This is a genomic window from Brachybacterium sacelli, assembly GCF_017876545.1.
GTDB classification, from domain to species: domain Bacteria; phylum Actinomycetota; class Actinomycetes; order Actinomycetales; family Dermabacteraceae; genus Brachybacterium; species Brachybacterium sacelli.
Genome location: NZ_JAGIOD010000002.1, coordinates 1,248,601 through 1,360,696 on the forward strand (window position 1 = coordinate 1,248,601; position 112,096 = coordinate 1,360,696).

Here is a 112,096-nt window from a genome sequence, read left to right on the forward strand (position 1 = left end):
GGTGTTCGGATCGCCCTGCCCGTCGATCATCAGGAAGTGCCTCGCGGGGACGTCGAGAGCCCGGAACCGGCCGCGTCGGGCGCGGTAGCTGTCGAGCTCCTTCTTCACGTCGTACTTCGCCGGACCGCTCATCCGCGTCCCTCCGTCTCGATCCTGATCAGCGCCTCGTCCATATGGTGCAGCACCCGAAGCGTCGCGGCGAGCTCCTGCGCGGTCAGGTTCCCACCGACGCTCCCCAGCAGCGCCTGCTCACGATCGGTGACCGCGGTGATGGCCTCGTGTCCCGGCGGTGTGATGCGCACCAGGTGGGAGCGGCGATGGGAGGGGTTGTCCACGAGTTCGACCAGTCCGGCGCGCCGCGCCTCGTGGACCATGCGCTGGACGAACTGGCGGCTGAGGTCCTGGGACCGGGCGAGCTGAGGGACGGTGCGCTCGCCGTCACGACGCAGCTGGTCCAGCACGTTGCGGACCCCGACGGACAGCCCGCTGACGGCCTCGTCCTGCTCGACGATCCGGGAGACCCGACGGTAGACGGGGCCGAGCGCGACGTAGACCTCGGCGAGGCGAGCAGCGAGCGCGTCGGGAGGGAGGGGAGAGCTCATCGGCCCATTGTGACACCTCGGTTGTCAAGCGCGCGAAACTATGACACCTTGGTTGTCATGAAGCATACGATGGAACTGCCCGACCAGCACATCGCCTATCTCGACGTCGGACCGGAGGGTCCGCAGGGCCCGCCCCTGCTGCTGCTCCATGGCGGCGCCGTGGACACCCGCATGTGGCATCCCCAGCTGACCGCCTTCCCGGGCCTCCGCGTGCTCGCCCCCGACGCCCGCGGACACGGGGACTCCTCGGATGCGGAGGGCCCGTACCGCCTCGTCGACGACGTCGTCGCGCTGCTGGACGCCCTGGACATCGAGCGGGTCGTGGCCGTCGGTGTCTCGATGGGCGGGGGCACCGCCTGCGACCTCGCCCTCGAGCATCCTTCGCGGGTCGCTGGGATCGTGGTCAGCGGCACCGGCACCAGCGAGCCCGTGTTCGAGGACCCCTGGGCGCTGCAGGCCTTCGCCGAGTGGGAGGCCGCGGAGCAGGGGGCGGACCTGCAGGAATGGATCGACGTGCTCCAGCGCTTCACCGCCGGTCCGTTCCGCTCCCTCGACGAGGTCGATCCGCCGCTGCGCGAGCTCGTCGACACCATGGCCCGGGCCACGGTCGCCAACCACCTGCGCACCGATGCGGCGGGCATCCCCCTCCCGCCGCCACCCCCGACCCCGGTGACGCAGACCTGGCAGCGGCTCGAGGAGATCGAGGTCCCCGTGCTCGCCCTGTGCGGAGCCCTCGACGGGGACGACCATCGCCGCAACGGTCGCCGTCTGGCCGACTCCGTCCCCGACGGCCGGTACGCCGAGGTCCCCGGCGCCGCGCACTACCCCAACCTCGAGAATCCCGAGGTCTTCGACCGGGAGGTGCGCGAGCTGCTCAGGCGCTCCGCTCGCGCGTCGGCGTGAGCCGCTGGGTGGAGTCGGGCCGACTGAGCGTCAACAGGGCCCGCTGCACCCGCGGAAGCTCCTCGAGCATGTCCTCGACGTGCTGCATCCGGTGCCTCACCCGGGATTCCGCGTCGTCGCCGGTCACGTCCACCGAGGCGACGACGAAGAGGCGCCCCGCCCCGACCCATTCAGCTCGTCCCGGGTGTCGGGGGCGGCTCCTTCACCGGTGAGGAAGGCCGTGTTGCGGGTGATCAGGATGATCGCCACGACGCCGAGCAGGAGGCCCACCAGGATCGAGCCGATCGCGTCCCAGACGGGCGGCCCGTGAGCTGGTGCAGCCCCATTCCTCCGGCGGCGAGCACCAGACCGATCAGGGCGCAGGCGTCCTCCGCGAACACGGCGCGCAGCATCGGATCGGACGTGGCACCGACGAAGCGCAGCGGGCTCACCCGTCGGCTGCGGGCGCCGCTGCGCGCCTGCCGGAGCGCCTGCAGGAACGAGATGCCCTCGAGGACGAAGGCGACGCCGAGCACGAGGTAGGCCCACCCGTAGTCGACGTCGCCGGTCAGGGGCGCGCCGGGAGCGACGCTCGCCGATCAGCAGGGCCACCGCCGATTTCGCGAGGGCGACGAGGAGGCCGCTGCCCGAGGAGCGCCTGTGGGACCGGCTGGATCAGCGAACGGGATAGATGCTGACGTCCTGCTCCTCGAGGAGGAAGCGGACGGTGTCGCCGGGCCGGAGGCTGCGACCCGCCATCTGCTGCGGCGTGAGGTCCGCGGCGAGCGCACCGGCCCTGGCCCGGACCATGTCGCCGAAGGGCTCGAGACCGGTCAGGGTACGGGACAGCACGGTGGACCCCGGCGACCGGGGCTCGGCGCCGTCGACCAGCCGGACCTGCGAGGGGCGCACCGTGGCGCGCACCGTCGTGCCGGCGATCAGGGGGCGCACCGGCCGTCCCGACAGGGAGCCGGCAGCCGCATCCTCACCGAGTCCCATCGCGCGGCCGTCCCAGACCCCGGTCAGCAGATTCATCCCGGCCAGGCGTGCAGTGAAAGCCGCCTGAGGGCGCGCGAGCACTTCCCGCGCCGGGCCCTGCTCGACGATCCGACCGGCCTCGACCACGGCGACCCGATCGGCGAGCGTGACCGCGTCGAGCACGTCGTGGCTGACCACGATCGCGGACCGTGCGGCGAGGACACGGCGCAGCAGCTCCCGCAGGGCGGGGGCGACGTCCACGTCCAGCGCCGCCATCGGCTCGTCGAGCAGCAGCAGGCGGGGCTCCGCCGCCAGCGCGCGGGCGACAGCGATCCGCTGCGCCTGCCCGCCCGAGAGCTGGGCGGGCCGGCGTGCGGCGAGCTCCGGCAGGCCGATCACCTCCAGCCAGCGATCGGCTTCCTCTCGGGCCCGCCGTCGCGGCATCCCGTGGGCCCGCAGCCCGAACATGATGTTGCCCCGTGCGCTCAGATGCGGGAAGAGCACCGGATCCTGGCTCAGCGTGGTGACCGCCCGGGCGTTCGGCGGCACCCGGGTGCCCGGTCCCGTCAGCACGCGGCCATCGAGGACGATCCGACCGGCGGCAGGGTGCAGGGTCCCGGCGATCAGCGAGAGGATCGTCGATTTCCCGGCGCCGTTGGGGCCGACGAGGGCGAGGGTCTCGCCGGCGGCGACCTCGAGCTCGACGTCGAGTCCGCGTGCGGGGACCGTGGCGCGCAGGGTGAGGCTCATAGGGTCGCCCGCCGGCGTGTGACGGCGATGATCAGCACCGCCACGATCATGAGCAGGAAGGAGAGGGCGACCGCGGACTGCGGATCGCTCTCGCGCTGGAGGTAGATCTCCAGCGGCAGGGTGCGGGTGGTGCCCTGGAGGCTGCCGGCGAAGGTGATGGTCGCCCCGAACTCGCCGAGCGCGCGGGCGAAGGACAGCACGGTGCCCGAGGCGAGGGCAGGGAGCACGAGCGGCAGCGTCACCCGCACCAGCACCCGGGAAGGGCGCGCGCCGAGCGAGGAGGCGGCCACCTCGTAGTGGGTGCCCGCAGTGCGCAGCGCCCCCTCGAGGCTGATCACCAGAAAGGGGAGTGCCACGAAGGTCTGCGCGAGCACCACCGCCGTGGTGGAGAAGGCGATCTGCACCCCGAGCACCTCGAGCTGCCGGCCGATCAGTCCCTGCCGCCCGAAGGTGTACAGCAGGGCGATGCCTCCGACCACGGGCGGCAGCACCAGCGGCACCAGCATCAGCGACCGCAGGAGGGCGAGACCCGGGAAGCGCGCACGGGCCAACAGCAGCGACATCGGCACGCCGAGCAGCACGCAGCAGGCTGCGCTGAGAGCGGAGGTCTTCAGGCTCAGCCACAGGGCGGCGAGGGAGGAGTCGCTCGTGATCAGCGCCCAGAAATCCGTCCATTCGACGCGCGCCGCCATCGCCACCAGCGGCAGCAGGACGAACAGCCCGCCCAGCAGGGCGGGGACCAGGACCCAGCGGGGAATGCCCCTCACGGCCCGGCGAACCCGTGCTCGGCCAGGATCTGCCGGCCGCGCTCGCCCGTGACGAGGTCGACGAACTGGGCAGATCTCGAAGCGTGCGCCGTGCCGTCCACCGTGGTGATCGGATACGTGTTCACCGCGTCGTCCGATTCCGGGAAGGCGATCCCCTCGACCTCGTCGCCGGCCTTCTGCACGTCGGTGACGTAGACCAGGCCGGCGTCGGCCTGGCCGCTGGTGACCTTGCTCAGGACGTCGGTGACCGACTGTTCCTCGCTGACGGGGGCGAACGTGAGGCCTGCGGACCTCTCGACGGTCTCCGTGGCCGCGCCGCACGGCACCTCGGGGGCGCAGACGACGAGGTCGAGGTCGTCCTCGGTGAGCGAGGCGAGGTCGCTGACCCCGGCGGGATTCCCCGGCGGCACGGCGATCATCAGCGTGTTGGTCGCGAAGTCCACGGGTTCGGCGCCCTGCAGCTCCGCGTCGACCAGCTTGTCCATGTTCGCGGTGTCCGCCGAGGCGAAGACGTCGGCCGGGGCGCCCTGCTGGATCTGCCCGACCAGGGTGGAGGAACCGGCGAAGTTGAACTGGACGTCGACCCCCTCGTGGGAGGCCTCGAACTGCTCGCCGAGCTCCTCGAAGGGTTCCTGCAGTGAGGCGGCCGCGAACACGAGGAGGGTCTCGGAGTCCGCCGGAGGCCCGGAGCAGCCCGCGGCGCCGAGCAGGGCGAAAGCGGCGAGGCCCGCGGCGAGCCGGTCCCTCATGAGCCCGTCCTGTCCGTCTCGATGACCACCTGGGTCGCCTTGACGAAGGCGCTGGCGACGGTGCCCGGTTCGAGGCCGAGCTCCCGGGCCGCCTCGCTGCTCATCAGGGAGACCACGCGGAAGGGTCCGCACTGGAGCTCGACCTGCGCCATGACCGTGTCCGTCACGACCTCGGTCACGAGGCCGACGAAGCGGTTGCGGGCCGAGGTCCGCGAGGTGCTCGCCGATTCCGGGGTGACCGCGAGCTCGCGCGCCATCCGCGCGACCTCCACCCCTTCCAGCACGGTGCGTCCGGCCGCGTCGGCCGTCGCCTCGAGCGTCCCCTTCTCGATCCAACGGCGCACGGTGTCATCACTGACTCCGAGGAAGGTCGCCGCATCCCGAACCCGTATCTGCGTCATGAAAACCACTATAGAGGCGCAGATGCGGGGCAAGCGGCGAGTCAGGCCACCAGCAGCACTCCCAGGAGCGCGAGGGCGGCCACCAGGAGAGTGGACGCGGTGGCGAGGGCGAAGGGCCGAGCCCCGACCCGCAGCAGCGCACGGAGCCTCACCCCGGTCCCGAGGGCGAACATGGCTGCCCCGAGGAGGGTCGTCTGCAGCACCGCACCGGCGTCCACCACGAGGTCCGGCAGCGGCAGGAACGAGCGCATCAGCACCATCGCGAGGAACCCGAGGACGAACAACGGCACGAGCGGCGGACGCGCCCCCTCCGCGCCCCCGCGGCGGCGCTCGCGGGTGCTGAGCACCGCCATCACGGGGGCGAGCATGAGGATCCGGGCGAGCTTGACGACGACCGCGACGGCGAGCGCCCCGCCGCCGAGCACACCGCCGGCGGCGACCACCTGCGCGATCTCGTGGATCGAGCCGCCCGCCCAGAGTCCGGCGGTGCCCGGGGCCAGGCCCAGCAGGGCCGAGGCCGCGGGGAGCAGAGCGATCATCGCCGTTCCGCACAGCACGACGAGGGCCACCGCCGTGACGGTGTCCTCCTCGTGCTCGTCCTCCGGGTCCGTGACCCCGGCGGCGGCGGCCACCGCGGCGGCGCCGCAGATCGAGAAGCCGCAGGCGATGAGAAGACTGAGCCGCGGCGCAACCCCCAGCAGGCGGCCCAGGGCGACGGTGCCGAGGATGCCGCCGGCGACGATCGCCGCCACGACCAGGAGCATCGGGACGCCGAGCGCGAGGATGTCGCCGAGGACGAGCTGCAGGCCCAGCAGCACGATGCCCGCTCGCAGCAGCTTCTTCGCCGAGAAGACCTTTCCGGCGGTGACGGACGACGGAAGCTGCACGGTGTTGGCGACGACGATCCCGGCCACGATCGCGAGGATCAGCGCGCTGACGCCGGGGAGGAAGGGGGCGACCAGCTGCGCCGCGACGGCGACGGCGAGGCACAGCAGCAGTCCGGGCGCGAGGGTGCGACGGGCCGGGGGAGCGGCGGTGGTGAGGGTCTGGGCCATGTGATGCACCGTGTCACCGAGGCATCCGGACCGGTAGACGGCACTTGTCGATCAGGACATATCATTCGGATATGACTGACCAGCTCCCGAACCTGCAGGCTCTCGCCCTTTTCGTCGCCGTGGTCGACGAGGGCGGGCTCGGCGCCGGGGCGCGCCGCCTGGGCATGTACCAGCCGAACGCGAGTCGCATGGTCGCCCAGCTCGAGGCCCAGGCGGGGAAGCCGCTGCTGGACCGCAGCCCACGGGGTGCCCGCCCCACATCGGCGGGACTGCTCTACGCCGCCCACGCCCGCGAGCTGCTCGAGGCCGCGGAGGGATTCACGGGCTGGCTGAGGCACAGCCGCGACGACGACACGCTCGAGCTGCATGTCGGGGCGAGCATGACGATCGCCGAGCACCTCATGCCGGCGTGGCTCACCGAGCTGCGCCGCACCAGCCCGCGGGTGAGGGTGGATCTGCGGGTGCTGAACTCCACGCAGGTCCTCGAGGAGATCCGCAGCGGGCAGCTGCAGCTCGGCTTCATCGAGACCCCGCACGTGCCGCGCTGGGTGCACGCGTACGATCTGCGCGAGGACGAGCTCGTGGTGGTGGTCGCCCCGCATCATCCCTGGGCGCTCCGCCAGGAGCCGGTCGGGCTCGAGGAGCTGGCCGCGACGCCGCTGGTGGTGCGCGAGGGTGGCTCGGGGACGCGGGACGCCTTCGAGGAGCTGGCCCCGTCGGCCACCTCGACCCCACCTGTGCAGGAGCTGAGCAGCAACGCGGCGGTGCGGGTCGCGGTCGCCTCCGGCGCCGGTCCCGCCGTGCTGAGCATGCTGGCGGTCCGGTCCCTCCTGGAGACCGGGCAGCTGCATCGGGTGCCCCTGGCCGGCGCGACCCTGCGCCGTCCGCTCACGGCGGTGTGGAAGGGCCCGCGTCGGCTCTCCGGGCCGGCTGCGGATCTCGTCGCCGTGGCGACAGCGCCCATGCGGCCAACCCTGTGAGAGCCCCGAGGAGGATGCCCGTGACCAGGCTCGAGACCACGGCGAAGGAGCGGATGATCACCGCCTGCACGGCAGGGGCGAGGTCAGCGACGTTCCCGCCGAGCTGCGGCGGTGATCCGGCGAAGGAGAGATTCCACAGCAGCTGATGGGTCACGGCGAGCAGGACCCCGTGGACCGCCCCGACCGCCAGGAGGGTCAGGAAGGGGCGTGGCGGACGGCACCAGAGCACGATGCCGATCCAGGCCAGCAGCGGGACGACGACGAAGGCGGCGTTGACCCCGGTGCCCTCGTGGAGGAGGTCGAGGTCGTGGAGGACCACGCGGGGCACGCCCAGCAGGGCGAGTCCGATGAGGCCGAGGACGGGCAGAGGCTTCTGGGTCATGATCTCGACACTATGGAGCGACCGGAGGGGCTCGCATCGGCCCGCTGTCGCGAAGCAGGTACGTTCAGAGGCGACATCGAGAACCGGGAGCCGACGACATGCCTGTCCTGACCAATACCTCCGATCAGCCCGAGGAACCGCGCCGCGGCGCCGTCTGGTCGATCGCTGAGTCGGATCGGGAACTCGACTCGAATCTGATCCGCCTTCCTGCGCAGGGCATCATCGAGCCCCATGTCGGCGCCGAGGTGGACACCTTGATCCATGTGGTCCGCGGAGGCGGGACGCTGGTGACCGTGGACTGCGAGGAACCTCTTCGGCCGGGGGACGTCGCCCTTCTGCCCCGTCGCACCACGCGCGGCTTCCGGGCGGGGGAGCAGGGGCTGGAGTACCTCACCGTGCACCGGCGCCGCCAGTCGCTGAGGATCCAGGGCGCGAGCTGACCCGTCAGAAGGGCGGCGGATCGTCCGGCGTCGGCGGAACTTCCTGCGTATCAGTGGGAGGTTCCTCGGGTGGTGGGAGCGGCCGGCGGGCGTTCTTCCGGCGCTCGTGGAGTTCCCAGATGCGCTCGAGCTGGCGCACCGCGATGCGGGTGGCGACATCGACGTCGTCGGTGGTGATCACCTGGTCGTGGGAGCCGATGCTCCACCGGGTGCGGCCCGGTCCGGAGCCGTTTCTCACCAGGCGGGCGGGGTCGAGCAGCCCCAGGGTCTTCTCGAGGTGGTGCTGCCAGCACAGCAGGTGCAGGTTCTCGATCTCCGTGAGGCCGCCGCGGGTGGGATCGGCGTGGTCGTACTCCTCGATGTGGTCGCCCTCCGAGGCCCAGGAGGTGGAACGCGTGCAGCCGGGGACGGCGCAGGTGGAGTTGCGCAGCCGCAGGTGCTCGAGCATCGCCTTGTCCGGATGGTACTTCTCGGCCGGGCAGGGCAGGAAGGCTCCGGTGCCGGGATCCGTGAGAACGCGGTACCAGGTGGTCGCCGCCCCGGCCAGGGAGCGCGCCATCCGCGGCGGGATGGGCGTGCTGCCCTCGACCATGCCGGGCGCGTCCGAGGCGCCGAGCAGGGTCAGGGCGGGCACCGTCAGGTTGAGGCGGAACCGCTCGACGGGAACCTGCACGCCGTCGGTGTCGAAGGAGGAATCGAACTGCAGGGCGTAGCGCAGGCGGTCGAGCGGGACGGGCCGTCCGGTGCGGCTGACGGTCTCTTCGAGGTCGAACGGGATCTCGGTGCCCTCGCGCAGTGCCTTGCGCTGCGCGGCCTGGACTGCATGGGCGGACTCGTCGAGCCGCTTCCAGAAGGCCAGGATCTCCGGGATCGGTCCGCGGAACGTGATCGTCCCGATCCCCTCGGCCGTATCGGGGGCGAGCTCGACCGTCCGCACGGGCTCGGCGGGCTCCTGCTCCGCTTCCTTCTCCCGGAGCGCCCTGAGCTGGACGAGAGCGTTGAGCAGGCTGACGAAGCGTTCGGCGGTGATATCGGTGGACCACGCCGCGATCGCGAGGTCGATCTGTCGCCGGGAGTCGTCACTCAGCTTCTGCGCCGCGCGCAGCATCCGCGTGAACCACCAGGAGGGGAAGTGGCCGGACTCCAGAAGCCCGAGAGTGCGGGGGAACTGGTCGACGGCCTGGTGCGCGCTGCGCAGCTCCCAGGCGGCGACGCCGTCGGTGACGCGTAGGGCGAGAGCCGCCCGGCGGGTGTCGAGATCGTCCTCGTCGGCCGGCTCCTCGCCGTCGGCCTCGCAGTCGTGGAGCGCTGCCACAGCGCGGTACCGCGAGGCCAGGGCGCGGGCGCTGTCCTTCTCCGCATCCCATACGAGCTGTGCGGCCGCGCTGAGTCGGGGATCCTCGCTGCTCTCACCACGATCGGGGAGGCCCTCGCGGGTCAAGGGCGTGCGGGCGGTGACCTGCCGCAGGCGCCGGGGGAGCGAGGCGAGGAACGCGAGATCCGAGGGGTCGAAGTCCTCCTGCGGGTCATCACCCTCCGACGCCGTGCCGCATGCGATCGCGCTCATGCCTCTCACCCCCTCATGATCCCGAGCGCCGCGCGCCCCCGTATGTGTGTTCGATATGCGTCGATCCTACACGGAGGAAACCCAAGACGGGAGAGATGTGCAAAACTCGGAGCAAGTTCCCCGACGGTATCCACACAATGTGGAAAGATGACGTGTGGTGAGGAATGGTGAATGCTTCCTCCGCAGGGGTGTGCTGTCCACACATTGCGAGGCCGGCATTGACATCGCGGGCGAGTGCGAGTGCGTGGGAAGCCGATGTCCGCTCTGGATGCACGTCTGGCGCTCCGCTGATGTGCAATTCTCGAATGTCAGTGGCGCGTGATGCCATGGATTCGCGGCAGCGTGCGACGAAAGGCGTGAAGAATCCTCAGGCCCCGTGTCAGCGGTTGTCGACCCCGCGTCCGGAACCGCCGGCCGCCCCCACCCGCCTCGCCGCGCCACGACCCTGCTCCTCCTGCCCCGGCGCCGCCCAGGGGGCAGACTGGCCCCATGGCAGAACCCACCGATCCCCGCGTCGCCGTCTACCTCGACTTCGACAACATCGTCATGTCCTGGTACGACCGGGTCCACGGACGCAACGCCTACAGCCGTGACCGCCAGAAGATCGCCGAGGACCCGGCCGGCCCCGAGGTCGCCGAGCGCCTCGCCGCCGCAACCGTCGACGTCGGTGCGATCATCGACTACGCCGCCTCCTTCGGATCCCTCATGCTCACCCGCGCGTACGCAGACTGGTCCGCCTCCGTCAACGCCGAGTACCGTTCCCAGCTGGTCGCCCGCGCCGTCGACCTGGTGCAGCTCTTCCCGGCCGCCGCCTACGCGAAGAACGGGGCGGACATCCGCCTCGCCGTCGACACCGTCGAGGACATGTTCCGCATCCCCGATCTCACCCACGTGGTGATCGTCGCCGGAGACTCCGACTACGTGCCCCTCGCCCAGCGCTGCCGGCGTCTGGGCCGGTACGTGATCGGCATGGGCGTGGCAGGGTCGACCGCGAGATCCCTGGCCGCGGCCTGCGACGAGTTCGAGTCCTACGACAACCTTCCCGGCATCGAGCGTCCCGCGCCGCCCGCCGCGACCCGCACCCGGCGAGGCCGGGGTGCCGGGTCGCGCTCGACCGGCGGTGAGCCGTCGCCCGGGGGCGGCGCCGCCGACGCGGACGTCGCCGGGACCGAGGGGGCAGGGGAGGCAGGGGAGGCGGAGGAGGCGACCTACGAGGTGACCGAGGACCCGGGGGAGGCGGCCACTCGACTGCTTCAGCGCGCCCTGCAGCTCGGCGGGCGCGGAGACAGCGAATGGCTGCACAGCTCCGCCGTGAAGTCCCACATGCGCCGCATGGACCCCTCCTTCAGCGAGAAGGCCCTGGGCTATCGCACCTTCTCCGAGTTCCTCAAGGCCCACTCCGACATCGCGGAGCTGGAGGAATCGGGTCACGACCGGCTGGTGCGGCCGACGGACTGACCCACCGCCCAGTCCTGAGACGTCAGGTCACAGGAAGGTCACGGCGGCTCCGTGGCCTCGGGGATCCCGGGCGCCCACTCTAGGTTGGCGTCGCTCCCGCAGCCGGATCGCGGGGCCGGCCGGATCCCCAAGACCCCAGGAGTGCCCATGTCCTACGTCAAGCCCGCGGACCTTGTCGGGCGGATGATCGACGCCGGCTCCAGCAAGCTCGGCCTGTCCACCCGGGACACGGTGCTCCGCGCCGCGATGGGCGGGGCCCTGCTCACCCTCGGGGCGGCCTTCGCGATCACCGTCACCGTCCAGACCGGCGAGGCGCTCCTGGGCGCCGTGCTCTTCCCGATCGGCTTCATCCTGCTGTACCTGCTCGGCTACGACCTGCTCACCGGCGTGTTCACCCTGGCGCCGCTGGCGCTGATCGCCCGTCGGCCGGGCGCGAGCGTGCGAGGCATCCTGCGGCTGTGGGCGCTGGTGTTCCTCGGGAACCTGCTCGGGGCGGTCACCGTCGCCGTGGTGATGGCGATCTGCTTCACCTACGGCTTCAGCACCGAGCCCGGCGCCGTCGGGCTCTCCCTCCGCGAGATCGGGCACGGCCGCACCGTCGGCTACGCCGAGCACGGCGCCGGCGGGATGCTCACCCTGTTCCTGCGCGCCGTGCTGTGCAACGTCATGGTGTCCACCGGGGTCATCGCCGCGATGATGTCCGACAACCTGCTCAGCAAGGCCGTCGCCATGTGGATGCCGGTGACGCTCTTCTTCTACATGGGTTTCGAGCACTCCGTGGTGAACATGTTCCTGTTCCCCGCCGGCCTGCTGCTCGGCGCGGACTTCACGCTGACGGACTACCTGCTGTGGAACGAGATCCCGACCGTGCTCGGCAATCTCGTCGGCGGGATCGTGTTCGTCGGGCTCGCCCTGTACGTCACCCATCACCGACCGTCCGTGCCGCCGGAGCCCGTGACCACGGCCGAGCCGCTGGTGGCAGTGCGATGAGCGCCCGACGGATCGTCGTGGCCGGCGCCGGGATGGTCGCCCACCGCTTCGCCGAGAGTCTGCTGGCCCGTGCCGGGAGCGACCTCCATCTGACCGTGCTGGGGGAGGAGGGCCGCCACCCCTACGACCGTGTCGGGCTCAGCCGCTACTTCGACGGCGGCGACCCCGAGGCGATGACCCTGAAGCGCAGCGTCCTCGAGGACCCGCGGGTGCACTTCGCACCGGCCGACGCAGTGGCCGGCATCGACCGGGCCGGGCAGCAGGTCCACACCCGCAGCGGCGCACGGATCGACTACGACCACCTGGTGCTCGCGACCGGCTCCTCCGCGACCCGCCCACCGCTCGACGGCGCGGACCTCCCCGGGGCCTTCGTCTATCGCACCCTCGAGGACGTCCGACGGCTGCGGGACCAGATCGAGCGCGCCCCGGACGGCAGACCGCCGCGGGCGTACGTCATCGGCGGCGGGCTGCTCGGGCTCGAGGCGGCGGGTGCCCTGCAGAAGCTCGGAGCGGAGGCCACCGTCGCCCAGTCGGGGGACCGCCTCATGTCCGCCCAGCTCGACCTGCCCGCCGGCCAGGCCCTGCGCCGCCTCATCGAGCAGCGTGACCTCGCGGTCCGCACCGGAACCCACACCGCCCGCCTCACCGCCGGGGAAGACGGATCGGTCGCCGGCATCGAGTTCGCCGACGGCACCGCCGAGCCCGCCGACCTGGTCGTCTTCACCATCGGCGTGCGGCCCCGCGACGAGCTCGCCCGCGCCGCCGACCTGCCCTGCGCCGCGCGGGGCGGGGTCGAGATCGACGCGAGCTGCCGCACCGCCGACCCGGCGATCAGCGCCATCGGCGAGGTCGCGAGCTTCGCGGGGCGCTGCGTGGGGCTGGTCGCCCCCGGGTACGCCATGGCCGAGGTCGTCGCGGACGGGCTGCTGGAGGGCGAGGCGACCTTCTCCGGCTACGACCTCTCCACCCAGCTCAAGCTCTCCGGGGTGGAGGTGGCCAGCTTCGGCGACGCCTTCGCCACCACCGAGGGTGCCCTCGACGTCGTCTACGCCGATCCGGTCGCCGGTGTGCACAAGAAGCTCGTCCTCTCCGACGACGCCGGCACCCTGCTGGGCGGCATGCTCGTGGGCGACACCTCCGCCTACGGGTCACTGCGCCCGCTGATCGGGCGCTCCCTCGGGACGGATCCGGCCGCCTACCTGCTGCCCGAGGGCGGCATCGCCGCGTCGGGCGGGGAGCTGCCCGACGAGGCGATCGTCTGCTCCTGTGCGGGCGTGAGCGCCGGACGCATCCGGCAAGCCGTTCACGAGGACGGCTGCGAGGACGCCGCCGGGGTCACCGCCTGCACCCGGGCCGGCGCCACCTGCGGCTCCTGCGTCGGGACGTTGGCGAGGACGGTCGACGCGGAGCTCGTGGGGATGGGTCGCGCGGTCTCCACCGGACTGTGCGAGCACTTCGACCTCTCGCGCCGTCAGCTCTACGACGCGGTGCTGGTCTCGGAGCTGACCACTTTCAGCGCGATCATCGAGCGCTTCGGCAGCGGGCGCGGCTGCAACACCTGCAAGCCCGTGCTCGCCAGCATCCTGGCCACCCTCGCCCCCGCCCACGTGCTGGACGGGGAGAACGCGACGCTGCAGGACACCAACGACCACGTCATGGCGAACATGCAGAAGGACGGCACCTACTCGGTCGTCCCGCGCATGCCCGGCGGCGAGGTCACCCCCGAGGGGCTCATCGTGGTCGGGGAGATCGCCCGCGACTTCGCCCTGTACACGAAGCTCACCGGCGGCCAGCGGATCGACCTCTTCGGAGCCCGGCTCGAGGAGCTGCCGATGATCTGGCAGCGTCTGGTGGACGCGGGCTTCGAGTCGGGACAGGCCTACGGCAAGTCGCTGCGCACCGTGAAGTCCTGCGTGGGGAAGGCCTGGTGCCGTTACGGAGTGCTCGACTCGACGGCGATGGCCGTCCGGCTCGAGCTGCGCTACCGAGGGCTGCGCGCCCCGCACAAGCTGAAGCTCGGGGTCTCCGGCTGCGCCCGCGAATGCGCGGAGGCCCGCAGCAAGGACGCGGGCATCATCGCGACCGCCCAGGGCTGGAACCTGTACGTCGGCGGCAATGGCGGGGCCACCCCGCGCCATGCGCAGCTCTTCGCCGAAGGGCTCGACGACGAGGCGCTGGTGCGCACCATCGACCGCTTCTTCCTCTACTACATCCGCACCGCCGACGTTCTCCAGCGCACCGCGCCCTGGCTGGCCGCCCTCGACGGTGGCATCGACGGGCTGCGCGAGGTGGTGCTCGAGGACTCCCTGGGGCTGTGCGCCGACCTCGATGCCGCCATGGAACGGCACGTGGCCGGCTACGAGGACGAGTGGGCGGCGACCCTCGCCGACCCTGAGAAGCTGCGGCGGTTCCACTCCTTCGTCAACGCTCCCGCCACCGGCGACCCCTCGCTCGCCTACACCCTCGAGCGCGGCCAGCCCCGGCCGGCGAGCAGCGAGGAACGACGCTCGGGGAAGGTCCTGATCGCAGGCACCAGACTGGAGGTACGACGTTGACCACGCAGATGCAGACCCTCCACCCCTCGATCAGCTCCCGTCTCGGCTGGCAGAGGGTGTGTGCGCTGAAGAGCCTCGAGGTCGAGCGGGGGCGGGCGGCCCTCGTGGGCAGCGCGCAGATCGCACTGTTCCTGCTGGCCGACGGCACCATCCGCGCGACCTGCAACCGGGATCCCTACTGCGACGCCTATGTGCTCTCCCGCGGCATCGTCGGCAGTCGCGGGGACGTTCCGACCCTGTCCTCGCCGATGCACAAGCAGGTCTTCGACCTCCGCACCGGCACCTGCCTCGACACGCGGGGGAAGGAGCCCGCCCGGCTGCGCACCTGGCAGGCCCGCGCGGTCGACGGTCAGGTGCAACTGCTGTGGGGGAGCGCCTCGTGAGCACGCCGCGGCCGGGCCCCGTCGCGCTCGTCGGCGGCGGCCCCGGCCCGCTGGACCTGCTCACGGTGCGCGCCGAGAGACTGCTGCGCGAGGCCGACGTGGTCGTCGCCGACCGCCTCGGCCCCGGCCCCGAGGCGCTCGCCGAGCTCTGCTGGTGCGCCGACGTGATCGACGTGGGCAAGCAGCCCGGCCATCATCCGGTCCCGCAGGAGCAGATCACCGCACTGCTGCTCGACCACGCCCTCGCCGGGCGGCGCGTGGTGCGACTCAAGGGCGGGGACCCGGTCGTGTTCGGCCGCGGCGGCGAGGAGTACGCGGCCTGCCTCGCCGCCGGGATCCCGGTCGAGATCGTCCCCGGAGTGACCAGCGCCGTCGCCGTCCCGCAGGCCGCGGGCATCCCGCTGACCCATCGCGGCACGGCGGCCTCGGTGCACGTGGTGCACGGGCAGGGCGCACCGACGGCGGCCACCCTCGCCGCGCTCGACGACGACACCACGACCACCGTGGTGCTGATGGGGGTCGGCGGACTGTCGCGTCTGGTGGCCGCGGCGCTGGCCCACGGCGTCCCGCCGTCCCGCCCGACGGCGATCATCGAGAACGGGCACAGCGACCGGCAGCGCACGACGCGATCCACCCTCGGGCAGGTGGTCGAGGTCGCCCGCACGGTGGGCGTCCGCAGCCCCGCCGTCATCGTCCTCGGGGAGGTCGCCCGCCACGGGCTGCTACTGTCCGCTCCGATGCGGGAGGATGTGCTCCCATGAGCACCACGTCGCGTCTGTCCGACGCCCTCCTCGGCCGCACCATCGTGATCACCGTCGAGCGCCGGGCCGACGAGCTCGCGGCGGCCCTCGAGCGCCACGGCGCCGTGGTCCGGCGGGCGCCTGCGCTGGCCACCGAATCGAACCCGGACGATGCCGAGTTGCTCGCACGGACCCGGGACCTCATCGCCCGCCCGCCCCAGGACCTCGTCGTGCTCACCGGCATCGGGCTGCGCGGCTGGCTGGAGGCGGCCGACGCGGCCGGGCTGAGGGCAGAGCTGCACGCTGCGCTGGCCGGCGCCCGGATCGTGGCCCGCGGCGCGAAGGCGCAGGGGGCCGTCCAGGGCGCGGGACTGGAGACCGCCTGGGTGGCGCCCTCGGAGACCTCGGCCGAGGTGGGGGAGCATCTGGTGGCTCGGGGCGTCGGTGGGAGGCGCATCGCCGTCCAGCATCACGGCACCGGGGCCGACGGGCTCGACGAGAGCCTGGGCGAGGGCGGGGCGGACGTGGTGAGCCTGACGGTGTACCGCTCGGGACCGACCCGCGAACCCGAGGCGCTCCGACGCTCGGTGCAGCACGCCGCCGCGGGCCCCCTCGACGCGGTGGTGTTCACCTCCGCCCCGGCGGCGGCCGCCTGGCTCGAGGACGCGGTCACGGCAGGGTGCCTCGAGGGCCTCCGGGAGCGGGCCTCGGCGGGGGAGCTGGTGCTGGCCTGCGTCGGCCCCGTCACGGCGCGGCCGCTCACGGACCGGGGGATGCCCGTGCTGCTCGCCGCGCGTGGCCGCACGGGTGCGCTCGTGCGCGCCGTCGTGGAGCATTTCGAGGAGGCCGGATGACCGCTCTGATCGCCTGCTCACACGGGACGCGCTCCCGCGCCGGACGCGCCACGATCAACGCCCTGCTCGAGGCCGTGGCCGTCGAGCTGCCCGAGGTGCGGATCGAGCCGGCCTTCGTGGACGTCGAGCTCCCCGCCGTCGGCGACGTCGTCGCCCGCCTCGCGGCGGACGGCCCGGCCGTGGTGGTGCCGCTGCTGCTGTCGACGGGCCACCACACCAGGGTCGACATCGCCGGTGCCGTGGACCCGTACCCCCACGTCATCGCGGCCGCCCCGATGGGACCGCACCGACTGCTCGCCGAGGCACTGGTCCGGCGCCTGGCGGAGCTGCCCGGCGGCGATCCCGGACGCCGTGCGGGCGATCACGTGGTGCTCGCGGCCGCCGGATCCTCGGATCCGCCGGCCGCGGCCGCCGCGGAGCGGATGTGCGAGCTCCTGCAGGAGGAGCTGCCCGTCCCGGTCACGACAGGGTTCGGCGCGGGCCGTGGGCCCACCCTGCGCGAGGCGGTCGCCGCGGCGCGCGCCGCCGGAGCGCGCCGGGTGATCGCGGCGAGCCACCTGCTGGCCCCCGGGCACTTCGCCGGCCTCGTGGCGCGCTCCGGCGCCGACCTGTGGACCGCGCCGCTGGGCACCGATCCCGCGGTGGTCGCGCTGGTCGCACAGCGATTCCAGGAGGCCGCGGACGTCACCGTGTGACAGCGGGCACCGTCCCGAGGGATACTCGAGGCCCCGACGAAGGAGACGCTGTCATGAACATGCTCCTGTGGATCCTCGCCTTCGTGCTCGCCGCGGTGTTCGTCGGCTCGGGCACCGCGAAGCTGCTGACCGCGCGGGACCAGCAGATCGAGCGCACCCCGTACGTGGAGGACTTCCCGCACAGCGTGATACTGGGGATCGGGGTGCTCGAGATCCTGGGTGCCCTCGGGCTGATCCTGCCCGCCGTCACCGGCGTGGGCCCGATCCTGGTGGCGCTGGCGGCCGCCGGGCTCGCGATCACCATGGTCTTCGCGGCGGTCGTGCACATCCGCCGCGGCGACGGGCTCGCCGCGGCACTGCCCTCGATCGTGCTCGCGATCCTCTCGGTCTTCGTCGCGTGGTCGAGGTTCGGGCCGTACCCTCTCTGAGCCGGCTCTCCTCAGCGACCGAACAGGTCCCCGAGACCGAGGCCGGAGACCTGGTCCCCGGCGTCGGAGATGCTGCCGCCGATGTCGTCGGTGAAGCCCTCGAAGCCCTCGGTGAAGCCACCGAGATCGGCCTCCATGCCGGCGGTGAGGGAGTCGACGTCGATGCCCGCGCCGACCGCGTCCTGCAGCAGGGAGCTGCCGATCCCGGTGGCGACGGCTCCGCCGGCCACCACTCCGAGCAGTCCGCCGGCCGCACCGGCCGCACCGGCCGCGAGCGTGCCGGCACCGGTGGATGAGGATCCGGAGCGTCCCAGCAACCGGGTGAGGCGACGCGGGTCCAGCGCGCCGAGTCGGGTGGCGGAGCGGGCGAGGTCCTGCGGAGCGTCGGTGCGCGGCCGCTCGGACTCGGGCAGCTCCGAGCGCATCGACGCGGTGAGCTGGGTGCGCTGCTGAGGGGTCAGGCGCTCGAAGGCCTCACGGTGGACGCGCTCGAGCTGATCCGGTTCCGCGGTGCGCACCAGGTAGTCGTAACGGGCGATCGCGCGGCGGTCCTCCTCGGGGACGGGCCCCGAGGCGGTCGCGGGGCGGCGCCCCGGCGCAGGGCGGCGGTCGCCCTCCCCGGTGATCGCGTCGGCGGCGCCGCGGACCATCGAGCGCCAGTCCGAGCCCGAGCCCGAGCGGGCATCCGAGCCCGTCGGGCGGGACGTCGTCCTCGAATCGAGGGCCTTGCGTGCCATGCCGGCCAAGCGGTCGAACGTGCTCACGTCGGTCCTTCCGGTCGTCGTCGCGCCCGGGGGAGCCGGGCACGGGCCTCGAGCGTCCCGGACGAACCTCCACGTGGGCCGGGAGCGCGGTGACAGGATTCCGGGCACGGTGCGAGGATCACTCCATGGCACCCACCGATGTGATCTCCTGGCTCCTGGACACCGACCCCGCCCTGCGCTGGCAGGTCGAGCGAGACCTGCTCGACGCCCCGTCCGAGCAGTGGGAGGCCACTCGCGCCCGGATCCCGTACGAGGGATTCGGCGCCGCCCTGCTGGAGCGCCAGGACGCGGACGGGCAATGGGCCGGCGGAGCGTTCTTCCCGAAGGGCTTCCTGCAGGATCCGGACAACGCGGAGCTGCCTGGCCAGCCATGGACCGCGACCACCTGGACCCTCACCACCTTGCGCGACTGGGGAATGGATCCCGCACCCCTCATCGAGCGCGACACCGCCGCGCTGCTCGCGAAGAACTCGCACTGGGAGTACGACGAGACCCTCCCGTACTGGGGAGGTGAGGTCGACTGCTGCATCAATGCGATGACGCTCGCCAACGGCCTCTGGCTCGGGGCCGAGGTCGAGGCGCTGGCGACCTGGTTCGTCGAGCACCGGATGGACGACGGCGGCTGGAACTGCGAGTGGACCAGCGGCTCGGTACGCTCCAGCGTCCACTCCACGCTCAACGCGCTGGTCGCCCTGGCGATCCATGAGCGGGCCACCGGCGGCACCGAGGCCACCCGGGCGGCCCGCGCCGGCGGGGAGGAGTACCTGCTCGAGCGGCGTCTCACGCGGCGCCTGAGCACCGGGGAGCTGCTCGGGCCCTGGGTCGACCATTTCCTGTATCCGCCGCGCCACATCTACTCCGCCCTGCGGGCGCTGGATCACTTCCGCCTCACGGATCGACGGGATGCGCGGATGGAGGAGGCGGTGGAGATGGTGCGCGAGGCCCAGCAGGCCGACGGCACCTGGCTGCAGCAGAAGGTGCTGCCCGGGCAGGTGTGGTTCGAGATCGATGTCCCGCTGGGCGAACCCTCGCCCTGGCTCACCCTGCAGGCGCTGCGGGTGCTGCGGTGGTGGAACGAGGGCGTCCCCGGGTGAGCGCCCTGCCCACTGCAGCCATGAAAGGGTGTAGCAGCTGATACAGCGTATGAACGCTGTCAGGTGCGCGCGAGGGTCACCCCATCGCGCGTCGTGGTGCGGATCCGGTACAGACTCGTGGTCGCGACGATGTAGAGCGTGCGCCCGTCGTCCCCGCCGAAGCACAGGTTCGCGGTCTTCTCCGGCACCGGGAGATCCAGCAGCCGCTCTCCGGTGGGTGCGAAGACCTGCACCCCGGACAGGCTCGAGCTCCAGATCCTGCCCTCGACGTCCACCCTGATCCCGTCGGGCAGGCCGGGGGAGACCTCGGTCAGCGTGCGGCCGTTCTTCGCGTGCCGCCCCTCGACGAGGTCATACACGTGGATCGCGTGCCCATGGGGGCGCTCGGGGAACGGATCGGATTCGTCGGCCGGGGTGAGCGAGGAGTCCGCGACGTACAGCAGGCTCTCGTCGGGGGAGAAGGCCAGCCCGTTGGGGGCCTCCACGTCGATCACCACGGGGCGGAGGGTGCCCTCCGCCTCGTCGTAGCGGAACACGTAGCGGTCGCCGTACTCCTCCTCGCCGGGATGGCCTTCGACGGGGCGCTTGATGCCGTAGGCGGGGTCGGTGAACCAGATCGCGCCGTCGGAGGCGACGACCACGTCGTTCGGGGAGTTCAGGCGGTGCGGGCCGTAGCGGTCCACGAGCGTCGTGGGTGCGGGTGCCTCCCCGGGGCCGACGGCGCGGTCGCGCTGGACCGCGCGGCGGCCGTGGGAGCACTCCACGACGTGGCCGGCGAGATCCAGGGTGCGGCCGTTGGTGTGCTCGGCGGCGTCGCTGAACACAGTCAGCTCCCCGGTCTCCTCGGAGTACTCCAGGATCCGGTTCGTGTGGATGTCGCTGAAGCGCACCGCGCGCCGTCCGGGGATCCAGACCGGGCCCTCGGCCCAGGTGGCGCCGGTGGCGACCTTCTCGAGCGAGGCCCCGCCGGTGAGCAGGTGGTGGCGGTCATCGGGCATGTTTCTCTCCTGGTGGCGGGTCGACGGCGACGGTCGGTCCGATGCTCCCTCGGCTCCGGCGGCGGGCGTAAGGTCGCCCGGGAGCGCCGACGGAGCGTCGCGCCATCGATCCTCGGGAGGGTACATGTCGGATGTGCTGGTCGTCCTCGGAATCGGCGGAATGGGGGAGGCGATCGCCCGTCGGCTCGGCGCCGGGAGAACCGTAGTGCTCGCCGATCTCGACGCCGCCTCCCTCGACCGGGTCGCGACGGCGCTGCGCGGGGACGGATTCGCCGTCCACGCCGAACAGGTGGACGTCTCCTCGCGGGAGTCCGTGCGCTCTCTCGCGCGGGCCTCGGTCGAGATCGGACCCGTCAAGCAGGTCGTCCACACCGCCGGGCTCTCCCCGGTGCAGGCCTCGGCGGAGGCCGTGATCGCCGTGGATCTGGTCGGCGTCGCGCTGGTCCTCGAGGAGTTCGCCGACGTCGTCGCCCCGGGAGGCGCCGGCGTGGTGATCGCGAGCATGGCCGGCACCCAGGCGGGTGACTCACTTCCCGCCGACCTCCAGAGCGCCCTCGCCACCACACCGACCGATGACCTCGCGGCGCTCCCGGTGATCGCCGCGCTCGAGGACGCCGGCGCCGCCTATGCGCTCGCCAAGCGCGCCAATCAGCTGCGCGTCCAGGCCGCGAGCATCACGTGGGGCGGGCGCGGCGCCCGGATCAATTCCCTCAGCCCTGGCGTGGTCTCCACGCCGATGGGGCTCTCCGAGCTGGCAGGCGCCAGCGGTGCGTCGATGCGGGCAGCCGTCGAGGCCTCCGGCACCGGGCGGCTCGGCACCGCGGAGGACATCGCGGCCGCCGCCGCCTTCCTGCTCGGACCGGACGCCTCCTTCATCACCGGCACCGACCTACTCGTGGACGGGGGCGTGATCGCGGCGGTCCGTTCGGGCGTGGCCACCCTGGGCGGCTGAGCGGAGCGCTCCCGGATAACGTTTCCGTCACAGGTGGGCGTTGCCCCTCCAGGGATTCGGGTCTCGCCGACGTCACTGCTACGTTTCAGGGCACGCACCGGTGCGTCACGTCACAAGCTGCCGCCGGTGGTTCACAGAGCCGTGATCCCGCGGACCGCTTCATCCTGGAGGAACCCATGTTCGATGCCGCTTTCACTCCGAGGCGACGGGCAGTGCTGCTGTCCATGGCCGGGGTCCCAGTCCTGCTCTCCGCGTGCGCGAAGACCGCGGACGACGGCGGCGGCAGCGGTGGCGGCGGCAGTGAGGGCGCCCTCACCGTCGGCACCACCGACAAGGTCACCGCGCTGGACCCCGCGGCCGCCTACGACAACGGCTCCTCGACGGTGTGGACCCAGGTCTACGGGTACCTCATGGGCACCAGCATCGGTTCGGAGGACGGCAAGCCCGAGCCGGACCTCGCCGCCTCCGCGGAGTTCACCAGCCCCAACGTCTACACCGTGACGCTGCAGGAGGGCCTGACCTTCGCCAACGGCAACGAGCTGACCAGTGAAGACGTCAAGCACACCTTCGACCGTCAGCTCAAGATCGCCGACGCCAACGGGCCCTCGAGCCTGCTGGGCAATCTCGAGAAGGTCGAAGCCGTCGACGAACTGACCGTGGACTTCCACCTCACCGAGCCCGACGACCAGACCTTCCCCTACGTGCTGTGCAGCCCGGCCGGACCCATCGTCGACGCCGACGTGTTCCCCGGCGACGCGGTCCTGGCCGACAACGAGATCGTCGACGGCGGCGCCTTCTGCGGTCCGTACCAGATCACCAGCTGGAAGATCAATGATCTGGTCTCCTACCAGGCGTTCGAGGGTTACAAGGGGATCTTCGGCACCCCGGCCACCGAGAAGGTGTCGATGTCGTACTACGCCGACCAGAACAACATGAAGCTGGACATCCAGGAGGGCAACATCGACTGCGTGTGGCGCTCGCTGTCCGCCACCGACATCGAGGACCTCCATGGCGACGACGCCGTCACCGTCCATGAGGGCCCCGGCGGCGAGATCCGCTACATCGTGTTCAACATCGCGACCATGCCCTACGGCACCAAGACCGAGAACGCCGATCCGGCCAAGTCCCAGGCCGTGCGCCAGGCGGCCGCCGATCTGCTGGACCGCGAAGCGATCTCGAAGTCCGTCTACAAGGGCACCTACACGCCGCTGTACTCGTACATCCCCGAGGGGCTGCCGGGCTCCGGCACCCAGTTCAAGGACATGTACGGCGACGGCAACGGCGGGCCCGACGCGGCCCGCGCGAAGAAGCGCCTCGAGGACGCGGGCGTCGAGATCCCGGTGCAGCTCAGCCTGCAGTACAACCCCGACCACTACGGGAACTCCTCGGGTGACGAGTACGCGGCGGTGAAGTCGCAGCTGGAGGCCGACGAGCTGTTCGTGGTGGACCTGAAGTCCACCGAATGGGTGCAGTACTCCAAGGACCGCACCTCCGACGTCTACCCCGCCTACCAGCTGGGATGGTTCCCGGACTACTCGGACGCCGACAACTACCTCTCCCCGTTCTTCGTCACGGACAACTTCCTGGTCAACCATTACTCCAATGACGAGGTGAACGAGCTGATCGCCCAGCAGCGCGGCACCGAGGACGAGGCCGAGCGGGAAGCACTGTTCGTCGAGATCCAGGACATCGTGGCCGAGGAGATCTCGACCCTGCCGCTGCTGCAGGGGTCGCAGATCGCCGTCTCCACGGCCGAGGTGCAGGGCGTCACCCTCGACTCGTCCTTCAAGTTCCGCCTCGCCCCGCTCAGCAAGTGACCGCCGAGCTCGACACATCGGTCGAGCCCGCCCCCGGGGCGGCGCGCAAGCGCGCGCGCTCCTCGGGAGGTCTCGGCCGCTACATCCTGGTGCGGTTCCTGCTCATCATCCCGACCGTGTTCATCCTGATGACGGTCGTGTTCTTCCTGATGAGGATCACAGGCGACCCGATCACGGCGGCGCTGGGCGGTCGTCTGACGCCCGAACAGCTCGCGCAGCGCCGTGCCGAAGCCGGTTACGACCGCCCTCTGATCGTGCAGTACTTCGACTACCTTGCGGGCGTGCTCCGCGGGGACTTCGGGACCTCCTACACCGATGGCACCCCGGTCTCCGAGATCCTCACCACCTACGGTGGGGCGACCTTCGAGCTGGTGGCCTACGCCGTGGTGGTCGCGGTGGTGGCCGGCGTGCCGCTGGGCATGATCGCGGCCCGCACGCGCGACCGCTGGCCGGACGCGGTGCTGCGGATCGTGGCGATCCTCGGCTACGCGACCCCGGTGTTCTTCGTGGGCCTGCTGCTGAAGATCGTCTTCTCGGTGGGCCTGGGCTGGCTCCCGGTGGCCGGGCGGATCTCCACCCGCGGCGAGCTGACCATGAGCAACATCCTCAATCCCACCCCGTTCTACCTGTTGGACGCGCTGCGGCTGGGGAACCTGGATCTGCTGGTGGACGTCGCCGAGCACGCGCTGCTCCCAGCGATCGCGCTCGGAGTGCTCACCGGAGGGATCTTCCTGCGCCTGGTGCGCACCAACATGATCGGCACCCTGGAGATGCAGTACATCGGCTCGGCGCGCTCCCGCGGCGTGGCCGAGAGACGACTGACCACCCGTCACGCCCTGCGCCCGGCCCTGATCCCGATCGTCACGGTGATGGGCATGCAGATCGCGATGATGCTCGGCGGCGCGGTGCTCACCGAGACCACCTTCGAGTGGAACGGACTGGGCTACATGCTCGCCGAGTACATGAAGGCCCGTGACTACGTGGCCGTGCAGGGCATCGTCATGATGCTCGCGGTCATCGTGGCGCTCTCGAACTTCGTGGTCGACGTCGTCGCCGCCCTCATCGACCCCCGAGTGAGGTACTGACATGACGCTCTCGAACCCTGTCCCCCCGGGCGAGGGCGGCGCCGAGGCCGAGCTCGCCGCGGAGTCCTCGCGCGTGGCCGCGCGTGCCCGCTCGTCCTGGTTCCTGCGCCTGCCGGTGATCTCCCACCTGCGCGGCAGCGTCGGGCTGCAGCGCGGCATGCTGATCACCGGTCTGGTGCTGGTCCTCGGCCTGCTGCTGACGGCCCTGTTCGCCCCGCTGGTGGCGCCCTACGGGTTCGCGCAGACCTCGGCCAACGGCGTGCGCTTCGGCGGCCAGCAGCCCCCGTCGGCCGAACACCTGCTGGGCACCACCGTGACCGGTTTCGACGTGCTCTCCCGGGTGATCTGGGGGACGCGCACGGCCGTGGCCGTCATGGCCTGCGCGGTCGTGGCCTCCCTGTTCCTCGGCTCGGCCGTGGGCCTGCTGTCGGGATACGTGGGCGGCTGGCTGGATCGCGTGCTGGTGATGCTGGCCGACGCGATCTACGCCTTCCCCTCGTTGCTGCTGGCCATCGTCATGTCGATCGTGATCTCCGGCGGGCAGTCCAACGCCTGGGGCGGCATCCTCGCCGCGGCGATCTCGATCACCGTCGTGTTCGTCCCGCAGTACTTCCGGGTGATCCGCGCCGAGGTCGTGCAGCTGAAGGCCGAGCCTTTCGTCGAAGCCGCGAAGGTGGTCGGCACCGGGCATCGGCGCATCATGGGCACGCACCTGCTGCGCAACGCCACCCGCACCCTGCCGCTGATCTTCACGCTGAACTCCTCCGAGGCGATCCTCACCCTCGCCGCGCTCGGCTTCCTCGGCTTCGGCATCGAGCCGACCAGCGCCGCCGAGTGGGGGTACGACCTCAACCGCGCCATGGCCGACGCGACCAGCGGGATCTGGTGGACGGGTCTGTTCCCGGGCCTTGCGATCGTGGCCGCCGTGCTCGGTGTGACCCTGGTGGGCGAGTCCATCAACGACCTCAACGACCCGCGACTGCGCACGCGCAAGAAGCGCTCGCGCGCCCGACGGAAGGTGGCGGCATGATCGACACGCAGAGCACGCCGCGGCTCGCGATCGAGAGCCTCGACGTCCATTTCGCGACCGACGGCGGGGACGTCCACGCGGTCGACGGGGTGGACCTCGAGGTCGCCCCCGGGGAGATCCTCGCCGTCGTCGGGGAGTCCGGGTCCGGCAAGTCCGTCACCGCCCGCTCGATCCTGGGGCTGCTGCCGGAGACCGCCGAGGCCTCCGGGGCCGTGCTGGTCTCCGGCACCGACGTGGTCGGCCTGTCCGGGGCGCGACTGCGCGCCCTGCGCGGCGAGGACGTCTCGATGATCTTCCAGGAGCCCTCGAGCGCCATGAACCCGGTCTTCCCGATCTGGTGGCAGATCGGGGAGGGACTGCGGGCCCACTCCCCGAAACTGTCCCGCAAGGAGATCCGCGCCAAGGCCGTCGAGTCGCTCGAGGCCGTCGGCATCCCCGATCCCGCCGAGCGCATCGACCGCTACCCCCACGAGTTCTCCGGCGGGCAGAAGCAGCGCATCATGATCGCCATGGCGCTGGCGCTGGGGGCGGAGCTGATCGTCGCCGACGAACCGACCACCGCGCTGGACGTCACCGTGCAGGCCGAGATCCTCGACCTGCTGCGGGACGTGCGGGACCGCTTCGGCACCTCGATCATCGTGATCACCCACAACATGGGGGTGGTCGCAGACCTCGCGGACTCCGTGGCCGTGATGTACCGCGGGAAGGTGATCGAGCGGGCCGGTGCCACGGAGCTGTTCGCCGATCCCCGCGAGGAGTACACGAAGAAACTGCTGGCCGCGGTGCCGCACCTGGGCCGCAACTCCGCCTGGACCGCGCTCAGCTCCGAGCAGCAGCAGGAGATCGAGGACGCCGAACCGGTCGTCCTCGCGAAGGACCTCGTCATCGAGTACCCGGGACGGCTGGGACGGCCGCCGTTCCGCGCCGTCAAGGGCGTGGACTTCACCATCCGCGCCGGCCAGGTGTACGGCCTGGTGGGCGAGTCCGGCTCCGGCAAGACGACCATCGGCCGCGCCATGGCCGGTCTCGAGCGCACCACCGGAGGCAGTCTGCAGGTGCTCGGGCACGAGATGAACGGGATGCGGGAGAAGAGCTTCAAGCCGCTGCGCCGACGGATCGGGTTCGTGTTCCAGGACCCGGCGACCTCCTTCAACCCGCACCTGACGATCGAGCAGTGCATCGCCGAGCCGCTGATCGTGCACGAGCCCCAGCAGGGCGCGGACGAACACGCCGAGCAGGTGCGCTCCCTGCTGGAGGCCGTCGAGCTGCCCCGGAGCTACGCCGGCCGCTACCCGCACGAGCTCTCCGGCGGACAGCGCCAGCGGGTATCCCTGGCGCGGGCGCTGGTGCTGGGCCCGGAGCTGCTGATCGCCGACGAGCCGACCAGCGCACTGGACGTCTCCGTGCAGGCCACCGTGCTCGAACTGTTCCGTGAGCTGCAGAGCCGGCTGGGATTCGCCGCCCTGTTCATCAGCCACGACCTGGCGGTGGTCGACACCCTCGCCCACCGCATCGGCGTACTGTTCCGCGGCGACCTGGTCGAGGACGGCCATGGTCCGGACGTGCTGCAGCGGCCCTCGCACGACTACACCCGCAAGCTCATCGCCTCCCTGCCGGTGCCCGACCCCGTCGAGCAGGCCGAGCGCCGCGAGACCTTCGTGCGGGAGTGGGGCCGGGGCGCGGCGAGCTGAGGCGTCCACCCGTGGGCGGAGACCGGATCGCCCCGTGAGCTGACGCGCGGGGCGCGCCGGCGAGGAAGCCTGGCTGGCATGACGTTCGCACCACCTCGCCCCACCGTCCGCTCCTGGCTCGAGGCGACCACCGGCCGCCTCGAGGCGCTCGACCTGGTCCGTCTGCTCGCCGTGCTCGGCATGATGAGCGCGCACCTGCTCGCCCCGCTCGCGCTGATGCCCGATCCGTCGGGCGTCGAGGGCGCCCTCGCCCGCCTCGCGCACCTGTTGACCGAGGGGCCCTCCTCGACCCTCTTCGCCGTCGTCGGCGGTGGCAGCCTCGTGCTCGCCTCGCGCCGGCGACTGGCCGACGGCGACCGGCGCGGCGCGGTCACCTCCGCCCTGGTGCGCGGCGCCGGCGTCACCGTGCTCGGCCTGCTGCTCGAGCTGACTCCCACCTCGGTGATGGTGGTGCTGGTCCCGTTCGGCCTGTCCATGATGGTCACCGCCCCGCTGCTGCTGGTGCCGAGTCGCATCCTGGTGCCATTGATCGCCGTGCTCACCGCGTTCGGCCACCCCCTCGCACTGGCGGTGCCCGGGCGCGTCGAGTTCGGCACCGTGACGCTGCTGACCTTGGACGACCCGGCCGCAGTGCTGCGGGGGCTGGTGCTGACCGGCCAGTACCCGCTGATCACCTGGATCCCCTACCTGCTCACCGGGGTCGTGCTGCTGCGGGCGGTGCTCCGCGCCCAGGAGCAGGGCGGGATCCGGCGGCTGAGCGTCCTGGCCCTGGTGGGCGGGGTGGTGGCCGCGGTCGGCGCCCACCTCCTCCCGGTGCTCGCCGCAGCGCTCGGGTACGCGACCCCGGGGGCCTGGTACACGGCGGCACCGCATACCGGGACCGTGGGCGACATGCTCGCGACCGGGGGCGTCGCCGTCGCGCTCATCGCGCTGGCGCTGTGCCTGCTGCCGCCGGCGCGCACGCTGAGCGGCAGGATCGCGCGCAGCCTGCGAGCCGCCGGGGCGGCCCCGCTGACGATCTACGTCCTGCATGTCCTGGCCACCAGCGTCGCCCTCCTCCTGGCGGTGCTCACCTCCGGCGGGGAACTCTCCTCGATGCCCTGGTACGTGGGCGGGCTCGGGATTCTCGCCCTTCATGTCGCCGGCGTGCTCGCCCTCGGTGCTGTCCTGGCGGCCCGGGGCTCGCGCGGCCCGTTCGAGGCGCTGCTCGCCCGCGTCATCCGCCGGATCGTCAGGTCCTGAGTTCATGGAGCGTTCACGGGGGAGACCCCGTCCGCTCGCCGTGCGGTGGGGCGGCCGTCCTCCGGAGCAGCTTGCCTGGGTCGGTACATCTGTCCCCCCGCACGAAACGGTGACCCGTGACCTCCTCCTCGTCCCCCGCGTCCTCCTCGTCCCGCTCCGCCCACTCGCGTCGGTCCGTCCTGCGGTATTCCGCCGGGAGCCTCGCCGCTGCGGGCATGATGGGAACCGCGTCGGCGGCCCCCGCTCCGGCGGCGCCGACCGACCGACCCCTGCGACCGGACGAAGGCATCGTGCGCGACGAGCTCTGCTTCCGGGACGACGGCACCTTCACCGTCGTCCAGTTCAACGACACCCAGGACGGCCACCGCACCGACGTGCGCACCACCGCCCTCCAGGAGGCCGTGCTCGAGGAGGTGCGGCCGGATCTGGTGGTCATCAACGGCGATGTGATCGACGGATCGCCGACCACGGCCCAGGAGGCGAAGCAGGCGATCAACAACGTCGTGCGCCCGATGGAGGACCGCGGCATCGCGTGGGCCCTCACCTTCGGCAACCACGACGAGGACTCCTCGGGGACGACCGGCCTGGACGAGGGCGACTACCTGCGCTTCGTCGCGCAGTACCGGCACAACGTGAACACCCCGGGAGCCCATGACGTGACCGGCAGCGGCAACCAGGTGCTGACCGTGCGCTCGGCCGCCTCCCGGGCCGACGCCTTCGCCGTGTGGCTGCTGGACTCCGGCCGCTACGCCCCCGAGGAGATCGCGGGCCAGGACTTCGAGGGCTACCCCGACTGGGACTGGCTGCGACCCGACCAGGTCCAGTGGTACCTCCACGCCTCCCAGCAGCTCGAGAAGAAGAACCGGGCCGTGGTCCCTGGCCTCGTGTTCCAACACATCGCCCTGTGGGAGCACCGCTTCATGTGGTTCGCGAGCGTCGACAGCCGTTCCGAGGCCGACCACGCCCGGGCGCTGACGAAGCACTCGATCGTGGGGGAGCGGAACGAGGACGAGTGCCCCGGCCCCTTCAACTCCGGGATGTTCGCCGCCATGCTGCAGCGTGGCGACGTCAAGGGCTTGTTCGTCGGCCACGACCACATCAACACCTACGTGGGCGACTACTACGGCATCCAGCTGGGCTACGGTCCGGGCACCGGCTTCGGCACCTACGGTCTCGGCGGCGGGGAGGACCACCGTCTGCGCGGTGCCCGCGTGTTCCACCTCGACGAGAGCGTCGAGGGCGTGTACGCGGGCACCGAGCTGCGTTTCGCCGCCGACTACGGGATCGATGGTGCCGCCGGGGTGCAGCCGGGCGCGCCGAGGGACTTCCCCGAGGGGGTGCGCTGAACGGTTCGGGCAGGGGCTGTCGATCCGGGCGGCCCCGTGCGACATGAGGGTGAGGACGACGAGAGGCGCCGTCCCGTCAGGAGGATGATCCAGATGGCTCGCTACCTAGTGTTCCTGTACTACCCCAGCGACCGGTTCGAGACGGACCCCCAGGTGCTCGAGGCCCAGATGGCCGAGCACGACGTCCATGGCCGGGAGCTGACCGAGGAGGGGGTGATGGTCTACGGCAGCCCGCTCGAGGACCACGACGCCTCCACCTCGATCCGTGCCGACAGCCTGGTCGACGGCCCGTTCGTGGAGGTCAACGAGGTGATCGTCGGCTTCTACGTGCTCGAGGTGCCCGATCTCGACGCGGCGATCGCGGTGGCCCGCCGCAACCCGATCATCCATCAGGGCGGCGGCGTCGAGGTGCGCCCGATGGTCGGGGACGACGTCCCCGCCTCCCGCGGCACGCTGTCGGCGTGAGCACGCCGGAGGTCGCCGCGGCCGTCGCCGCCGCGCACCGTGACCACTGGGCCATGGTGCTGGCGGCGACGGCCGCGACCTCGCGCGACCTCGACCTGGCCGAGGACGCGGCCCAGGAGGCCTTCGCCCAGTCGCTGACCGCGTGGGCGGAGACCGGGGTACCCGACAACCCGGGAGGCTGGCTGACCACGACGGCCCGACGGCGGGCGTTGGATGCGATGCGCCGCCGCCGGACCCTCGAGCGCAAGCTGCCGCTGCTGGTGTGGGACGACGACGCGGACGTGGGCGCCCCGGAGGCCGATGAGCGCGTCGCGGACGAGGCAGCGCCCGTGGTGCTCGACGAGCAGCTGCGGCTGATCTTCCTGACCGCCCACCCCGCGCTCGCCCCGACCTCCCGCATCGCCCTCACGCTCCGCCTGGTGGGCGGCCTGTCGACGGTGCAGATCGCCGACGCGTTCCTGGTCCCCGAACCGACGATGGCCGCTCGGCCCACGCGGGCCAAGAAGCGCATCCGCCTCAGCCGCATCCCCTGCCGCGTGCCCGGCGCCGGGGAGCTCGAGGAGCGGCTGGTCGACGTGCTCGACGTGGTCTCGGTGCTGCTGGCCACCCCGAGCGCCGACGTGCTGGAGGCCGCGACGGGGATGCTCGAGGTGCTCGTGCGGATGCTGCCCGTGCGCACCGAGCCGCGCGGCCTGCTCGCCCACGCGCTGCTGCTGCGCGCCCGCGCGGGGACCCGCACCGACGAGCGCGGGCGGCCAGTCGCCCTGGCCGACCAGGACCGTGAGCGCTGGGACCGCGAGCTCGTCGACCGGGCCGACGATCTGGTGACGGGAGCTCTCGCCGACGGCGGCCGCGGCCCCTACCTGATCCAGGGAGCGATCGCCGCCGCCGTCGCGGTGCCCCGGCGCCACGGGGACATCGACTGGGGCGAGGTGGTCGAACTGTATGACCTGCTGCTGGCGCACTGGCCCACCGCGATCGTGCGACTGGGCAGGACGGTCGCCGTGGCGGAGGTCGAGGGGGCGGGCGCCGCGCTGGCCCTGCTCACACCGCTCGCGGACGAGCTCGAGGACCACCGGCCCTTCCACGTGATCCGGGGCGAGCTGCTGACCCGCTGCGGGGAGCATGCGGCGGCCGCGGAGGCGTTCCGCACGGCGCTGGACCGTCGCGGCGACCCGGGGGAGGAGGAGCTGCTGGAGGAGATGCTGCAGCGCGCGACCTGAGCGCTCGAGGTGTCCGTCATGGGGCAGGCTGCCGGGGCCGGGCCTCAGGGCCAGGTCAGCTCTGGCCGGTCAGCACCTCGAGCACGTCCTCGCCGTACTCGGCGAGCTTCTTGGCGCCGACGCCGCTGACGGTGCCGAGCGCCGCGACCGTCTCCGGCTTGGTCTCGACGATCCCGACGAGGGTCGCGTCGGAGAAGACCATGTAGGGGGCGATCTGCTTCTCCTTCGCCACCGAGGTGCGCCACTGGCGCAGCGCCTCGAAGCGCTCGCGCTCGGCGATCTCGAGCCCCTCCGCCGCCCGCGGGGCACCGCCGCCGCGGCCGGAGCGGGAGCGCGAGGGCTTCGTGGGGGAGCGGTCGACGGCGAGCTCGAGGGCGACCTCGCCGCGCAGCACCGGACCGGCCTGGGAGCCGGGCACCAGGACGCCGTAGTCGCCCTCGGGCTCGACGATCCCGCGGGCCACCAGCTGGCGCAGCGCGGAGCGCCACTGCTTCTCCGTGAGCTCCTCGCCGATGCCCCACACCGTGAGCTCCTCGTGGCGGGACTGTCGCGAGCGCTCGTTCTCCCGGCCCAGCAGCACCTCGATGACCTGGCCGGAGCCGAACTTCTGGCCGCGCTCGCGGTCCAGGCGGATCAGCGTCGACAGCAGCTTCTGCGCGGGGACGGTCGCGTCCCAGGTCTGCGGCGGGTTCAGGCAGATGTCGCAGTTCCCGCAGGGACGGGAGTCCTGGCCGAAGTAGCGCAGCAGCTGCACCCGGCGGCAGGAGACCGTCTCGCACAGGGCCAGCATGGCCTCGAGGTGGGAGCGGGCATTGCGCTTGAACTGCTCGTTGCCCTCGCCGGAGTCGATGAACTTGCGCTGGCTGACCACGTCGCCCAGGCCGTAGGCCATCCAGGCGGTCGAGGGCTGGCCGTCGCGGCCGGCGCGCCCGGTCTCCTGGTAGTAGCCCTCGATGGACTTGGGCAGGTCGAGGTGGGCGACGAAGCGGACGTCGGGCTTGTCGATGCCCATGCCGAAGGCGATCGTCGCCACGATGATCAGCCCCTCGGCGCGCAGGAACCGCTCCTGGTGATCCTGGCGCACGCTCGCGTCGAGCCCGGCGTGGTACGGGAGGGCGGCGATGCCGTGGTCCGAGAGCCACTGCGCGGTGGTCTCCACACTCTTGCGCGAGAGGCAGTAGACGATCCCGGACTCGCCCTCGTGCTCGGTCGTGATCAGGCGCAGCAACTGCTCGCGCGGGGAGGCCTTGGGCTCGATCCGGTACTGAATGTTGGGGCGGTCGAAGCTGGCCACGAAGTGCTCGGCGGCATCCATCCGCAGCCGCTCGGTGAGCTCACGGTGGGTGGCCTCGGTGGCGGTGGCGGTCAGGGCGATCCGCGGAACGGTGGGGAAGGCGTCGGCCAGCACCGACAGCCCCAGGTAGTCGGGGCGGAAGTCGTGCCCCCACTGGGAGACGCAGTGTGCCTCGTCGATCGCGACCAGGGAGAGCTCGGCGCGTCCCAGCAGATCCAGGGTGCGGGGCAGGACGAGCCGCTCCGGCGCCATGTACAGCAGGTCCAGCTCACCGGCGAGCAGCTGCTGCTCGACGGCCTGCGCCTCGTGCCGCTCGAGGGTGGAGTTGAGATAGGCGGCGCGGATGCCGACGCCCTCGAGCGCGGCGACCTGGTCGGCCATCAGCGCGATCAGCGGCGAGACGACGATGCCGGTGCCGCTGCGCAGCAGCGCGGGGATCTGGTAGCACAGCGACTTTCCGCCGCCGGTGGGCATGAGCACCACGGCATCGCCGCCGCCGGCGACCTGGTCGATGATCGCGGCCTGTTCCCCGCGGAAGGAGTCGTAGCCGAAGACCGCCGAGAGGACCCTCAGGGCGCGGTCCGTCTGGTCCTCGTCCCCCTCGCGGAGTGCGGAGATCGGGTCGACGGTGCGCGGGGAGTCCATGGGCGCCACTGTATTCGGGTGGGGCGACGGGCGGGGACCGCGAGGGACGAGTGTGGACTCTTGCCGTAGACTGTGGGAGATGAGACCTCTGCGGTACTCCATCAACGTCACCGTCGACGGCTGCTGTGATCACCGGGCGGTTGAGCCCGACGAGCAGATGCACCGCCACCACGCCGAGAACCTCGAGCGCGCCGACGCGCTCCTGTTCGGGCGCATCACGTACCAGATGATGGAGGAGGCCTGGCGGCTCCCGCAGCCGCCGGGAGCGTTCCCGGAGTGGATGGAGCCCTTCGCCCGCACGATCGACGCCGCGAAGAAGTACGTCGTCTCGAGCACGCTGGACCAGGTCGACTGGAACGCGGAGCTCCTTCGCGGGAATCTGGCCACGGCGGTCAGGAAGCTCAAGGACGCCCCCGGCGGGGAGATCTTCGTCGGTGGCGTGACCCTCCCTCATGCGCTGGCGGAGCTGGGTCTGATCGACGAGTACGAGTTCGTGGTCCATCCCCGGATCGCGGGCCACGGGCCCACGTTGTTCGCCGGGCTGGCCGAGGCGGTCGACCTCCGCCTCCTCGAGCGATTCGAGCTGGGAACCGGCGCCGTGGTGCTGAAGTACGCGCCGCGGGGGTGACGCGCGCTGCTGCTCGCCGACGAGCGCGTGCAACCTGGCACAGCAGCCGAGGCGTCCCGGCCGCTCGCGCCTCGGTCGGCTGAGTGATCCATGGCACGAGAGTGCCCTCGCGCCGTGGAGAACTCCCTGGTGAGCGTGCGTCTGGGGTGATGACGATGCACCTGTTCCCGGACAGGTGACTTCGAGTGTCGGCCCCCTTGTTTAGGCTCCCCCCAGATCGACAGGGTGAAACGTCGGCAATGTCGGGAATCACCCAGTGGTCCATTCCCTTTTCGCTGGTCATGCGCTTTCTCGCGCCCGATTCCTCCAGGAGCATCATGTCTTCCACCTTCCCGCCGCCGCCCGGCGGCCACCCCCAGCAGCCCGGCGACGGCCAGATCACACCCGGACAGCACACGCCATACCCTGCCGCGCAGAGCGGCACCCAGTACGGCGGCCAGCGGCTCCAGCAGCCATCGGGCGCGCCACCGAATCAGGGCGAGGGGGCGCCGCAGTCCGGCTTCGGCGCCCCCTCGCCGAACGCTCTCTACGGTGCGCAGTCGCCGTACACCCAGGGCCCGGCCGGCTCGCCGAATCCGGGGCACCGCAGTCAGCAACCGGCACCGCAGATCACCCCTGCGCCTTACGTGAGGATGCCGGGTTCTGCTGCCCCTGCTGCGCCGCAAAAGGACTTCGTCGTGGCGTGGCTGCTCGCGCTCTTCCTCGGCGCGTTCGGTGTGGATCGCTTCTACCGCGGATTCGTGGGGCTCGGCATCCTCAAGCTCATCACCTGCGGCGGGGCAGGGATCTGGGCGCTGGTCGATCTGTTGATCATCGTCTTCACCGGCGGCCGGGACAGCACCGGGCGGCCGCTGGCGAACTACGAGCAGAACAAGAAGCTCTCCTGGATCGTCACCGCGATCGTGGTGGGCATCAGCCTCATTTTCTTCGCCATCAACAGCGCGACGAGCGATGGCACCGACACGACGTCTGCGACCGACGAGACCGTCGCCACCGAGGAGCTCGAGCCTGAGGCTGTCGAGCAGGAGGTCGCCGCCGAGGAGGAGCCGGCTGCGGAGAAGGAGCCTGCTGCCGAGGAGGAGCCGGCTGCGGAGAAGGAGCCTGCTGCCGAGGAGAAGCCTGTTGCCGAGGAGGCTCCAGCTCCCGTCGTCCCGGCGACCCAGCAGGCCATGTCGGACGCGGTCGCCCAGGGAAGGTCAGAAGCGGAGAACGCTGAGACGGATCTGCAACGCGCGAATGTCCTCACGGTACGCAGTGAGAGCATGTGCGAGTCCATTTCCGACGGCGCCGTGGAGGACTGGGTAGGTACGGTCGTGACCGTCGATGCCAACGGTGAAGGCAAGGCCGTCGTCACCCTCTCGATCGAGGAGGACATCGAGATCGGGACCTGGAACAACGCCTTCTCCGACATGTCCGACAACACGCTCATCGAGCAGGGCAGCCCGCTCTACGATTCTGCGCTGGCCCTGGCGCCGGGGGACACCGTGACGTTCTCCGGCACGCTCAAGTCCGGCAACGAGGGCAACGACGAGTGCTACTACGCCTCGAACATGACCGAGGCGATGTCCATCGACTCGCCCGACTACATCATCACCTTCTCCGCCCTCAAGAAGCTCGGGTGAGTTCATCGGTCGGTCGGTGAGGACGGGGCCGCGGCACCAGTCCGCGGCCCCGCCTCCGCATCGCGGCGTCCTTCGCTCTTGCGACAGATCTCGGGGCGGTTCATGTCTCGTCGTTCACGCGGCGAGGTTCGCAACGAGCACCGCGAGCGACAGTGCCAGCATCCCCAGGCAGTTCACCCAGAACGCGGACCCGAAGAACCGGGCGCGCAGGTGCGCCACCACCGCGCAGCCGAAGTAGGCCACGACCCCCACGGTCGCGGCGACGGCGACGCCGGGCAGCCAGATGCCGACGACCAGCCCGACCACCGCGAGCGTCTTGACGACGATCAGCACCCACCACCACTGGCGCGGGAACCCGACGCCGTCCAGGCAGTCGCGGATGAACGCGGGCGGGCGCAGGGACAGCGCAGCGTCGACAGCCAGGGCGAGCGCCAGGAGGGCCAGGGGCCACCACGGGACGGGGTCGAGGATCAGCATGAGGGCCCCGGTGTGTGGAAGAAGGCGGCGAAGGCGGACAGCAGGGACTCGGGGAGCTCGTCCGGCTCGGCGTCCGCGCGTGCCGCCCAGCTGAACAGCACGCCGACATAGGCGAAGTAGATCGACCGGGCGGTGGGCGCGGCCTCGTCGGCCGTGCGGGCCCCGCTGCGCAGGACCACCTGCTCGATCTCGCCGATGAGCTGTCCCGCGAGCTCGGTGAACAGCGTGGAGGAGTGTTGGGCCCGGACCAGGATCGAGGCGTAGGTGCGCGCCAGTTCCGCCCGCCCCGTGAACAGGACGACGAAGGGATCCACCAGGGCGAGGATCTGCTGCGCGGGAGCCGCCGTGGTCCCCCTCGACACGGTGGGGGCGCCAGGGGACCGGCTCTGGTCAGCGGCGATGAGGTCGTCGAACACCCGGACCAGGAGGGTCTCCTTGTCACCGACGGCAATCACCGTCCCGACGCTGACCCCGCTCTCGGCAGCGATGTCGCGAATGGTGGTGGCAGCGAATCCCTGCTCGGTGAAGAGGTGATCCGCCGTGGCGAGGACGCGGGACTGCGTGGCACGACGGAGCTCTTCGCGTCGCATCGGGAGACCTCTCTGACTGAACAGGTTCAGTGAACACGTTCAGCGTAGCAGAGAGTACTCACGCCCTCACGCGTCCTCCGCCCACGCGCCCGAGTCCACGGGCCGGCCGATGAAGAAGGCGGCGACCACGCCCACCAGGGAGAGCACCACCGGCAGCAACAGCGAGTCGGCCATGGCGGAGGCGAAGGGGGCGTAGAGAAATTCGGGAAGCTCCGTGGTCGAGGACCCCTCGCCGCCCGAGGGCATCTCTCCGCCCGACCCGGTGCCGACCGCCTCGGTGATCCGGGCGGCGATGCGGTCGTTCATCAGTGTCGCGATCGCCGCCGAGCCGAGCACGGAGCCGATCTGGCGGGTCTCGTTGTACACCCCGGAGCCGGCTCCGGCGCGCGACGGCGGGAGATTGCGCGTCGCCGTCAGGGACAGCGGCCCCCAGATCAGGGCGTTGCCGAGGCCCACCAGCACGAAGGGCAGCAGGAGCAGCGCGATCGAAGCGCCGGGTGTCATCAGTCGCGAGAGCCAGAAGAGACCGACCGCCAGCGACACGAAGCCGCCGACGGCCATCCAGCGCGGGTTGTATCGGGTCATGTTCTTGCCGACCACCGGCGCCAGCGCGAGGGATACCAGCGCCATCGGCGCCGTCATCAGGGCCGCCTCGGTGGGTGACATGCCCATCACCCGCTGGAAGTACAGCGTGATGGGGAAGGACAGCGTCAGCACCGTCGCACCCATCATCGCGATGGCGATGTTGGCGACCGAGAAGTTGCGGTCGCGGAAGAGCGTGAGGGGTACCAGCGGCTCGCGGCGGTTCAGCGCCTGCCAGAGCACGAAGGCGGCCATCACGAGGACGCCGGCGATGATCAGCCCGGGCACGCTGATCGGCAGGTGCGTGGTCAGCGGGCCGATCTGCAGGGAGTCGGTGATCGTGCCCCAGTCGTAGGTGTTGCCCTCCTGGATCCCGAACACCAGCAGGAACAGTCCGGCCGCGGAGAGCACCACGCCCAGCCAGTCGAAGGAGTGGGCACGGCGGGAGAAGCGGGGCACGTTCCGCCAGGCCAGCAGCAAGCCGATCACACCGACGGGAATGTTCACGAAGAAGATCCATTCCCAGCCGGGGCCGTCCACCAGCAGGCCGCCCGCGAGGGGCCCCACCAGCGTGGCCACCCCGGCGGTCGCACCCCACAGGGCCATGGCCTGGCCACGGTCCTCGGGGGCGAACAGCCGGGTGATCATCGACATCGTCTGCGGCGTCATCATGCCGGCGCCGAGACCCTGGACGACGCGCGCGATGATCAGCATCTCGACGCTGCCGGACAGCCCGCACCACAGGCTCGCCGCGGTGAAGACCGCCAGGCCGCCCATGTACATCGTCTTCATCCCGAGCCGGTCTCCCAGGCGTCCGGTGATCAGCAGCGGCACCGCGTAGGCGAGCAGGTAGGCACTGGTGACCCACAGCAGGGAGGACAGGTCCGTGTCGAGGTCGGCCTGCATGCGCGGGATCGCGACCGTGACGATGGTGGTGTCCACGAGGATCATGAAGAACCCCAGCACGATCGACCACAGCGCGGGCCAGGGACGGTCCAGGCGCGGGTCGCGGGAGGTCCGGGCGGTGTCGGCGGTCTGGTCGGCGGAGGACATGCAGGGCCCTTCGGTGGGGCAGGAGAGCGGTCCGGGCGGAGCGCAGAGAGAAGGTTACGCCTGTCCCGCCGGGCGGCGAGCCTCGACCTCGGTGACGAAGTCACCGACGAGGGAGGCGATCTCCTCGGGATACTCGCCGTTCAGGGCGTGGGACGCCTCGGCGAGCACCTCCACGCGGCCGTCGGACAGGGCGGCCCGGGCGGTCCTGGCCGCCTGTGCGGGATCGTGCATGACCGACTTCCCCGCGATGATCGCGAGGACGGGCACCTCGAGCTCGCCGAGCCGCTGCGGCGAGATCCGCGTGGGCGGCGGAGCGGTCATCCGGTACTGCCCCATGCCGGCCTCGATCATGCGGGCCACCGGCAGATCCTCGACCTCGGCGCCCCCGGAGACGTAGGAGGTGAAGGCGTCGCGCCAGGAACGGGGCAACCACGGCAGCACCGCAGCCGGCGACCGCACGATCGTGCCCCATGGGAGGTCGCCGAAGCTCACCACCGGGTCGAGCACGCTCACGCTCGCCACGTCCTCCCGATGGTGGAGAGCGAGGTTCAGCGCGGTCCAGCCGCCGAGGGAATGGCCGAGGAGGTGCAGGCGCTCCTCGGGCAGGTCCGCGAGCACCTGCGCGAGCCACGACGCCTTGTCGGCATCGTCGGTGATCGGCCGGTCCTGGATGCTGTGACCGGGTTCGCCGAGCAGGTCGAGGGCGTAGACGTCGGCGAGTTCGAGCAGGGAGGGCAGGTTGTCGGCCCACATCGGGGTGCCGGAGGTGGTCCCTGGCAGGAGCAGCAGCGGGGAGCGCGCCGTGCCGCGACCTGCGAACCGGTAGACGCGCACGACGCCGTAGTCGGTGCGCACGTCCAGGGTCGCGGCCGGGCGGGGGAGGTCGGCGAAGGTCGCGTCGTAGGCGGCGAAGTACGCCGCCCGGCCCGCGGTGGAGCGCCAGTGGCCGACGGGGGAGGAGCGGTCGGGGGCCAGGGCGGCACCCAGTGCTGCGGCGCCGAGGAGGCCGGCGGCGACGGTGCGGGTGGACATGGTCAGCGGGCCTCGATCCCGGTGGTGAAGTCGTCGACGAGGGCGGCGATCTCCTCGGGGTACTCTCCGTTGATCGCATGGGAGGCCTCGGCGAAGACCTCCACCCGGCCGTCGGGCAGAGCGGAGCGGGCGGTCCCGGCGGCGTCCTCGGGATCGAGCATCACCGACCTCCCCGCGATGATCGCGAGCACCGGGACCTCGAGCGTCCCGAGCTGCTCGGGCGTGATCCGGGTGGGCTGGGGCTGGGCCATGCGGAAGTTCTGCATGCCCGCCTCGATCATGCGTCCCACCGGGTCGTCCTGCACCGGAGCCCCACCGGCGGTGTAGGAGTTGAAGGAGTCGCGCCATGCCTTCGGCATCCAGTTGAAGGCGGACGGGATCGAGCGGACGACCGTGCCCAGCGGGATGTCGTCGTAGGTCTGGACCGGATCGAGGGTGGTCAGGCTCTCCAGGTGTTCGTCGTGGTGGAGGGCGAGGTTGGTCGCCGTCCAGCCGCCGATGGAAAGGCCGAGCGCGTGGAAGCGCTCCTCCGGCAGACCGTCGAGCGCCTGGTCGAGCCAGGCGGCCTTGTCCGCGTCGTCGGTGATCGGTCGGTCCTGGATGCTGCGTCCGGGCTCGCCGAGCAGATCCATGGCGTAGACGTCACCGACCCTCAGCAGGGAGGGGATGTTGTCCGCCATGACCGGCATCCCGGCGGCGGTGCCGGGCAGCACCAGGAGGGGATGCTCGAGGTCTCCGGAGCCGTCGAAGCGGTACACGCGCACCACGCCGAAGTCGGTGCGCACGTCATGGGTCTCGGCGGGTTCGGGGAGGGCGGCGAAGGCGGTGTCGTAGGCCTCGAGATAGGCGGCGCGCCCCTCGGCGGAGCGCCAGTGCCCCACCGGGGCCGCCGATCCGGAACCGAGGGCGAAGCCCGCCGCCAGGGCGCACGCCAGTCCTCCGGCGAGTAGGAGGCGTCGACGGCGACGTCGTGGCGGGGTCGGGTGCTCGGGCATCTCACGGTCCCTTCTCCGGACGGCTGTACAATAATCGACCATGCGGTAGATTGGCTGTCATGTCAACCAGGAGAGGTCCCGGACGTCCGCCGGGGGCGGCCGCGCCGCGCCGCGAGCAGCTGATCGAGGTCACCATCGAGCTGGTCGGCGACCAGGGGTACGCCGCGGCCACACTGGGCCGGATCGCGGAGGCGGCCGGGCTGAGCAAGGCCAGTGTGCTGCACCACGTCCCCTCGGTCGCGGAACTGCTCGCTGCCGCGTACGAGCAGGTGTTGGCCTCGATGGTCGCCGAGGTGGGCGGCGCCGTCGAGGAGGCCCCCGCGGCGGACCGCCCCGTCGTCTACGTCACCGCGATGATCGGGTACTTCCGCGAGCACCCCCGGCACACCCGCGTCGCCTCCGAGGCGCTCGTCCACCTGAGGCTGCCCGGTGAGTCCCGGGAGCGCTGGGAGCCCCTCGCTCAGCTGCTCGAGCAGGCGCGCACGGCGCGGGGTCTCCCGCCGGCCCGGGAGCTGCGCACCGCGGCCCTGGCCATCGGCGGGGGGATCGATGCGATCGTGCGCGAGCAGCAACTGGACCCGTCGTACGACAGCGCGCGGGCGGCCGAGCTGTTGGCCGGCGTGCTGGAGAACGTGGTGCTCAGCCACTGAGACGTCGAATGCTCAGGAACCGGCGACCGAGAGGCCGAACTGGGCGAGCAGAGCGGAGCCGACATAGGTGCCGAGGAAGACGAACACGGCCGTGATCGCGATCTTCCAGGAGGTCTTGGAGAGATCCACCAGACGATCGGCGACGCTGACCCCGGCGAAGGCGAGGATCGGGGTGGTCAGGGACAGGAAGTCGACGCCCCCGATCGCGTCGACGAACCCGCCCCAGGCCAGGCAACCGGCGAGCGAGACCAAGGAGACCCAGCCCAGCACTGGGAAATCGCGCAGCAGGGGCACCCGGCTGAGCGTCATGAGGTCGCCGACGACGATGCCGAGCAGCGCGAACAGCCACAACGCGACAAGCCCTCCCAGGGTGAGCAGCGTGATCGGGGTCGACCCGGGGTTCACCCACAGCTTCATCTGCTGGGTGAACAGCACCAGGACGAGCGACAGCAGCAGCACGCCCATGAACATCGTGTAGCGGTGGGGAGCGAACAGCTCGCTGGCCGTCGGTACGGACCGCCCACCCGTGACGGAGTTGGCCGGGTGGGCGGTCGTGGCCATCCCGGAGGCGGGAAGTCTGTCCTTGCCGCGCATGAACAGGTTGTAGAGCGCCCGCTGCAGCGGAACGGCGAGGAAGACCATGGTGTACGTGCCGATGAAGCTGGTCAGCAGCTGACTCGCGGCGGCGTAGGAGACGATGGTGTCCTGCAGCTGGGGCACCTGGGCGGCGAGGGTCGAGGAGGATGCCGTCATCATGGAGGCCGAGCCCATGCCCGAGGCGATCGCCAACGCCCGCACGTCCAGGCCTGTGCCCAGCAGGATCGGCGCCACGACGGAGAAGAACAGCGCGCCGAACAGTGTGCCCATGAGATACATCGAGAGCACGCCGCGTCCTGGATCGGAGTTCAGCGTGTACTTCTCGGAGATGTACGCGAGCTCGCCCTCACGGCCCAGGCCGAGCGTCGAGCCGATCGCGTGGCGTCGCAGCCCGAGCATCAGTGCGACCGGCAGTCCGAGCACTACCGTGCCGAGGTTCCCGAGCTCCTGCAGCAGGAACACCCAGCCGATCGACACGATCTCCCCGAGGCGCGGGGCGACGTCCGCACCGTAACGCGCCATCAGCGGCAGCATGATGATGATCAGGAATGCGCCGGAGAACCCGACGTTGCGCGCGGAGTAGACACGGCGCAGGATCCCCTTCCGCCAGGCCGGGATCCCCAGGATCATCGTGAGGAGCACGGCGAACACCAGCGGCAGCACGGTGATGGTCATCGACGAAGTGATCGGCAGGGACCGGATGCCGATGCCCTCGGCGACGACGATCGCGATGACCACGAGGAGCAGCAGCAGGGCCATCTCCAGCGCCGTGCCGCCGCGCCGGGACGGGGCGGACGAGCTCATCGATCCTCCTGGGTCCGGGCCGACGGCATCGGAGCCGGTGCGTCGACCACCTCGACGGGCACGGGGGCGATCTCGGCGAGAGCGGCGACGTAGTCGGAGAACGAGCGGTGCGGCAGGGGGCGGGGCAGGTGGCGGCCCATGGTCAGCAGTGCTCGCTCCAGCAGACGCGGCACGGCGATCAACACGTGCTCGGGGTCGACCATCCGGAAGTCCTTGCCGTGGATGGTGCCGTCGAATCCGCCGTAGGAGAGCTGGACGGTCGGCATCATGAACGACAGGTCGCCCGCATCCCCGGCGGCGGCGATCGCGCCGCGGTCCTCGAGGAGGCGGGTGATGTGCTCATCGTGCGCGAAGGCGTCCCGGAACGCGCCGGACATCGTGCGGTCCTGCACGAACGGCAGATAACCCATCTCGGTGGTGATGTGCGCCGTGCCCCCGAGGGCCGCAGCGCAGCCCTGCGCGGCACGGTCCACGCGCGCCGCGACCTCGCCGAGGTAGTCGACGTCCGTCGAGCGGACGTCGGTGCCGACGACCGCACGGTGGGGCACGACGTTCGTGGTCATCTCGGTCGAGGGGATGACGGGGTTCATGCGGACCAGCACGTCCTCGCGCAGCTGCTGGCGGCCGAGACCCAGCGCGGTGGTGAACAGGGTCGCCATGGCGTAGGCGTTGGTGCCGCTGAAAGGATCCAGGCCCGCGTGGGCGGCGACGCCCTCGAACTCCACCGTCTTGTACAGGAATCCGGCGAGATCGCAGTCGATCTCGATCGTCGGCTCCACCTGCAGGCCGCCGATGGCGTGCAGGCACACGGCGGCGTCGAGATCGTCGAAGACGCCCAGCATCATGGCCTCGGGCTTCCCGCCGAACCAGGTGATGTCCCCGCTCTCTCGCAGTTCGGCTCGGTGGGCCAGATCCACGAACTCTTCGGCGGGGACGAAGACGAAGCTGAGGTCGACGTCCGCCTGCTTCCAGGAGTCTGTGGCCATCAGGTGCGCGAAGACGGCCAAGGCGATCCCGACTTGGGTGTGGTGGCCGCAGGCGTGGACGGCGCCGGTGGCCGGGTCAGCATCCGGGTGCGCCGAGGAGATCACCGCGTCGAGCTCGGCCACGACAGCGATGCGACGACGGGTCGGATCCTCCGGTGCGGCGGAGGGCAGAGAGACCTTCAGACCCGTCGTCGAGAAGTGCTCGATAGCCAACCCTGTGCCGTGCCGCGCCAGGTACTCCTCGACGACGCGCGCGGTGCGTCGCTCACCGTAGCCGAGCTCAGGATTCTCCCAGAGCCCGGAGACGAGGTCATGGACCTCAGGAAAGAGGCTGTCGAAGGTCATGGTCAGGGAGCTCCTGGGTCGAGGTCGGCGCTGCATTCTACGGCGGGGTCGGCCGCAGACCGGGCGACGTCCATATCGACCCGGTGTCAGGAGCGGAGCATCACGCCCTCGCTGATCCGCAGTGCGTTCGCGTAGATCGTCAGCACCGGATTCGCCCCGCCGTTGGTGACGTGGGTCGAGCCGTCGGCGACCACGATGTTCTCGTGGCCCCACAGCCGTCCCTCCGGGGTGACCACGGACGTCGCAGGATCGGTGCCCATCCGGCAGGTTCCCGCCTGGTGCTGGCCGTTGCTGGGCGGGGTGAGGCCCTCGAGCGGCGGCATCGGCCGCACCTCGAGGGCGCCCGCCTCCCGCAGCCATTCGGCGGCGCGGGAGGAGAGGAGGTCACGCCCGCGCAGGTCCTCCGGGTGCAGGCTGCCGCTGAGATGCACGAGGGCACGGCCGAACCGGTCGCGCCTGGTGCGGTCGAGCCGCACGCGGGAGTCCGCGGTGGTGACCTCCTGGACGGGGCCGACGACCGTGCCCAGGCGCAGCATCGCCCGTTCCATCGCGGGGGAGCCGACGGGGGTCTCGGGGTCGACGAGGCCGTTCCGGCGCAGGGCCCGCTGGGTGTCGGCAGGGGTGGGCACGAACTCGTCGGCGAGGATCCCGCCGCCGATGACGCCGTCGTTGCCGTGACGGAGATCCGCGGTGGAGATGTCGGGGCCCGGGCCCCGGAGGTCCACGACCTGTTCGGCGAACAGGGCGCTCGCCCCGCCGTAGGCGTGACCCTGCAGGTGCCGCCCCACCTGGTCGGCGGAGTTGCCGAGGCCGCGGGGGTCGTCGTCGGTGGCGCTGTCCAGCAGCAGCCGGGCGCTCTCGATCGCGCCGGCGGCCAGGACGACGAGTTCGGTGCGTATCCGACGGTGCCAGATCCGTCCGTCGCGCTCGCCGACGAGCTCGACGGCTCGGGCGCGAGCGTCGGGCCCGACCTCGATCCGGGCGGCCTGCGCGCCGGGCAGGAGGGTGGCGTTACCGGTGGCCAGCGCCGCGGGCAGGGTGGTGTTGTGGCTGCCCGCGCGGGCGCCCACGGGGCAGTCGAGACCCACGCACTGTGAGCAGCGCACACAGGCGGGACGCCCGGCCCGCTCGCGGGTGTTGATCAGCAGCGGGACGGGCTGGGTGCCCAGCCCCAGTCGTCCGGCGGCGCCTGCGAGCAGGTCCCCGAGCGGGGAGCGGGACAGCGGACCCAACGGCAGCTCCGCGCTGCGCGACCCCTCCCACGGGTCGGACGACGGGCCGCCGCTGACCCCGAGCAGCTGCTCGATGCGTGTGTAGTAGGGCTCGAGGTCCTCGTAGTCCAGCGGCCAGTCCGCCAGGGAGCTGCCGTCGGGGACGCCGTAGGTGCTGGCCATGGCGAAGTCACGCGGACCGAAGCGCCACGCCTGCGCGCCGTAGACCCGGGTGCCGCCGCCGAGCGTCATCGCGTTGTTCCCCCACAGCGCCTGCCCGGCGACCACGTCCCGCGGGGCGGCGTCGCCGAGGCTCACCTCGCGGGGTTCGGCGTCGGGCCCCGGCCCGGACCAGGGGAACAGCCCCAGGGCAGAGCGCGGCGTGCGCAGATGGTCGGTCAGCAGGCGGTCGCGACTGGGGAGGCTCCCGCGTTCGACGACGAGGATCCTCCGTCCGTCCTCGGCGAGGGTCTGCGCGGCCACGCCGCCGCCGGCGCCGGAGCCGATGACGATCACGTCGTAGTGGTCCGCGAGCTCCTCCGGGGCAGCGAAGGCCGCGCGATCCAGCAGCAGTGGTGCGGTGTCCTCCGACGCCGGCGGGGACCAGGTCCGAACGTGCGGGGTGAGGTCGGGGCCGACGCGGTCGGGAGCGAGGCCCCGCTCGTAGAGGAGGTCGCCGACCACGGCACGCACCGCCTGCTCGGAGGCGGGGTCGCCGGGGACATGATTCGCGACCGTCTCGACCCAGCCGACGGGAGCGGTGACGTCGAGGGCCGCGAGCCGGGAGAGCAGCTCGGTGACGAGCTCCGGCGTGGCGAGGGTGGGATCCAGGGAGCGGGTGACGTGCTCGCGGAGGACGGCCGACGGGCCGGCCCCGGCGTCGTCCCGGGCCGTACCGGGAGCGCCGAGGTGGTCCATGACACCCAGCGTAGCCAGTCGGGTGGGACCGGGAGGCGTCAGTCCGTCGCCTGCTCGAGGTGCCCCCGGGCGGCCTGCTCGAGGTGGGTGAGGTCCGAGGCGATGGTGATGACACGGAAACCCTGCTCGCGGCGACGTCGCGCGGTCGCCCCGTCCGGCGTGTGGATCCCCGGGATCACCCCGGCTCCGTGGGCGGCGGCGAGGACGCGGTCGATGGCGGCATCGAAGACGTCCTTCTGCTCGGGGTCGCCGGGGAAGCGGCCGCCGACGGCGAGCATGAGGTCCGAAGGGCCGACGTACACGCCGTCGATGCCCTCGACCGCGCAGATCTCCTCGACGTTCTCGAGCCCCTCGGGGGTCTCGATCATGACCAGGAGCAGCACGGAGGCGTCGGACTCGGCGGGAATCGGTCCCACCCGGAGGGCGGAGCGCATCGGCCCGTAGGAGCGCTGCCCGGCACCCGGGTAGCGCGCGGCGCGGACCGCGCGCCGCGCGTCGTCGGCCGTGTTCACCAGCGGCACGATCACGCCGCGGGCGCCGGCATCCAGGGCCTGGCCGATGACGGCGGGATCGTTCGCCTCGACGCGCACGATCCCGGCAGGGCCGTGGGCGGCGTCGATCGCCATGAGATTGCGCAGGATGCCGGAGTAGCCGAGCAGCCCGTGCTGGCCGTCGATGGCGACGAAGTCGTACCCGGTCAGGGCGATGCGCTCGGTGGAGAGGGGGCTGTCGAGCACGGACCAGTAGCCGAAGAGGGTACCGCCGTCCGTCGCACGGCGGATGACGTCTGCAGCGGGGTGGTTCATCAGGGTTCTCCTCGGAGGTGGGTGGTCACCGGTTGTAGGCGGGCATCGGACCGGCGAGTTCGGTGCCGATCTCGCCGACGGCGTGGACGACGTCCTCGGGCAGCGGACCCTTGGCCAGGTCCGAGAGGTTCGCCCGGAGGTGTTGGACCTTCGAGCCGCCGAGCAGGACGGACGAGGTGGCCTCCTGGGAGACCAGCCAGCGCAGGGCGAGCTCGGTGAGAGGCATGCCCGCGCCGGCGGCGATCTCCCCGAGGCGCCCGATCGCCTCGAACAGCAGCGGGTTCCAGTATCGGTCGCGGTACATCTCCGCGAGGCGGGAGCTCGAGAATCGGCCGCTGGTGCCGGCGTCCTCGAAGCGATGGAGCCCGGTGAGGAGCCCGCCGCCGAGCGGGTTGTAGACCATGGTGTGCAGGCCGTGGGTGAGGGCGAACTCGCAGATGCCTCGAAGCTCGGCCATGCTCCGTTCCATTCCTGGGCCCGTCTCCCCCTGCCCTGGACGCTCGTCACCGACGACGGCGCTGATGAGCGGCAGGTGAGCCTCTTCCGCCGCAGCGGGGTCGAGGTCCACATGGTGCCCAACAGGTCCTGAGCTGGAGAGCGCAGGCCGGCGCCCCCACGGTGCGAACCGCGGCGCCACGCCTCGTGCACGCCCGTGGTCGGTGCCGCCCACCTTAAGGTGGGCCCTGTCACCGGCACTCCGGGTCCCGTCCCCACGCCACACAGCCGTGCGGTCAGGCCCCGCTTCCCGAGGAGCGATCAGTATGTCCAGCGCGCCCGAATCCACCCGTGCCCGGAAGGAGGGGACGCCGCTTTCACGCGCCATGCGCCCCCTGAACCACGTGGTGGAGCGATTCATCCCCTCCGCGCTGGTGTTCTCGATCGTCCTGACCTTCATCGTGGCGGTCCTCGGCCTCGTCCTCACGGACACAGGCCCAGCCGACCTGGTCGTGCACTGGGGCGACGGGCTCTCCGGCCTGTTGGCGTTCATGACCCAGATGGCCCTGATCCTGCTGCTGGGTCACATGCTGGCGAACACCGGGCCGGTCCGGAAGGCGCTGGCCTACCTCGCCTCGGTACCCAGGACCGAACTGACCGCCTACGTCTTCGTCTTCGTCGTCGCCGCCGTGGCCTCGCTCATCACCTGGGGGCTGGGGCTGGTCGTCGGCGGTCTGCTGGCCCGCGAGGTGGCGTATCAGGGCCGGGGGCGTGGGCTGAGACTGCATTTCCCGATGCTGGTGGCCGCGGGCTTCGGCGGGTTCGTGGTCTGGCACATGGGCTACTCGGCCTCCGGCCCCCTCACCGCCGCCACCGAGGGGTCCTTCCTGATGGACTCCCTGGGTGGGAGCCCGGTGCCGATCAGCGAGACCGTGTTCTCCGCGTGGAACATGATCGCCGCCGGGGTGACCATCGTAGTGGTCGCCCTCGCCCTGTTTCTGGTGGCGCCGCGCCGCGGCGACCAGGTCACAGAGCTGAGCGTCGACGCTCGCGAGGCTGCGGAGGACGGCCAGGAGGAGGTCATCACGCCGGCCGATCACCTGGACGCGAGCAGGTTCGTGACCCTACTGCTGGGGGTGGCGCTGGTGGCCTACCTGGCGCTGCACTTCGCCGGCGGCGGCACCCTGACCCTGGATACGGTGAACTGGTCCTTCCTCGCGCTGATCCTGCTGCTGGTGCGCAATCCCTTCGAGCTGATCCACCTGACCAAGAATGCCGCCGCGAACGTCGGCGAGATCCTGCTCCAATTCCCGCTGTACGCAGGGATCCTCGGCATGATGGTCGGGTCCGGACTGGTCCAGGTCTTCTCCGATGCCTTCGTGTCGATCTCGACCCCGACGACCTTCGGCCTGTTCGCCTTCCTCTCCGCCGGCCTGGTGAACTTCTTCGTCCCCTCCGGCGGCGGCCAGTTCGCGGTGCAGGGGCCGATCATGCTGGGCGCCGGCTCCGAGCTGGGTGTGGACCCGGCGATCACCGTCATGGCCGTCTCCTACGGCGACCAGTGGACGAACATGATCCAGCCGTTCTGGGCGATCCCGCTGCTGGCGATCGCGGGACTGAAGATGCGCGACATCCTCGGCTACACCACGATCGTGCTGATCGCCTCCGGCCTGGTCTTCGCCGGCACGCTGCTGGTCGTCTCACTCTGACTGGCGGGGAGCCGAGCACCCGGTTCCCCACCAGCACCCGTGGATCAGCTGCAGGTGTCGCACACCCCGGTCGCCGGCAGCGCGTAGAAGCACTCGGGACAGATCGTCAGCCGTTCTTCGCCCTTTGCGGGGGCCTTCGCCACGGTCTGGACCGTCGAAAGATCGAATCCCTCGACCTCCAGGTTCGTCCGGTCCGCGGGCGCCAGTCCCTCTCGGAAAGTCACGTACCCCGAGTGGACGTACATCAGCGGGCTCCCGCCCTTGTCCTGCACGGTCAGGCTGCTGTTGGACTGCGTACGGTAGAAGGAGTGCGCCCCGACGCGGTCGAAGTTCTCCTCGAGGATCGTGACGTCGGCGGGGGACCAGTCGGAGTTCCAGGCGAGTGCCTCGTCACGGGTCATCCGGCGACGGGTCGAGGAGAGAGTATTCATCCTCCCAGTAGAGCACGAGTGTCCAGGGGTGGCGACCGGGAGCTTCGCGTGGGTTGACGGATCCAGTGCGCTCGGGAGGGTGCCTGCCCGTCGCTCGTGGATCGCTACACCGCAATTGACAAGCGCCCGATCGGATCGGACGCCGAGGGCGACCAGTGGACGACCATGATCCAGCCGTTCTGGGCGATCCCGCTGCTGGCGATCGCGGGACTGAAGATGCGCGACATCCTCGGCTACACCACGATCGTGCTGATCGCCTCCGGCCTGGTCTTCGCCGGCACGCTGCTGATCGTCTTGTTCTGATCTGGCTGGCCGCGCCATGCAGAAGGTCCGTGAGCAATGCGGGCACAGGGTCGCCAGAGCCGGTGACCGACAAGACATCAAATACTCAGGAAGAGTACTGTACGGGACACCTGGACAGTCGTAGAATTCCTCCTGAGACGTTCCTGGCCGGAGAGCACCGTGTGGCGCCGACCAGAAGCAAGAGCTTCCTGCAGGCTTCACAGTGCAGAGCGACGGCTGATGCCAGAAAGTCTCCTTTCTTTGTAGTCGCCTTCGATGCATCCGCATCGAAGGGTTATTCGTCATGCCTGAATGGAGTCCACCCACCATGAGCACACCTCCTCCCACTCCCGGGACCACCGAAAACCAGAATCTGCCGTCAGCGCCAGGTTACGGCCAGCCCCCGCAGAGCTTTGTTCCTCAGCCCCCGAAGAAGAAGGGCCGTTTCCTGAAGTTCGGTCTCCTCGGATGCGGCGGTCTGATCGTGCTGCTCGTCCTCATCGTGATCGTCGCCGCGATCGCCTCGAGTGGTTCGGGGTCCACCGACTCGGCTCCTGCGCAGGGCGAGGTTTCTGCCCCGGCCAATGAGGCCGGCACCGACGATGAGGTGCCCGCCAAGGATGCTCCAGCTGAGGAACCCGCGGCCGCCGAGGAGAAGCCGGCCGAGGACGACGTCCCGGCCGAGCACACCTCCGCGCTGAACAGCGCCCAGAGCTACTCCGACCTCATGCACATGTCCAAGCAGGGTCTGTTCGACCAGCTCACCTCCGAATACGCGGACCAGTTCTCCGACGAGGCCGCGCAGTACGCCGTCGACCACGTCGAGGCGGACTGGAACCAGAATGCCCTCGAGAGCGCCCGGGTTTACCAGGACACGATGGACATGTCCCCCGACGCGATCCGGGACCAGCTGACCTCCGAGTACGGCGAACAGTTCACCGCGGAGCAGGCCGACTACGCGATCGAGCACCTCGACGACTGAGTTTCCTCAGTCGACCCGGTCGACGTCATGGCGGGGCACCCGCCGTGCGGTGGGTGCCCCGCCGTGCCTCAGCGGGCTCCCAACTGCTCCGACTCCAGGAACTCGGCCATGGCGGCGGAGACCTCGTGGTCCGTCGTCGCGTCGGAGATCAGCGGCGCTCCGTCGCCGTCCTGCGGCCCGTAGTCGCCGAAGCTGGCATGGCTGGCCCCGTCGATCTCGACCATCGTCGCGTCCGCGGGCAGCAGGTCCCGGGACCCGGCGATCTTGTCCGGGGTGGACAGGCCGTCCTCGCTGCCGCTGAGGCTCAGCACCGGCACACCGGAGTCCGCGATGTCTCCCGCGCAGTAGGAGCCCAGCAGCACCAGCGCATCGACCGCGGGCGCGACCTGGCACGCCCGCACCCCGCCGAGGGAGTGCCCGCCCACCATCCAGGTCTCGACCTCCGGTGCCTCCCGGGTGAAGGTGTTCAGCCCGCGCCTGTCGAACAGGGCCAGGTGCAGCCACGGCTTCACGATCACCACCGTCATCCCATGGTCGGTGACCAGGGTCGACAGACGTGCCGCATATGCCTCCGGTGCTACCTTCGCACCGGGGTAGAAGACCAGGCCGGTGGGGGAGGCGTCGCCGTCGGCCGGCTGCAGCACCAGCGTGCTCGAATCCTCCGCGAGAGCGATCCGTGGATCCTGCACGACCTCCTCGAGCGGGCCGGGCTCGGCCTCCATGACACCGATCCGGCTCCAGGCCACGAGAGCGACCACGGCCACCAGGACCAGCACGGCCAGAGCCGCGAGCAGACGGAAGGCCCAGGAGCGCAGTCGCGGCGAAGCGGTCATGGAAGCACGGTAGATGACCGTCGCGGTCCTCCGCGGAGTCGCCCGGCCGCCCCTACCGCACCTGCCGCCGGTACTGACGCGGCGGCATCCCGCAGGCGTCGGTGACGTGCGCGTAGAAGCTGCTCAGCGAGCCGAAGCCGCTGCGCCCGGCGATCTCCGTCGTCGTCAGCGCGGTGGTCATCAGCAGGCGCTGCGCCTCGGCGATCCGGCACATCGTGAGGTACTCGCCGATCGTGGCACCCACGGTCTCTCGGAACACGGTCATGGCGTGCGAGGGCGTCAGATGCGCGGAGTCCGCGATGTCCTGGGTGCTCAGCGGCGAGCGGTACTGCTCGATGACGAACTGGGCCATCGCCATGGTGTGGCGGATGCTCTCCGCCGGCAGATGGCGGGTCCCGTCACCCCGGAACGAGCCGGTGTCGACGTCGACGAACGGTGAGCGGGAAGAACCTTCGGTGAGAGCGGCGAGAAGGGCCCGGCGCACCGTCGCCTGGATCTCCAGCAGCACCACGGCGGCCTGCTCGGCGTCCTCGTACTCCGCCAACCACGCCTGGATCATCGCCTCGATCCGGGCCCGTACCAGCGGGGAGTCCGTGACCAGGGGTTGCGGCCGCAGCAGCGCGCTCAGCTCACCCTCGGGCAGGTTCCAGCCCATCACGGTGCTGACCGGCACGTGCATCCAGCACACGTCACCGGCGCGGGAGTCGACCAGCCCATGGGGCTGCGCCGCCCAGAACAGGGCGATCTCGCCTTCGCGCACCACGAAGGCGCGCCCCGCGAACACGTAGCGGAGCTCACCGCGCAGCACCACGTTGATCTCGAGGTCGTTGTGGCGGTGCATCGACTGCATCTCGGGCGGGTCCCCGCGTCGGCACCACAGGGCCGGCGCCATCGTCTCCACGTCGCTCGGCGGGCGGGGGATCGGAGGCATCGGGTCAGCCTAGATGCGCATCGAAGGATCCTGGAAGAACACCGCAGGATCAGGCGAGACCTCCGCACACCGCCGTCCCTAGCGTGGCTCCATGACCACCACCGCGTTCATCTCCCACCCCAAGATCACGATCATCGGAGCCGGAGGCTTCGTCTTCCCCTTCCGCCTCATCGGTGACATCCTCAGCTTCGCCGACCTGCGGGAGGCGACGTTGTGCCTGATGGACGTGAACCCTGACAAGCTCGGTCCCGTCGCCGACGCCACTCGCGAGCTGGTCGGCCATCACGGCTTCGCCACCACGGTCGAGGAGACCACCGATCGCCGTGCCGCCCTCGACGGCGCGGACATCGTCATCATCACCTTCCAGGTGGGCGGGGTGGAGTCCTATGCGCACGACGTGAAGATCCCCCGCAAGTACGGCATCGACCAGGCCGTCGGCGACACCGTCGGCCCCGGCGGGGTGTTCCGCTTCCTGCGCTCCGTGGCGTCCTACGACGCGATCATCGACGACGCCCTCGAAGTGTGCCCCCAGGCCGCCTTCATCAACTACGCCAACCCCATGGCGATGGCCACCGCCTACCTCAACGCCCGGGGCCTGCACTGCGTGGGCCTGTGCCACAGCGTCCAGGGCACCACCCGCATGCTCGCCCGCAGCCTCGGCGTCCCCTACGACGAGGTGCGCTACCGCTGCGCCGGCATCAACCACCAGGCCTGGGTGCTCGAGTTCTCCCACGGGAGGGAGGACCTCTACCCGCGGTTGCGCGAGGTCATGACCGAGCGGCACCAGCGCGGGCGCGGCGGCTCCGAGCTCGCCGGGGACGACGGCGACCACAGCGAGGCCGCCGAGGAGTTCAACGTCTACGAGGGCGGCAACGAGCAGGTGCGCACCACCCTCATGAACAGCTTCGGCTACTTCGAGACCGAGTCCAGCCACCACGCCTCGGAGTACCTGCCCTACTTCCGCAAGACACCGGAGCTGACCGAGGAGTACATCCCCGAGCGCTGGGACTACTACGAGATCTGCGCCGCGCATGACGACCAGGGCGACATCGACGCCCAGCTCGAGCGTCTCAAGGAGGAGCTCGCCCCGTCGGTCGAGTACGGCGCGACCATCGCGAACTCGATCGTCACCGGCACCCCGAGCGTCGTGCACGGCAACGTGCCCAACGCCGGCTCGCTGATCACGAACCTCCCGGCCGACGCCTGCGTCGAGGTGCCCTGCCTGGTCGACGCCAACGGCGTACAGCCCACCGCGATCGGTGACCTGCCGCTGCAGCTGGCGGCCCTGAACCGCACCAACGTCGGCGTCCAGACGCTCGCGGTGCAGGCCGCGCTGACCGGCAGCCGCGAGAACGTCCATCACGCCGTGGCCCTGGACCCCCTGACCGCGGCTCAGGTGACCCTCGAGGACGCCCGCGCCATGACCGACGAGCTCTTCGCCGCGCACCACGACCTGCTGCCGAAGAAACTGCAGGACTGACCCGCGCACCACCCTCGGCCGCCGTGACTCGAAGGAGAATGACCGCATGAGAAGGCCAACCATCGCCCGGCGCCAGATCCTGGCCGTCGCCGGGATCTCGGCGGTCGGTGCTCTCGCCGCCTGCAACGGCGAGAGCACTGACACCCAGCACCTGCGTCTGTCCTCCTGGAACATCCCTGCTGATCTGGAGTCGTACCAGGAGATCGCCGACGCCTTCGTCGCCGACCACCCCGGTACCTCGGTCTCCGTCGAGGTGACGACGGGGCAGTTCCACCAATGGTTCATCACCCGCCTGGCCGCCGATCTGGCCCCGGACATCATCCGGATCACCCCGCAGCAGATCGGCCGCTACGCCGCCAACGGCAGCCTCATCGACCTCGCCGACGCCGTTCCCCCGGAGTACCGCGAGGACTGGAGCGAACCCTTCTGGGCGATCGGACAGCGCGAGAACGGGCTGTTCGGGATCTTCCAGCACACGGACAACTTCATCACCTTCTACGACAAGCAGGTCATGGAGCAGATCGGCGTCGAGCCGCCGGAGCGGATCGAGGACGCCTGGACCTGGGAGGAGTTCCTCGAGGTCGCCGACGAGGTGAAGAAGGCGACCGGTCACTACGCCTTCTCGTACGGGTGGAGCGGACCCGACACCGCTTACCGCTGGATGCCGATCATCTACCAGAACGGCGGTGCCTTCCTCGGCCAGGACGGGCTGACCCCGTCGATGGACACCGAGGAGGCGATCGGCGCGCTCGAGTTCGGACGGCGCTGGTACGCCGACGGGCTGGTCAGCACCAGCAACATGAGCAAGTTCGGGGGCGGGCACGTGGACTTCGACCTGTTCACCACCGGGCAGGTGGGCATGGCGCTGACCAACCCCGAGGCGATCGCCGCCTTCGACGAGGCCCGACCCGGGGAGTGGGGTGTCGCGCCGATGATCCGCAACAGCGCGGAGGCCTCCGATCTCGGCGGGAACGCCCTCGCGGTCACCAAGTCCTCGAAGCACCGCGAGCTCGCCGCCGAACTCGTCGCCTACCTGACCAGCCGGAAGAACATCCGCTCCTTCTGCCACGACGGCAACTGGATCCCCTCGCGCACCTCGCTGACCGCCGAGGACATCGGGTACGCCGACCACGAGGACGTGATGCAGATGTTCATCGACCAGGGCACCACGATCCCGCTGTCCATGGTCAAGGCGCAGTCCGGCGAGTTCTTCAGCTCCCTGAACGCGATGTTCGCGGACTACCTGGACCTCTGCCTGCTCGGTGAGCTCACCCCGCAGGAGACGTCACAGCAGATGATGGAGGCGATGCTCAGTGTCACGTCCCGTTGAGTCCCTGACCCGCCCCCGCAGCCGCACCGGGCGGCGGCTGACCCCGTACGTGTTCATCGGCCCCGCCGCCCTTTTGTTCCTCACCTTCTCGCTGATCCCGATCGTCATCGCGATCACCTTGAGCTTCCAGGACACCCAGACGCTGGGCGACGGGGACTGGGTGGGTCTTGCGAACTTCGCCGCGCTCGGCTCGGACCGTCTGTTCCGCACCGCCCTGGTCAACACCGTCGTGTTCGCCGTCGGCACGGTGCCCACCTCGATGGCCCTCGGCCTCGCCTTCGCGGTCGCGCTGAACCGACCGTTGCCGGGTCGGGGACTGTTCCGGGCGATGTTCTTCGTGCCGATGGTGGCCGCCGGCGTCGTGGTCGGCGTGGTCATGTCGTGGATCTTCAACACGGACTACGGCGTCGCCAACAACGCGCTGGAGCTGCTGGGCCTGGGGCGTCTGCCCTGGCTGACCTCACCCAGCATGGCGATGCTCACGCTGATCATCGTGGTGGTCTGGACCCGGATCGGGTTCTGCATGGTGATCTACCTCGGCGCCCTGCAGTCCGTGCCCGGCGAGATCATCGAGGCCGCCTCGATCGACGGCGCCGGCCCCTGGGCCCGGTTCCGCCGCATCACCCTGCCGATGCTCGCCCCCACCACGTCGATCCTGCTGATCCTCAACGTCGTGTTCTCCCTGCAGGCCTTCGACATCATCTACGTGCTGACGGGCGGTGGGCCGGGCTTCTCCACCACCGTGCTCATCCAGTACGTGTTCCGATCGGCCTTCCAGGACGCCCAGATGGGGTACGCGGCCGCCCTCGGCCTGGTCCTGGTGGCGATCCTGCTGCTGTTCACGCTGCTGCGGCAACGTGCCACGAAGAGAGCGGAGAGCTACCTATGAGCACAGAGGCCCGCTCCACCCGGAGCATCGCCCGTCCGCCGTCCATCCCGCCCCGGCGCTGGCTGCTGGTCGCGGGGCTCGCCCTGCTGGCGATCCTGATGGTCTTCCCGCTGTACTGGATGGTCGTCTCCGCGCTCACCCCGGGGGGCCAGTCCCAGAGCTCGCAGTTCTACCTCTGGCCCGAAGCGCCGACGCTCGCGAACTTCACCGAGGTGTTCACGAGTCAGCCTGTCGCGCGCTGGATCTGGAACTCCGTGCTGATCTCGGTGGTCACCACGGCGATCTCGGTCGTGGTCTCCCTGGGGGCCGGTTACGCGCTGGCGAAGTTCCGCTTCGCCGGTCGCGGGATGCTGTACGCGGCGTTCATGCTCACGATCATGATCCCGATCCAGGTCACGATCGTGCCGTCGTTCCTGGTGGTCGCCCGGATCGGCCTGGTCGACTCCCCGTGGGCGGTCATCCTGCCCACCGCCTTCGACGTGGTCGGGATCTTCATCGCCCGCCAGTTCATGCTGGGCGTCCCCGACGCGCTGATCGAGGCCGCACGGGTCGACGGTGCCGGGGAGTTCCGCGCGTTCTTCTCGGTGGTCCTGCCCACCTGCGGCCCCCTCGTCGGCGTGCTCGTGATCCTCGCGTTCATGGCGCGCTGGAACGACTTCCTCTGGCCGATGGTCGTGCTGCAGGGCGCGGAGAGCCTGACCGTCCCGGTGGGGCTGTCGACCCTGACCAACAATCCGGCCTTCGCCTCTCCGTGGGGCGCGGTGATGGCGGTGGCGACGGTGACGGTGCTGCCGATTCTCGTCGTGTTCCTGGTGTTCCAGAAGCAGTTCGTCCAGGGGATCTCGAGCACGGGCATCAAGTGAGCCGAGGCGGGGCCGGGCACTCGACCGCCCGAAAATCAGTGGTGTCAGCATGCCGGTCGGGCCAGGATCGACCCCATGAGCTCCGCCCAGGATCCTCCCACCGCCGGCACCGGAGCGGCTCTGACGTTCAACTCGCCGCTCTCGGACGAGCGCGCCGCACGACTGGTCCGCCAGCTCGCCGCCTCCGCCCCGTCGGACATCCTCGACGTCGGGTGCGGCTGGGCGGAGCTGCTCCTCTCACTCCTCGACGCTGTGCCGGATGCCCGGGGGAGGGGACTCGACGTCCACGCCCCTGACATCGACCGGGCCCGGTTCGCCGCCACGCAGCGCGGTCTCGGCGAGCGTGTGCAGCTCGAGACGAAGGAGGCCGGCGGCACGCTCGCCGCGGCGGACGTCGTGGTGAACATCGGGGCGTTCCAGGCGTTCGGTGACATCCCCGTCGCGCTGGCGCGACTGCGGGACCTGGTCCGCCCCGGGGGCAGGCTGCTGTTCGGCTGCGAGTACTGGGAGCACGTTCCCACCGAGGCGGAGCTCGCCGCGCTGTGGGAGGGCACGAGCATCGAAGACTGCTTGCTCCTGCCCGACCTGGTGGACGCCGCGATCGCTGCAGGGTTCCGACCACTGGGCACCGAGACGGTGACCCGCCAGGAGTGGGAAGCCTACGAATCGGGGCACATGGCGCCGCTGGAGGAATGGCTGGCCGCCCACCGGATCCATCCCCGGGCGGACGAGGTCCGCGCCCAGCTCGACCAGCAGCGCACCATCTGGCTCCGCGGCCACCGCGACCTCCTGGGATTCGCGTATCTGACGCTGCTGCCGACGCGGAGCTCCGCCTGAGCGCTGCGTGTCAGCTCCTCGAGCATCCGCCCGAGTCACGTTCGCCGTCCCTGGTACCTTGACGCCAAGATATCGAGGAGGCCGTATGCGACTGCACCACGTTCAGGTGTCGATGCCCCGCGGCGGGGAGGAGGCGGCCCGACGGTTCTACGGGGACGGCGTCGGGCTCGCAGAGGTCGACAAGCCGTGGGCGCTCGCCGGGCGCGGCGGCTGCTGGTTCCGCCACGTCGAGGACGGGCTCGTCCTCGCCGAGATCCACTGCGGAGTCGAGGAGCCCTTCCGCCCCGCACAGAAGGCGCATCCGGCCCTCGTCGTCGACACCGCCGAGGAGCTCACCGAGATGGCGGACCGGATCGAGGGCATCGGCGGCGAGGTCTCCTGGGCCGAGCGCACGAGCTTCGAGGGGTTCGTGCGGTTCCATGCCCGCGACCCCTTCGGCAATCGTCTCGAGGTGCTCACCCCGGCCTGAATCAGGCCGTCCGTGACGGCGCGATGCCGACTGCGTGAACTCTCGCGGTCGCCCGTATGGCGTGCCCGATTTGCCCGCTCGCGCCTGCATACGGTCCCGGTGGTTGCTGTTCCAGATCACCAGGAGACCACCATGTCCCTCGCCCTTGATCGTCGCCACCTCCTCGCCGGCGTCGGCGCCGCTGCTGTCGGCGTGACCGCCGCTATCACCCTCCCCGCCATGTCCGCCCCCGCGAATCCCGAGAGCTCCGGGGCGCCGGAGCCGCTGATCGGCACGGCGACGGAGGGGCGCCTGCACGTGATGACGTTCAACATCCGCCTGACGCGCACCAGCGACACCGTCAGCGGGGATCCCGACCACTGGCCCGACCGTCGGCCGATCCTCATCGACCTGCTCGAGCGCGAACAGCCCACGCTGCTGGGCGTGCAGGAGGCCAAGTTCGACCAGCTCTCCGCCATCCAGGAGGCACTGCCGAGCCACGAGTACGTCGGCTACGGCCGCCACGGCGGCAGCAAGGACGAGTACTCCCCGCTGTTCTACGACGGTGAGCGCTTCGAGCTGCTGGCCTGGAACCAGTTCTGGCTCTCGGACACCCCGGACGTGATCGGGTCGGCCACCTGGGGCAACGAGATCAGCCGCATGATCATCTGGGCGCGGCTGCGAGACCTGAAGACCGACACCGAGTTCGCGATGATCAACACTCACTTCGACCACCAGTCGGAGCCGTCGCGGGTCAAGAGCGCCCAGGCCATGGTCGACCTCTTCGAGGGCGGTGAGCTCGACGGGTTGGCCACGCTCGTCACCGGCGACTTCAACTCCCCGGCGGGCGACTCCGAGGCCTACACGACGCTGGTCACGGATGGCCCGACGGTCGACACCTGGGAGACCGCCGAGGAGCAGCTCACCCCGGCCTGGGGCACGTTCGTGGGCTACGAGGAGCCCGAGGAGGGCAGCACGCGCATCGATTGGATCCTGAGCACCGACGAGGTCACCACCCACAGTGCGGCGATCAACGTCTCGACCGACGAGGAGGGTCGCTACCCCTCGGACCACGCCCCGGTCCAGGCGCTGGTGTCGCTCCCCTGAGGGCCTTCACGGGGACCGCTCGGGATGGTAACATCGATAGCTCGTTTGTGAGGCGCCTCACAGAACGACGGGGTGTCCGAGTCGATGTGTAGAAGGGAAGCGAGCACAGTGACCGTGAGGTCCACGTGCACGAAGGCCGCAGCACTTGCGGCAGGACTGATGATGGCCACGGCAGGCGCTGCGCAGGCCGCAGGGCCGTCCGACGCCGAGGGGGACATCTCCACCAAGGGGTTGCCCCAATGCATCGAGGCCTGGGACGACGCCCAGGGCGATGTTCATGTGGTGAACAACTGCAGTTCGTCCTATCGCTACAAGGTGGTGATGGCATTCGCGCCCGATCTCTCGTGCCAGACGGTCAAGGCCGGCTGGGAGCACACGTATGACGATCCCACCGGGCGCTTCGATGGCGTCCAATCCTGCTGAGGTCACGAACCCGACCGACCAGCAGTCACGGGACGAGGGCACGTGCCCGGCGCCGAGCCGGGGGCGTGCCCTCGTCGTGTGTCGGCTCAGCGCTTGTGGTACAGCGAGCGGCGCTGGAAGCGGGGCTCGGAGGTCACCGAGATCCCGAGGTTGCGGAAGATCCCCTCGTCGACCGTGCCCAGGATCGTGGTGGTGTGCACGTCGCAGCCGGAGAGGTTGCGCAGCTCGTCCAGCGCGCTGCGGGCCCGGTCGTCGGAGGCGGCCGAGACCGACAGCGCGATCAGCACCTCATCGGTGTGCAGACGCGGGTTGAGCGAGCCCAGACGCTCGGTCTTCAGCGTCTGGATCGGCTCGATCGAGGAGGGGGAGAGCAGGTGGACGGTGTCCTCGATGCCGGCCAGGGCCTTCAGCGCGTTCAGCAGCATCGCCGCCGAGCATCCCAGCAGCGGTGAGGTCTTGCCGGTGATGATCGTGCCGTCGGCCAGCTGCATCGCCGAGCCCGGCTCCCCGGTGCGCTCCTGCACCTCGAGCGCGGGGCCGACGACGGCGCGGTCCTCCACCGTGCAGCCCGCCTTGCTCATCACCATCGCCACCCGCTGGGAGACGACGTCGTCGTGGTCGCCGATCCGCTCGTCGACCGCGGCCTTGTAGAAGCGGCGGATGATCTCCTGGCGGGCTGCCTCCTGGCACACCTCGTCCTCGACGATGCAGTGCCCGGCCATGTTCACCCCCATGTCGGTGGGGGAGGCGTAGGGGGAGGCACCGGTGAGCTTCTCGAGCAGGGTGCGCAGGAGGGGGAACACCTCGACGTCGCGGTTGTAGCTGGTGACCTGCTCGCCGTAGGCGGCGAGGTGGAACGGATCGATGAGGTTGATGTCGTCGAGGTCGGCAGTGGCGGACTCGTAGGCGAGGTTCACGGGATGCTCGAGGGGCAGGTTCCAGATCGGGAAGGTCTCGAACTTCGCGTAGCCGGCGGGGATCCCGCGCGCATGATCGTGGTAGATCTGCGAGAGGCAGGTGGCGAGCTTGCCCGAGCCCGGCCCGGGCGCGGTGACCACGATGAGATCGCGCTGGGTGGGGGAGTGCTCGTTCGCGCCGAGACCCTGCTCGGAGACGATCCGGGCGGTGTCCTGCGGATAGCCGGGGATGACCCCGTGCCGGGCCACCGTCAGTCCCAGGCGCTCCAAGCGCTCCTTGAAGGCCAGGGCGACCTGGTTGGAGTCCTCGAGCTGGGTGATCACGACGTTCTCGACCAGGAAGCCGTGCTCGCGGAACACGTCGATCAGCCGCAGCACGTCGTCCTCGTAGGTGATCCCGAGGTCCGCGCGGACCTTCTGGCGCTCGAGGTCCTTGGCGTTGAGGCACACCAGGATCTCCAGCTCGTCCTTGAGCCGCTCGAGCATCGCGATCTTGTTGTCCGGGGTGAAGCCCGGCAGTACACGGGAGGCGTGGTGATCGTCGAAGAGCTTCCCGCCCATCTCGAGGTACAGCTTCCCGCCGATCCGGTCGCGGCGCTCCTGGATGTGGCGCGACTGCAGGTCGATGTACTTCTCGCGGTCGAAGCCGATGCCTCCGCTGCCACGGGCCTCCGGGGAGCCGGGGGTGGACTGGACGGGGGTGCGGGATTCCGAGGCGGTCACCCCGGCACGCTAGCACCAGGGCGGTGACGGGGAATCGGGGCGCCTCCGTCGGGCTTCGCGTGTCGGACGCCGAGCCCTGCGCCCGTTCCACCGAAACGTCCCGGCGGCGGTGCGGATCGGGGGAGCCGGTGACGTCGACCCGGTGCGCCGCCCTCGGAACGGTCGGCCGGTGGGCCCGGGGAGTGATCGCCCAGGCAACGAAGGTGATTCGAATCGATGACTCCCGTGGCGGGAGAGTCCATGGCCTGTGCGAACGCTATGACGTCACGTCGGAGCACATCGGCAAGGGAGTCCGCATCGTTGGAATCCCCCTTGCATCGGCCCAGATCGTGCGCCATGATGGCCGACACCGCCGCGCGCGGTCCGCACCGGCGTCGGTGCCACGGATCGCGTCGGGCGCCCAGTTCCCGCTCATCGCCACCGCCGCCGAGCATCCCGTGTCGATACGAATCGACAATAGGGATCGAGACAGAGGAAGCAGGATGACCATGTCCTCCATCCCCGGACCGCCCGGACCGCCCGGATCCGCCGCGAGCGCCCCGCGCCGCAGGCTCCCGGACCGCCCCCTGAGTCGACGCGCCCTCGGGCTCGGCGCCCTCGCCGTCCCCGGACTGCTGGGCCTGGCCGGCTGCGGCTCCGACTCCGGCAGCGACGATCCCCGTGCCCTCCGGATCGTCGACTACTACAACACCCCCGCCGACGACGTCGCGATCAACGGCACCTTCACCAAGTGCGCCGAGGAGCTGGGCCTGACCTTCTCCCGCGAGCGGGTCCCCGGCGACCAGCTGATCGCCAAGGTCCTCCAGATGGGATCCTCGCGCACCCTGCCCGACCTGCTCATGCTCGACAACCCCAACGTCCAGCAGGTCGCGGCCTCCGGTGCTCTCGCCCCGCTCGAGCAGTACGGGATCACCACCGACGGCCTCACCGCCCCGGTCGCCGACCTCGGCAGGTACGACGGGACGCTCTACGGGATCGCCCCGACCGTGAACACCATCGCCCTGTTCTACGACGCGGCCGCCCTCGAGCAGGCCGGCCTCGCACCACCGACCACCTGGGACGAGCTGCGCGAGGCGGCCGAGGCGCTGACCACGAAGGATCGCTACGGTCTGGCCTTCTCCGCGATCGCCAGCTACGAGGGCACCTTCCAGTTCATGCCCTTCATGTGGTCCCACGGCGGCGACGAGACCGACCTCGACGGCGAGGGCGTGATCGGGGCCAGCCGGTTCTGGTCCGACCTCGTGCGCGACGGGCTGGTCTCCCGCTCCGTCGTCAACTGGGGCCAGGGCGACGTCATCGACCAGTTCAAGGCCGGCAACGTCGCGATGGTCGTCAACGGGCCCTGGAACATCGCTGGGCTGGACGCCGACACCCCCGACCTGGACTGGGACGTGGTCACCATCCCTGTGCCCGAGGCCGGGACCGACCCGATCGCCCCGCTGGGCGGCGAGGTGTGGACGGTGCCCGTCACCGGCGACGAGGAGAAGCAGGCCAAGGCCGCCGAGCTGCTGAAGGCCTTCGTCGCCCCGGAGAACCAGCTGTACATGGCCGGGGAGCGATCCACGATCCCGGGGGACGCCGAGGCCGCGCAGGAGTTCGCGCGCGAGCACCCGGAACTGGGCACCTTCGTCGAGCAGGTCTCCACCGCACGCTCCCGCACCGCCCAGCTGGGCCCCGACTGGCCGCGCACGGCCAAGGCGATCTACACCGCCAACCAGCGCGTCCTCGTCGACGACACCGACCCGGCCGAGGCGTTCGACGAAGCCGCCCGGACCGTGAGCTGACGAAGGAGCAGACATGACCACCACCACCCAGCTCGCCGCCCGGGCCTCCGGCCCGGCCACGGCCTCCCGCCGCCGGGCTCGGCGAGGGGACCTCCTGGTCCGCTACGCCTTCGTGCTGCCCGCGGCCGTGTACATGGTCGCCTTCTTCGGCTATCCGATCCTCAAGAACGTCGTGATGAGCTTCCAGGCCTACGACTTCGCGACCTTCTTCAACGGCAAGGCTCCTTTCATCGGCCTGACCAACTACACCGCCACGTTCTCCGATCCCATCTTCCTGCGGGCGCTGGGCAACACGGCCCTGTTCACCGTCGGCTCGATCATCGGCCAGTTCGTGCTCGGTATGGCCCTGGCCCTCTACTTCCGCAAGCAGTTCCCGCTCTCGGGCTTCCTGCGCTCGCTGCTCCTGCTGCCCTGGCTGCTGCCGATGATCGTCTCGGCCGCCGTGTGGCGCTGGATCCTCGAGCAGGACAACGGGGTGCTGAACCGCTTCCTCGAGGGCGTCGGTCTCATCTCCGAGCCGATCCCGTGGCTGGTCAGCTCCGACACCGCCCTGCTCGCCGTGATCATCGTGAACATCTGGCTGGGCATCCCCTTCAACGTGGTGCTGCTGTACAGCGGGCTGCAGTCGATCCCCGACGAGCTCTACGAGGCCGGCCAGCTCGACGGCGCCACCGGCTGGAAGTCCTTCCGGCACATCACGCTGCCGATGTTGCGGCCCGTGGTCTCCGTGGTCCTCCTGCTCGGGGTGATCTACACGATCAAGGTCCTCGACCTCATCATCGGTCTGACCGGAGGCGGCCCCGCCAACGCCACCCAGACGCTTGCCACCCGCAGCTACGAGATGTCCTTCATCGAGTTCGATTTCGGCCAGGGCGCCGCACTGAGCAACATCCTGATCCTGATCGCCCTGGCCTTCGCCATCGTCTACCTGCGCGCGAATGCTCGCGCCGCGAAGAACGGATGACCCCGATGAGCACCGCCACCACCGCTGGCCCCGCCGCGATCCCGACCCCACGATCCCGACGAACCGGCCGCTCCTGGATCCACACCGTGATCGGCATCGTCCTGATCGCGATCATGCTGTTCCCCGTCTACTGGATGCTCAACGCCTCCCTCGCCCCGGCGGGCAACAGCCTGAGCACCCAGTGGCTGCCGCTGAACCCGGACTTCTCCGGGTACTCCCGGGCGATCGCCGACCAGGGTCAGAACCTCATCACCTCCCTGATCGTCGCCATCGGCGCCTGCGTGCTGTCGGTCGCGATCGCCGCCCCCTGCGCGTACGCGCTGGCCCAGTTCAAGATCAAGGGCACCGCCGTGCTCCTGTTCGTCGTGCTGATCAGCCAGATGATCCCCGGCATCGTCATCGCCAATGCGCTGTACACCGTGTACACCCCGTTGGGACTGATCAACTCGATCCCCGGGCTGATCCTCGCCGACGCCTCCCAGGGCATCCCCTTCGCCATCCTCATCATGCGCGCCTACCTCGAGACCTTCGAGACCTCCATCGTCGAGGCCGCCCGGGTCGACGGCTGCGGGCACGTGCGGGCCTTCTGGTCGATCGTGCTGCCGGTCTCGAAGAACTCCCTGATCACTGCCGGGATCTTCTCGTTCCTGTTCGCCTGGAGCGACTTCCTGATGGCGCTGACGCTGACCACCGGCGAGAGCATCCGTCCCGTGACGCTGGGGCTGTACACCTACATCGGCACCAACGACACCGACTGGAGCGCCGTGATGTCCACGGCCGTGCTCTCCTCCCTGCCCGCGGTGATCCTCATGATCGTCGCCCAGAAGTACGTCGCCGCCGGTGCCACCGGCGGGGCCGTGAAATGACCCCCGAACCCGCACCCCCACGGAAGGACACCTCGATGACCACCACGACCACCACGCCCACCACCTCCTCCACAGCTGCCGCGCCGCTGCGCGTGACCGTCTGGGGCGAGAACCGCCACGAGCAGCGTGACCAGCGAGTGCGAGACCACTACCCCGAGGGCATGCACTCCGCGATCCGAGACGCCGTCACCGAGCATCACGGCGAGTCCGTCACCACCCGGATCGCCCTGCTCGATGACCCCGAGCACGGGCTCAGCGAGGAGGTCCTCGCGCAGACCGACGTGCTGACCTGGTGGGGCCACATGGCTCACGACGAGGTCTCCGACGAGGTCGCCGAGCGCGTCCAGAAGCACGTGCTGGCCGGCATGGGCCTGGTGGTGCTGCACTCCGGGCACTGGTCCAAGCCCTTCACCCGCCTCATGGGCACCACCTGCACCTTGCGTTGGCGCAACGAGGCCGACCGCGAGCTGGTCTGGACCGTGAACCCCTCCCACCCCATCGCCGAGGGCGTCCCGCACCCGCTGATCATCGACGAGCAGGAGATGTACGGCGAGCACTTCGACATCCCCGTGCCCGAGGAGCTGGTGTTCGTCTCCTCCTTCAGCGGGGGAGAGGTGTTCCGCTCCGGCTGCACCTTCCGTCGCGGCAAGGGCAAGATCTTCTACTTCAGCCCCGGCGACCAGGACTACCCCGTCTACCAGCATCCCGACGTCCGCCGCGTGATCGCCAACGGCGTGGGGTGGGCCCGTCCCGCGGTCGCCGACCGCGAGGTCCCCTTCCTGGACCGCTACGAGACCGACTGGTTCCTCACCGGCTCCGGTGGGCAGGGCCTGGGCGACGCGGCCGCGGCGGGCAAGAGCGCATGAGCGCGACCGCGATCACCCCGGTCCCCGTCGTCGTGGTCGGCGCCGGCGGCATGGGGAGGACCTGGCTGCGCGTCGTGCTTCAGGCGCAGGAGGCCCGCCTGGTCGGCGTCGTCGACGTGCTCGAGGGCGCCGCGGAGCGGGCGGTCGACGAGCTCGTCCCCGCGGAGCGCCGCACCGAGATCGTCACCGGCACCGACGCCGTCACCGTCGCCCGGCAGGCATCGGCGGAGGCGGTCATCGACGTGACCATCCCGGCCGCCCACCATCCGGTCACGGCCGACGCCCTCCACGCCGGCTACCCCGTGCTGGGCGAGAAGCCCTGCGCGGCGACCCTCGCCGAGGCCGTGTCGCTGGCGGGGCATGCCGAGGCCACCGGGAGGCTGTTCATGGTCTCCCAGTCCCGGCGCAACAACCCCCACCTGCACGAGGCGCGACGGCTCGCCGAGGAGCTCGGCGGGGTCGGCATCGTCGACACCCGTTTCGCCAAGGCGCCCCGCTTCGGGGGCTTCCGTGACGCCATGGAGCATCCGCTGCTGGTCGACATGGCGATCCACGCCTTCGACGCCGGCCGCGTGCTGATCGACGGCAATCCGGTCGCCGTGACCGCCACCACCTACAACCCGAGCTGGAGCTGGTACGCCGGGGACGCGGCGGCGACCGTCGCGATCACCTACGACACCGGCGCCGTGCACACCTACTCCGGCTCCTGGGCCGCCCCGGGACGCGAGACCAGCTGGAACGGCGACTGGCAGCTCAGCTGCGCGAGCGGCAGCGTCCACTGGGACGGTGAGAACCCGCCGACGGCCCAGCCCGAGGTGGGCGAGCAGATCGACGGCCGCGCCCCCTCGGAACGGTCCCGCTGGGAGCTCGACGCCTCGCTGGCCGAGTTCTGCGCCGCGCTGCGCGGTGCGTCCGTCCCCGACTCCGAGGTCCACGGCAACGTCTGGACCCAGGCGATCGTCGAGGCCGCGGTCCGCTCCGCCGACGCCGGACGCCGGGTGCAGCTGGCCGAGGTGCTCGACGAGGCTCTCGCCGAGGCCCGCGAGCTCGATCTCGCGGACGGACGCAGTCACGCCCTCTCGGCGTGGAAGACTGGCATCGCGGGGCTGCGGACCTGGTAGAGAGGTGGACCAGCCGCCGCAGAGAGCAGCACCGGGGACGGGGAGGGAGCCATGGCCGGCAGGAGAGGTGAGCGCAAGAAGCCGCCGACGAGCCAGGACGTCGCGCGCCTGGCCGGCGTCTCGCAGTCCACCGTCAGCTATGTGCTGACCGGCTCCCGCCCCATCTCCGAGACGACGCGGACACGGGTCGAGGACGCGATCGACAAGCTCGGCTACCACCCCAACTCCGGTGCCCGCACCCTGCGCTCCCAGCGCAGCGGTGTGATCGGGCTGATGGTCCCCGAGGCCGACGCCGACGACGGTGTGCTGATGGTCTTCATCGGCGCCATCGCGCGCGAGGCCCAGCGCCATGGCTACGACATCCTGCTGGTCACCGCTCAGGAGGGTGCCCCGGGGATCCGTCGCGTGGTGCGCACCGGGGTGTGCGAGGCGCTGATCCTCATGGAACTCGACCGGCACGACGAGCGCGTCGCCCCCGTCATCGAGTCGGGGCTGCCGTTCGTGACGATCGGCAAGCCGGAGGAGTTCCCGCAGGGTTCGGTCGTCGACCTCGATTTCGAGATGCTGGGCCGGATGGTCGTCGAACGTGCGGTCGAGGAGAGGTGCGACCACCTGCTGCTGTTCGGGGCGCCGGACCGCAAGCGCGAACGCAATGACGTCTCCCGTTTCCTGGCCGGGGTCGAGGACAGCGCGGAGGAGAGCGACCTGGAGGTGGTCCTCGACCACGGACCGCTGTCCGGGGCGCCGGAGCGGGCCCTGCGCATGACCCTGCCGAACCAGCGCACCGCCCTGTCCGGCATCACCGGGGTGCGCCAGGCCCTCTTCGCCATGGCCGCCACCGGTGCGCTCGTGGACGAGACCCGGGTGCTCATCGCCCTCAGCGGCGAAGACCTGGTCGACGTCAGCCCGCTGCTCGCCGCGGTGCCGCAGATCGACCCCCGACGGATAGAGATCAGCGAGATCGCCGTCGCCGAGCTGGTGAGGCTGCTGCGCATCGAGGGGGCCGGACCCCGGATCACGCTGGTAGAGCCGCGCTGGGTCGAGGGCTGATCGGCGCGGTGCCCGCCGCACCGACGCGTCCGGTGGGTTCCGTGACCGGACGGTCAGGACGTGCCAGACTCACGGGCAGGGCCGGTGGTCATCCAGATCACACCCGGCGCCCCTTTCCCCGGATCCTCACGGAGGTCCCCATGCCCGACGTCTCCGCCCCCACCCTGTTCTCCCGACTGGCCGCCGAGTTCCTCGGCACCTTCTGGCTCGTCTTCGGCGGTTGCGGCGCCGCCGTGCTGGCGGCCGGTTTCGTCAACCCCGATGGCACTCACCTGGGCATCGGTTTCCTCGGTGTGGCCTTCGCCTTCGGCCTGACGGTCCTCACCGGGGCGTACGCCCTGGGTCACCTCTCCGGCGGCCACTTCAACCCTGCCGTGACCTTCGGTGTATTCCTGGCCGGTCGGATCGAGGCCAAGGCCGTGCTGCCCTACGTCCTCACGCAGATCGTGGCCGGCATCGTCGCCGCGGCGGTGCTCTTCGTGGTCGCCAGCGGGCAGAGCGACTTCGCGATCGATCCGACGGCGCCGGGCTCCTTCGCCACCAACGGCTACGGGGAACTCTCGCCCGGCGGGTACAGCCTCCTCGCGGCGCTGGTCCTCGAGATCGTGCTGACCGCCGTATTCCTGTGGGTCATCCTCGGGACGACCGACGGACGCGCCCCGGTCGGCTTCGCCCCGCTGGCCATCGGCCTGACGCTGACGATCATCCACCTGGTCGCGATCCCGGTCACCAACACCTCCGTCAATCCGGCCCGCTCCCTGGCCGTGGCGGTGTTCAACCCGGCCGCCCTCGCGCAGGTGTGGCTGTTCTTCCTGGCGCCGGCGATCGGTGCCGCCATCGCGGGGCTCAGCTACAAGATGCTGTTCGCCGCCAAGGAGTGAGCGTGCCGGTGACGACGTGTGACCCGCTCCGCGGCCATGAGCTGGTCACCGAATCCTCGGGTGAGCCCTCCCACACTCTTCTAAGGCATAGTGCGGCTTGGCACGGACATAAGATGGCTGTATGTCTGATGCGCCCACGCCCTTCGACGCCCACCAGATCCTCGCGGCGGTCCTCACCGAGTCCCCGGAGGCCCCGGAGGTGCGCGCTGCCCTGACCGCGCTGCGGCCCGAGGTCCTCGCCCATACCCGCGAGGCCTACGACGCGCTGTACCGCAGCGAGCAGCTGCTCCCTGCTCCGGTGCTGCACGCGCTCGCGGTCGTCGCCGCGGACTGGCAGGGGAGCGGTCCGCTGGCCCAATGGCATGCAGCCCAGGGCGCCGACGCCCGCCTCACCGCCGCCGACCCGATCGCCACGGACCTCCACGGCCTGGGCGCGACGCTTCTGAACGCGCTGCGCGACCACGTCGACCTGCTCTCGATCTCCCCGGCCCTCATCGGCCGCGAGGACCAGGAGCGCCTCCGCGGGGCCGGCGTTGACTCCTCGCTGGCCGTCCTGGTCAGCCAGCTCGTCTCCTTCGAGAGTTATCTCCAGCGGCTCGTCGTGGGCCTGGCCGCCCTGCACGGCGTCGAGGTGCCCACGGCGATCGCGCCGACCCGCAGTCCGCTGACCCGGGGTCGCGCCGCCGCGCACGGTGGCCCCACCGTCACCGGTCGCACCCGCCCGTCGGCCTTCACCCGTGAGGTCCTCCAGTGGGAACCGTGGATCGCCGTGCCCGGCGAGGACGAGCTCACCGAGCACCAGCGCGCGTCCTTCGCCTCCAAGTCCAGCACGAACAGCGTCTACTTCCGGATGCTCTCGCTGACTCCCGGGATCACCACCGCCCGCAGCGCCCTGGACAATGCGATCTTCCTGCCCCGGGACGGCGCTCCCAAGGCCGAGCGCGAGCTCGCTGCGGCCGTGACCAGCAAGGTCAACGACTGCATCTACTGCGCCTCCGTGCATGCCCGGAAGTCCGCCGGATTCTCCCAGCGCGAGAACGACGTCGATGCGCTGCTCGCGGCCGACCTCGTGCGTGACGGCGACTGGATCGCCGCGGACCTCGCCCCGCTGGCCGCCGATCAGGATCCCCGCTGGTCCGCCGTGATCACCGTGGCTGCCGAGCTCTCGCGCCCGCGCCCTCGGCTCACCTCCGCCGATCTCGAGCCGCTGCGCGAGAGCGACCTCACCACGGCCGGGATCGCCGATCTCCTGACCGCCGCCGCCTTCTTCGCCTGGGCCAACCGCCTCATGCTCAGCCTCGGTGAGCCGTCCCTGCCGGACGCCGAGCGTGCCGCCGCCTGACCGCCCCGCCTCACCCCACATCCCGATCCCGTCCGAGGAGCCATGACCTCTGCACTCCGCCGCCGCGCCCTGCTCGGCGCCGCCGTCGCCGCCCTGCCCGTCCTGGGCTTCGCCGCCTGCGGCGAGGTGACCGTGGAGGGTGAGGGAGTCTCCGGCGGCGGCCAGGCCGTCACCCTCGTGGACGACCAGGACCGGGAGGTGGAGCTTCCCGGTCCCGCCCAGCGCGCGGTCGTCCTGAACAGCTACACCAACGAGTTCGTGCGCGCGATCGGCGCGGGGGACAGGGTCGTCGGCGTGGACCGCGCCTCGCTCGACCGCCTGCCGTACCTCTCCCTCGAGGAGGGCGAGGTCATCGCCGAGGGCCTGGATCAGTTGAACTACGAGGCCATCGCACAGCTCGAACCCGACGTGGTGATCCTTCCCCGCAACGCCATCTGGCAGGAGGCCGCCGAGCAGCTCGGGCCCTTCGGCATCCCGATGGTGGTCGCGACCGCCTGGGACACCGAGGTGGTCGAGGATACCATCACCCTGCTGGGGCAGGTGTTCGGCGCCGAGGGCGGGGCCCGGACCGTCCTGGACTTCAAGGACGAGATCACGGGCCTCCTGCAGGATCGCCTCGCCGACGTGCAGGCCGTCCCCGTGTACTTCGAGACCGTCGAGCCGTACCTCACGGCACTGCCCGGCTCCGGGTTCCACACCATGATCGAGGCGGGCGGGGGCACCAACATCTTCTCCGACGCCTCCGGCGGCGACGCCCAGGAGGAGCTGACGGTCGACCCCAGCGAGGTGGTGCTGCGCGACCCGCAGTTCATCGTCCACGAGTTCGAGCCCTCCGCCGAGCCCGTCGACCGCTTCGCGGAGATCCGGGAGAACATCTCCGCCCGGCCCGGCTGGGACGGCATGACCGCACTGCAGCACGGGAACGTCGCGATCGCGAACGGCTGGGCCACCTCCGCCCTCGGCAAGGCCATCGGCGCGCTCTACCTCGGCGCCTGGCTCCATCCCGAGGAGCTCGAGGGCGTCGATCCTGACGAGTACCTCACCCGCTGGGTCACCGAGTTCCAGGAGACCCGGCTCAGCGATCCCGCCGACTACGTCCAGGGGCCCACCTCATGACGGCCACCCTCGAGACCTCGCGCCAGGACGCCCGAGCCCCCGAGTCCGCCGGGACGACCGCCGCCCGCCGCCGCGAGCTGCGCAAGTCCCTCACCCTCGTCGTCGGTCTCATCGCCTCCGTGCTCGCCCTGGTCACCGCGGTGACCATCGGCACCTCCGGGGTCGGGTTCGGCGACGTGGTCCGCTCGATCATGCTCAGCATCTTCGGCGGGACCATCAGCGCCGAGTTCGCCTCGTCCTACTCGGTGATCACCCAGCTGCGGTTGCCGCGCGTGCTGCTGGCCTTCGCCGCGGGCGCCGCCCTGTCCGTCTCCGGTGTGCTCATGCAAGGGCTTCTGCGCAACCCGCTGGTCAGCCCTTTCACGCTGGGCGTGTCCCCGGCGGCCGCCTTCGGGGCGGCCCTGGTGATCACCGTGGCCGGCACCAACCAGCTGCCGGTCTGGGCCACCATCGGCGGGGCGATGGTGATGGCGCTGACGGTCTCCGCCGTGGTGCTCGGCATCGCGACCGCCCGACGCATGGCCGTGGCCACCCTGCTGCTGCTCGGCATCGCCATGACCCAGATCTTCGAGGCGCTCACCTCGGCGCTGCAGTTCACCGCCAACGAGAACACGCTGCAGGCGATCATCCGCTGGACCTTCGGGTCCGTGAACGACGCCAGCTGGAACGACGTGCTCGTCGTCGGCATCATCACCGCGATCGCCATCCCGCTCACCCTGTGGTTCTCGAAGGATCTCAATGCCATCGCCTTCGCGGGCGACGACGCCGCCCGCAGCTTCGGCGTGAACGTCGGCCCGCTGCGCGTCGGCCTGATCGCCCTGGCGGTCACGCTGGCCGCGGTCGTGGTCAGCTTCTGCGGGATCATCGGTTTCGTCGGACTCGTCGGCCCCCATATCGCGCGCCTGGCGATCGGCGCCGACCACCGACACCTGCTGCCCTTCGCAGCCCTCTCCGGTGGGCTCCTGCTGCTGGTGGCCGACGCCGTCGGCCGTACGGTGATCGCCCCGGCGGTGGTGCCCGTCGGCATCGTGGTCGCCTTCATCGGCGGTCCCGTGTTCATCTACCTCATCCTCACCCGAAGGAACACCCTGAAGTGAGCCTCACCGTCGACACCCTCTCCTTCTCCTATGGGAAGCGGAAGATCCTCGAGGACATCTCCTTCGAGGTCGCCCCGGGGGCCTTCTGCGCCCTGCTGGGCCCCAACGGCTCCGGCAAGTCCACCCTGGTCAAGGCCATCGCCGGCGTGCACCGGGCGAAGGCCGGTCGGGTCACGGTCGAGGGTCGGGAGACCGCCTCGCTGGGACGCCGCGAGCTCGCGAAGGTGGTCGGCTACGTCCCGCAGGCCGGTGACGCCCCCTTCGACCTCACCGTGCGCGAGGCCGTCATGCTGGGCCGCACCCCGCACTACGGCCTCACCCCGCGCGAGGAGGACCGCACGAAGGTCGAGGACGCGATCGTGCGGATGGGGCTCACGGACCTCTCCGAGCGCAGCATGTCCGAGCTCTCCGGCGGCCAGGCCCAGCGCGCTCTCATCGCCCGGGCGCTCACCCAGGACACCCGCGTGCTGCTGTTGGACGAGCCCACTAGTGCCCTCGACCTGCGCTACCAGATCGAGACCCTGCAGCTGGTCCGGCAGATCACGCGTGAGGAGGGCATCAGCGCCCTGATCGCCATCCACGACCTCAATCACGCCGCCCGCTACTGCGACCAGGTGATCGTGCTGCACCGCGGGCACGTCACGGCCGACGGCCCTCCTGCCGAGGCGCTGCAGGCCGCGACGCTGCGCACCGTCTACGAGGTGGATGTCGAGGTCGAATCGAGCGACGACGTCGTCGAGGTGCGCCCCCGCGTGGACGGACACGGCTTCACCCGCACCGGCGCGCGCCTCGACGAGCTCGAGGCCCCGACGGGAACGCGATGAGAGCACTCGACGGGATCATCGTCGGCGGCGGGCCCCGAGGGGTCGCCACGGTGCTGCGCAGTGCCGCCCGCGTCGCGGCCGACGGGCGGGCCCCGCTCCGCCTCGCCGTGATCGACGCCCTCGCCGTCGGGTCCGGCGGGACCTGGCTGATCGATCAACCCGGCGAGTACCTCAACAACACGCAGGCCGATGCCACCACCGTCCACCCCGACGAATCCACCCCGATGAGCGGGCCCGCCGCGCCCGGCCCGGACCTCGTGCAGTGGGCTCGGTCCGTCGTCGACGCCGGCGGCCACCGCGTGGGCCCGTGGGTGCTGCAGGAGGCCCGGGCACTGGTCGGTGCCACCTTCCCCTCCCGCCGCCTGCAGGGGGTCTACTTCCGCGACCAGCTGGAGGCGGCGATCGCCTCCGGGCACGTCGAGGTGGAGGAGATCCACGGCCGGGTCGTGGACTTCGAGCGGGTGGGGGAGGGCGGCGACGTCGTCACGGTGCTCGCGGACGGCCGGCGCCTGAGCGCCCCCACCGTGGTGCTCGCCCAGGGCATGGTCCAGGCCCGCCGCACCCCGGAGGTGACCGCGCTGCTCGAGGCCGCCGAGCGCTTCGCCCTGCGCTACGTCGAGCCCGGCATGCCCGCCGAACGCGACTACACCGCCCTCCCGGCCGGGCAGAGCGTCCTGGTGCGCGGCCTGGGCGCGAACTTCTTCGACGTCATCGGCCAGCTCGCCGCGGAATGGGGCGGGGCGCTCGGGTCCGTCCCCGGTGACCCGACGGGACGGCTGCGTTATGTGCCCAGCGGCCGGGAGCCGCACCTCGTGGTCGGCTCCCGGCGCGGCGTCCCCTACCGCTCCAAGCCCGACGGCGGCCGCGCCGTGCGCCCCTTCACCCCGCGCTGGCTCACTCCCGAGCACGTCGCAGACCTCTCCGCCCGCTCCGACGTCGACTTCGCCGCCGAAGTGTGGCCGCTGATGGCCCGCGAGTTCGCCCGCGTGTACCTCGAGGCGCTGACCGAGCTGGCGCCGGAAGCCATCACCGGCGACTGGCTGAGCGGCCTCGGGGCGGCGCAGACCCAGGACGAGGTCGATGCCGTGCTCGAGGCCGCGATCGGCGACCCCCGCTGGACCTGGACCCTCGACGAGCTGCACCGCCCCACCGTCGGCGACGCGGTCAGCGGCGCCGAGTGGGATGCGATGGTCGCACGGCTGGTCGAGGACGAGCTCGGCTCCCTCTCCGTCCCGGCCGGCCACCCCCGCGCCGCGGTCAACGGCGCCATGGGGGCGCTGCGCAAGCAGGTGGGACGCTTGACGAAGCTCGGCGCGTTCCACGGCACCTCGCTGGCCCGGGACGTGCTCGGCTGGTTCGACGGAGACTCCCTGGCACTGGCCTCCGGGCCGCCCGCGGATCGCGTGCGCCTGGTGCTGGCCCTGCTCGAGGCCGGCGTGATCGAGCTGCTCGGCCCGGAGACGGTGGTCGAGGCCGATGAGCACGAGGGCGTCTTCCGTGCCGCCTCGCCGATCACCGGCCGAGTCGCCACCGCGCGGGTGCTGCTGGAGACCCGCATGTCCAAGGGGAGGATCCCGGAGACCGACGATCCGCTGCTGCGCTCCCTGCTGGACTCCGGTCGCGCCCGGATCCACACCGTCGACGGCGTGCCCACCCAGAGCCTCGAGGCCACCGGCGCCGAGTACGCCGAGGACACCGAGCACCTCGGGAGCGGACACAACCTGATCGCGGCCGACGGCAGCGTCGACCCCTCCGTGATCGTGCTGGGGATCCCTGCCCAGAGCACCCAGCCCGGCAGCGCCATCGGCGCCAGCCCGGGGGTGCCCTCACCGTTGCTGGCCGGGGCCGATGTCGCCGCGAAGCAGATCGTGGCGCGGATGCGGGCGGGAGTGGCTGCGTAGAGCGGTCCCGCCGCCCACCGGCCGGTCCGGGCTTGTGTCCTCGCGGCTCGACCGTGTACGTATAGATGTATGAACATGTCCATACAGGTCTCGCGGGGCAAGCGGCAGACGATCGTCGACACCCTGTCACGACGCATTCGCGAAGGGCACTACGCACCGGGCACCCGGCTCGAGGGCGAACTGCGCCTCGCCGAGGAGTTCTCCGTCTCCCGCGGCACGATCCGCGATGCGCTCGGTGAGCTCCAGCAGCGACGGATGATCGCGACCGAGACGGGACGCGGCTCGTTCGTCATCTTCGACGGCCAGCCGCTGAGTCAGGACCGCGGTTGGGCGCAGTCGATGGCCGATACGGGCAGCACGGTCACCACCGAGATACTCGGCATCGAGCCGGTGGAGCGACGCGCCGTCCCCCTGCTGCCGACGGAGGTCACCCTCGCCGCCGGCATCGCGATCCGCCGCGTGCGCACCCTGCACCGCGAGGACGAGGGACCTGCCCCCATCTCCTTCGAGTGCGCGACCGTCCCCGCCCACGGCCGACTGGCCGACCTCCCCGAGCACGGCCTGCTCGACGGGTCGCTGTCGGCCACCCTCGCCGCGGCCGGGCTCCACCCCGCCCGTGGCACCCAGCGCGCCGATGTCCACCTGCTCGACGAGCGCGAGGCCGGGATCCTGCACCGCGACCCCGGCACGGCGTTCCTGCGCACCGCCCGGACCTCCTTCGATGTCGACGGCGCCGTCGTCGAGCACGTCGTCTCCCTGCTGGACCCCCAGCACTTCACGCTCTCCCTCAGCTTCGGAGACGATCGATGACCCCACGCGCCCGGACCCAGAGCGCCCCGGCGAGCACGACCGACCGTGCCCGGGGAGCACTGCTCGGCCTCGCCATCGGCGACGCGCTCGGGATGCCCACCCAGTCCCTGCCCCGGGAGGGGATCGAGGATCGCTACGGCACGGTCGAGGGCTTCCTCGACGGGGCGGCGGACCAGCCGATCGCGCCCGGCATGCCCGCCGGATCCATCACGGACGACACCGAGCAGGCACTCATCGTGGCGCGGCTGACCATCGCGGGCGAGGGCATCGTCGACGGCCACGAGTTCGCCGCCGCGCTCATCGCCTGGGAGCAGGACATGATCGCCCGCGGGTCGCTCGACCTGCTCGGTCCCTCCACGAGATCCGCGCTCGCGACGCTCCAGGCCGGGGCGCCCCTCGAAGAGACGGGCCGGTACGGGACCACGAACGGGGCCGCCATGCGGATCGCGCCGGTCGGGATCGCCCACCGCCCCGGCCCCGGACTGGTCGAGGCCGTCGTCGCCGCGAGCCGCGTCACCCACAACACGGGCCTGGGCATTTCAGGAGCGGCCGCGATCGCCGCCGCGGTCTCCGCGGGAATCGACGGAGCCGACACCGACGAGGCACTCGAGATGGCACACTCCGCGGCGCTCGAGGGGCATACCCGGGGCCACTGGGTGGCCGGCGGATCGATCCCGGCGCGGTTCGCCGCCCACCGGGATCACGTGCGGGCCCTGGACCCCGCCTCCGCCGCAACCTACCTGTACGACGTGGTCGGCACCTCCGTGCAGTCCCAGGAATCGGTGGTCGCCGCGCTGCTGCTCGTGGACCGGGGGCGGCTCGCCCCCTTCGACACCTTGTGCACGGCGGCCTCTCTCGGCGGCGACACCGACACGGTCGCCGCGATGGCCGGCGCGGTGCTCGGAGCCGTGCACGGACCCGGCGCCTTCCCGGACGCAGTCCTCCGGCAGGTCCTGGAGGTCAACGACCTCGACCTGGACCCCCTCGTGCGGCAGCTGCTCGCCGTACGCCACACATCGACGACGACGAGGTGACACCGATGTCTGCCCCCGAGACCGGCACCGCGCCGGCCGCGAATCCCTTGGACGACGCCGCCGCGCCGAGCGGAGGTGCGATCGGTGCCCTCGAACAGCGCGGCATCGAACCGGTCCCCGAGTCGGAGCGCGACGGGAACCCCCTGCAGCTGTTCTGGGTCTGGTTCGCCGCCAACATCTCCGTGCTCGGCCTCCCGCTCGGAGTCAGCCTCGTGGTGCTCGGGCTCTCCGTGTGGCAGTCGATCCTCGTCGCTGTCCTGGGCGCCTTCGGATCGTTCGCTGTGGTCGGCCTGATCTCCGTCGCAGGGCGACGCGGCGGCGCCCCCAGCCTCACCCTGTCGCGCGCCGTCTTCGGCACCCGGGGGAACGCCGGGCCGGCCGCCGTGGCGCTGGTGTCCCGCCTGGGATGGGAGACCGTCAACACCTCCACCGCCGCTCTGGCCGTGGTCACCATCGTCTCGCTCGTGGCGGGGACCGGTGGGGATGCGAAGTCCGCCCCTGTGATCGCCGTGCTAGGCGTCGTCCTGTTCGTCGCGTTCACGGTCGCCGTCTCCGGTATGGGCCACGGGGTGATCCTCCTCGTCCAGAAGTGGTCGACCTGGATCTTCGGCGGAGTGAACCTGCTGATCCTCGGATTCCTCGTGGCCACCATCGATTGGTCCCACGTGGCCCAGGCGCCCCATGGCTCCACGGCCGCCGTCGTGACGGGGATCGGCACGATAGCGGCCGGCACCGGCATCGGCTGGGCGAACTCGGGAGCCGACATGGCGCGCTACCAGGCGCCGCGGGTCCGGGCGCTCTCCTTGGTGATGTCCGCCTCCGCGGGCGCCGGGATCCCGCTGGTCGTCATGATCTCCATGGGTTCGATGCTGGGGACGTCCGATGCCGGTATCGCCGCCTCCGCCAACCCCTTGGATGCGATCCGGGACACCCTGCCGCACGCCGTCGCGGTCATCTATCTGCTGGTCTCCTTCGTGGGGCTGCTGCTGTCCAACCATCTCTCCGTCTACTCCGCGGGCCTGACCACTCTCACCCTCGGGCTGCGGGTGAAGCGCGTGCACGCCGTGCTCGTCGACGTCGTCGTGACCACCACCGGGTCCCTGCTGTTCCTGCTGGTCGCCGACGGGTTCTACGGACCGTTCATCACCTTCATCTCCCTGCTCGCGGTGCCGATCTCCGCCTGGGTGGGCATCTTCCTGGTCGACATGGCCCGGCGCCGCCACTACGACCCCGAGGCTCTGCTGGACCTCTCCCCGGGCAGTGCGTACTTCTATCGCGGGGGCGTGCGCTGGGCGGCCCTCGGCCCCTGGCTGATCGCGATCGTCGTGGCGGCGCTGTTCCTGCGCATCGCCCCGGGCGAGCAGGCCTGGTACACGGGCCCGTTCGCCGACACCTGGATCGGTGCGAACGGCATGGCCTGGGTGCTCTCCGCCGTGATCGGCGGCGTGCTCTACGCCCTGGTCGCCCTGCGCACCCGTGGGAGCGCATCGTGAATGCGGCACCGGGGACGCCTACCGGACGCGTGATCCATACCGGGCAGGGAGTCGTCGACCTGGTGATGCGGATCCCGGAGATGCCGGGGCTCGGCGGTGACGTGTTCGCCACCGGTCACCAGTTCCTCCCCGGCGGCGGGGTCAACGTCATGGTGGCCGCGGCCCGCGACGGGGCCGAGGTCCTCTACGTCGGGGGGCACGGCACCGGGCCCTTCGGCGACCTCGTCCGCGAGGCGCTCCGGGCGGAGGGTGTCGCGCTCCTGGCACCGATCGATCCGGACACGGACACGGGGTTCAGCGTCGCGCTGGTGGAGGACAGCACCGAGCGCACCTTCGTCTCCACCACGGGGGCGGAGGCGCACGGCAGCGCAGACCAGCTGCACCGCGCGGCGGCCGTCCCGGGGGACGTGGTCTACGTCTCCGGGTACTCCCTCGTGCACGAGCAGAACCGTCGCGCCCTGCTGGACTGGCTGCCGACGCTCCCGGCGCAGTGCCAGGTGGTGGTCGACCCGGCTCCGGTGATCGGTGAGGTGGGCCTCGAGGACATCGAGGTGCTGCTCCAGCGCGCCGACGTGTGGACAACGAACGACCGGGAGGCGTGGATCCTCCTCGAGCGGCTGACCCTCGAGGCGATGCCGCAGGACGGCCCCGAGAGCCTCGCGGCGGCCCTGTGCGCCCGGACCTCCCGGCAGATCGTGATGCGCGCCGGATCCGACGGCGCCTATCTGGCACGACCGGGCGAACCGGTGCTCGCCGTGCCTGCGCCGGCCGTCGACGCGGTCGACACCAACGGTGCCGGTGACGCACACGCCGGGGTGATGTGCGCGCGGCTCGCAGCGGGGGAGGGCCTGCTCGGTGCTGCGCGAAGAGCAGGCGTCGCCGCCGCGCTCGCCGTGACCCGGCATGGTCCAGCGACGGCACCCACCGCGGCTGAGACCGACGCGTCGATGCGCGGTGCACCTCGTCCTGGGGGGATGTGACCCAACGCAGACTCGGTGTGGGACCGTCACGCCTATCAATGGAGTTTCTGGGGGCGGGGGAGGTTCCCCTGGGCAAGGTCCCTCCGGACCGGGCCGACGCCCTCATCGAGGAGTGCCTGGGCTTCGTCGGCATGACGCCGAAGGAGACGCTGCACAAGTTCCCCCACCAGCTCTCCGGCGGTCAGCGCCAGCGGGTCATGGTGGCCCGCGCCCTGATGATGCGCCCGAAGGTGCTGCTCGCCGATGTGGCGACCAGCATGCTCGATACGACACTGCGGGCGAACGTGCTCAACGTGCTGCACGACCTCACGGACGAGCTGGGGCTGACGGTCCTGTTCATCACCCACGAGTTCGGCCAGGCCTGCTATCTCGCCGATGAGGTCGCGGTGATGGAGCAGGGGAGGGTGGTCGAGCGGGGCACCACCGAGGAGGTCATCTTCTCCCCGCAGGCCGACTACACCAAGCGTTTGCTGTCGGACGTCCCGGACCTGCGTGGGAGCTTGACGTCGTAGACCTCAGGAGGGCGGCGCCAGCAGCACGGCGAAGGTCTCCAGGGTGCGCTGGAGCTCGATCGAGGGCTCGAGCAGCCACTGGATCTGCAGACCGTCCGAGGCCGCGATGAGCAGAGCCGCCGTGTCGGACGGGTCCACGTCGGCGCGGATCCGTCCCTCGGTCTGCTCCGCGGTCAGCCGCTCGGTGAGCTCCTGACGGATCCGGGCGAAGCGCGCGGTGAAGAACTCGTGGGAAGGGCTCCCGTCGACGGCGAGCGAGGAGGCCACCAGGGTCGTGTACAGCTCCACCGTCCCGGGCACCTCGAGATTGAGCATCGCGGCCTTGACCAGCACGTCGAGCGCCGAGATGGAATCGCCATACATCGTCGCGGTGTCCCGCTTCGACTCGGCGTGCTCGTAGACCGCCACCAGCAGCTGCTCGCGCGAGTCGAAGTAGTGCAGCAGCGCCGCATGGGAGACGCCGATGGCGGTCGCGATGCGCCGCAACGAGGTCCCGTCGGCCCCGCGCTCCCGGAACACCTCGATCGCGCGGTCGAGGATCTCCTGACGGCGGGCGACGCCCTTGGAGTACGACCCTGCGCGGCCGATGATCCGGGACTCCGCGGGGGCGGCGTGTTCCTCGGTGGACATGCGGCGATGCTACCCAGAAAGAAACCTCCATGTGGAGGGTTTGCGTGATAATGTCTGCTCCACGCCCTCACCGTGACGTGCGGCCAGCGGGTGACAACGTGTGAAAGAAGGTTCTCCGTGGCATTGCCCATCGCCTCCATCCAGCTCTACACCCTGGCCGCCGAGTTCTCGGCGGACATGAACGGTTCCCTCGACAAGCTCGCCGCGATCGGCCTGCGCACCGTCGAGGCCTTCGACTTCGTCCGTCGGCCGAAGGAGATCCGCACCGCTCTCGACCAGGCCGGTCTCAGCTCCCCGACGGGCCACGCCCCGCTGCTGTCGGACGAGCTGTGGACCCCTGACGGCTCGATCCCCACGCCGGCCAACGAGGTCGTCTTCGAGGCGGCGGCCGAGATCGGGATGACCACCGTCATCGACCCGATGGTCCCCACCGAGCGCTGGCTCACCGAGGACGGCGTCAAGGACATCGCCGAGCGCCTCAATGCCGCCTCCGTCACGGCGAAGGAGTACGGGCTCAGCGTCGGCTACCACAATCACGCCCAGGAGTTCCTCGCCTCCTTCGACGGGAAGACCGCCTACCAGCGCTTCCTCTCCCTCGTGGACCCCTCCGTCCAGATCGAGCTCGACCTGTTCTGGGCTCTCGTGGGCGGTCAGGATGTCGTCGGCCTTGTCGAGGAGCTCGGCGACCGCCTGGTGGCGATCCACGTCAAGGACGGCGTCGCCCCGGCGTCGAACCCCTTCGATCCCGAGGCCCCGAAGTTCGACTCCTCCAGCCTCGACCAGCGCCACGCCGGCTCGGGCGACGTGCCCACGATCGAGGCGATGCAGGCGGCCACGAACGTGCAGTACGCCGTCATCGAGTACGACAAGGCCCCCGGCGACGTCTTCGAGGACATCGCCGACAGCTACCGCTTCCTGATCGAGAAGGGCCTGGCCGCATGAGCGCCCCCGCCACCTCTCCCGTCGGAGTCGGCTTCATCGGCGTCGGCGTCATCTCCGACACCTACCTGGAGAACCTCGGATCCTTCCCGGACGTCGACGTCCTGATCGTCGGCGACCTCGACACCGAGCGTGCCGCCTCGCAGGCCGCCAAGCACGGCGTGCCCGCCTCCGGCACCGCGCAGGACGTGCTCGACCATCCGGACGTGCAGGTCGTCGTCAACCTGACGATCCCCGCCGTCCACGCCGAGATCTCCGCCGCCGCGGTGACCGCCGGCAAGCACGTGTGGACCGAGAAGCCGCTGGGACTGGACCGCGAGTCGACCTCGGCGCTGCTGGCGCTGGCCGAGCAGTCCGGGGTGCGGGTGGGCTGTGCGCCCGACACCGTCCTCGGCCCGGGCGTCCAGACCGCCAAGCGCGAGGTCGCCAAGGGCACCATCGGCCGCCCTCTGTTCGCCCAGACCTCCATGCAGTACCAGGGTCCCGAGGTCTTCCACCCGAACCCCGGTTTCCTCTTCGCCAAGGGTGCGGGCCCGCTGCTGGACATCGGCCCGTACTACTTCACGACGCTGGTGAGCCTGTTCGGCACCGTCGAGAAGGTGGCCGCCGTGGGCCTGAGGGCGAAGGACGAGCGTGCCATCCAGGTGGGTCCGAACGCGGGGGAGTCCTTCCCCGTCGAGGTCCCCTCGACCATCTCGGTGCTCACCCAGTTCGAGGCCGGTCAGACCGGCACCTCGCTGGTCAGCTTCGATTCGCCGCTGGCCCGCCAGGGCGTCGTCGAGATCCACGGCACCGAGGGCTCGCTCGTGGTCCCCGACCCCAACATGTTCGAGGGCCGCATCGCCTACGTGCGTCCCTTCGAGTCCTTCGGCGAGCAGCCGCCGGAGCAGGAGTGGATCGAGGTCCCGCAGGAGGGCGTCGTCACCGGTCGCGGCCTGGGCCTGCTCGACATGGTCCGTGCCATCGCCGAGGGCCGCCCGCACGTGGCCAGCGGTGAGCTCGGCTACCACGTGCTGGACGTGATGCTCTCGGCCGAGGAGTCCGCTGCCTCCGGCGAGTTCGTGACCGTCGACAGTGCGGTCGCCGACGTGCCGCTGCTGCCCGAGGGCTTCGACCCCTTCGCCCGCACGGTCTGACCAGCGGGCGCTCGCCGCACGGCAGCCCGCTGCGCGTGACACGCTGAATCCCCCGATATGGCCCGATCCCGGGTCATATCGGGGGATTCGGCGTGTCTCCGGAGGGCGGCGCTGCCTCAGATGTCGCGGAACGTCTCGATCCGCGCGCCGAGCTTGTTCAGCCGCTCGGCGAGGTCCTCGTAGCCGCGGTTGATGACGTACACGTTGCGCAGCACCGACGTGCCCTTGGCGGCGAGCATCCCCAGCAGGATCACCACGGCCGGCCGCAGCGCCGGCGGGCAGACGATCTCGGTGCCGCTCCAGCGCGTCGGTCCTTCGATGAGCACCCGGTGCGGGTCCATGAGCTTGACGTTCCCGCCGAGCCGGGTGAGCTCGGTCAGGTAGATCGCCCGATTCTCGTAGACCCAGTCGTGCAGCATGGTCTGGCCCTCCGCGCTCGCGGCGATGATCGCGAAGAACGGCAGGTTGTCGATGTTCAGTCCCGGGAACGGCATCGGGTGGATCTTGTCGATCGGGGCCCGGAGCCGGGAGGGGTGGGTGGTGATGTCCACCAGACGGGTCTGACCGTTGCGGGCCGTGTACTCCTCGGAGCGGTCGTAGCTGAAGCCCATCTCCTCGAGGATCGCCAGCTCGATCTCTAGGAACTCGATCGGCACCCGCTGCACCGTGATGCTCGAGCCGGTGACGATCGCGGCCGTGATCAGGCTCATCGCCTCGATCGGGTCCTCGCTGGGGGCGTACTCGACGTCCTTGCGGCTCCCGGTGGTGCCCCGCACGGTGAGGGTGGTGGTGCCGATCCCGTCGATCCGGACGCCGAGCTTCTCGAGGAAGAAGCACAGGTCCTGGACCATGTAGTTGGGGCTGGCGTTGCGGATGATGGTCTCGCCGTCGTACCGGGCGGCGGCCAGCAGCGCGTTCTCGGTGACGGTGTCCCCGCGCTCGGTGAGGACGATCGGACGACGGGGCCCGGTGCCCGCGGAGGAGGTCGCCTGGTAGTACCCCTCGGTGGCCACGACGTCGAGCCCGAAGGGGCGCAGCGCGGTCATGTGCGGCTCGACGGTGCGGGTGCCGAGGTCGCAGCCGCCGGCATAGGGCAGCTGGAAGGACTCCGCGCGGTGCATGAGCGGGCCCAGGAACATGATGATGCTGCGCGTGCGGCGGGCGGCGTCGGCATCGATGGAGTCGAGGTCGAGGTGCTCGGGGACACGCAGCTCGAGGTCGTTGTCCTCGTTCAGCCAGCGGGCCTTCACCCCGATCGAGGTGAGCACCTCCAGCAGCCGGTTGACCTCCTCGATGCGGGCGACCTTGCGCAGCACCGTGGTGCCGGTGTTCAGCAGGGAGGCGCACAGCAGCGCGACGCCGGCGTTCTTCGAGGTCTTGACCTCGATCTCGCCGTGGAGGGTGGTCCCGCCGTGCACCCGCAGGTGGCTGGGGCCGGAAGCACCGACGCCGACGAACTCGGAGTCGAGCGCGGCCCCGAGCCGGGAGAGGGTGTCGAGGGTCAAGTTCTGCTGCCCCTTCTCGATACGGTTGACCGCGCTCTGGCTGGTGCCGAGCTGGGCGGCGAGCTGGGTCTGGGTCAGGTCTGCGTGGAGGCGGGCGTCGCGGATGATCCCGCCGATCCGCTCGCGGTAGTTCTCGGTCCCGGGGGCGGGCATCTCCGTCGTCTGCGTCATGGAGCCGACGCTATCTCACGTATGAGATACCTGCTATGGGTTCACGTGCGTTCCTCGTCACGTCACGGGCCGTCGCGGTGGGACAGTGGGGCAGACCATTGAGGAGGGCCCATGAACGATCGCGACCATCGCGCCGACCGCCACCACGACCGCAGCGATTCTCCCCTGGAGCTGACTTTCGGTCATCACGAGCTCGAGCTCAGCCAGCGCTATGAGTCCGCGAGCATCGCCAACGATGTGCTGATCGGCTTCTGGTTCATCATCGGCTCGATCTGCTTCTTCTCCGAGCAGCTGATGACCGTCGGCACCTGGCTGTTCCTGATCGGCAGCATCCAGATGACCATCCGCCCCGCCATCCGTCTCGCCCGCCGGGTGCACCTGCGGCGCCGCGGCAGCTCGCAGTCGGCGCACCCGATGGACTTCTGAGGACCGGCTCAGCCGGCCGCCGGCACCGGCAGCGCCTCGACCTGTCCGCCGACCCGGTAGGCGTGCGCCGGGTCGTACGGCTCGAAGCGCAGGTCCATCCCGGCTTCCATGGGGGTCCGTGCGCCCTTGCGGTTGTTGCACTCCTTGCACGACGAGACCAGGTTCAACCACGAGGACTCACCGCCGTGGGAACGGGGAACGATATGGTCGACCGTGGCCAGCAGGGCCTCGCAGGCCGGCGTCTTGGACACGCTGCGCCCGCAGTACGCGCAGTTCCAGTGGTCACGTTCGTGGACCGCGCGGAAGGAGAAGCCGACCGAGCGTTGCCCGGCGCCCTCGACCCAGGCCCCGCTGAGCTCTCGGGTGAGCTCGAGCGCGAGGGGGATGATGCGGTCCTCGAGGATGGTCAGCTCGACGGGGTTCGCGACCTCACGCCGGATCATCCCGAAGGCGTGGCGCACGGTGGTCGTGTGCAGCAGCTCGCCGATGCCGGTCGTGACGTCGTACCCGAGGTTGTAGACCTTCACCACGGGCATCGTCCTCACCACCTTCCGTCGGGCCGTGCTGCGATCACAGGTCACCGCACGTGTGACCTGGTGCACGCAGTCCTCACTCTTGAATTGTGCGCGCCCCGGGTGGCGCGGAGGCCCTTCATCGGTGTATGGCCTGGAAACTCTGCGTGTCGGAGCCGTAGCTCAGGCGTCTCAGCAGCACCTCGGCGGGCCCCCGCCGACCGGCTCGCTCGAGCGCCAGTGCGCCCATGAGCGTCGCGAGCCAGACGGCGACCGCGAGCAGCATCGCCGACCAGCTGGACAGGTGCGCGCCGAGTCCCAGACCCCAGGCCGTCAGCAGCGGTGCATAGACCGCGGACTGGGCGAGGTAGCCGCTGAGCGACCGGCGGCCGAGGGCCGACAGGGCCCGCACCGGGAGGCTCTCGCGTGCGGCTCGGGTGCGGATCCGGTCTGCGATCAGACCGAACAGCGCTGCATACCCGGCGCCGGCGAAGATCCCCGAGTAGAAGGTCGCGGGACCCAGCAGCGACGGGTTCGACAGCTCGAGGAATCCCAGGTGCACGAGTGCCTGGGCGAGCCCGACGCTCCATCCGATGCCGATGCCCACCCCGGCCACCCACGTCAGCAGCCGACGGTGTTGCTGCGGCTCCTCGAGGACCCGATGGCGGGCGGCGAGCAGACCGATGAGGAACACCGTGGGCAGAGCCAGTGTCGCCACGCCGCTGACCAGGCCGAACAGCCACTGCGGGAGGCGGATCAGCGAGGCGAGCAGGGCGGACGGCTCGGCCAGGCTGACTCGCTGGGACGCCGCCGCGGCCGCGGCGGCGTCCGTGCCGGGGACCAGCAGCGTGCTGAGCATCGAGAGCAGCATGCCGGCGGCGCCGAGCACGAGCAGGACGCTGATCCACACCCCGAGGGTGCGGTCCGAGCGACGGAAGAACAGCGGCATCATGAGCAGCCCGATCAGCCCGTAGGTGCCCAGGATGTCGCCCTGCCACAGCAGAGCCGCGTGCACCAGACCGAAGACCAGCATCCACAGGTGCCGTCGGCGCAGAGTGCCCCGGATCTGATCCGCGGGGATGCCCCGGGCGGTCTGTCGAGCGGCCATCTGCCCGATGCCGTACGCGAACAGCAGGCCGAACATGGTGTGGGTGCGACCGTCGACGACCACGATGGTGAGCGCCTGGGCGAGACGATCCGGCCAGGTGCCGTCGGCCGGATGCATCGGGCTCGCGCCCACGTCGGTCAGGTACAGGAACCAGGGGGCGTGCGCGAGTGCGATGAGCAGCAGCATCATGCCGCGAGCGAGATCCGGGGCGAGGGCCCGGTCGGCCAGCGGGGTGGGGCGGACGCGCCGCTCGGCCTCGGCCCCGGTGCGCGGGGAGGTCGGTGTGCTCGTCATGGGTCAGCCCGTGAGGACGGTGAGGATGCCGGTCGCCGCGAGCGTGATCAGCGTGGTCCACATGACGATCGCGATGACCTGCCAGAGCAGCACCCAGTTGCGCCGCACCCCGGAGGCGACGAGCGTCGCCGCGGTGAGGTGTGTGGGCAGGGCGAGGGGGCCGATCAGGCTCGCGCCGGGGACCCCGAAACGCACCACCCAGCGCATCAGGCGCTCGCGGCCCTTGGACGGCTTCTTCGCGGGGGCGAGGTCGCGGCCCTCGGCGTGCTCGTCGGCGCCGGCGGCGGCCGGCGCCCCGGCGAGCACCTCGACGCGAGAGCCGACGGCGGCCTTCTTCTCGGCCCGACGGCCTACGATCGCGGAGCGGATCCGATCACCGAAGTGGACGATGACGAAGACGATGAGGATGTTGCCGCTGGCCCCGGCCACGGCGGCGAGCACCGGGTTGATGCCCGCTATCACGCCGAGGGCCGCGGAGCCCTCGCCCTCGATGTACGGGACCATGCCCGCCAGGGCGACGACGAACGGCTGGAGGAGAGCGGGGACCTGGTCGACGAGATTCTGGAGGCCTTCGTAGGGACTCATGCTGACTCCTTCGGGAGGTGCGGGATGCGATGTATCCAGCCTGGTCGAGCGCCCCTCGTCGCTGTAGAGCGGGATGTCAGCAGTCCTGGTGACCGATTCCCGGGCACCGTCTGACACGTGTCATACGCACGGATGACGCGCCGCACTACTTCCCCGGTCGCGAGTGCGAGAGTCTTGGTGCGGCGAGTGCGACCGACGAGACGGAGAGCGGGGTCCGATGACCGAGCAGAGCAGCAGGACCGGGGAGAGGCCGTCGACGCGCCTCTGGTCCACGCAGGACCCGCCGACCGAATTCCGGGGGCTGCTGTTCGGGGCCGCGATCCTGATCGGGCTCCCCGCCCTCACCCTGACGGTCATCGAGCGGCCCGGGAACCCCGCCACGGCGGCCGCGGTCGCGGTGATCGTCGTCTCCCTGCTGCTGTCGATCTGGCTGGTCCACCGGGGGCGCAGCTCGCTCTCGACGACCACGATGAGCTTGGTCCTGGCCCTCGCGGCCCTCGCCATGATCCTCGCCTTCGTCCTCGCCCAGGACCCGATCACGGTCATGGCCACGAGCGTCCCTTTCGGATTCGGCGTGGCGTGGATGCACCCGCGCTGGCTCCCGGCCGCCGTCGGTCTCGGTGCGATCGTGGTGGCCGCGGTGGTGGCGAGCTGGGTGCACGACAGCGGCGTCGCTCCGCGTGAGGTGGTGATGATGGGCATCTACTTCGGGGCCGCTGTGATCGGCTTCGCCGGCACCAGCCTCGGCTGGCAGATGCAGCAGCGGCTGGACCAGCACCACGCCGATCAGCACGAGCTGTCCCTGGCGCGCGAGCGTCTGCGCTTCGCCACCGATCTCCACGACATCCAGGGCCACACCCTGCTCGCGATCAAGATGAAGGCCGAGCTGGCCCGGCGCAGCCTGGACCGGGACCCCGGCCGCGTGCTCGCCGAGCTGCAGGACATCGAGGACCTCGCCGCCCAGGCAGGGGACCAGACCCGGGAGCTCGCCCAGGGCTACCGCAGCCTCACCCTCGCCGCCGAGCTCGCGAACCTCGACCAGCTGCTCACCGCCGCCGGGATCCAGGTCCGCATCGACCGCGGCGAGCCGGCACCTCCCGCGGAGCAGGAGGAGCTGTTCGCGACGCTGGTCCGGGAGGCCACCTCCAACATCCTGCGGCACGCCGACGCCGCCCATGTGCGCATCGAGCTGACCTCGACCTCGGTCCTCGTCCGCAACGACGGAGCCGTCGGCGAGCCGGAGGCAGGCGGTGGCCCCGGGGGCAGCGGCCTGGTCGGTCTGCAGCGCCGCTTCGAGCGCGCCCGCGGCCACGTGACCTGGCAGCAGGAGCGCGATCGCTTCACCGTCACCGGCACCCTGGAGGAGCCCTCATGATCCACGTCTTCCTCGCCGACGACGAGGACATGCTCCGCACCGCCCTGGTCTCTTTGCTCGAGCTCGAGGACAGCCTCACCGTCGTGGGGCACGGCGGCACCGGCCGAGCCGCGCTCGAGCACGAGCCGGCCTCCGAGGTCGACGTCCATGTCCTCGACCTGGAGATGCCCGACCTCGACGGCGTCGACACCGCCCGCGCGCTCGTGGCCCGGGACCCGGAGGCTGCGATCGTGATGATCACCCGGCACGCCCGGCCCGGGATCCTGCGCTCCGCCCTCGCCGCCGGGGTGCGCGGATTCGTCCCCAAGAGCACCAGCGCCGATCAGCTGGCCCGTGTCATCGAGCGGGTCCACGCCGGCGGGCGCTACGTCGACCCCGAGCTCGCAGTGACGGCGCTGGGTTTCGACTGCCCGCTCACCGAGCGCGAGGTCGACGTGCTGCGGCTGACCCATCAGGGACTTCCCGTCGCCGAGATCGCCGCACATCTCCACCTCGCCCAGGGGACGGTGAGAAACTATCTCTCGGACGCCATCGCGAAACTTGGCGTCGCGGACCGTCACGCAGCCGCCAGGGAGGCGCGCGCGCACGGCTGGATCTGAGAGCGAGCGTGAGGGGACAGCGTGGGGTTGGAACAGTTCGAGATCGTCGCCGTCCTGGCCGTGCTGATCATCGTCGCGGCCTCGTACTTCTCGAGCAGACTGGGCCTGGCCACACCGATCATCCTCGTGCTCGTGGGCCTCGGAGTGAGCCTGATCCCGGGCATGCCCGAGGTCCATCCCGAACCCGAGCTGATCCTGGCGGTGGTGCTGCCGCCCCTGCTCTACTCGGCGGCGGTCAACATGCCGGTGATGGACTTCCGGCGTGACCTGAGGACCATCGGCTCCCTCTCCGTCGTCCTCGTGCTGGTCTCCGCCTTCGCCGTCGGCGCACTGCTCTGGGCGATCTTCCCGAACCTGAGCTTCGCGGCCGCCGTCGCCGTGGGGGCAGTGGTCAGCCCGCCGGACGCGGTCGCGGCGACCTCGATCGGCAAGCGCCTCGGCCTGCCCCCGCGACTGCTGACCATTCTCGAAGGGGAGGGGCTGGTCAACGACGCGACCGCCCTGGTGCTGATGCGCACTGCCGTGGCCGCCACCGCCGGCGCCTTCTCCTTCTGGCACGCCGCGGCAGACTTCTTCTACGCGGTCGCCGTGGCCATCTTCGTCGGCACCGTCGTCGGCTTCATCGCCGTCCGGATCCGCTCGGAGATCGACCAGCCGGTGCTGACCACCGCGATCTCCTTCGTGGTGCCGTTCATCGCCTTCCTGCCCGCCGAGCTCGCCCACGCCTCCGGGGTGCTGGCGGTGGTCGCGGCGGGCCTGGTCACCGGCGCGAGCGGCGTGCGTCGGCTGAGTGTGGCCGACCGCAACGCCGAGCGCACGAACTGGCTGACCGCGCAGCTGCTGCTCGAGAACGGCGTGTTCCTGCTGATGGGCCTGCAGCTGATGACGCTGATCGCCGACGTCTCCCACGACGGGCTGTCGGTGTGGAGCGCCGTGTGGGTCGGACTCGTGGTCACCGTGCTGCTGATCCTCATCAGGACCTTCTTCGTGATCCCGGTGGTGTTCGCCGCCCGTCGGCGTCGTCCCGGCTACGAGGCGCAGGCCCGACGCTTCAGCGAGGCGCTCGACCAGGTCTCGAGCGACGAGCGCTTCCAGAGTCACCCTCGCGGCGAACGCATCGAGCGCTGGTTGCAGCGCCGCCGCGCTGACGCCAAGTTCTACGCCGGCAACGGCCTGGGCTGGCGAGGAGGGGCCGTCCTGGCCTGGTCCGGGATGCGCGGGGTGGTGACCCTGGCCGCCGCCCAGTCGCTGCCGACAGGCTTCCCGTACCGCACCCAGCTGCTCCTGGTCGCCTTCGTGGTCGCCCTGGTGACACTGGTGGGGCAGGGAGGCACCCTGCCGCTGCTGATTCGCCTGCTCGGCGTCCGCGGCACCGACGAGGAGAAGGCTCGGCGCGAGCTCTCCCTGCTCCTGACCGAGGTCAACGAAGCGGCCGTCGGTCAGGTGCTCGCAAATCCCGAACTGCGTCGCCGCGACGGCACCCCCTTCGACCCGGCCGTGCTCGAGAAGGCCCGGCAGATGCACGAGCGGATGAGCGATCCGGAGCGCCGAGCGCACGACGAGGACCCCTCGCGGGCCCAGTACCCCGAGCTCATGCAGCTGCTCCTGGACGCCCAGCAGGACGCGCTCAACGAGGCGCGCTCCACCGGATCCTACGACTCCGTCACGATAAAGCGAGCTCAGAAGCAGCTCGACCAGGGGTCCGTGAGGTTCGCCGGTATCTGATCCGTCGGCGCCCGAGTGCGACGTCCGTCATGTGGGATGCTCATCCATGCGCATCTCGACCCCGAATCGGTGCAGAATGACCACCGTTCCCCGGAGCGCATGGCACGGCACAGTAGCCGGTCGATGCGGTGCGCTCTTCGTCCTGAGAGGTACCGATGAAGTTCTTCCAGCGCCTGGGCAGATCGTTGATGCTGCCCGTGGCAGTCCTCCCCGTGGCCGCGATCCTGAGCGGCATCGGCTATTGGATCCTGACCGCGACCGGCAACGACACCAACCTGGCCGGGGTCTTCTTCCAGACAGCCGGTGGCGCGCTGCTGGACAACCTGCCCCTTCTGTTCGCGATCGGTGTGTCCATCGGCATGGCCACGAAGCCGGACGGCACGTCTGCGCTCGCGGGCCTCGTCTCCTGGCTGACAGTGACCACCCTGCTGAACCCGGAGAACGTCGCTCTCTTCCAGGGCATCGAGGAGAAGGCGGTCAATCCCGCCTTCACCAACCTCGAGAACGTTTTTGTGGGCATCATCTGTGGCCTCATCGGGGCCTGGGTCTATGACCACTTCAAGGACACAAAGCTGCCGGACGCTTTGTCATTCTTCTCCGGCAAGCGGTCCGTCGCGATCGTCGCCGCCGGGATCTCGCTGGTCGTCGCCCTCGTGCTGTTCTTCGTCTGGCCGCTGGTGTACTCGGGCCTGGTGGGCTTCGGCGAGTTCATCCTCACCCTCGGCCCCGTCGGCGTGGGGATCTACGGCTTCCTCAACCGGCTTCTCATCCCGTTGGGCCTCCATCACGCACTGAACTCTGTGTTCTGGTACGACGTCGCCGGGATCAACGACCTCGGAAACTTCCTGAACAACACCGGCACCTACGGTGTCACGGGGCAATACATGACCGGCTTCTTCCCGATCATGATGCTCGGGCTGCCCGGCGCGGCGCTCGCGATGTACGTGACGGCCAAGTCCACGCGCCGCAAGGTCGCCGCGGGCGTCCTGCTCTCCAGCGCCATCGCCTCGTTCTTCGTGGGCGTCACCGAGCCGTTGGAGTTCTCCTTCATGTTCCTGGCCCCGGGCCTGTACGTGGTGCACGCCCTGTTCACGGGCATCTCCATGGGCATCAGCGCGCTGCTGCCGGTGCGAATGGGCTTCGGATTCTCCGGCGGCTTCATCGACCTGGTGCTGGGCTGGGTGAACCCGATGGCGCAGAACCCCTGGGCGATCCCGCTGATGGGCGTGTTCTGGTTCGTCGTCTACTTCGTGGTCTTCCGCTTCATCATCCGTCGCTTCGATCTGAAGACCCCCGGCCGCGAGGACGGCGAGGATCTCGAGGAAGACGACGATGTCCTCGCCCCCGGCGCGGACAAGTACCTCGTCACCGCCACCGCCTTCCTCATCGCCCTCGGCGGCCGCGAGAACATCGTGGACCTCGAGAACTGTGCCACCCGGCTGCGTATGGAGGTCGCCGACACCACGGCGATCGACGAGGCCGCCCTGAAGCGGGCCGGCGCCGCGGGCACGATGAAGCCGGGCGGGCAGTCGGTCCAGGTCATCTACGGCACCAGCGTCCAGTTCGTGAAGGACGCCATGGAGCGCATCATCACCGGCAAGGCCGAGGCCGTCGCCCCCGCGGAGGCGGCAGAGATCGCCGCCGCGACGGGCGGGGACGCCGGTGCGGACGGGGGAGTCGCCACCGCGGTCCGCACGAGCTCCTTGGTGCGTCTGCGCCAGCCCGTCGCCGGCGCCGTCGTGCCGCTCTCGGAGGTTCCCGACCCGACCTTCGCACAGGGCGTCATGGGCCCGGGCGTCGCGATCGAGCCGATCTCGGGCGAGGTCGTCGCCCCCGCTGCGGGCACCGTCACCCACGTGTTCCCCACCGGTCATGCCGCGGCGCTCACCCTCGACGACGGGACCGAGGTGCTCGTCCACGTCGGCCTCGACACGGTGAAGATGCAGGGCGAGGGCTTCACCACCCTGGTGCAGACGGGGGAGCACGTCAGCGCGGGCACGCCGCTGCTGCGCGCGGACCTCTCCGCGATCCGCGTCGCGGGGTACTCGACCGTGACGCCGGTGATCGTGCTCAACGACAAGGAGGCGCGGATCGAGCTGATCTGAGCCGACGGGCGACCGATGCCTTCCGGTCGCCACGTGCTGGGCGACGGCCCGGCACTGGGGGAGACCCCGGTGCCGGGCCGTCGCCATGTGTCGGGCGGACCTCGCGCCGAGCCCTGCCGGCGCACGATGGCGACAGGACGCCGAGGCCCGTCTTCGCCCCGAGGGTCGCCGTCGATCTTTCCTCCACACAGGGTGGTCATCCACAATGTGGAGCAGTATTGCGAAAGCACTGGCGCCGGTCGAACAAAGCTTCTAAAATAGGAGAGAAGAGCAGGACGAGATGATGTGAAGGGTGGTGCACGATGTCGGCGAATTCTGGGTCGAGGTCCTCTGCGTGCGCCACGACCGCCTCGGCCGCTGTCGACGATCAGCAGGCTTCCCGCGACGCGGCGGCCCCTCCTCCCGTCGAACTCCCACATACGCCGGTCCGCGCTCGCACGCCTCTGGATCCCGACACCTTCGCCGCCCGTTCCCACGTCGAACCCGGCTGCGTCGAGGAGCAGCTGGCCCGTGCGCTCTTCGCCACCCATCACGAGGAGGCGCTCGCCCACGCCAGTCGCCTGCGCACGCTCGCGATGCTCTGGGACGAGGAGAGCGAGGAGGGCGACCTGAACGCCATCCTCGTCGCCGACGCGCGACGGATCACCCTGACTCAGGCCCGCTCGCAGCTGCGCGACGCCGTCACGGCCGTGGTGGCCCTTCCGCACACCCTCGCCCGCCTCGAAGCCGGTCATCTCCCCGTCTCCTGGTTCGAGCAGCTGCTGCGCAGGGTCCGTCGCCTCACCTCCGACGAGTGCCGACAGGTCGACGACCGCGTCGCCGAGTGGGACCTCGCGAACATCACCTCGGACCGGTTCACGCGGGAGTTGGGCAAGCTCATCGCCTGGTTCGGTGCGGCGGCAGTGCGTGCCACGCCGACCGAGCAGCGGAATGTCGCTCTCGAGATGAATCCCGACCACGACGGCACCGCGTGCCTCGTCGTCACCGGCCCGGTCCACGAGATGCTCGGCCTGGCGCGCCGGCTCGACCTCGCGGCTCGCGCGGTCCAGAACCAGCAGCGTCGCGCCCTCGAGGAGCAGCGCCCCGCGCCCTTCGACATCGATGGGGACGTCGCCCGCGACGGGCGCCACATGCCCCTTGCGGCCCTGCGCTACGCGATCCTCACCCGCACCATGCTCGAGACCCCGGGTGTGCAGGTGCCCCAGAGTCGCTTCCGGCTGCAGGTGATCGTCCCGGCCATGACGCTCCTGGGGGAGTCCGACGCCCCCGGCACGATCGACGGGACCATCCCGCTGCCCGCACCGATGGCCCGCCACCTCGCGGCCGGTGAACCCACCTGGTACCGGATCCTCACCGATCCCTCGGACGGTGCCTACCTCCCGCTGCCGCCCGAGAAGTACTCGCCCACCACCGCGATGGCCGAGCACCTGCGCCTGCTCGATCCCGTCTGCGCCGTTCCCGGATGCACCAACAATGTGTGCACGGTCGGCGAGGCGGACCATATCGAGGAATTCGATCACGAGAATCCTGAGAAGGGTGGGCGCACCGCCCTCGATAATCTTCACCGATTGTGCTGGAAGCATCACGACATGAAGACACGAGGACTTCTCGATCCGGTCCGTGGACCGGATGGGACGACCACATGGCGCATCGGTGACCTCGCCACCATCACGACCGATCAGAACCGGGATCTGCTGACCCCGGAGCTCGCAGCGGCCCTCCAGCGCTCCTGGGAGGCCTACGAAGACATGCTCGCAGGGGACGATGCCCGGCGCCGCGGCCTCGGGGACCTCGAGGACGAGGGTGCGCCGGTCGCCATAGACGGTGGGGAGATGGACGGTGGCGAGATGGACGGTGGCGAACCGGATCGTGCCGGGCTGGTCGGCGCAGGAACCTACCCCGACCCGCCGTACTGAGCCGGACCTTTGCCCCCCTCCGTGTACGCCACCAGGGAAACTCCCCGCTCGCAGGTGGCCGGATCCGCTTCGCACCGTCATGCTGGAGGGATGTCGGAGAACTCGCCCCGGGAGCGCTCCTCCCACGAACCGGATCCGGCCACGCAGGAGCAGTGGCAGCGGGCACGGGAGGAGGTGCTGTCCGAGTACGGCACCTGGCGAGTGACGGCCGACGAGGACGCCCCTGTCGCGGAGGAGGTGCGGACCCTCGAGACGCTGCTTCGCCTGAAGACCGAGCAGCAGGGCAGTCCGGAACCGGGGCTGTGGACCGAGGAGCTGGCCACCGAGCTGCTCACCGAGATCGTGCCGCGCACCGTCATCCAGCCCCGCGAGCACGTGATGGACATGGTGCCCACGCTCGGACACTTCTTCACCTACCTGGGCCAGACCGGCCGCTGGGCCGCCGACTCGATGCCCCCGCAGGCCGCCCCCATGATGCTCGCCTCGCTCGAGTTCGCGACCCTCGAGGCGGCCGACGACCCCTCCCGCCGCTCCTTCTCCACGAACATCCTCGGCCACGGCCTCGCGCTCGGCGTCGATCTCGAGGACGACGAGGAGCTGGCCGGTTACATGCACTGGTACAACTCGCTGCCCGACGACGAGCGTGTCGAGCTCAGCGACACCGGACGCCTCACCGCCCCCACCGTCCCGTTCGACAGGGAGGAATCCATCCGGGCGGCCCAGGACGAGAGCCGCCTGAGCAGCTCCTGGCCCTGGTTCCTCCCCGAGCTCGAGGACGGCGACGGCGTCACGGTCACCGAGCTCGAGACCGACCAGGAGGCCGAGGCCTACGCGGACAACACCTTCGTCCGGATCGCCGTCGGCATCCTCGACCTGGTCGGCGACGGGAGCCGCAGGATCACCGGGACCCAGGCCCTCACCCGGGCCGACAGCTCCTCCCTCCTCGCGACGATCGGGACCCCGCAGAGCGTGCGCACCATGTGGCAGCACGCCGAGCTCTCCGGACCCTGGGTCACGCTGCTGGACGGCGGCTGGCTCAGCCTCTCCGGCTCCCAGGTGCACCGCGAGACGGGCCCGGTCCGGTACGTGCCGCTCAGCGAGGATCCGGAGAAGTTCGTCGAGTTCGGCCACGCCGTGCTCACGGCGACGCTGTTCGGCCGGGACGCCCGGGACCGGGAGGACGGCGGGTTCCGCGGCATGCCGGACACCCTCGCCGCGCTGCTCGTCGCCTGCAGTGAGCAGGGGCTCGACCTCCGCGAGAACCTCGACGGCGCATCGGGAGAGGCGGGGGCGGCAGGTGCCCGGGCCCAGACCGCGGTGCAGCGCAGCGTGGAGGACTGGCAGCGGTTCTCGAGTGTGCGGGCGGACCTCGACGATCTCGCCCGAGCGGGCGTCCTCACGCGCGACGGCGAGCGCTACCGCGGTTCCTCGGCCGTGATGGGTGCGTTGGTGGCCCTCATCAAGGACCAGAACACCCGGGGCGACGGGACCGCCTGACCACGGCGATCCGGCGTCGGCCTCACCACACGTCGACGCGCCGCGCCGTGCGGTCCTCGGTCGCGACCATCACGTCGAGCAGGGTCTCCTGCAGCGCCAGGCGCGTCGCCGCGTGGCCCGCCTCGGCCCACAGGTTCGTCAGCTCCCGCGGATCGGCGGCCAGGTCGTAGAGCTCACCGGTGCGCTCGCGGTCGGTGGCGGGCTCGCCATGATGGACGACGAGCTTCCACTGCCCGGTGCGCAGCATCGTCACCAGGGCGGGGGAATCGTAGGGGTGGCCGCTGTCGCGATACTGGCAGAGCGCCCAGTCGCGCCATCGCACGTCCTCGTCCCCTCGCAGCAGCGGCAGCAGGCTCGAGCCCTGCATCGCCCGTGGCACCGGGGCCGCGGCGGCCTCCAGGAAGGTCGGGGCCAGGTCCACCCACTGCGCCAGCTCCGTGCGCCGAGTGCCGGGCTCGGTCACGCCGGGCCAGCGCACGATCAGCGGCACCCGCACCGCGCCCTCGTACAGGAACGGGCCCTTGAGCATCAGTTGGTGATCCCCGAGCATCTCCCCGTGGTCACTGGTGAAGACCACGATCGTGTTCTCGGCCTGGCCGGTCTCCTCGAGCACCGCCAGGATGCGCCCCACCTCGTCGTCGAGCAGGGAGACCATCGCATAGTAGGCGCGCACCGTCTCGGCCAGCTCCTGCTCGGAGTACTCGAGATAGCCCCGGGCGTGTCCTGCATAGGATTCGGCGGAGGCCTCGGCCTGGATCGGCGGCTTGGACTCGAGCTCGCCGGGCCGCGTGACCGGGGCGGGCAGGCCCGAGGAGTCGTAGCGGTCGAGGTACTCCTGCGGGGCGCCGAAGCCGTGATGCGGGTCGAAGAAGTTGGCGAGGAACACGAACGGGCTGGAGGCCCCACCGGTCCCCTCCGCCGCATGGCGCAGGAAGCCGATGGTCTCTTCGGCGATCCAGTGGCTGTAGTGCGCCTCGGCGGGCAGGGCGTCGAAGGCGCCCGGCCCCTCCCGCAACGCCCTGGCGTGGAGATCCGGGTGACGAGCGGCCAGCCACCGGTGGTACGCGTTCTCCGAGGAGCCCGGGTAGGGGTCGTGGGCCCAGCGGAACACCCGCAGGCCGTCGTCGAGCCGTGGCTCGGTGCGCCCGCCGTGGCACGAGCCCAGATGCAGCTTGCCCACCAGCCCCGCGTCGTAGCCGGCGTCGGCCAGCTCCCGGGTGAACAGCCGCTCGTGTGCCGGCAGGTCCACGCCGTTGGCCCAGAGCCCGTGGGAGGGCACGTAGCGACCGGTCATGAGACTCGCCCGGGACGGCCCGCACACCGGGCTCTGCACGTAGCAGTTCTCGAACAGCGCACCCTCAGCGGCCAGACGGTCCAGGTGAGGGGTGTCGATGTGCGGGTTCCCGGCGGCGCCGAGGGCGTCGAAGCGCTGCTGATCGGTGCACAGCAGCAGGATGTTCGGCTGCTCGGTGGTGGGAGTCATCGCGCCTCCAGGGTCAGCACGGTGATCGAGTGCGGGGGCAGCACCCAGGTGCCGTCATCGGCCTCGACCGTGCCCAGGTCCCGGGTGGTCACGGATTCCGGGGCGCTCAGCGTGTTCGCGGCATACAGGTCCGTGAGGTCCCCGCCCACCTGGCGCAGTCGGGCCCGGGTGGGTGCGGCCGACGTCGAGCCGTCGAGCACGGGCCGGACCCGCAGCGTCTCGCTGCGGTGGCGGTTCACCACCGCGAGCCGCACCGAGCCGTCGTCCGCCCGGGTGGCGACCGCATCGAGGAAGGGAACGGTCATCGTGGCGGTGGGCTGCGCCCCCGTGGGGTCACGGTCATCGCCCAGACGCACGGACTGCAGGCGCCCCGGACCGTCGACCGTCGTGGGCAGCACGGTGCGACCGGTGTGGTGGCGGTAGAGGTGCCACACGGGGTAGAGCGCCGAGCCGACGGCACCTCCGGGTCGCGCGACGACCACGCCGTTGGCGGTGACGAGGTTGACCGGGTTCGCCATCGAGACCGCGGCGGCGTTCCCCGCGGTGCGGTGGATCGCGTGGAGCACCCCGGCCGCGAACAGGGCGTCGCCGATCGTCCGCGGGCTGTAGCGGTTCACGCGCACCTGGGACGGCAGGGCGTCGACGGGCGCCGTCTCGCGCTCGGCGATCCCGCCGTCGGCCCCTGGTCGCGGCGCCTCCCAGGCGGACGGCTCGAGATGGCGCATGTTCCACTCGTCGATCACCAGCTTCGGCGCCCGCTCCAGACCGGCCCGCGCGGAGATCCCGGCGACCAGCTGGGAGTACCGACTGATCTCCCGCTCCACGTACAGCGACTGGGCCACCACGGCGTCGTAGTCGTCACCGGTCATGAGATGGTTGCTGGCCCCGTACAGATGCAGTGAGAGGTGATCGAGGAAGCGCCCGGCCCGCTCCAGCAGCGGCGTCGTCCAGCGCTCCTGGTCCCCGGGGGTCCCGACGCCGATCAGCTCGATCGACGGATCGATCGTGCGCATGAACCGGGCGTGCTCGAGGGCGTCTTCGGCGTAGCGCTCGGCGCTGCGGTGACCCATCTGCCAGGGGCCGTAGACCTCGTTGCCGATGCCCCAGTAGCGCACCCGCCACGGCTCGGAGCGTCCGTTGGCCGCGCGCCGACGGGCCATGGTCGTCTCGCGCGTGCCGTTGGTGTAGTCGACCCAGCGCATCGCCTCCTCGACATCCCTCGCTGAGTGCGCGAGGTATGCCTCCGCCCCGACGGACTCGCACCAGGCCAGGAACTCGTCGGTGCCGAAGCGGTGGGTCTCGGTCTCGCCCCAGGCCGGCTCCAGGCGGGAAGGACGCTCGTCCCGCGGACCGATGCCGTCCTCCCAGTGGTACGCCGAGGTGACGTTCCCGCCCGGCCACCGGATCGCCCCGGGGCGCAGCTCCTCGACCAGATCGTGCACATCGGCGCGCACCCCCTGCAGGTGCCCCGGCTCGGTGAACGAGAGCTCCGAGCCCTCGTCGAACACGCCGCCCTCGATGTTGCCGTAGAAGGAGGCCTCCAGGAAGTGACCGTAGATGTCATCACCGACGGTTCCCGCGGGGCGGTGCGTGTCGATCTCGACGCGGGCCTCGCGCAGGGGAGCAGGGGAGTGGGGAGCGGACGGCGCGTCGGGCATCATCGGCCTTTCGAACGGGTCAGGGATACCCCGGGAACGGGCTGGGGGGCGTCCGCGCCAACGTAGAGCGGTCCCGGACTGTGGTCAAGACCACGTCATCCGCTGACCAGCAGGATCGCGATCACGATCATCGTCACCGCGATGCCGCCGTCCAGGACCCGCCAGGCCCGGGGACTGCGCAGGAACCGCCCGAGCCCTCGCGCGCCGAATCCCAGCGCGAGGAACCAGGACGCGCTGGCCGCGATCGCCCCGAGGGCGAAGGACGGCGACTGCTGCCCGTGGGTGGCGGCGATCGACCCCAGCAGCAGGACGGTGTCGAGGTAGACATGGGGATTCAGCCAGGTCAGGGCCAGGGCCGTGAGGACGACGGGCCACACTCCGCCGCCGCGCGCCGACTCCGGCGCGGACGGCTCGAGTCCGTCCCCGTCAGGCCGCAGCGCCCGTCGGGCCGCGCTCGCCGCATAGACCAGCAGGAAGGCCGCGCCGCCCCAGCGGGCTGCGGTGACCAGGCCCGGAGCGTCGCGGACGAGCAGTCCCACCCCGCCCGCGCCGGCGGCGATGAGCACCACGTCGGAGAGGATGCACACCGTCACCACGGCGAGCACGTGCTGGCGGCGCAGTCCCTGACGGAGCACGAAGACGTTCTGGGAGCCGATGGCGATGATCAGGGCGAGGGAGGCGGCGAAGCCGTGGAGCGAAGCGGGCACAGCTCGACCGTAGAAGGAATTGTGATGAAGCACCAGCGAGGAGTATTGACGGAGCATTAGCATTGCTTCATGTCTATCGATCCGCAGTCGGCGCTCGCCCTGGCCTCCGTCGCGGAGTGCGGCACGCTCGAGCAAGCCGCCCAGGAACTGCACATCACCCCGTCGGCCGTGAGCCAGCGGCTCAAGCAGCTCGAGCAGCAGCTGGGGCAGCGCCTCCTGGTCCGCTCCCGACCGGTGCGGATCACCGAGGCCGGTGAGGCCGTCGTCCGCTTCGCCCGGCGCTACGCCGTCCTCGAGCACGACGCCGAGGCGGCGCTGGGGCTGGACGGGCGCGGCGCCGCGCCCCGGCTCACCATCGCGGTCAACTCCGACTCCCTGGCCACCTGGTTCCTCGGCGCCCTGGCCCGCTTCACGCAGCGGCACCCGGCCCAGGTGGAAGTGGTCCGCGAGGACCAGGACGTGACTGCCCGCCTGCTCGCCACCGGCGCCGCCGTCGCCGCGGTGACCTCCTCGTCCTCCCCCTCGCCGGGGTGCTCGGTGACAGCACTGGGCTCGCTGTCCTACACCTCGATGGCGGCCACGACGTGGTGGGAGCGGTGGGTGGGGGATCCTCGCGATCCCGATCCCGCCTCGGTCACGCCCGAGGTCCTGACCCGGGCGCCGCGCGTGGACTTCGACCGCAGCGACGAGCTGCAGGCGCACTGGTTGCACGAGCGCGGCGTCGATCCCGCGTCGGCCCCCGTCCACCACGTGCCCTCGACCCATGATCTGGCCCGTGCCGTCGAGCTCGGCCTCGGGTGGGCGATGCTGCTCGAGGGTCAGGGCATCGACATGCAGGAGCGCGGGGTGGGGGTCCCGCTGGGTGGGGGCGCCCTGACCACGCCGCTGTACTGGCAGGTCGCCCGGACGCCTTCGACTCTGCTCGGCGGACTCACCGAGGCCGTCGTCGCCGTCGCCCAGGAGACGCTGCTGCGCCCCTCCGCGCGCTGACGTGGGGACAATGGCCTCATGCCGGACGACATCGCCGCCACCTACGAGTTCTCCACCGATCCCGCGCGCCTGGACCGCGCGTGGGTCCACCACGTGCTGAGCACCCTCACCTACTGGGCCGCGGGTCGGGAGCGCACAGTCCAGGACCGCGTCATCGAGACCTCCCGCAACTACGCGATGTACGAGATCGCCACCGGGGCGCAGGTCGGCTACGCCCGCATCGTCACCGACGAGACCACCTTCGCGTGGCTGGCCGACGTCATCATCGACCCCGCCCACCGCCGCCGAGGTCTCGCCCGGGAGCTGCTCGACGGGATCCTGGAGGACCTCGCCCCGATGGGGCTGAAGCGCGTCGTACTCAAGGCCTCGGTCGAGGGCCGGGCGCTCTACGAGCAGGTGGGATGGGAATCGCTCGACGGCGCCGAGGACTGGTTGGAGCTGCGAGCGCGGTGAGGAGGGCGGCGCCGGCCCGGACCTGACCTATCGTGGTGCGGCGCACTGCTGCCACCTCCCCAGGAGCGATCGACGATGATGTTGCCCCAGCCCCGCCTGCACCAGGCCGCCACCACGCTCCCGCCCGGAGCGATCCGACCCCGGGGCTGGCTCGAGCGCCAGCTGCGCCTGCAGGCCGAGGGCATCACGGGGCGGCTTCAGGAGATCTGGCCCGACGTCGGTCCCGACAGCGGCTGGCTCGGAGGGCCGGGGGAGGACTGGGAGCGCGGGCCGTACTATCTCGACGGCCTGGTGCCGCTCGCGCACGCGCTCGGGGACCAGGGCCTGATCGCGAAGGCCAGGCCGTGGATCGAGTGGATGCTCGCCTCGCAGCGGGCCGACGGCTTCTTCGGCCCTGACCGGAACGAGGACTGGTGGCCGCGGATGGTGGCCGCGAAGGTCCTGGTCCAGCATGCCGACGCCACCGGGGACGAGCGCGTCGCCCCGTTCCTGCTGCGCTGGCATCGCTACCAGCACGAGCACCTGCCCTCCCGGCCCCTGTCCGACTGGGGCCGCGCACGCGGCGCCGAGGACGTGCTGACGATCGCGTGGACCTTCCGCGCGACCGGCCAGGAGTGGCTGCTCGAGCTCGCCGCCCTGGTCCAGGAGCAGACCTTCGACTGGAATCAGTACCTCACCACGGACCTGATCACCGGGCAGGCGCAGGTGTTCACCCATTCCACCCACGGCGTCAACGTCGCCCAGGGGCTCAAGACCGGTGCGACCGCGCATCTGCTCGACGGCGACCCCGCGCACCGCGAGCGCACCGAGGCGGCGCTGGCGAACCTCGAGCGCTGGCACGGCCAGGCCCACGGCTGGTTCTCCGGGGACGAATGGCTGGGCGGTCGCGAGGCCACCGCCGGCATCGAGACCTGCCTGGTGGTGGAGATGATGCACACTGCCGGGACGCTCTCGCGGATCTTCGGGGACGCCGTGCACGGTGACCGGCTCGAATCGCTCGCGCTCAACCTGCTGCCCGCCTCGAGCGATCCGCGGATGCGCGCCCACCAGTACCACCAGCAGGGCACGCAGATCGAGGCCTCGGTGGCCCGACGGAACTGGTCGTACTCGAGCGACGACGCGAACGTCTTCGGCCTCGAGCCGCACTTCGGCTGCTGCACCGCGAACCTCCACCAGGGATGGCCCAAGTTCGCCACCTCCCTGTGGGCCCGCGACACCGACGGAGGACTGCGCGCGGTCGCCTACGCCCCCGCGGAGATCCGGGCCGACTCAGGCGGCACACCGGTGACGATCACGGTCGAGACCGAGTACCCCTTCGAGGAGACCGTGCGCCTGAGGGTCGAGGCGGTGGACGGCGGCGCCCGCTTCCCGCTGCGGCTGCGCATCCCCACCTGGTGCGAGCAGCCGGAGCTCACGGTCGACGGGGTGCGGGTCCCTGCGAGACCGGGACCCGACGGACACGTCGAGCTCGCGCGGGACTGGGCCGGAACCACCCTGGTCGCCCTCACCCTGCCCATGCGAGCCCGTATCCTCCGGCGCGAGCGTCAGGCCGCGGCCGTGCACCTCGGCCCGCTGGTCATGGTCGCGAGCCCCGGGGAGACCTGGACCGCCGTCCCGGAGGCCCCTGGTCTGGGCGAGTGGGAGATCCACCCGCGCACCACCTGGAACTGGGCGCTGACGGACCTCGAGGACGCCCCGCGATGGCGCGTCGGCCGCGGCGCAGTCCCCGAGGCGCCCTTCGCACTCGGGGAGGCGACCTGGCTGGAGGCGACGGGCTGCCGGGTGCGGGCCTGGGAGAAAGACGGCGCCTCGGCGGACGTCCCGCCCGCCGGCCCGGTGCTCGACCACGGGCCCGTCCACACGTTCCGCCTGGTGCCGTACGGGACCGCTCGCCTGCGAGTGATGGAGTTCCCGGTCGCCGGGGCCTGGAGGAGCGCGGGCAACGAACAGGAGTTCTGAGCACGGTTCCCCTCGGCGTACGGCCAGTCTATGCCCTGGTGCGGGGCTTGCGGCAAGGCCCCCCGGCTGGGCAAGAATCACCCCTCGCGCCGCCTGCTCGGCTCGCGCACCGCACCATCTCCGGGGGAGACATGACACAGACCAGCACCTTCGACCTGCCCGCACGGGCGCGCCACAGAGCCGCACCCGAGCACACCGCCCGTGACGACGAGCAGTTCGGCGCCATCGCCGCGGCGCTCGCCGCCGACATCGGCGACGTCCGCCGCGCCCTCGAGGCAGCCCTCGCCCACCACAGGGGCGACGCCCAGGGGCGCGTCGAGCGCGATGCGAAGGTCGCCCACTTCCGCACCCGCCTGCGAGGACTGGAGGGATTCCGGCTCGATGCGGTGCTGGGCCGGATGACCCCGGCCGACGGATCCGCCCCGATCTACGTCGGCCGACTCGCGGTCCACGGGTCCGACGGGAGGCCGCTGCTGGTGGACTGGCGCTCGCCGGCCGCGGAGCCCTTCTTCGCCGCGACCCGCGCCGATCCGCGAGGGCTGGCCTCCCGTCGGCGCTATCGCTGGAGCGGTGGACGGGTCCGTGACTACTGGGACGAGACCTTGCTCCCGAGCGACGACGGGGCGCCGGCGGCTCCCGACGAGAGCCTCGACGTCGACTCGGCGCTGCTCGCCACCCTGGACCGGGCTCGCAGTCCGCAGATGGAGTCGGTGCTGACCACGCTGGCCGCCGACCAGGACGCCATCATCCGCGCCGGCGCCCGGGTCCCGCTGCTGGTCGACGGCGGTCCCGGCACCGGCAAGACCGTCGTCGCCCTGCACCGCGCCGCCTACCTCCTCTACAGCGACCCGCGGCTGCGGGACCGCCGCGGCGGGGTGCTGTTCGTCGGCCCCCACCATCGCTATCTCCACTACGTCGCCGACGTGCTGCCCAGCCTCGGCGAGGAGGACGTGCGCACCTGCACCCTGGCCGACCTGGTGCCGGAGGGCGAGGGAGCCGGTGCCGAGAGCGACCCCGAGATCGCCGCGCTGAAGGCGGCAGGGACCCTGGTCGACGCGATCGATCCCGCTGTCGCCCTGTACGAGGAGCCGCCGGAGCGCGAGCACCGGCTCGAGACCGACTGGGGCACCGTGCTCCTTCGCGGCGCGGACTTCGCCGACGCCTTCGAGGCCGTCGACCCCGCGAGTCCGCACAACCTCGCCCGCGAGGAGATCTGGGAGGAGCTCGCCGAGATCGTCGCCGCGCAGCTCGCGGACTCCTACGACGAGCACCCCGATCCCGCCCAGGTGCGCGCGGCCCTGTCCCTCGACGAGGACCTGGTGGCGCTCGTGCACCGCGCCTGGCCCCTGCTGAGGGCCACCGACCTCGTCGGCGACCTCTTCGAGGTCCCCGCCTACCTGCGGCGCTGCGCCCCTGACCTCACCGCGGCGGAGGTGGAGCTGCTGCAGCGGCAGGACGCCCGGGCCTGGACCGAGGCGGACCTGCCGCTGCTGGACGCCGCCCGGCACCGCCTCGGGGACCCCGGGGCCGAGGCCAGGCACCGGCGCCAGGAGGCCGCCCGGCAGGAGACCGTGGACGAGGTGGGACTGATGGTCGACTCCCTCATCGAGTCCGACAACTCCGACATGAAGGAGATGTCGATGCTGCGCGGCGAGGATCTGCAGGGTGCCCTGGCCGACGCGACGCCGGTGGAGGTCGCCCCGCCGGACGAGCTTGCCGGGCCCTTCGCCCACGTCGTGGTCGACGAGGCGCAGGAGCTCACCGACGCCCAGTGGGCGATGATCCTGCGCCGCTGCCCCTCCCGCAGCCTGACGATCGTGGGCGACCGGGCCCAGGCGGCCCGTGGGTTCCCCGACACCTGGCGGGAGCACCTCGCCGGGATCGGCCTGGACCGGGTGGAGATCAGAGCGTTGTCGATCAACTACCGCACGCCCCGGGAGATCATGGAGGAGGCCGCCCCGGTGATCCGCGCCGCGCTGCCCGACGCCAACGTACCCAGGTCGATCCGCGAGACCGGGGTGCCCGTGCGCCACGGCCGCACCGAGGAGCTCGAGGAGATCCTGGAGGCCTGGCTCGGTGAGCACGAGGAGGGCACGGTCGGCGTGATCGGGCACCCGACCCTCGTCTCCACGGCCCGGGTGCAGGCCCTCACCCCGCAGCTGGCCAAGGGCCTCGAGTTCGACCTTGTGGTGCTGGTGGACCCCGAGAACTTCGGCGAGGGTCTCGAGGGGGCGGCGGCCCGCTACGTGGCGATGACCCGCGCCACGGCGGAGCTGGCGGTGCTCACGGGGCGGTGATGATTCCCACGTGGGCACCAGAACGTGGCAGGCTGGGCGCGCACCGCATGACGATTTCCCACCGACCGCCCAGGAGCGACCCGATGACGCTGCGCGCCAGCACGCACGACGGCACCCACCCCCAGCCCACGATGATGCGCGAGGCCTGGTCCTCGCTCGACGGCAGCTGGGGCTTCGCCCATGACGACGCCGGCGTGGGCCTGGCCGAGCGCTGGTACGAGCCCGCCCGTTCCGAGCGCTTCGACCGCACCATCACCGTGCCTTTCGTCCCCGAGTCCGAGGCCTCCGGGATCCACGACACCGGCTTCCACCCGGTTCTCTGGTACCGCCGCGTGATCACCGCGGCACCGGAGGCGGGACGGCGGATCCTGCTGCACCTCGGCGCCGTCGATCACGAGGCCCACGTCTGGGTCGACGGGCGCCTGGCCGGCCACCACCTCGGCGGCCAGACCGCCTTCACCTGCGACCTCACCGATCTGCTGGACGAGGGCCAGGAGCACGTGGTGGTGGTGCGCGCCTTCGACGACCCGCACGACGTGGAGCTGCCGCGCGGCAAGCAGGATTGGCGCGAGGAGCCGCACGGCATCTGGTACCACCGCTCCACCGGCATCTGGCGCAGCGTGTGGCTCGAGACCGTCTCCGAGCAGCATCTCACCGGTTTCCACGGCGACTTCGACATGCCGCGCGCCCGCATCGACGTGAGCCTGCGCCTGGCCCGTCGACCGCAGCCCGGCACCACCGTGCGCATCGCACTCGCGGCGGGGGAGCGGAGCCTCGGCGCCGTCGAGGTCGCCGCCCATGATCCACGCGTGCAGACCACGGTCGACGTGCCTGCCGTGCGCAACACCCAGGACCGCGATGGGCTGCTGTGGAGCCCCGAACACCCCCACCTCGTCGACGTCACGCTGCAGGTGCTGCTGGACGGCGAGGTGATCGATACCGCGGCGAGCTACCTCGGTCTGCGCACCACCGGCATCGACCGCGGCCGGTTCCTGCTCAACGGGGAGCCGTACTTCGTGCGCTCCGTGCTCGAGCAGGGCTACTGGCCCACCTCCCAGCTCACCGCGCCCACCCTCGAGGCGTACCGGCAGGAGGTCGAGCTGATCAAGGAGCTCGGCTTCACCGCCGCCCGCGTCCACCAGAAGGTCGAGGACCCCCGCTTCCTGTTCTGGGCCGACCGGCTCGGTCTGCTGATCTGGGGCGAGACCGCCAACGCCTACTCCTACTCCCCGCGGGCGGTCGCCGCGATCGCCGCGGAGTGGACCGAGATCGTCGAGCAGGTGCGCGTCCACCCCTCGGTGGTCACCTGGGTGCCCGTGAACGAGTCCTGGGGTGTCCGCGACCTCGCCGACCACGCCCCGCAGCGCGAGCTCACGATCGCCCTGACCGCGCTGACCAGGGCGCTGGATGCGACCCGCCCCGTGGTCTCCAACGACGGCTACGAGCTGACCGGCGGCGACGTCATCGCGCTGCACGACTACACCACCGATGCCGCCGTCCTCGCGCGCCGCTACGCCGACGAGGACGCGGTGGCGGAGGTCCTCGCCGGTCGTGGTCCGCAGGGACGACGCCCCATCGACGACGCCGCCGTCGCTCTCGCCGACGGCGCCCCGGTGATGATCACCGAGTTCGGTGGCATCGCCTACGCCGCCGAGGGCACCTGGGGCTACGCGACCGTGACCACCCCCGTGGAGTTCGAGGAGAAGGTCGCCTCCCTGTTCGCGGCGCTGAACGCGGGCCCTGTGCTCGCCGGGCACTGCTACACCCAGCTGACAGACACCCTCCAGGAGGCCAACGGCCTGGCCGACGCGGACCGTCGGCCCAAGCTCGACCCCGCGGTGATCCGGGCGTTCGTGACGGGGCGCCCGCGGAGCTGAGCGGGCGTCGGTGCCACCGTCCTCACCGTGCGGTGAACTCCGCGGCGACGGCGACCACGTCGGTCGAGAACGTTCCCTGGGTGACGGCGGTGGCCCCGCCGTCCACCGGGATCACCGTGCCGGTGACGTACCCGGACAGGTCGCTCGCGAGGAACGTGGCGACCTTCGCGACGTCGTCGGCGGTTCCGGTGCGCCCGATCGGCTGGGTGCCGCCCAGGCGCTCGGCGAGGAAGTCCGCGAACTCCTCGGCCTGCTCGACCGGGACGCCGAAGCTGCGTGCCATGATCGGAGTCGTGATGATGCCGGGAGCGATGGCGTTCGAGCGGATCCGTGCATCGCCGAACTCTGCGACCGCCTGACGGACGACACCGATCACCGCGTGCTTGGCGGCCGTGTACCCGAGGGCGGACCAGCCGCCCTGGGTACCAGCGGCGCTCGCGGTGGACAGGATCGAACCGCCGGTCCCCTGAGCCGTGAATTGGCGCCCGGCGTGCTTGTGGCCCAGCACCACGGAGCGGGTGAGCAGGGCGACCGTCTTGTCGAAGCCTTCGGAGTCGACCTCCAGGAGCGGCGACGGGTCACCCTGGGCGCCCGCGTTGTTGTACATGACGTCGAGTTTTCCGAAGTGGTCCACCGTCGCGGCGACGAGTGCCTCGATCGCGGGCTCGTCGGTGACGTCGGCGTGGACGTAGAGCGCGGCGTCGCCGAGACGTTCGGCGACCGCCTCTCCGCGGTCGTCCTGGATGTCGCCGATGACGACCTTCGCACCCTCCGCGATGAACCGTTCCACCGTGGCGAGACCGATGCCGCTGGTCCCGCCGGTGACGATCGCGACCTTGTCCGTGAGCAGGTCAGACATGCTGTGACTCCTTCATCGTCGGCCGGCCCGCTGCTGTGGCCGTCGAACCGCCGGGCCGGGAGCGGTCGACGGCACTCCTCACACCGATCGATCCTGGTCCGGGACGAGTCCGAAACCGGCCAGCAGATCCATGAAGTGCTCCACGAGGTCGACTCCCTCCGTGACCATGCATTCGAGGGCGATGCGGGTCGAGCTCGCGACCGCGGCCGACGCCGTCCGGGCACGCAGGGAGGTGTCGGGGATCCCGAGCCGCGGTGCGAGCACGGGGGTGAGGGTCCGTTCACCGTCGTGCACCGTGCGCAGGAACAGCGACCACATTTCGGCATCGGCCAAGACGAGGGGAAACAGTGCGCGGGTGCGCTCAGCGTGTTCGCCGTCGAACATGGCGCGGAACGCGTCCTCGAGGATCTCGGCGAGCGTCGCGTCCGGAGATGCCGCGGTGATCGACATGGTGAACGTCCGGGTGGACCAGTCGAAGATCGGGCCGATGCTGTCGGCCTTGACCGGGAAGTACCGATAGAAGGTGCGCTGCGGGAGCGCGATCTCTTCGCAGATCTGCGAGACGGTCAAGGCAGTCGTGCCCCGAGAGATGTAGAGCGCGCTGCACGCTTCGGCCGCCCTGAGCCGAGCAGACTCTGTCCGTGACACCGTTGCCATGAGGCGACCCTACGCCCGAATGGCAGTTACTGCCATGGTGGAATCCGATAGGGGAGAGCGCAGGAGCCGCCCCACCGTGGTGACGGTGGGGCGGCTCCTGCGCGTCGGCCGTGAGGCGGTCAGCGGACGCCGCGCATGCCCTTCTCGACGGGCTTCGAGATGGCGAGCATGAGCAGACCGATCACGATCGTCACGGCGCCGAGGGCGCCGAAGTACGCCCCCTCCGTCTCCGCGGAGTAGAACCCTGCCAGAGCTCCGGACAGCGAGGTGCCCAGGGCGACCGACAGGTAGTACAGCGCCATCATCAGCACCGGGAAGGCGGACGGGGCCAGCTTGGTGGTGAGCGACAGGCCCACGGGCGAGAGCGAGAGCTCACCGAGCGTGGCCACCACCATGATCATCGCGACCCACAGCACCGGCACCGCCGCCACGGGGACCATGGGCAGGAACAGCAGGAAGGCCGAGCCCATCAGGATGATGCCGAGGGAGAACTTCTTCGGGGTGGTGGGCTGGCGGGAGCCGAGCTTGGTCCACAGGGCGGCGAACAGCGGCGCCAGCACGATGATGAAGAACGGGTTGAACGACTGCACCCACGGGATCGGCATCTCCCACTCCCCGAGGAAGGGCAGCTGCAGCGCGCGGTCCAGGCGGGTGTCCGAGTACAGCGTGATCACCGTGAACTGCTGCTGGAACAGGGCGAAGAACGCCGCGGTGCCGAGGAACAGCGGGATGAACGCGACCACCCGGGAGCGCTCGTCGGAGCTGACCTTCTTCGAGATCAGTAGCATCGCGAAGATCACGATCGCGCCGATCACGGACAGCGTCACCATGATCGCGGCCAGGTTGCCCGCATGGATGATGCCGGTCAGCACGAGGATGATCACGAGCAGGATCGCCGCGAGGGCGATCCCGCCCCAGATCGGGTACATCGCGCGGGGAAGCGGGTCGGGCACCTCGTGCACGGCCGCGGGAAGCTTCTTGCGGGTGAGGACGTACTGGGTCACACCGATCGCCATGCCCAGGGCGGCGAGGCCGAAGCCGACGTGGAAGCCCCAGGTCTGCTGGGTGAGGCCGGTCAGCAGCGGTCCGAAGAGACCGCCGATGTTGACGCCCATGTAGTAGATCGAGAACCCGGCGTCGCGGCGCGAGTCCTTCACGTCGTACAGCGCGCCGACCAGGGTCGCCGAGGTGGCCTTGAGGCCACCCGAGCCGATGCCCACCAGCAGCAGACCGGCGACGAGACCGGGCACGCCCGGCAGCAGGGCCAGGGCGATGTGCCCCAGCATGATCATCACGGCGCTGCCGAGGAGGGTCCGCTCGGGGCCCAGCAGGCGGTCGGAGACCAGGGCGCCGAGGATCGAGAAGATGTAGACCGACCCGCCGTAGGCGCCGACGATGCCGGCCGCGACCGTCGGATCGATCCCGAGGCCACCCCGGGTGGTCTCGAAGTACATGTACAGGGCGAGGATGCCCTGCATGCCGTAGAAGCTGAACCGCTCCCACAGCTCGACGCTGAACAGGTTCGCCAGCGGTCCGGGCTGGCCCATGAAGGTCTGTCCCGAGGGGTTGTGCTCGTCCACGACGGCCGCGTCCGCGGCGACGGTGCCGTCCGGTGCGCTCGGATCTGAGGGGTCTGAAGAATTCACGGTCGCTCATCCTGCGCCACCTGGTCGGCGCTCGGCAATCCCCCGCGAGGGGATGTGACGGGTCAGTCGCGCGGGAGAGGTCGGCGAGGTTCAGGCGGCGTGGGCGCCTGGGCGTGAGGACTTCGCGCCGGAGCGACCCCGGGAGCGGGCGCCACGGGCGAGGGCGATACGGCCCGGGCCGACGGCCGCGAGCAGGAGGGCCGCGGCGCCGAGCACGCCGACGAGCTCCCAGCCGCCGTCGGCGACGAAGAGTCCGCCGCCGAGGTGGACCACGAAGGCGGCGACGGCCATGTCGATCGCGAGCGCGAGACCGGCGACGGCGGTCAGTAGCCCCAGGATCAGCAGCGCACCACCGATCAGCTCGACGTAGGCGACCACCGGCGCGGCGATCTCGGCGAAGGGGATCCCCATGCCGACGAAGCCCTCGGTGGTGGCGGCGATCCCGTTCTGGCCGATCTTCTGCCAGCCGTGGGCCATGAAGACGGCCCCGACGACGAGGCGGGCGAGGAGCAGCGCGGGATCGCGCAGCGCCGCGGGCAGGGCGGTGGTCGCAGACGTCATGGGGAGTCCTTTCGGGACGAGTCAGGGACCCGTCACGATAGTGGAAAACTCAATCGCTCAGGGGTCGGCGCCAGGTCGGGCATCTCTCGCAGGCCGAACTCGTGACGCAGCACACGACGCGCGGCGTGCCAGCCGCCCATCCCGTGCACGCCGGGCCCCGGAGGTGTCGCCGCGGAGCAGAGGTACCAGCCCGTATCGGTCAGGCGGTACGGGTCCCAGCGGGCCGTGGGGCGGGCGATCATGTCGTACATCGACACGCGACCCATCGAGATCTCGCCGCCCACGAGAGATGGGTTGTGGTGCTCCAGCTCGGCGGCGGGCACGCCGCGGGAGGCCACGACGACGTCGCGGAACCCAGGGGCGAAACGTTCGATCTGCCGCGTCACCAGTTCCGTCGGATCCGTCGTGTCGCCGGCCGGCACATGCGCGTAGGACCACAGCGGCCGCAGGCCGTCGTGGCGGCGAGAGGGATCGGCGACCGAGGGGTCGCTGACCAGGGTGACCGGGTGCTGCGGCACCCGTCCGGCGGCGACGGACGCTTCGGCGGCGGCCATCTGCTCCCGTGTC

At 70.9% G+C, this 112,096-nt stretch carries 106 protein-coding genes and 1 pseudogene (2 of these 107 running past the window's edge); 66 read left to right on the plus strand and 41 right to left on the minus strand.

Annotated features, from left to right (window positions below):
- Positions 1-132, minus strand: the beginning of a protein-coding gene (locus JOF43_RS20075) for a GyrI-like domain-containing protein (RefSeq protein ID WP_209904917.1). Its footprint begins 480 nt before the window's first position; the window shows 132 of its 612 coding nt (coding positions 1-132); the start codon lies at positions 130-132; its stop codon lies off the left edge, out of view.
- Positions 129-602 (minus strand): MarR family winged helix-turn-helix transcriptional regulator, encoded by a 474-nt coding sequence (locus JOF43_RS20080; protein WP_209904918.1) that lies wholly within the window; start codon positions 600-602, stop codon positions 129-131. The genes JOF43_RS20075 and JOF43_RS20080 overlap by 4 nt, the downstream gene beginning before the upstream one ends.
- A gap of 57 nt (positions 603-659) precedes the next feature.
- Between JOF43_RS20080 and JOF43_RS20085 the strand changes: the two genes are divergently transcribed.
- Entirely contained in the window at positions 660-1,505 is an 846-nt protein-coding gene (locus JOF43_RS20085; protein WP_209904919.1) for an alpha/beta fold hydrolase, read from the plus strand.
- On the opposite strand, the gene JOF43_RS22795 is transcribed toward JOF43_RS20085, so the two are convergent.
- From JOF43_RS22795 to JOF43_RS20115, 7 genes are all read right to left on the minus strand, one after another.
- Entirely contained in the window at positions 1,477-1,632 is a 156-nt protein-coding gene (locus JOF43_RS22795) for a hypothetical protein (protein ID WP_245354627.1), read from the minus strand. The two genes, JOF43_RS20085 and JOF43_RS22795, sit on opposite strands and share 29 nt — an antisense overlap.
- Positions 1,633-1,738: 106 nt before the next feature.
- Positions 1,739-2,020: a hypothetical protein gene (locus tag JOF43_RS22800; protein ID WP_245354628.1), complete on the minus strand. Its 282-nt coding sequence runs from the start codon at positions 2,018-2,020 to the stop codon at positions 1,739-1,741.
- Positions 2,021-2,159: 139 nt separating this feature from the next.
- On the minus strand, positions 2,160-3,212 hold the full coding sequence (locus JOF43_RS20095; RefSeq protein ID WP_209904920.1) for a sulfate/molybdate ABC transporter ATP-binding protein: 1,053 nt from the start codon (positions 3,210-3,212) through the stop codon (positions 2,160-2,162).
- Positions 3,209-3,979 (minus strand): ABC transporter permease, encoded by a 771-nt coding sequence (locus JOF43_RS20100; RefSeq protein ID WP_209904921.1) that lies wholly within the window; start codon positions 3,977-3,979, stop codon positions 3,209-3,211. The genes JOF43_RS20095 and JOF43_RS20100 overlap by 4 nt, the downstream gene beginning before the upstream one ends.
- Positions 3,976-4,728 (minus strand): molybdate ABC transporter substrate-binding protein, encoded by a 753-nt coding sequence (gene modA / locus JOF43_RS20105; RefSeq protein WP_209904922.1) that lies wholly within the window; start codon positions 4,726-4,728, stop codon positions 3,976-3,978. Before modA ends, JOF43_RS20100 begins: the two co-directional genes overlap by 4 nt.
- A complete protein-coding gene (locus JOF43_RS20110) occupies positions 4,725-5,129 on the minus strand; it encodes a TOBE domain-containing protein (protein WP_209904923.1) in 405 nt (134 codons plus the stop codon). Before JOF43_RS20110 ends, modA begins: the two co-directional genes overlap by 4 nt.
- A gap of 41 nt (positions 5,130-5,170) precedes the next feature.
- Positions 5,171-6,184, minus strand: a complete 1,014-nt coding sequence (locus tag JOF43_RS20115; protein ID WP_209904924.1) for a YeiH family protein — start codon at positions 6,182-6,184, stop codon at positions 5,171-5,173.
- A gap of 71 nt (positions 6,185-6,255) precedes the next feature.
- On the opposite strand from JOF43_RS20115, the gene JOF43_RS20120 reads away from it, so the two are divergent.
- Positions 6,256-7,164: a LysR family transcriptional regulator gene (locus JOF43_RS20120; protein ID WP_209904925.1), complete on the plus strand. Its 909-nt coding sequence runs from the start codon at positions 6,256-6,258 to the stop codon at positions 7,162-7,164.
- Here the strand turns inward: JOF43_RS20120 and JOF43_RS20125 are convergent.
- A complete protein-coding gene (locus JOF43_RS20125; RefSeq protein WP_209904926.1) occupies positions 7,073-7,546 on the minus strand; it encodes a large conductance mechanosensitive channel protein MscL in 474 nt (157 codons plus the stop codon). The genes JOF43_RS20120 and JOF43_RS20125 overlap by 92 nt on opposite strands.
- Before the next feature lie 98 nt (positions 7,547-7,644).
- On the opposite strand from JOF43_RS20125, the gene JOF43_RS20130 reads away from it, so the two are divergent.
- On the plus strand, positions 7,645-7,986 hold the full coding sequence (locus JOF43_RS20130) for a cupin domain-containing protein (RefSeq protein WP_209904927.1): 342 nt from the start codon (positions 7,645-7,647) through the stop codon (positions 7,984-7,986).
- A gap of 4 nt (positions 7,987-7,990) precedes the next feature.
- Here the strand turns inward: JOF43_RS20130 and JOF43_RS20135 are convergent, their stop codons facing one another.
- Complete coding sequence (locus tag JOF43_RS20135; RefSeq protein ID WP_209904928.1) at positions 7,991-9,553, minus strand: HNH endonuclease signature motif containing protein; 1,563 nt, start codon at positions 9,551-9,553, stop codon at positions 7,991-7,993.
- Between the two features lie 489 nt (positions 9,554-10,042).
- Here JOF43_RS20135 and JOF43_RS20140 point away from each other — a divergent pair, with 489 nt between their 5' ends.
- From JOF43_RS20140 to JOF43_RS20175, 8 genes are all read left to right on the plus strand, one after another.
- Positions 10,043-11,011, plus strand: coding sequence for an NYN domain-containing protein (locus JOF43_RS20140; protein WP_209904929.1), 969 nt, complete (start codon positions 10,043-10,045; stop codon positions 11,009-11,011).
- A gap of 147 nt (positions 11,012-11,158) precedes the next feature.
- The gene (locus JOF43_RS20145; RefSeq protein WP_209904930.1) at positions 11,159-12,001 is read left to right on the plus strand and encodes a formate/nitrite transporter family protein; all 843 of its coding nucleotides are present in this window, start codon (positions 11,159-11,161) and stop codon (positions 11,999-12,001) included.
- Positions 11,998-14,556, plus strand: a complete 2,559-nt coding sequence (gene nirB, locus JOF43_RS20150; protein WP_209904931.1) for a nitrite reductase large subunit NirB — start codon at positions 11,998-12,000, stop codon at positions 14,554-14,556. The genes JOF43_RS20145 and nirB overlap by 4 nt, the downstream gene beginning before the upstream one ends.
- 8 nt (positions 14,557-14,564) lie before the next feature.
- Positions 14,565-14,939: a nitrite reductase small subunit NirD gene (gene nirD / locus JOF43_RS20155; protein WP_209905415.1), complete on the plus strand. Its 375-nt coding sequence runs from the start codon at positions 14,565-14,567 to the stop codon at positions 14,937-14,939.
- Positions 14,936-15,700: a uroporphyrinogen-III C-methyltransferase gene (gene cobA / locus JOF43_RS20160; protein WP_209904932.1), complete on the plus strand. Its 765-nt coding sequence runs from the start codon at positions 14,936-14,938 to the stop codon at positions 15,698-15,700. The genes nirD and cobA overlap by 4 nt, the downstream gene beginning before the upstream one ends.
- Complete coding sequence (locus tag JOF43_RS20165) at positions 15,697-16,533, plus strand: uroporphyrinogen-III synthase (protein WP_209904933.1); 837 nt, start codon at positions 15,697-15,699, stop codon at positions 16,531-16,533. The genes cobA and JOF43_RS20165 overlap by 4 nt, the downstream gene beginning before the upstream one ends.
- Entirely contained in the window at positions 16,530-17,228 is a 699-nt protein-coding gene (locus tag JOF43_RS20170) for a sirohydrochlorin chelatase (protein WP_209904934.1), read from the plus strand. The genes JOF43_RS20165 and JOF43_RS20170 overlap by 4 nt, the downstream gene beginning before the upstream one ends.
- Before the next feature lie 53 nt (positions 17,229-17,281).
- Positions 17,282-17,656 (plus strand): DoxX family protein, encoded by a 375-nt coding sequence (locus tag JOF43_RS20175; protein ID WP_209904935.1) that lies wholly within the window; start codon positions 17,282-17,284, stop codon positions 17,654-17,656.
- Between the two features lie 11 nt (positions 17,657-17,667).
- On the opposite strand, the gene JOF43_RS20180 is transcribed toward JOF43_RS20175, so the two are convergent.
- Positions 17,668-18,420, minus strand: coding sequence for a cation-transporting ATPase (locus JOF43_RS20180; RefSeq protein WP_209904936.1), 753 nt, complete (start codon positions 18,418-18,420; stop codon positions 17,668-17,670).
- A gap of 125 nt (positions 18,421-18,545) precedes the next feature.
- Between JOF43_RS20180 and JOF43_RS20185 the strand changes: the two genes are divergently transcribed.
- Positions 18,546-19,514: a prenyltransferase/squalene oxidase repeat-containing protein gene (locus JOF43_RS20185; RefSeq protein ID WP_209904937.1), complete on the plus strand. Its 969-nt coding sequence runs from the start codon at positions 18,546-18,548 to the stop codon at positions 19,512-19,514.
- Positions 19,515-19,573: 59 nt separating this feature from the next.
- Here JOF43_RS20185 and JOF43_RS20190 read toward each other — a convergent pair whose 3' ends face one another.
- Positions 19,574-20,512: an SMP-30/gluconolactonase/LRE family protein gene (locus JOF43_RS20190; protein ID WP_209904938.1), complete on the minus strand. Its 939-nt coding sequence runs from the start codon at positions 20,510-20,512 to the stop codon at positions 19,574-19,576.
- 124 nt (positions 20,513-20,636) lie between these two features.
- Between JOF43_RS20190 and JOF43_RS20195 the strand changes: the two genes are divergently transcribed.
- The 9 genes from JOF43_RS20195 (at position 20,637) to JOF43_RS20235 (ending at position 31,363) form a co-directional block, all read left to right on the plus strand.
- Positions 20,637-21,464 carry an SDR family oxidoreductase gene (locus JOF43_RS20195; protein WP_209904939.1) on the plus strand — a complete coding sequence of 276 codons (828 nt, stop codon included), beginning with the start codon at positions 20,637-20,639 and terminating at the stop codon, positions 21,462-21,464.
- 176 nt (positions 21,465-21,640) lie between these two features.
- On the plus strand, positions 21,641-23,281 hold the full coding sequence (locus JOF43_RS20200) for an ABC transporter substrate-binding protein (protein WP_209904940.1): 1,641 nt from the start codon (positions 21,641-21,643) through the stop codon (positions 23,279-23,281).
- Positions 23,278-24,366: an ABC transporter permease gene (locus JOF43_RS20205; protein WP_209904941.1), complete on the plus strand. Its 1,089-nt coding sequence runs from the start codon at positions 23,278-23,280 to the stop codon at positions 24,364-24,366. Before JOF43_RS20200 ends, JOF43_RS20205 begins: the two co-directional genes overlap by 4 nt.
- A 1-nt stretch (position 24,367) precedes the next feature.
- A complete protein-coding gene (locus tag JOF43_RS20210; RefSeq protein ID WP_209904942.1) occupies positions 24,368-25,396 on the plus strand; it encodes an ABC transporter permease in 1,029 nt (342 codons plus the stop codon).
- Positions 25,393-27,087 (plus strand): dipeptide ABC transporter ATP-binding protein, encoded by a 1,695-nt coding sequence (locus JOF43_RS20215; RefSeq protein ID WP_209904943.1) that lies wholly within the window; start codon positions 25,393-25,395, stop codon positions 27,085-27,087. The genes JOF43_RS20210 and JOF43_RS20215 overlap by 4 nt, the downstream gene beginning before the upstream one ends.
- Positions 27,088-27,165: 78 nt before the next feature.
- On the plus strand, positions 27,166-28,329 hold the full coding sequence (locus JOF43_RS20220; RefSeq protein WP_209904944.1) for a heparan-alpha-glucosaminide N-acetyltransferase domain-containing protein: 1,164 nt from the start codon (positions 27,166-27,168) through the stop codon (positions 28,327-28,329).
- 215 nt (positions 28,330-28,544) lie between these two features.
- Positions 28,545-29,675, plus strand: a complete 1,131-nt coding sequence (locus JOF43_RS20225) for a metallophosphoesterase family protein (protein ID WP_209904945.1) — start codon at positions 28,545-28,547, stop codon at positions 29,673-29,675.
- A gap of 93 nt (positions 29,676-29,768) precedes the next feature.
- Entirely contained in the window at positions 29,769-30,140 is a 372-nt protein-coding gene (locus JOF43_RS20230) for a YciI family protein (RefSeq protein WP_209904946.1), read from the plus strand.
- The gene (locus tag JOF43_RS20235; protein ID WP_209904947.1) at positions 30,137-31,363 is read left to right on the plus strand and encodes an RNA polymerase sigma factor; all 1,227 of its coding nucleotides are present in this window, start codon (positions 30,137-30,139) and stop codon (positions 31,361-31,363) included. Before JOF43_RS20230 ends, JOF43_RS20235 begins: the two co-directional genes overlap by 4 nt.
- A gap of 55 nt (positions 31,364-31,418) precedes the next feature.
- On the opposite strand, the gene recQ is transcribed toward JOF43_RS20235, so the two are convergent.
- Positions 31,419-33,302 carry a DNA helicase RecQ gene (gene recQ, locus JOF43_RS20240; protein ID WP_209904948.1) on the minus strand — a complete coding sequence of 628 codons (1,884 nt, stop codon included), beginning with the start codon at positions 33,300-33,302 and terminating at the stop codon, positions 31,419-31,421.
- Positions 33,303-33,381: 79 nt separating this feature from the next.
- On the opposite strand from recQ, the gene JOF43_RS20245 reads away from it, so the two are divergent.
- Positions 33,382-33,930: a dihydrofolate reductase family protein gene (locus JOF43_RS20245; RefSeq protein ID WP_209904949.1), complete on the plus strand. Its 549-nt coding sequence runs from the start codon at positions 33,382-33,384 to the stop codon at positions 33,928-33,930.
- A gap of 239 nt (positions 33,931-34,169) precedes the next feature.
- Positions 34,170-35,552 carry a TM2 domain-containing protein gene (locus JOF43_RS20250; protein ID WP_245354629.1) on the plus strand — a complete coding sequence of 461 codons (1,383 nt, stop codon included), beginning with the start codon at positions 34,170-34,172 and terminating at the stop codon, positions 35,550-35,552.
- A 114-nt stretch (positions 35,553-35,666) separates the two neighbouring features.
- Here the strand turns inward: JOF43_RS20250 and JOF43_RS20255 are convergent, their stop codons facing one another.
- The 5 genes from JOF43_RS20255 to JOF43_RS20275 all read right to left on the minus strand — a co-directional run bounded on the left by JOF43_RS20255 (position 35,667) and on the right by JOF43_RS20275 (position 40,281).
- On the minus strand, positions 35,667-36,029 hold the full coding sequence (locus tag JOF43_RS20255) for a DoxX family protein (RefSeq protein WP_245354630.1): 363 nt from the start codon (positions 36,027-36,029) through the stop codon (positions 35,667-35,669).
- Positions 36,023-36,619, minus strand: a complete 597-nt coding sequence (locus JOF43_RS20260) for a TetR/AcrR family transcriptional regulator (RefSeq protein WP_209904950.1) — start codon at positions 36,617-36,619, stop codon at positions 36,023-36,025. The genes JOF43_RS20255 and JOF43_RS20260 overlap by 7 nt, the downstream gene beginning before the upstream one ends.
- Positions 36,620-36,685: 66 nt before the next feature.
- Positions 36,686-38,254, minus strand: a complete 1,569-nt coding sequence (locus JOF43_RS20265) for a DHA2 family efflux MFS transporter permease subunit (RefSeq protein WP_209904951.1) — start codon at positions 38,252-38,254, stop codon at positions 36,686-36,688.
- 54 nt (positions 38,255-38,308) lie between these two features.
- Positions 38,309-39,286 carry an alpha/beta fold hydrolase gene (locus JOF43_RS20270; protein ID WP_209904952.1) on the minus strand — a complete coding sequence of 326 codons (978 nt, stop codon included), beginning with the start codon at positions 39,284-39,286 and terminating at the stop codon, positions 38,309-38,311.
- Between the two features lie 2 nt (positions 39,287-39,288).
- Positions 39,289-40,281 (minus strand): alpha/beta fold hydrolase, encoded by a 993-nt coding sequence (locus JOF43_RS20275; protein WP_209904953.1) that lies wholly within the window; start codon positions 40,279-40,281, stop codon positions 39,289-39,291.
- Positions 40,282-40,340: 59 nt separating this feature from the next.
- Here JOF43_RS20275 and JOF43_RS20280 point away from each other — a divergent pair, with 59 nt between their 5' ends.
- Positions 40,341-40,931 (plus strand): TetR/AcrR family transcriptional regulator, encoded by a 591-nt coding sequence (locus JOF43_RS20280; RefSeq protein WP_209904954.1) that lies wholly within the window; start codon positions 40,341-40,343, stop codon positions 40,929-40,931.
- A 12-nt stretch (positions 40,932-40,943) separates the two neighbouring features.
- Here the strand turns inward: JOF43_RS20280 and JOF43_RS20285 are convergent, their stop codons facing one another.
- From JOF43_RS20285 to JOF43_RS22805, 5 genes are all read right to left on the minus strand, one after another.
- Positions 40,944-42,332, minus strand: a complete 1,389-nt coding sequence (locus tag JOF43_RS20285; protein ID WP_209904955.1) for a DUF3100 domain-containing protein — start codon at positions 42,330-42,332, stop codon at positions 40,944-40,946.
- Entirely contained in the window at positions 42,329-43,663 is a 1,335-nt protein-coding gene (locus JOF43_RS20290; RefSeq protein ID WP_209904956.1) for a M20/M25/M40 family metallo-hydrolase, read from the minus strand. Before JOF43_RS20290 ends, JOF43_RS20285 begins: the two co-directional genes overlap by 4 nt.
- Before the next feature lie 86 nt (positions 43,664-43,749).
- Complete coding sequence (locus tag JOF43_RS20295) at positions 43,750-45,792, minus strand: GMC oxidoreductase (RefSeq protein ID WP_209904957.1); 2,043 nt, start codon at positions 45,790-45,792, stop codon at positions 43,750-43,752.
- A 38-nt stretch (positions 45,793-45,830) separates the two neighbouring features.
- The gene (locus tag JOF43_RS20300; protein WP_209904958.1) at positions 45,831-46,598 is read right to left on the minus strand and encodes an HpcH/HpaI aldolase family protein; all 768 of its coding nucleotides are present in this window, start codon (positions 46,596-46,598) and stop codon (positions 45,831-45,833) included.
- 25 nt (positions 46,599-46,623) lie between these two features.
- Positions 46,624-47,055, minus strand: a complete 432-nt coding sequence (locus JOF43_RS22805; protein WP_245354631.1) for an aldo/keto reductase — start codon at positions 47,053-47,055, stop codon at positions 46,624-46,626.
- Between the two features lie 304 nt (positions 47,056-47,359).
- On the opposite strand from JOF43_RS22805, the gene JOF43_RS20310 reads away from it, so the two are divergent.
- Positions 47,360-48,742 carry a short-chain fatty acid transporter gene (locus tag JOF43_RS20310; RefSeq protein WP_245354632.1) on the plus strand — a complete coding sequence of 461 codons (1,383 nt, stop codon included), beginning with the start codon at positions 47,360-47,362 and terminating at the stop codon, positions 48,740-48,742.
- A gap of 44 nt (positions 48,743-48,786) precedes the next feature.
- Here JOF43_RS20310 and JOF43_RS20315 read toward each other — a convergent pair whose 3' ends face one another.
- On the minus strand, positions 48,787-49,173 hold the full coding sequence (locus JOF43_RS20315; protein ID WP_209904961.1) for a hypothetical protein: 387 nt from the start codon (positions 49,171-49,173) through the stop codon (positions 48,787-48,789).
- 141 nt (positions 49,174-49,314) lie between these two features.
- Here JOF43_RS20315 and JOF43_RS20320 point away from each other — a divergent pair.
- Both JOF43_RS20320 and JOF43_RS20325 read left to right on the plus strand, forming a co-directional pair.
- Positions 49,315-49,476: pseudogene (locus JOF43_RS20320) on the plus strand (TIGR00366 family protein); the annotation flags it as partial.
- 307 nt (positions 49,477-49,783) lie between these two features.
- The gene (locus tag JOF43_RS20325; protein WP_209904962.1) at positions 49,784-50,437 is read left to right on the plus strand and encodes an Ltp family lipoprotein; all 654 of its coding nucleotides are present in this window, start codon (positions 49,784-49,786) and stop codon (positions 50,435-50,437) included.
- Between the two features lie 68 nt (positions 50,438-50,505).
- Here JOF43_RS20325 and JOF43_RS20330 read toward each other — a convergent pair whose 3' ends face one another.
- Both JOF43_RS20330 and JOF43_RS20335 read right to left on the minus strand, forming a co-directional pair.
- Complete coding sequence (locus JOF43_RS20330; RefSeq protein WP_209904963.1) at positions 50,506-51,270, minus strand: alpha/beta hydrolase; 765 nt, start codon at positions 51,268-51,270, stop codon at positions 50,506-50,508.
- 52 nt (positions 51,271-51,322) lie between these two features.
- Entirely contained in the window at positions 51,323-52,201 is an 879-nt protein-coding gene (locus tag JOF43_RS20335) for a helix-turn-helix domain-containing protein (protein ID WP_209904964.1), read from the minus strand.
- 91 nt (positions 52,202-52,292) lie between these two features.
- Between JOF43_RS20335 and melA the strand changes: the two genes are divergently transcribed.
- The 8 genes from melA (at position 52,293) to JOF43_RS20375 (ending at position 59,578) form a co-directional block, all read left to right on the plus strand.
- Entirely contained in the window at positions 52,293-53,681 is a 1,389-nt protein-coding gene (melA, locus tag JOF43_RS20340) for an alpha-galactosidase (RefSeq protein WP_209904965.1), read from the plus strand.
- A 46-nt stretch (positions 53,682-53,727) separates the two neighbouring features.
- The gene (locus JOF43_RS20345; RefSeq protein ID WP_209904966.1) at positions 53,728-55,011 is read left to right on the plus strand and encodes an ABC transporter substrate-binding protein; all 1,284 of its coding nucleotides are present in this window, start codon (positions 53,728-53,730) and stop codon (positions 55,009-55,011) included.
- Positions 54,995-55,900 (plus strand): carbohydrate ABC transporter permease, encoded by a 906-nt coding sequence (locus JOF43_RS20350; RefSeq protein ID WP_342592243.1) that lies wholly within the window; start codon positions 54,995-54,997, stop codon positions 55,898-55,900. Before JOF43_RS20345 ends, JOF43_RS20350 begins: the two co-directional genes overlap by 17 nt.
- Positions 55,897-56,763, plus strand: coding sequence for a carbohydrate ABC transporter permease (locus JOF43_RS20355; RefSeq protein WP_209904967.1), 867 nt, complete (start codon positions 55,897-55,899; stop codon positions 56,761-56,763). The genes JOF43_RS20350 and JOF43_RS20355 overlap by 4 nt, the downstream gene beginning before the upstream one ends.
- Before the next feature lie 75 nt (positions 56,764-56,838).
- Positions 56,839-57,600, plus strand: coding sequence for an SAM-dependent methyltransferase (locus tag JOF43_RS22810; protein ID WP_245354633.1), 762 nt, complete (start codon positions 56,839-56,841; stop codon positions 57,598-57,600).
- Between the two features lie 85 nt (positions 57,601-57,685).
- Positions 57,686-58,069: a VOC family protein gene (locus tag JOF43_RS20365; RefSeq protein WP_209904968.1), complete on the plus strand. Its 384-nt coding sequence runs from the start codon at positions 57,686-57,688 to the stop codon at positions 58,067-58,069.
- A 132-nt stretch (positions 58,070-58,201) separates the two neighbouring features.
- A complete protein-coding gene (locus JOF43_RS20370) occupies positions 58,202-59,155 on the plus strand; it encodes an endonuclease/exonuclease/phosphatase family protein (protein ID WP_209904969.1) in 954 nt (317 codons plus the stop codon).
- Positions 59,156-59,314: 159 nt separating this feature from the next.
- Positions 59,315-59,578 carry a hypothetical protein gene (locus tag JOF43_RS20375; protein ID WP_209904970.1) on the plus strand — a complete coding sequence of 88 codons (264 nt, stop codon included), beginning with the start codon at positions 59,315-59,317 and terminating at the stop codon, positions 59,576-59,578.
- An 86-nt stretch (positions 59,579-59,664) separates the two neighbouring features.
- On the opposite strand, the gene JOF43_RS20380 is transcribed toward JOF43_RS20375, so the two are convergent.
- A complete protein-coding gene (locus JOF43_RS20380; RefSeq protein ID WP_342592271.1) occupies positions 59,665-61,146 on the minus strand; it encodes a DUF1846 domain-containing protein in 1,482 nt (493 codons plus the stop codon).
- A 554-nt stretch (positions 61,147-61,700) separates the two neighbouring features.
- On the opposite strand from JOF43_RS20380, the gene JOF43_RS20385 reads away from it, so the two are divergent.
- The 17 genes from JOF43_RS20385 to JOF43_RS20465 all read left to right on the plus strand — a co-directional run bounded on the left by JOF43_RS20385 (position 61,701) and on the right by JOF43_RS20465 (position 79,859).
- Positions 61,701-63,002: an ABC transporter substrate-binding protein gene (locus JOF43_RS20385; protein WP_245354634.1), complete on the plus strand. Its 1,302-nt coding sequence runs from the start codon at positions 61,701-61,703 to the stop codon at positions 63,000-63,002.
- A gap of 13 nt (positions 63,003-63,015) precedes the next feature.
- The gene (locus JOF43_RS20390; RefSeq protein ID WP_209904972.1) at positions 63,016-63,966 is read left to right on the plus strand and encodes a carbohydrate ABC transporter permease; all 951 of its coding nucleotides are present in this window, start codon (positions 63,016-63,018) and stop codon (positions 63,964-63,966) included.
- Positions 63,963-64,832 carry a carbohydrate ABC transporter permease gene (locus tag JOF43_RS20395; RefSeq protein WP_209904973.1) on the plus strand — a complete coding sequence of 290 codons (870 nt, stop codon included), beginning with the start codon at positions 63,963-63,965 and terminating at the stop codon, positions 64,830-64,832. The genes JOF43_RS20390 and JOF43_RS20395 overlap by 4 nt, the downstream gene beginning before the upstream one ends.
- A 35-nt stretch (positions 64,833-64,867) precedes the next feature.
- Positions 64,868-65,698, plus strand: a complete 831-nt coding sequence (locus JOF43_RS20400; protein WP_209904974.1) for a ThuA domain-containing protein — start codon at positions 64,868-64,870, stop codon at positions 65,696-65,698.
- Complete coding sequence (locus JOF43_RS20405; RefSeq protein WP_209904975.1) at positions 65,695-66,819, plus strand: Gfo/Idh/MocA family protein; 1,125 nt, start codon at positions 65,695-65,697, stop codon at positions 66,817-66,819. Before JOF43_RS20400 ends, JOF43_RS20405 begins: the two co-directional genes overlap by 4 nt.
- 51 nt (positions 66,820-66,870) lie before the next feature.
- Positions 66,871-67,869, plus strand: a complete 999-nt coding sequence (locus tag JOF43_RS20410; protein ID WP_209904976.1) for a LacI family DNA-binding transcriptional regulator — start codon at positions 66,871-66,873, stop codon at positions 67,867-67,869.
- Positions 67,870-68,009: 140 nt separating this feature from the next.
- Positions 68,010-68,750 (plus strand): aquaporin Z, encoded by a 741-nt coding sequence (aqpZ, locus tag JOF43_RS20415; RefSeq protein WP_209904977.1) that lies wholly within the window; start codon positions 68,010-68,012, stop codon positions 68,748-68,750.
- Positions 68,751-68,871: 121 nt separating this feature from the next.
- Complete coding sequence (locus tag JOF43_RS20420; protein ID WP_209904978.1) at positions 68,872-70,092, plus strand: peroxidase-related enzyme; 1,221 nt, start codon at positions 68,872-68,874, stop codon at positions 70,090-70,092.
- 42 nt (positions 70,093-70,134) lie between these two features.
- Positions 70,135-71,208, plus strand: coding sequence for an ABC transporter substrate-binding protein (locus JOF43_RS20425; RefSeq protein WP_209904979.1), 1,074 nt, complete (start codon positions 70,135-70,137; stop codon positions 71,206-71,208).
- Positions 71,205-72,305: a FecCD family ABC transporter permease gene (locus tag JOF43_RS20430; RefSeq protein WP_209904980.1), complete on the plus strand. Its 1,101-nt coding sequence runs from the start codon at positions 71,205-71,207 to the stop codon at positions 72,303-72,305. The genes JOF43_RS20425 and JOF43_RS20430 overlap by 4 nt, the downstream gene beginning before the upstream one ends.
- On the plus strand, positions 72,302-73,129 hold the full coding sequence (locus tag JOF43_RS20435) for an ABC transporter ATP-binding protein (RefSeq protein WP_209904981.1): 828 nt from the start codon (positions 72,302-72,304) through the stop codon (positions 73,127-73,129). The genes JOF43_RS20430 and JOF43_RS20435 overlap by 4 nt, the downstream gene beginning before the upstream one ends.
- Complete coding sequence (locus JOF43_RS20440) at positions 73,126-75,030, plus strand: FAD/NAD(P)-binding protein (RefSeq protein WP_209904982.1); 1,905 nt, start codon at positions 73,126-73,128, stop codon at positions 75,028-75,030. Before JOF43_RS20435 ends, JOF43_RS20440 begins: the two co-directional genes overlap by 4 nt.
- A 69-nt stretch (positions 75,031-75,099) precedes the next feature.
- Entirely contained in the window at positions 75,100-75,840 is a 741-nt protein-coding gene (locus JOF43_RS20445; RefSeq protein WP_209904983.1) for a GntR family transcriptional regulator, read from the plus strand.
- Positions 75,837-76,874, plus strand: coding sequence for an ADP-ribosylglycohydrolase family protein (locus tag JOF43_RS20450; RefSeq protein ID WP_209904984.1), 1,038 nt, complete (start codon positions 75,837-75,839; stop codon positions 76,872-76,874). Before JOF43_RS20445 ends, JOF43_RS20450 begins: the two co-directional genes overlap by 4 nt.
- A 5-nt stretch (positions 76,875-76,879) precedes the next feature.
- Complete coding sequence (locus JOF43_RS20455; RefSeq protein ID WP_209904985.1) at positions 76,880-78,367, plus strand: purine-cytosine permease family protein; 1,488 nt, start codon at positions 76,880-76,882, stop codon at positions 78,365-78,367.
- A 29-nt stretch (positions 78,368-78,396) separates the two neighbouring features.
- On the plus strand, positions 78,397-79,347 hold the full coding sequence (locus JOF43_RS20460; RefSeq protein ID WP_209904986.1) for a PfkB family carbohydrate kinase: 951 nt from the start codon (positions 78,397-78,399) through the stop codon (positions 79,345-79,347).
- A 38-nt stretch (positions 79,348-79,385) separates the two neighbouring features.
- Positions 79,386-79,859 (plus strand): ATP-binding cassette domain-containing protein, encoded by a 474-nt coding sequence (locus JOF43_RS20465; RefSeq protein WP_245354636.1) that lies wholly within the window; start codon positions 79,386-79,388, stop codon positions 79,857-79,859.
- 3 nt (positions 79,860-79,862) lie between these two features.
- Here the strand turns inward: JOF43_RS20465 and JOF43_RS20470 are convergent, their stop codons facing one another.
- Complete coding sequence (locus tag JOF43_RS20470) at positions 79,863-80,489, minus strand: TetR/AcrR family transcriptional regulator (RefSeq protein ID WP_209904987.1); 627 nt, start codon at positions 80,487-80,489, stop codon at positions 79,863-79,865.
- Positions 80,490-80,606: 117 nt separating this feature from the next.
- Between JOF43_RS20470 and JOF43_RS20475 the strand changes: the two genes are divergently transcribed.
- Both JOF43_RS20475 and JOF43_RS20480 read left to right on the plus strand, forming a co-directional pair.
- Positions 80,607-81,431 carry a sugar phosphate isomerase/epimerase family protein gene (locus JOF43_RS20475; protein ID WP_209904988.1) on the plus strand — a complete coding sequence of 275 codons (825 nt, stop codon included), beginning with the start codon at positions 80,607-80,609 and terminating at the stop codon, positions 81,429-81,431.
- Positions 81,428-82,564 carry a Gfo/Idh/MocA family protein gene (locus tag JOF43_RS20480; protein ID WP_209904989.1) on the plus strand — a complete coding sequence of 379 codons (1,137 nt, stop codon included), beginning with the start codon at positions 81,428-81,430 and terminating at the stop codon, positions 82,562-82,564. The genes JOF43_RS20475 and JOF43_RS20480 overlap by 4 nt, the downstream gene beginning before the upstream one ends.
- A gap of 116 nt (positions 82,565-82,680) precedes the next feature.
- Here the strand turns inward: JOF43_RS20480 and JOF43_RS20485 are convergent, their stop codons facing one another.
- The gene (locus tag JOF43_RS20485) at positions 82,681-84,240 is read right to left on the minus strand and encodes a UDP-N-acetylglucosamine 1-carboxyvinyltransferase (RefSeq protein ID WP_209904990.1); all 1,560 of its coding nucleotides are present in this window, start codon (positions 84,238-84,240) and stop codon (positions 82,681-82,683) included.
- Between the two features lie 111 nt (positions 84,241-84,351).
- On the opposite strand from JOF43_RS20485, the gene JOF43_RS20490 reads away from it, so the two are divergent.
- Complete coding sequence (locus JOF43_RS20490) at positions 84,352-84,666, plus strand: YrhK family protein (RefSeq protein ID WP_209904991.1); 315 nt, start codon at positions 84,352-84,354, stop codon at positions 84,664-84,666.
- An 8-nt stretch (positions 84,667-84,674) separates the two neighbouring features.
- Here the strand turns inward: JOF43_RS20490 and JOF43_RS20495 are convergent, their stop codons facing one another.
- The 3 genes from JOF43_RS20495 to JOF43_RS20505 form a co-directional block, all read right to left on the minus strand.
- On the minus strand, positions 84,675-85,202 hold the full coding sequence (locus tag JOF43_RS20495) for an HNH endonuclease (protein ID WP_209904992.1): 528 nt from the start codon (positions 85,200-85,202) through the stop codon (positions 84,675-84,677).
- Positions 85,203-85,317: 115 nt separating this feature from the next.
- A complete protein-coding gene (locus tag JOF43_RS20500) occupies positions 85,318-86,580 on the minus strand; it encodes a DUF418 domain-containing protein (protein WP_209904993.1) in 1,263 nt (420 codons plus the stop codon).
- A gap of 3 nt (positions 86,581-86,583) precedes the next feature.
- Positions 86,584-87,165 (minus strand): small multidrug efflux protein, encoded by a 582-nt coding sequence (locus JOF43_RS20505; protein WP_209904994.1) that lies wholly within the window; start codon positions 87,163-87,165, stop codon positions 86,584-86,586.
- Positions 87,166-87,382: 217 nt separating this feature from the next.
- Between JOF43_RS20505 and JOF43_RS20510 the strand changes: the two genes are divergently transcribed.
- From JOF43_RS20510 to JOF43_RS20535, 6 genes are all read left to right on the plus strand, one after another.
- A complete protein-coding gene (locus tag JOF43_RS20510; RefSeq protein ID WP_209904995.1) occupies positions 87,383-88,540 on the plus strand; it encodes a sensor histidine kinase in 1,158 nt (385 codons plus the stop codon).
- Positions 88,537-89,139 carry a response regulator transcription factor gene (locus tag JOF43_RS20515; protein WP_209904996.1) on the plus strand — a complete coding sequence of 201 codons (603 nt, stop codon included), beginning with the start codon at positions 88,537-88,539 and terminating at the stop codon, positions 89,137-89,139. The genes JOF43_RS20510 and JOF43_RS20515 overlap by 4 nt, the downstream gene beginning before the upstream one ends.
- Positions 89,140-89,160: 21 nt before the next feature.
- A complete protein-coding gene (locus JOF43_RS20520) occupies positions 89,161-90,864 on the plus strand; it encodes a cation:proton antiporter (protein WP_342592245.1) in 1,704 nt (567 codons plus the stop codon).
- Positions 90,865-91,019: 155 nt separating this feature from the next.
- Complete coding sequence (gene nagE / locus JOF43_RS20525) at positions 91,020-92,969, plus strand: N-acetylglucosamine-specific PTS transporter subunit IIBC (protein WP_209904997.1); 1,950 nt, start codon at positions 91,020-91,022, stop codon at positions 92,967-92,969.
- Positions 92,970-93,271: 302 nt separating this feature from the next.
- Complete coding sequence (locus JOF43_RS20530) at positions 93,272-94,885, plus strand: HNH endonuclease signature motif containing protein (RefSeq protein ID WP_209904998.1); 1,614 nt, start codon at positions 93,272-93,274, stop codon at positions 94,883-94,885.
- Between the two features lie 90 nt (positions 94,886-94,975).
- On the plus strand, positions 94,976-96,382 hold the full coding sequence (locus JOF43_RS20535) for a hypothetical protein (RefSeq protein WP_245354637.1): 1,407 nt from the start codon (positions 94,976-94,978) through the stop codon (positions 96,380-96,382).
- Between the two features lie 22 nt (positions 96,383-96,404).
- On the opposite strand, the gene JOF43_RS20540 is transcribed toward JOF43_RS20535, so the two are convergent.
- The 3 genes from JOF43_RS20540 to JOF43_RS20550 form a co-directional block, all read right to left on the minus strand.
- Positions 96,405-97,865, minus strand: coding sequence for a sulfatase-like hydrolase/transferase (locus JOF43_RS20540; RefSeq protein ID WP_209904999.1), 1,461 nt, complete (start codon positions 97,863-97,865; stop codon positions 96,405-96,407).
- A complete protein-coding gene (locus JOF43_RS20545; protein WP_209905000.1) occupies positions 97,862-99,526 on the minus strand; it encodes an alpha-L-arabinofuranosidase C-terminal domain-containing protein in 1,665 nt (554 codons plus the stop codon). Before JOF43_RS20545 ends, JOF43_RS20540 begins: the two co-directional genes overlap by 4 nt.
- A gap of 92 nt (positions 99,527-99,618) precedes the next feature.
- On the minus strand, positions 99,619-100,230 hold the full coding sequence (locus tag JOF43_RS20550) for a LysE/ArgO family amino acid transporter (protein WP_342592246.1): 612 nt from the start codon (positions 100,228-100,230) through the stop codon (positions 99,619-99,621).
- A 69-nt stretch (positions 100,231-100,299) separates the two neighbouring features.
- Between JOF43_RS20550 and JOF43_RS20555 the strand changes: the two genes are divergently transcribed.
- The 5 genes from JOF43_RS20555 (at position 100,300) to JOF43_RS20575 (ending at position 107,806) form a co-directional block, all read left to right on the plus strand.
- Positions 100,300-101,220 carry an ArgP/LysG family DNA-binding transcriptional regulator gene (locus tag JOF43_RS20555; RefSeq protein WP_209905001.1) on the plus strand — a complete coding sequence of 307 codons (921 nt, stop codon included), beginning with the start codon at positions 100,300-100,302 and terminating at the stop codon, positions 101,218-101,220.
- A gap of 18 nt (positions 101,221-101,238) precedes the next feature.
- Positions 101,239-101,673 (plus strand): GNAT family N-acetyltransferase, encoded by a 435-nt coding sequence (locus JOF43_RS20560; protein ID WP_209905002.1) that lies wholly within the window; start codon positions 101,239-101,241, stop codon positions 101,671-101,673.
- Between the two features lie 75 nt (positions 101,674-101,748).
- Positions 101,749-103,632 carry a beta-L-arabinofuranosidase domain-containing protein gene (locus JOF43_RS20565; protein WP_209905003.1) on the plus strand — a complete coding sequence of 628 codons (1,884 nt, stop codon included), beginning with the start codon at positions 101,749-101,751 and terminating at the stop codon, positions 103,630-103,632.
- 131 nt (positions 103,633-103,763) lie between these two features.
- Entirely contained in the window at positions 103,764-105,929 is a 2,166-nt protein-coding gene (gene helR / locus JOF43_RS20570) for an RNA polymerase recycling motor ATPase HelR (protein ID WP_209905004.1), read from the plus strand.
- A gap of 83 nt (positions 105,930-106,012) precedes the next feature.
- Positions 106,013-107,806 carry a glycoside hydrolase family 2 protein gene (locus JOF43_RS20575; RefSeq protein ID WP_245354638.1) on the plus strand — a complete coding sequence of 598 codons (1,794 nt, stop codon included), beginning with the start codon at positions 106,013-106,015 and terminating at the stop codon, positions 107,804-107,806.
- Positions 107,807-107,828: 22 nt separating this feature from the next.
- On the opposite strand, the gene JOF43_RS20580 is transcribed toward JOF43_RS20575, so the two are convergent.
- From JOF43_RS20580 to JOF43_RS20600, 5 genes are all read right to left on the minus strand, one after another.
- Complete coding sequence (locus tag JOF43_RS20580; RefSeq protein ID WP_209905006.1) at positions 107,829-108,665, minus strand: SDR family NAD(P)-dependent oxidoreductase; 837 nt, start codon at positions 108,663-108,665, stop codon at positions 107,829-107,831.
- A 78-nt stretch (positions 108,666-108,743) separates the two neighbouring features.
- Positions 108,744-109,322: a TetR/AcrR family transcriptional regulator gene (locus JOF43_RS20585; RefSeq protein ID WP_281065142.1), complete on the minus strand. Its 579-nt coding sequence runs from the start codon at positions 109,320-109,322 to the stop codon at positions 108,744-108,746.
- A gap of 119 nt (positions 109,323-109,441) precedes the next feature.
- On the minus strand, positions 109,442-110,869 hold the full coding sequence (locus JOF43_RS20590) for a peptide MFS transporter (RefSeq protein WP_209905423.1): 1,428 nt from the start codon (positions 110,867-110,869) through the stop codon (positions 109,442-109,444).
- A gap of 189 nt (positions 110,870-111,058) precedes the next feature.
- On the minus strand, positions 111,059-111,529 hold the full coding sequence (locus tag JOF43_RS20595; RefSeq protein WP_209905008.1) for a DoxX family protein: 471 nt from the start codon (positions 111,527-111,529) through the stop codon (positions 111,059-111,061).
- 32 nt (positions 111,530-111,561) lie between these two features.
- Positions 111,562-112,096 carry the 3' portion of a phytoene desaturase family protein gene (locus JOF43_RS20600; RefSeq protein ID WP_209905009.1) on the minus strand. It continues 983 nt past the right edge of the window, so only the last 535 of its 1,518 coding nucleotides appear in the window; the start codon falls outside the window, past its right edge; it ends in the stop codon at positions 111,562-111,564.

Bases quoted from the DNA above. Each gene is read 5' to 3' on its own strand.
- JOF43_RS20200 (WP_209904940.1), top strand. From the start codon at position 21,641: ATGTTCGATGCCGCTTTCACTCCGAGGCGACGGGCAGTGCTGCTGTCC.
- JOF43_RS20515 (WP_209904996.1), top strand. From the start codon at position 88,537: ATGATCCACGTCTTCCTCGCCGACGACGAGGACATGCTCCGCACCGCC.
- JOF43_RS20170 (WP_209904934.1), top strand. From the start codon at position 16,530: ATGACCGCTCTGATCGCCTGCTCACACGGGACGCGCTCCCGCGCCGGA.
- JOF43_RS20270 (WP_209904952.1), bottom strand. From the start codon at position 39,286: ATGTCCACCCGCACCGTCGCCGCCGGCCTCCTCGGCGCCGCAGCACTG.
- JOF43_RS20275 (WP_209904953.1), bottom strand. From the start codon at position 40,281: ATGCCCGAGCACCCGACCCCGCCACGACGTCGCCGTCGACGCCTCCTA.
- JOF43_RS20085 (WP_209904919.1), top strand. From the start codon at position 660: ATGAAGCATACGATGGAACTGCCCGACCAGCACATCGCCTATCTCGAC.
- JOF43_RS20145 (WP_209904930.1), top strand. From the start codon at position 11,159: ATGTCCTACGTCAAGCCCGCGGACCTTGTCGGGCGGATGATCGACGCC.
- JOF43_RS20115 (WP_209904924.1), bottom strand. From the start codon at position 6,184: ATGGCCCAGACCCTCACCACCGCCGCTCCCCCGGCCCGTCGCACCCTC.
- JOF43_RS20375 (WP_209904970.1), top strand. From the start codon at position 59,315: ATGATGGCCACGGCAGGCGCTGCGCAGGCCGCAGGGCCGTCCGACGCC.
- JOF43_RS20365 (WP_209904968.1), top strand. From the start codon at position 57,686: ATGCGACTGCACCACGTTCAGGTGTCGATGCCCCGCGGCGGGGAGGAG.
- JOF43_RS20560 (WP_209905002.1), top strand. From the start codon at position 101,239: ATGCCGGACGACATCGCCGCCACCTACGAGTTCTCCACCGATCCCGCG.
- JOF43_RS20195 (WP_209904939.1), top strand. From the start codon at position 20,637: ATGTCGGATGTGCTGGTCGTCCTCGGAATCGGCGGAATGGGGGAGGCG.
- JOF43_RS20370 (WP_209904969.1), top strand. From the start codon at position 58,202: ATGTCCCTCGCCCTTGATCGTCGCCACCTCCTCGCCGGCGTCGGCGCC.
- nirD (WP_209905415.1), top strand. From the start codon at position 14,565: ATGCAGACCCTCCACCCCTCGATCAGCTCCCGTCTCGGCTGGCAGAGG.
- JOF43_RS20335 (WP_209904964.1), bottom strand. From the start codon at position 52,201: ATGCCTCCGATCCCCCGCCCGCCGAGCGACGTGGAGACGATGGCGCCG.
- JOF43_RS20580 (WP_209905006.1), bottom strand. From the start codon at position 108,665: ATGTCTGACCTGCTCACGGACAAGGTCGCGATCGTCACCGGCGGGACC.
- JOF43_RS20250 (WP_245354629.1), top strand. From the start codon at position 34,170: ATGTCGGGAATCACCCAGTGGTCCATTCCCTTTTCGCTGGTCATGCGC.
- JOF43_RS20595 (WP_209905008.1), bottom strand. From the start codon at position 111,529: ATGACGTCTGCGACCACCGCCCTGCCCGCGGCGCTGCGCGATCCCGCG.
- JOF43_RS20390 (WP_209904972.1), top strand. From the start codon at position 63,016: ATGACCACCACCACCCAGCTCGCCGCCCGGGCCTCCGGCCCGGCCACG.
- JOF43_RS20315 (WP_209904961.1), bottom strand. From the start codon at position 49,173: ATGAATACTCTCTCCTCGACCCGTCGCCGGATGACCCGTGACGAGGCA.
- JOF43_RS20285 (WP_209904955.1), bottom strand. From the start codon at position 42,332: ATGAGCTCGTCCGCCCCGTCCCGGCGCGGCGGCACGGCGCTGGAGATG.
- JOF43_RS20310 (WP_245354632.1), top strand. From the start codon at position 47,360: ATGTCCAGCGCGCCCGAATCCACCCGTGCCCGGAAGGAGGGGACGCCG.
- JOF43_RS20080 (WP_209904918.1), bottom strand. From the start codon at position 602: ATGAGCTCTCCCCTCCCTCCCGACGCGCTCGCTGCTCGCCTCGCCGAG.
- nirB (WP_209904931.1), top strand. From the start codon at position 11,998: ATGAGCGCCCGACGGATCGTCGTGGCCGGCGCCGGGATGGTCGCCCAC.
- JOF43_RS20545 (WP_209905000.1), bottom strand. From the start codon at position 99,526: ATGATGCCCGACGCGCCGTCCGCTCCCCACTCCCCTGCTCCCCTGCGC.
- JOF43_RS20500 (WP_209904993.1), bottom strand. From the start codon at position 86,580: ATGACGAGCACACCGACCTCCCCGCGCACCGGGGCCGAGGCCGAGCGG.
- JOF43_RS20430 (WP_209904980.1), top strand. From the start codon at position 71,205: ATGACGGCCACCCTCGAGACCTCGCGCCAGGACGCCCGAGCCCCCGAG.
- JOF43_RS20590 (WP_209905423.1), bottom strand. From the start codon at position 110,869: ATGGGCCAGCCCGGACCGCTGGCGAACCTGTTCAGCGTCGAGCTGTGG.
- JOF43_RS20455 (WP_209904985.1), top strand. From the start codon at position 76,880: ATGTCTGCCCCCGAGACCGGCACCGCGCCGGCCGCGAATCCCTTGGAC.
- JOF43_RS20175 (WP_209904935.1), top strand. From the start codon at position 17,282: ATGAACATGCTCCTGTGGATCCTCGCCTTCGTGCTCGCCGCGGTGTTC.
- JOF43_RS20385 (WP_245354634.1), top strand. From the start codon at position 61,701: ATGACCATGTCCTCCATCCCCGGACCGCCCGGACCGCCCGGATCCGCC.
- JOF43_RS20300 (WP_209904958.1), bottom strand. From the start codon at position 46,598: ATGAACCACCCCGCTGCAGACGTCATCCGCCGTGCGACGGACGGCGGT.
- JOF43_RS20190 (WP_209904938.1), bottom strand. From the start codon at position 20,512: ATGCCCGATGACCGCCACCACCTGCTCACCGGCGGGGCCTCGCTCGAG.
- JOF43_RS20490 (WP_209904991.1), top strand. From the start codon at position 84,352: ATGAACGATCGCGACCATCGCGCCGACCGCCACCACGACCGCAGCGAT.
- JOF43_RS20355 (WP_209904967.1), top strand. From the start codon at position 55,897: ATGAGCACAGAGGCCCGCTCCACCCGGAGCATCGCCCGTCCGCCGTCC.
- JOF43_RS20225 (WP_209904945.1), top strand. From the start codon at position 28,545: ATGATGGGAACCGCGTCGGCGGCCCCCGCTCCGGCGGCGCCGACCGAC.
- JOF43_RS20555 (WP_209905001.1), top strand. From the start codon at position 100,300: ATGTCTATCGATCCGCAGTCGGCGCTCGCCCTGGCCTCCGTCGCGGAG.
- JOF43_RS20220 (WP_209904944.1), top strand. From the start codon at position 27,166: ATGACGTTCGCACCACCTCGCCCCACCGTCCGCTCCTGGCTCGAGGCG.
- JOF43_RS20530 (WP_209904998.1), top strand. From the start codon at position 93,272: ATGTCGGCGAATTCTGGGTCGAGGTCCTCTGCGTGCGCCACGACCGCC.
- JOF43_RS20140 (WP_209904929.1), top strand. From the start codon at position 10,043: ATGGCAGAACCCACCGATCCCCGCGTCGCCGTCTACCTCGACTTCGAC.
- JOF43_RS20245 (WP_209904949.1), top strand. From the start codon at position 33,382: ATGAGACCTCTGCGGTACTCCATCAACGTCACCGTCGACGGCTGCTGT.
- JOF43_RS20265 (WP_209904951.1), bottom strand. From the start codon at position 38,254: ATGTCCTCCGCCGACCAGACCGCCGACACCGCCCGGACCTCCCGCGAC.
- JOF43_RS20540 (WP_209904999.1), bottom strand. From the start codon at position 97,865: ATGACTCCCACCACCGAGCAGCCGAACATCCTGCTGCTGTGCACCGAT.
- JOF43_RS20095 (WP_209904920.1), bottom strand. From the start codon at position 3,212: ATGAGCCTCACCCTGCGCGCCACGGTCCCCGCACGCGGACTCGACGTC.
- JOF43_RS20440 (WP_209904982.1), top strand. From the start codon at position 73,126: ATGAGAGCACTCGACGGGATCATCGTCGGCGGCGGGCCCCGAGGGGTC.
- aqpZ (WP_209904977.1), top strand. From the start codon at position 68,010: ATGCCCGACGTCTCCGCCCCCACCCTGTTCTCCCGACTGGCCGCCGAG.
- JOF43_RS20215 (WP_209904943.1), top strand. From the start codon at position 25,393: ATGATCGACACGCAGAGCACGCCGCGGCTCGCGATCGAGAGCCTCGAC.
- JOF43_RS20585 (WP_281065142.1), bottom strand. From the start codon at position 109,322: ATGGCAACGGTGTCACGGACAGAGTCTGCTCGGCTCAGGGCGGCCGAA.
- JOF43_RS20485 (WP_209904990.1), bottom strand. From the start codon at position 84,240: ATGACGCAGACGACGGAGATGCCCGCCCCCGGGACCGAGAACTACCGC.
- JOF43_RS20260 (WP_209904950.1), bottom strand. From the start codon at position 36,619: ATGCGACGCGAAGAGCTCCGTCGTGCCACGCAGTCCCGCGTCCTCGCC.
- JOF43_RS20425 (WP_209904979.1), top strand. From the start codon at position 70,135: ATGACCTCTGCACTCCGCCGCCGCGCCCTGCTCGGCGCCGCCGTCGCC.
- JOF43_RS20410 (WP_209904976.1), top strand. From the start codon at position 66,871: ATGGCCGGCAGGAGAGGTGAGCGCAAGAAGCCGCCGACGAGCCAGGAC.
- JOF43_RS20185 (WP_209904937.1), top strand. From the start codon at position 18,546: ATGGCACCCACCGATGTGATCTCCTGGCTCCTGGACACCGACCCCGCC.
- JOF43_RS20325 (WP_209904962.1), top strand. From the start codon at position 49,784: ATGAGCACACCTCCTCCCACTCCCGGGACCACCGAAAACCAGAATCTG.
- JOF43_RS20465 (WP_245354636.1), top strand. From the start codon at position 79,386: ATGGAGTTTCTGGGGGCGGGGGAGGTTCCCCTGGGCAAGGTCCCTCCG.
- nagE (WP_209904997.1), top strand. From the start codon at position 91,020: ATGAAGTTCTTCCAGCGCCTGGGCAGATCGTTGATGCTGCCCGTGGCA.
- JOF43_RS20535 (WP_245354637.1), top strand. From the start codon at position 94,976: ATGTCGGAGAACTCGCCCCGGGAGCGCTCCTCCCACGAACCGGATCCG.
- JOF43_RS20255 (WP_245354630.1), bottom strand. From the start codon at position 36,029: ATGCTGATCCTCGACCCCGTCCCGTGGTGGCCCCTGGCCCTCCTGGCG.
- JOF43_RS20565 (WP_209905003.1), top strand. From the start codon at position 101,749: ATGATGTTGCCCCAGCCCCGCCTGCACCAGGCCGCCACCACGCTCCCG.
- JOF43_RS20230 (WP_209904946.1), top strand. From the start codon at position 29,769: ATGGCTCGCTACCTAGTGTTCCTGTACTACCCCAGCGACCGGTTCGAG.
- JOF43_RS20280 (WP_209904954.1), top strand. From the start codon at position 40,341: ATGTCAACCAGGAGAGGTCCCGGACGTCCGCCGGGGGCGGCCGCGCCG.
- JOF43_RS20505 (WP_209904994.1), bottom strand. From the start codon at position 87,165: ATGAGTCCCTACGAAGGCCTCCAGAATCTCGTCGACCAGGTCCCCGCT.
- JOF43_RS20420 (WP_209904978.1), top strand. From the start codon at position 68,872: ATGTCTGATGCGCCCACGCCCTTCGACGCCCACCAGATCCTCGCGGCG.
- JOF43_RS20395 (WP_209904973.1), top strand. From the start codon at position 63,963: ATGACCCCGATGAGCACCGCCACCACCGCTGGCCCCGCCGCGATCCCG.
- JOF43_RS20120 (WP_209904925.1), top strand. From the start codon at position 6,256: ATGACTGACCAGCTCCCGAACCTGCAGGCTCTCGCCCTTTTCGTCGCC.
- JOF43_RS20110 (WP_209904923.1), bottom strand. From the start codon at position 5,129: ATGACGCAGATACGGGTTCGGGATGCGGCGACCTTCCTCGGAGTCAGT.
- JOF43_RS22805 (WP_245354631.1), bottom strand. From the start codon at position 47,055: ATGGCCGAGCTTCGAGGCATCTGCGAGTTCGCCCTCACCCACGGCCTG.
- recQ (WP_209904948.1), bottom strand. From the start codon at position 33,302: ATGGACTCCCCGCGCACCGTCGACCCGATCTCCGCACTCCGCGAGGGG.
- JOF43_RS20135 (WP_209904928.1), bottom strand. From the start codon at position 9,553: ATGAGCGCGATCGCATGCGGCACGGCGTCGGAGGGTGATGACCCGCAG.
- melA (WP_209904965.1), top strand. From the start codon at position 52,293: ATGACCACCACCGCGTTCATCTCCCACCCCAAGATCACGATCATCGGA.
- JOF43_RS20125 (WP_209904926.1), bottom strand. From the start codon at position 7,546: ATGACCCAGAAGCCTCTGCCCGTCCTCGGCCTCATCGGACTCGCCCTG.
- JOF43_RS20400 (WP_209904974.1), top strand. From the start codon at position 64,868: ATGACCACCACGACCACCACGCCCACCACCTCCTCCACAGCTGCCGCG.
- helR (WP_209905004.1), top strand. From the start codon at position 103,764: ATGACACAGACCAGCACCTTCGACCTGCCCGCACGGGCGCGCCACAGA.
- JOF43_RS20290 (WP_209904956.1), bottom strand. From the start codon at position 43,663: ATGACCTTCGACAGCCTCTTTCCTGAGGTCCATGACCTCGTCTCCGGG.
- JOF43_RS20495 (WP_209904992.1), bottom strand. From the start codon at position 85,202: ATGCCCGTGGTGAAGGTCTACAACCTCGGGTACGACGTCACGACCGGC.
- modA (WP_209904922.1), bottom strand. From the start codon at position 4,728: ATGAGGGACCGGCTCGCCGCGGGCCTCGCCGCTTTCGCCCTGCTCGGC.
- JOF43_RS20165 (WP_209904933.1), top strand. From the start codon at position 15,697: ATGAGCACCACGTCGCGTCTGTCCGACGCCCTCCTCGGCCGCACCATC.
- JOF43_RS20470 (WP_209904987.1), bottom strand. From the start codon at position 80,489: ATGTCCACCGAGGAACACGCCGCCCCCGCGGAGTCCCGGATCATCGGC.
- JOF43_RS20210 (WP_209904942.1), top strand. From the start codon at position 24,368: ATGACGCTCTCGAACCCTGTCCCCCCGGGCGAGGGCGGCGCCGAGGCC.
- JOF43_RS20575 (WP_245354638.1), top strand. From the start codon at position 106,013: ATGACGCTGCGCGCCAGCACGCACGACGGCACCCACCCCCAGCCCACG.
- JOF43_RS20345 (WP_209904966.1), top strand. From the start codon at position 53,728: ATGAGAAGGCCAACCATCGCCCGGCGCCAGATCCTGGCCGTCGCCGGG.
- JOF43_RS20330 (WP_209904963.1), bottom strand. From the start codon at position 51,270: ATGACCGCTTCGCCGCGACTGCGCTCCTGGGCCTTCCGTCTGCTCGCG.
- JOF43_RS20130 (WP_209904927.1), top strand. From the start codon at position 7,645: ATGCCTGTCCTGACCAATACCTCCGATCAGCCCGAGGAACCGCGCCGC.
- JOF43_RS20510 (WP_209904995.1), top strand. From the start codon at position 87,383: ATGACCGAGCAGAGCAGCAGGACCGGGGAGAGGCCGTCGACGCGCCTC.
- JOF43_RS20450 (WP_209904984.1), top strand. From the start codon at position 75,837: ATGACCCCACGCGCCCGGACCCAGAGCGCCCCGGCGAGCACGACCGAC.
- JOF43_RS22810 (WP_245354633.1), top strand. From the start codon at position 56,839: ATGAGCTCCGCCCAGGATCCTCCCACCGCCGGCACCGGAGCGGCTCTG.
- JOF43_RS20295 (WP_209904957.1), bottom strand. From the start codon at position 45,792: ATGGACCACCTCGGCGCTCCCGGTACGGCCCGGGACGACGCCGGGGCC.
- JOF43_RS20445 (WP_209904983.1), top strand. From the start codon at position 75,100: ATGAACATGTCCATACAGGTCTCGCGGGGCAAGCGGCAGACGATCGTC.
- JOF43_RS20405 (WP_209904975.1), top strand. From the start codon at position 65,695: ATGAGCGCGACCGCGATCACCCCGGTCCCCGTCGTCGTGGTCGGCGCC.
- JOF43_RS20480 (WP_209904989.1), top strand. From the start codon at position 81,428: ATGAGCGCCCCCGCCACCTCTCCCGTCGGAGTCGGCTTCATCGGCGTC.